The organism is Allobosea sp. P4_C6, from assembly GCF_056402015.1.
Genome location: NZ_JBFUIF010000012.1, coordinates 1 through 112,430 on the forward strand (window position 1 = coordinate 1; position 112,430 = coordinate 112,430).

General features: G+C 67.0%; 105 protein-coding genes and 1 pseudogene (1 of these 106 running past the window's edge). 39 read left to right on the plus strand and 67 right to left on the minus strand.

Annotated elements, in window-relative coordinates:
• Both AC1DVA_RS11025 and AC1DVA_RS11030 read right to left on the minus strand, forming a co-directional pair.
• Positions 1-204 (minus strand): annotated as a pseudogene (locus tag AC1DVA_RS11025) (IS481 family transposase); the annotation flags it as partial.
• 57 nt (positions 205-261) lie between these two features.
• Entirely contained in the window at positions 262-459 is a 198-nt protein-coding gene (locus AC1DVA_RS11030) for a hypothetical protein (protein WP_476805954.1), read from the minus strand.
• An 885-nt stretch (positions 460-1,344) separates the two neighbouring features.
• On the opposite strand from AC1DVA_RS11030, the gene AC1DVA_RS11035 reads away from it, so the two are divergent.
• Positions 1,345-4,314 (plus strand): autotransporter family protein, encoded by a 2,970-nt coding sequence (locus tag AC1DVA_RS11035; RefSeq protein ID WP_476805955.1) that lies wholly within the window; start codon positions 1,345-1,347, stop codon positions 4,312-4,314.
• 487 nt (positions 4,315-4,801) lie between these two features.
• Here the strand turns inward: AC1DVA_RS11035 and AC1DVA_RS11040 are convergent, their stop codons facing one another.
• The 3 genes from AC1DVA_RS11040 to AC1DVA_RS11050 are packed head-to-tail and all read right to left on the minus strand — an operon-like array spanning position 4,802 to position 7,988.
• On the minus strand, positions 4,802-5,806 hold the full coding sequence (locus AC1DVA_RS11040) for an Hsp33 family molecular chaperone (RefSeq protein ID WP_476805956.1): 1,005 nt from the start codon (positions 5,804-5,806) through the stop codon (positions 4,802-4,804).
• A complete protein-coding gene (gene argF, locus AC1DVA_RS11045) occupies positions 5,806-6,729 on the minus strand; it encodes an ornithine carbamoyltransferase (RefSeq protein ID WP_476805957.1) in 924 nt (307 codons plus the stop codon). The genes AC1DVA_RS11040 and argF overlap by 1 nt, the downstream gene beginning before the upstream one ends.
• Positions 6,730-6,767: 38 nt before the next feature.
• Positions 6,768-7,988, minus strand: coding sequence for an acetylornithine transaminase (locus AC1DVA_RS11050; RefSeq protein ID WP_476805958.1), 1,221 nt, complete (start codon positions 7,986-7,988; stop codon positions 6,768-6,770).
• Between the two features lie 542 nt (positions 7,989-8,530).
• Between AC1DVA_RS11050 and AC1DVA_RS11055 the strand changes: the two genes are divergently transcribed.
• Positions 8,531-9,070 carry a GcrA family cell cycle regulator gene (locus tag AC1DVA_RS11055; protein ID WP_476805959.1) on the plus strand — a complete coding sequence of 180 codons (540 nt, stop codon included), beginning with the start codon at positions 8,531-8,533 and terminating at the stop codon, positions 9,068-9,070.
• Between the two features lie 194 nt (positions 9,071-9,264).
• Here the strand turns inward: AC1DVA_RS11055 and AC1DVA_RS11060 are convergent, their stop codons facing one another.
• The 4 genes from AC1DVA_RS11060 to AC1DVA_RS11075 all read right to left on the minus strand — a co-directional run bounded on the left by AC1DVA_RS11060 (position 9,265) and on the right by AC1DVA_RS11075 (position 13,680).
• Positions 9,265-10,308 carry an amino acid ABC transporter permease gene (locus tag AC1DVA_RS11060; RefSeq protein ID WP_476805960.1) on the minus strand — a complete coding sequence of 348 codons (1,044 nt, stop codon included), beginning with the start codon at positions 10,306-10,308 and terminating at the stop codon, positions 9,265-9,267.
• Positions 10,305-11,468 carry an amino acid ABC transporter permease gene (locus AC1DVA_RS11065; RefSeq protein WP_476805961.1) on the minus strand — a complete coding sequence of 388 codons (1,164 nt, stop codon included), beginning with the start codon at positions 11,466-11,468 and terminating at the stop codon, positions 10,305-10,307. The genes AC1DVA_RS11060 and AC1DVA_RS11065 overlap by 4 nt, the downstream gene beginning before the upstream one ends.
• Before the next feature lie 176 nt (positions 11,469-11,644).
• A complete protein-coding gene (locus tag AC1DVA_RS11070) occupies positions 11,645-12,676 on the minus strand; it encodes an amino acid ABC transporter substrate-binding protein (RefSeq protein ID WP_476805962.1) in 1,032 nt (343 codons plus the stop codon).
• 128 nt (positions 12,677-12,804) lie between these two features.
• Positions 12,805-13,680: a LysR substrate-binding domain-containing protein gene (locus AC1DVA_RS11075; RefSeq protein ID WP_476805963.1), complete on the minus strand. Its 876-nt coding sequence runs from the start codon at positions 13,678-13,680 to the stop codon at positions 12,805-12,807.
• A gap of 96 nt (positions 13,681-13,776) precedes the next feature.
• Between AC1DVA_RS11075 and AC1DVA_RS11080 the strand changes: the two genes are divergently transcribed.
• Positions 13,777-15,000, plus strand: a complete 1,224-nt coding sequence (locus tag AC1DVA_RS11080) for an MFS transporter (protein WP_476805964.1) — start codon at positions 13,777-13,779, stop codon at positions 14,998-15,000.
• A 9-nt stretch (positions 15,001-15,009) separates the two neighbouring features.
• Here the strand turns inward: AC1DVA_RS11080 and AC1DVA_RS11085 are convergent, their stop codons facing one another.
• The 3 genes from AC1DVA_RS11085 to AC1DVA_RS11095 all read right to left on the minus strand — a co-directional run bounded on the left by AC1DVA_RS11085 (position 15,010) and on the right by AC1DVA_RS11095 (position 18,777).
• A complete protein-coding gene (locus AC1DVA_RS11085; protein WP_476805965.1) occupies positions 15,010-16,053 on the minus strand; it encodes a GMP reductase in 1,044 nt (347 codons plus the stop codon).
• 139 nt (positions 16,054-16,192) lie between these two features.
• A complete protein-coding gene (locus AC1DVA_RS11090; RefSeq protein WP_476805966.1) occupies positions 16,193-17,284 on the minus strand; it encodes a DMT family transporter in 1,092 nt (363 codons plus the stop codon).
• A 323-nt stretch (positions 17,285-17,607) separates the two neighbouring features.
• On the minus strand, positions 17,608-18,777 hold the full coding sequence (locus AC1DVA_RS11095) for a glycosyltransferase (RefSeq protein WP_476805967.1): 1,170 nt from the start codon (positions 18,775-18,777) through the stop codon (positions 17,608-17,610).
• Positions 18,778-18,934: 157 nt separating this feature from the next.
• Between AC1DVA_RS11095 and AC1DVA_RS11100 the strand changes: the two genes are divergently transcribed.
• Entirely contained in the window at positions 18,935-19,987 is a 1,053-nt protein-coding gene (locus AC1DVA_RS11100) for a glycosyltransferase family 2 protein (protein WP_476805968.1), read from the plus strand.
• A 30-nt stretch (positions 19,988-20,017) separates the two neighbouring features.
• Here AC1DVA_RS11100 and AC1DVA_RS11105 read toward each other — a convergent pair whose 3' ends face one another.
• Both AC1DVA_RS11105 and AC1DVA_RS11110 read right to left on the minus strand, forming a co-directional pair.
• Positions 20,018-22,411, minus strand: coding sequence for an exopolysaccharide transport family protein (locus AC1DVA_RS11105; protein WP_476805969.1), 2,394 nt, complete (start codon positions 22,409-22,411; stop codon positions 20,018-20,020).
• A gap of 24 nt (positions 22,412-22,435) precedes the next feature.
• A complete protein-coding gene (locus AC1DVA_RS11110; RefSeq protein ID WP_476805970.1) occupies positions 22,436-23,497 on the minus strand; it encodes an endo-1,4-beta-xylanase in 1,062 nt (353 codons plus the stop codon).
• Positions 23,498-23,644: 147 nt separating this feature from the next.
• Between AC1DVA_RS11110 and AC1DVA_RS11115 the strand changes: the two genes are divergently transcribed.
• Positions 23,645-24,886 carry a lipopolysaccharide biosynthesis protein gene (locus tag AC1DVA_RS11115; RefSeq protein ID WP_265050978.1) on the plus strand — a complete coding sequence of 414 codons (1,242 nt, stop codon included), beginning with the start codon at positions 23,645-23,647 and terminating at the stop codon, positions 24,884-24,886.
• Here AC1DVA_RS11115 and AC1DVA_RS11120 read toward each other — a convergent pair.
• Both AC1DVA_RS11120 and AC1DVA_RS11125 read right to left on the minus strand, forming a co-directional pair.
• Positions 24,878-25,780, minus strand: coding sequence for a DUF6492 family protein (locus tag AC1DVA_RS11120; protein WP_265050977.1), 903 nt, complete (start codon positions 25,778-25,780; stop codon positions 24,878-24,880). The two genes, AC1DVA_RS11115 and AC1DVA_RS11120, sit on opposite strands and share 9 nt — an antisense overlap.
• 10 nt (positions 25,781-25,790) lie before the next feature.
• Positions 25,791-26,639: a WecB/TagA/CpsF family glycosyltransferase gene (locus AC1DVA_RS11125; RefSeq protein ID WP_476805971.1), complete on the minus strand. Its 849-nt coding sequence runs from the start codon at positions 26,637-26,639 to the stop codon at positions 25,791-25,793.
• 379 nt (positions 26,640-27,018) lie between these two features.
• Between AC1DVA_RS11125 and AC1DVA_RS11130 the strand changes: the two genes are divergently transcribed.
• The 3 genes from AC1DVA_RS11130 (at position 27,019) to hemA (ending at position 30,415) form a co-directional block, all read left to right on the plus strand.
• Complete coding sequence (locus tag AC1DVA_RS11130) at positions 27,019-27,765, plus strand: SDR family NAD(P)-dependent oxidoreductase (RefSeq protein ID WP_476805972.1); 747 nt, start codon at positions 27,019-27,021, stop codon at positions 27,763-27,765.
• 106 nt (positions 27,766-27,871) lie between these two features.
• On the plus strand, positions 27,872-29,122 hold the full coding sequence (locus AC1DVA_RS11135) for an allantoate amidohydrolase (RefSeq protein ID WP_476805973.1): 1,251 nt from the start codon (positions 27,872-27,874) through the stop codon (positions 29,120-29,122).
• A gap of 81 nt (positions 29,123-29,203) precedes the next feature.
• Complete coding sequence (hemA, locus tag AC1DVA_RS11140) at positions 29,204-30,415, plus strand: 5-aminolevulinate synthase (protein WP_476805974.1); 1,212 nt, start codon at positions 29,204-29,206, stop codon at positions 30,413-30,415.
• 124 nt (positions 30,416-30,539) lie between these two features.
• Here the strand turns inward: hemA and truB are convergent, their stop codons facing one another.
• The 6 genes from truB to rimP all read right to left on the minus strand — a co-directional run bounded on the left by truB (position 30,540) and on the right by rimP (position 37,832).
• On the minus strand, positions 30,540-31,487 hold the full coding sequence (truB, locus tag AC1DVA_RS11145) for a tRNA pseudouridine(55) synthase TruB (protein WP_265054953.1): 948 nt from the start codon (positions 31,485-31,487) through the stop codon (positions 30,540-30,542).
• Positions 31,477-31,920 (minus strand): 30S ribosome-binding factor RbfA, encoded by a 444-nt coding sequence (rbfA, locus tag AC1DVA_RS11150; RefSeq protein ID WP_265050972.1) that lies wholly within the window; start codon positions 31,918-31,920, stop codon positions 31,477-31,479. Before rbfA ends, truB begins: the two co-directional genes overlap by 11 nt.
• Positions 31,921-32,021: 101 nt before the next feature.
• Positions 32,022-34,841, minus strand: coding sequence for a translation initiation factor IF-2 (gene infB / locus AC1DVA_RS11155; RefSeq protein WP_476805975.1), 2,820 nt, complete (start codon positions 34,839-34,841; stop codon positions 32,022-32,024).
• The gene (locus tag AC1DVA_RS11160) at positions 34,838-35,527 is read right to left on the minus strand and encodes an RNA-binding protein (RefSeq protein WP_476805976.1); all 690 of its coding nucleotides are present in this window, start codon (positions 35,525-35,527) and stop codon (positions 34,838-34,840) included. The genes infB and AC1DVA_RS11160 overlap by 4 nt, the downstream gene beginning before the upstream one ends.
• A 14-nt stretch (positions 35,528-35,541) precedes the next feature.
• Positions 35,542-37,134 (minus strand): transcription termination factor NusA, encoded by a 1,593-nt coding sequence (gene nusA / locus AC1DVA_RS11165; RefSeq protein ID WP_476805977.1) that lies wholly within the window; start codon positions 37,132-37,134, stop codon positions 35,542-35,544.
• 5 nt (positions 37,135-37,139) lie between these two features.
• Positions 37,140-37,832: a ribosome maturation factor RimP gene (gene rimP / locus AC1DVA_RS11170; RefSeq protein ID WP_476805978.1), complete on the minus strand. Its 693-nt coding sequence runs from the start codon at positions 37,830-37,832 to the stop codon at positions 37,140-37,142.
• 216 nt (positions 37,833-38,048) lie between these two features.
• Here rimP and AC1DVA_RS11175 point away from each other — a divergent pair, with 216 nt between their 5' ends.
• On the plus strand, positions 38,049-39,137 hold the full coding sequence (locus AC1DVA_RS11175) for a DUF2336 domain-containing protein (protein ID WP_476805979.1): 1,089 nt from the start codon (positions 38,049-38,051) through the stop codon (positions 39,135-39,137).
• Here AC1DVA_RS11175 and trmB read toward each other — a convergent pair.
• From trmB to hslV, 20 genes are all read right to left on the minus strand, one after another.
• Positions 39,112-39,807: a tRNA (guanine(46)-N(7))-methyltransferase TrmB gene (trmB, locus tag AC1DVA_RS11180; protein ID WP_476805980.1), complete on the minus strand. Its 696-nt coding sequence runs from the start codon at positions 39,805-39,807 to the stop codon at positions 39,112-39,114. The genes AC1DVA_RS11175 and trmB overlap by 26 nt on opposite strands.
• A 214-nt stretch (positions 39,808-40,021) precedes the next feature.
• Entirely contained in the window at positions 40,022-41,227 is a 1,206-nt protein-coding gene (metK, locus tag AC1DVA_RS11185) for a methionine adenosyltransferase (RefSeq protein ID WP_265050965.1), read from the minus strand.
• A gap of 155 nt (positions 41,228-41,382) precedes the next feature.
• Positions 41,383-41,793 (minus strand): helix-turn-helix domain-containing protein, encoded by a 411-nt coding sequence (locus AC1DVA_RS11190; RefSeq protein WP_265054952.1) that lies wholly within the window; start codon positions 41,791-41,793, stop codon positions 41,383-41,385.
• 5 nt (positions 41,794-41,798) lie between these two features.
• Complete coding sequence (gene lnt, locus AC1DVA_RS11195) at positions 41,799-43,517, minus strand: apolipoprotein N-acyltransferase (protein ID WP_476805981.1); 1,719 nt, start codon at positions 43,515-43,517, stop codon at positions 41,799-41,801.
• Entirely contained in the window at positions 43,517-44,506 is a 990-nt protein-coding gene (locus AC1DVA_RS11200) for a hemolysin family protein (protein ID WP_265050963.1), read from the minus strand. Before AC1DVA_RS11200 ends, lnt begins: the two co-directional genes overlap by 1 nt.
• The gene (gene ybeY / locus AC1DVA_RS11205; RefSeq protein WP_265050962.1) at positions 44,503-45,084 is read right to left on the minus strand and encodes an rRNA maturation RNase YbeY; all 582 of its coding nucleotides are present in this window, start codon (positions 45,082-45,084) and stop codon (positions 44,503-44,505) included. The genes AC1DVA_RS11200 and ybeY overlap by 4 nt, the downstream gene beginning before the upstream one ends.
• On the minus strand, positions 45,081-46,199 hold the full coding sequence (locus tag AC1DVA_RS11210; RefSeq protein WP_265054951.1) for a PhoH family protein: 1,119 nt from the start codon (positions 46,197-46,199) through the stop codon (positions 45,081-45,083). The genes ybeY and AC1DVA_RS11210 overlap by 4 nt, the downstream gene beginning before the upstream one ends.
• 195 nt (positions 46,200-46,394) lie before the next feature.
• Entirely contained in the window at positions 46,395-47,765 is a 1,371-nt protein-coding gene (miaB, locus tag AC1DVA_RS11215; protein ID WP_476805982.1) for a tRNA (N6-isopentenyl adenosine(37)-C2)-methylthiotransferase MiaB, read from the minus strand.
• Between the two features lie 104 nt (positions 47,766-47,869).
• On the minus strand, positions 47,870-48,670 hold the full coding sequence (locus AC1DVA_RS11220) for a lysophospholipid acyltransferase family protein (protein WP_265050960.1): 801 nt from the start codon (positions 48,668-48,670) through the stop codon (positions 47,870-47,872).
• Positions 48,671-48,752: 82 nt separating this feature from the next.
• Entirely contained in the window at positions 48,753-49,247 is a 495-nt protein-coding gene (locus AC1DVA_RS11225; RefSeq protein ID WP_265050959.1) for a GNAT family N-acetyltransferase, read from the minus strand.
• 53 nt (positions 49,248-49,300) lie between these two features.
• Positions 49,301-49,984 (minus strand): tRNA (adenosine(37)-N6)-threonylcarbamoyltransferase complex dimerization subunit type 1 TsaB, encoded by a 684-nt coding sequence (tsaB, locus tag AC1DVA_RS11230; protein WP_265050958.1) that lies wholly within the window; start codon positions 49,982-49,984, stop codon positions 49,301-49,303.
• 57 nt (positions 49,985-50,041) lie between these two features.
• The gene (locus tag AC1DVA_RS11235; protein ID WP_265050957.1) at positions 50,042-50,602 is read right to left on the minus strand and encodes a NifU family protein; all 561 of its coding nucleotides are present in this window, start codon (positions 50,600-50,602) and stop codon (positions 50,042-50,044) included.
• A gap of 109 nt (positions 50,603-50,711) precedes the next feature.
• A complete protein-coding gene (locus AC1DVA_RS11240) occupies positions 50,712-51,206 on the minus strand; it encodes a universal stress protein (RefSeq protein WP_265050956.1) in 495 nt (164 codons plus the stop codon).
• A gap of 86 nt (positions 51,207-51,292) precedes the next feature.
• The gene (gene trpS, locus AC1DVA_RS11245; protein WP_476805983.1) at positions 51,293-52,339 is read right to left on the minus strand and encodes a tryptophan--tRNA ligase; all 1,047 of its coding nucleotides are present in this window, start codon (positions 52,337-52,339) and stop codon (positions 51,293-51,295) included.
• A gap of 47 nt (positions 52,340-52,386) precedes the next feature.
• Positions 52,387-53,946: a murein biosynthesis integral membrane protein MurJ gene (gene murJ, locus AC1DVA_RS11250; RefSeq protein WP_265050954.1), complete on the minus strand. Its 1,560-nt coding sequence runs from the start codon at positions 53,944-53,946 to the stop codon at positions 52,387-52,389.
• A 15-nt stretch (positions 53,947-53,961) separates the two neighbouring features.
• Positions 53,962-54,276 carry a type II toxin-antitoxin system RelE/ParE family toxin gene (locus tag AC1DVA_RS11255; RefSeq protein ID WP_265050953.1) on the minus strand — a complete coding sequence of 105 codons (315 nt, stop codon included), beginning with the start codon at positions 54,274-54,276 and terminating at the stop codon, positions 53,962-53,964.
• The gene (locus tag AC1DVA_RS11260) at positions 54,273-54,533 is read right to left on the minus strand and encodes a ribbon-helix-helix domain-containing protein (RefSeq protein ID WP_265050952.1); all 261 of its coding nucleotides are present in this window, start codon (positions 54,531-54,533) and stop codon (positions 54,273-54,275) included. Before AC1DVA_RS11260 ends, AC1DVA_RS11255 begins: the two co-directional genes overlap by 4 nt.
• A 76-nt stretch (positions 54,534-54,609) precedes the next feature.
• On the minus strand, positions 54,610-55,920 hold the full coding sequence (gene hslU, locus AC1DVA_RS11265) for an ATP-dependent protease ATPase subunit HslU (RefSeq protein ID WP_265050951.1): 1,311 nt from the start codon (positions 55,918-55,920) through the stop codon (positions 54,610-54,612).
• Between the two features lie 31 nt (positions 55,921-55,951).
• Positions 55,952-57,013, minus strand: coding sequence for a hypothetical protein (locus AC1DVA_RS11270; protein WP_476805984.1), 1,062 nt, complete (start codon positions 57,011-57,013; stop codon positions 55,952-55,954).
• Positions 57,010-57,579 (minus strand): ATP-dependent protease subunit HslV, encoded by a 570-nt coding sequence (gene hslV, locus AC1DVA_RS11275; protein WP_320109520.1) that lies wholly within the window; start codon positions 57,577-57,579, stop codon positions 57,010-57,012. Before hslV ends, AC1DVA_RS11270 begins: the two co-directional genes overlap by 4 nt.
• A gap of 376 nt (positions 57,580-57,955) precedes the next feature.
• On the opposite strand from hslV, the gene AC1DVA_RS11280 reads away from it, so the two are divergent.
• Positions 57,956-60,109 (plus strand): methyl-accepting chemotaxis protein, encoded by a 2,154-nt coding sequence (locus tag AC1DVA_RS11280; protein WP_476805985.1) that lies wholly within the window; start codon positions 57,956-57,958, stop codon positions 60,107-60,109.
• A 235-nt stretch (positions 60,110-60,344) separates the two neighbouring features.
• Here the strand turns inward: AC1DVA_RS11280 and AC1DVA_RS11285 are convergent, their stop codons facing one another.
• Positions 60,345-61,973, minus strand: coding sequence for a long-chain-fatty-acid--CoA ligase (locus AC1DVA_RS11285; protein ID WP_476805986.1), 1,629 nt, complete (start codon positions 61,971-61,973; stop codon positions 60,345-60,347).
• Between the two features lie 134 nt (positions 61,974-62,107).
• On the opposite strand from AC1DVA_RS11285, the gene AC1DVA_RS11290 reads away from it, so the two are divergent.
• Both AC1DVA_RS11290 and AC1DVA_RS11295 read left to right on the plus strand, forming a co-directional pair.
• Positions 62,108-62,572 carry a MarR family winged helix-turn-helix transcriptional regulator gene (locus AC1DVA_RS11290; RefSeq protein ID WP_265054710.1) on the plus strand — a complete coding sequence of 155 codons (465 nt, stop codon included), beginning with the start codon at positions 62,108-62,110 and terminating at the stop codon, positions 62,570-62,572.
• Positions 62,562-64,049 (plus strand): amidase, encoded by a 1,488-nt coding sequence (locus AC1DVA_RS11295; protein WP_476805987.1) that lies wholly within the window; start codon positions 62,562-62,564, stop codon positions 64,047-64,049. Before AC1DVA_RS11290 ends, AC1DVA_RS11295 begins: the two co-directional genes overlap by 11 nt.
• On the opposite strand, the gene AC1DVA_RS11300 is transcribed toward AC1DVA_RS11295, so the two are convergent.
• Positions 64,033-64,554, minus strand: coding sequence for a YkgJ family cysteine cluster protein (locus AC1DVA_RS11300; RefSeq protein WP_476805988.1), 522 nt, complete (start codon positions 64,552-64,554; stop codon positions 64,033-64,035). The two genes, AC1DVA_RS11295 and AC1DVA_RS11300, sit on opposite strands and share 17 nt — an antisense overlap.
• 190 nt (positions 64,555-64,744) lie before the next feature.
• Here AC1DVA_RS11300 and AC1DVA_RS11305 point away from each other — a divergent pair, with 190 nt between their 5' ends.
• On the plus strand, positions 64,745-66,124 hold the full coding sequence (locus AC1DVA_RS11305) for an aspartate aminotransferase family protein (protein WP_265054713.1): 1,380 nt from the start codon (positions 64,745-64,747) through the stop codon (positions 66,122-66,124).
• Positions 66,125-66,226: 102 nt separating this feature from the next.
• Entirely contained in the window at positions 66,227-66,541 is a 315-nt protein-coding gene (locus AC1DVA_RS11310; RefSeq protein WP_476805989.1) for a hypothetical protein, read from the plus strand.
• 148 nt (positions 66,542-66,689) lie between these two features.
• Here the strand turns inward: AC1DVA_RS11310 and AC1DVA_RS11315 are convergent, their stop codons facing one another.
• Positions 66,690-67,286 carry a L,D-transpeptidase gene (locus AC1DVA_RS11315; RefSeq protein ID WP_265054715.1) on the minus strand — a complete coding sequence of 199 codons (597 nt, stop codon included), beginning with the start codon at positions 67,284-67,286 and terminating at the stop codon, positions 66,690-66,692.
• Between the two features lie 222 nt (positions 67,287-67,508).
• Here AC1DVA_RS11315 and AC1DVA_RS11320 point away from each other — a divergent pair, with 222 nt between their 5' ends.
• Positions 67,509-68,438, plus strand: coding sequence for a histone deacetylase family protein (locus AC1DVA_RS11320; protein WP_265054716.1), 930 nt, complete (start codon positions 67,509-67,511; stop codon positions 68,436-68,438).
• Between the two features lie 155 nt (positions 68,439-68,593).
• Here AC1DVA_RS11320 and ribB read toward each other — a convergent pair whose 3' ends face one another.
• The 4 genes from ribB to AC1DVA_RS11340 all read right to left on the minus strand — a co-directional run bounded on the left by ribB (position 68,594) and on the right by AC1DVA_RS11340 (position 76,110).
• Entirely contained in the window at positions 68,594-69,874 is a 1,281-nt protein-coding gene (ribB, locus tag AC1DVA_RS11325; RefSeq protein WP_476805990.1) for a 3,4-dihydroxy-2-butanone-4-phosphate synthase, read from the minus strand.
• Positions 69,875-70,060: 186 nt separating this feature from the next.
• Entirely contained in the window at positions 70,061-71,179 is a 1,119-nt protein-coding gene (gene aroC, locus AC1DVA_RS11330; RefSeq protein ID WP_265054718.1) for a chorismate synthase, read from the minus strand.
• A gap of 66 nt (positions 71,180-71,245) precedes the next feature.
• Entirely contained in the window at positions 71,246-75,268 is a 4,023-nt protein-coding gene (locus AC1DVA_RS11335) for a Pls/PosA family non-ribosomal peptide synthetase (RefSeq protein WP_476805991.1), read from the minus strand.
• 245 nt (positions 75,269-75,513) lie between these two features.
• A complete protein-coding gene (locus AC1DVA_RS11340; protein ID WP_265054720.1) occupies positions 75,514-76,110 on the minus strand; it encodes a histidine phosphatase family protein in 597 nt (198 codons plus the stop codon).
• A 140-nt stretch (positions 76,111-76,250) separates the two neighbouring features.
• Between AC1DVA_RS11340 and folP the strand changes: the two genes are divergently transcribed.
• Genes folP through folK form a run of 3 tightly spaced genes read left to right on the plus strand, consistent with a single transcriptional unit; the run spans position 76,251 to position 77,978 of the window.
• Complete coding sequence (gene folP / locus AC1DVA_RS11345) at positions 76,251-77,093, plus strand: dihydropteroate synthase (protein WP_265054721.1); 843 nt, start codon at positions 76,251-76,253, stop codon at positions 77,091-77,093.
• Complete coding sequence (gene folB / locus AC1DVA_RS11350; RefSeq protein ID WP_265054722.1) at positions 77,090-77,464, plus strand: dihydroneopterin aldolase; 375 nt, start codon at positions 77,090-77,092, stop codon at positions 77,462-77,464. The genes folP and folB overlap by 4 nt, the downstream gene beginning before the upstream one ends.
• Positions 77,454-77,978 carry a 2-amino-4-hydroxy-6-hydroxymethyldihydropteridine diphosphokinase gene (folK, locus tag AC1DVA_RS11355; protein ID WP_265054723.1) on the plus strand — a complete coding sequence of 175 codons (525 nt, stop codon included), beginning with the start codon at positions 77,454-77,456 and terminating at the stop codon, positions 77,976-77,978. Before folB ends, folK begins: the two co-directional genes overlap by 11 nt.
• Positions 77,979-77,996: 18 nt before the next feature.
• On the opposite strand, the gene AC1DVA_RS11360 is transcribed toward folK, so the two are convergent.
• From AC1DVA_RS11360 to AC1DVA_RS11380, 5 genes are all read right to left on the minus strand, one after another.
• Positions 77,997-78,317 carry a type II toxin-antitoxin system PemK/MazF family toxin gene (locus tag AC1DVA_RS11360; protein ID WP_265054724.1) on the minus strand — a complete coding sequence of 107 codons (321 nt, stop codon included), beginning with the start codon at positions 78,315-78,317 and terminating at the stop codon, positions 77,997-77,999.
• On the minus strand, positions 78,311-78,565 hold the full coding sequence (locus AC1DVA_RS11365) for an AbrB/MazE/SpoVT family DNA-binding domain-containing protein (protein WP_265054725.1): 255 nt from the start codon (positions 78,563-78,565) through the stop codon (positions 78,311-78,313). Before AC1DVA_RS11365 ends, AC1DVA_RS11360 begins: the two co-directional genes overlap by 7 nt.
• 74 nt (positions 78,566-78,639) lie before the next feature.
• The gene (gene fabI / locus AC1DVA_RS11370; protein WP_265054726.1) at positions 78,640-79,479 is read right to left on the minus strand and encodes an enoyl-ACP reductase FabI; all 840 of its coding nucleotides are present in this window, start codon (positions 79,477-79,479) and stop codon (positions 78,640-78,642) included.
• A gap of 159 nt (positions 79,480-79,638) precedes the next feature.
• Complete coding sequence (locus AC1DVA_RS11375) at positions 79,639-80,562, minus strand: DnaJ C-terminal domain-containing protein (RefSeq protein WP_265054727.1); 924 nt, start codon at positions 80,560-80,562, stop codon at positions 79,639-79,641.
• A gap of 154 nt (positions 80,563-80,716) precedes the next feature.
• Entirely contained in the window at positions 80,717-81,172 is a 456-nt protein-coding gene (locus AC1DVA_RS11380; protein WP_265054728.1) for an RT0821/Lpp0805 family surface protein, read from the minus strand.
• A gap of 125 nt (positions 81,173-81,297) precedes the next feature.
• Here AC1DVA_RS11380 and pdxH point away from each other — a divergent pair, with 125 nt between their 5' ends.
• The 5 genes from pdxH (at position 81,298) to AC1DVA_RS11405 (ending at position 84,093) form a co-directional block, all read left to right on the plus strand.
• Positions 81,298-81,912, plus strand: a complete 615-nt coding sequence (gene pdxH / locus AC1DVA_RS11385; RefSeq protein WP_265054729.1) for a pyridoxamine 5'-phosphate oxidase — start codon at positions 81,298-81,300, stop codon at positions 81,910-81,912.
• Positions 81,913-81,925: 13 nt separating this feature from the next.
• Complete coding sequence (locus tag AC1DVA_RS11390) at positions 81,926-82,702, plus strand: SDR family NAD(P)-dependent oxidoreductase (protein WP_442865015.1); 777 nt, start codon at positions 81,926-81,928, stop codon at positions 82,700-82,702.
• A gap of 16 nt (positions 82,703-82,718) precedes the next feature.
• Complete coding sequence (locus tag AC1DVA_RS11395; RefSeq protein WP_265054730.1) at positions 82,719-83,198, plus strand: NUDIX hydrolase; 480 nt, start codon at positions 82,719-82,721, stop codon at positions 83,196-83,198.
• Positions 83,195-83,641, plus strand: coding sequence for a TIGR02301 family protein (locus AC1DVA_RS11400; RefSeq protein WP_265054731.1), 447 nt, complete (start codon positions 83,195-83,197; stop codon positions 83,639-83,641). The genes AC1DVA_RS11395 and AC1DVA_RS11400 overlap by 4 nt, the downstream gene beginning before the upstream one ends.
• 182 nt (positions 83,642-83,823) lie before the next feature.
• Entirely contained in the window at positions 83,824-84,093 is a 270-nt protein-coding gene (locus tag AC1DVA_RS11405; protein ID WP_265054732.1) for a hypothetical protein, read from the plus strand.
• A gap of 200 nt (positions 84,094-84,293) precedes the next feature.
• Here AC1DVA_RS11405 and AC1DVA_RS11410 read toward each other — a convergent pair whose 3' ends face one another.
• The 6 genes from AC1DVA_RS11410 to AC1DVA_RS11435 all read right to left on the minus strand — a co-directional run bounded on the left by AC1DVA_RS11410 (position 84,294) and on the right by AC1DVA_RS11435 (position 90,302).
• Positions 84,294-85,565 (minus strand): RNA polymerase sigma factor, encoded by a 1,272-nt coding sequence (locus AC1DVA_RS11410; protein ID WP_265054733.1) that lies wholly within the window; start codon positions 85,563-85,565, stop codon positions 84,294-84,296.
• 56 nt (positions 85,566-85,621) lie between these two features.
• On the minus strand, positions 85,622-86,044 hold the full coding sequence (locus AC1DVA_RS11415; RefSeq protein ID WP_265054734.1) for a YciI family protein: 423 nt from the start codon (positions 86,042-86,044) through the stop codon (positions 85,622-85,624).
• Between the two features lie 84 nt (positions 86,045-86,128).
• Positions 86,129-86,551, minus strand: a complete 423-nt coding sequence (locus tag AC1DVA_RS11420) for a YciI family protein (RefSeq protein WP_265054735.1) — start codon at positions 86,549-86,551, stop codon at positions 86,129-86,131.
• Between the two features lie 128 nt (positions 86,552-86,679).
• The gene (locus AC1DVA_RS11425) at positions 86,680-87,342 is read right to left on the minus strand and encodes a dihydrofolate reductase family protein (RefSeq protein ID WP_476805992.1); all 663 of its coding nucleotides are present in this window, start codon (positions 87,340-87,342) and stop codon (positions 86,680-86,682) included.
• Between the two features lie 140 nt (positions 87,343-87,482).
• Positions 87,483-88,901, minus strand: a complete 1,419-nt coding sequence (locus tag AC1DVA_RS11430) for a pyridoxal phosphate-dependent decarboxylase family protein (protein ID WP_476805993.1) — start codon at positions 88,899-88,901, stop codon at positions 87,483-87,485.
• A 60-nt stretch (positions 88,902-88,961) separates the two neighbouring features.
• Positions 88,962-90,302 (minus strand): dihydroorotase, encoded by a 1,341-nt coding sequence (locus tag AC1DVA_RS11435; protein ID WP_265054738.1) that lies wholly within the window; start codon positions 90,300-90,302, stop codon positions 88,962-88,964.
• Positions 90,303-90,560: 258 nt separating this feature from the next.
• On the opposite strand from AC1DVA_RS11435, the gene ygfZ reads away from it, so the two are divergent.
• The 3 genes from ygfZ to AC1DVA_RS11450 all read left to right on the plus strand — a co-directional run bounded on the left by ygfZ (position 90,561) and on the right by AC1DVA_RS11450 (position 92,842).
• Positions 90,561-91,460, plus strand: coding sequence for a CAF17-like 4Fe-4S cluster assembly/insertion protein YgfZ (gene ygfZ, locus AC1DVA_RS11440; protein ID WP_476805994.1), 900 nt, complete (start codon positions 90,561-90,563; stop codon positions 91,458-91,460).
• Positions 91,457-92,098: a DNA-3-methyladenine glycosylase I gene (locus AC1DVA_RS11445; RefSeq protein WP_476805995.1), complete on the plus strand. Its 642-nt coding sequence runs from the start codon at positions 91,457-91,459 to the stop codon at positions 92,096-92,098. Before ygfZ ends, AC1DVA_RS11445 begins: the two co-directional genes overlap by 4 nt.
• Positions 92,099-92,215: 117 nt before the next feature.
• Positions 92,216-92,842 carry a YfbR-like 5'-deoxynucleotidase gene (locus tag AC1DVA_RS11450; protein ID WP_476805996.1) on the plus strand — a complete coding sequence of 209 codons (627 nt, stop codon included), beginning with the start codon at positions 92,216-92,218 and terminating at the stop codon, positions 92,840-92,842.
• Here AC1DVA_RS11450 and AC1DVA_RS11455 read toward each other — a convergent pair.
• Complete coding sequence (locus AC1DVA_RS11455) at positions 92,817-94,115, minus strand: VWA domain-containing protein (RefSeq protein ID WP_476805997.1); 1,299 nt, start codon at positions 94,113-94,115, stop codon at positions 92,817-92,819. The genes AC1DVA_RS11450 and AC1DVA_RS11455 overlap by 26 nt on opposite strands.
• Positions 94,116-94,417: 302 nt before the next feature.
• Here AC1DVA_RS11455 and aceB point away from each other — a divergent pair, with 302 nt between their 5' ends.
• Positions 94,418-96,025 (plus strand): malate synthase A, encoded by a 1,608-nt coding sequence (gene aceB, locus AC1DVA_RS11460; RefSeq protein WP_476805998.1) that lies wholly within the window; start codon positions 94,418-94,420, stop codon positions 96,023-96,025.
• 65 nt (positions 96,026-96,090) lie between these two features.
• Here aceB and AC1DVA_RS11465 read toward each other — a convergent pair whose 3' ends face one another.
• From AC1DVA_RS11465 to AC1DVA_RS11475, 3 genes are read right to left on the minus strand one after another with little or no spacing between them, the layout of a single operon-like run.
• Positions 96,091-96,252 (minus strand): hypothetical protein, encoded by a 162-nt coding sequence (locus AC1DVA_RS11465; protein WP_265054744.1) that lies wholly within the window; start codon positions 96,250-96,252, stop codon positions 96,091-96,093.
• A gap of 51 nt (positions 96,253-96,303) precedes the next feature.
• A complete protein-coding gene (locus tag AC1DVA_RS11470; protein ID WP_476805999.1) occupies positions 96,304-97,248 on the minus strand; it encodes a dihydrodipicolinate synthase family protein in 945 nt (314 codons plus the stop codon).
• Positions 97,249-97,256: 8 nt separating this feature from the next.
• Positions 97,257-97,466, minus strand: a complete 210-nt coding sequence (locus AC1DVA_RS11475; RefSeq protein WP_265054746.1) for a hypothetical protein — start codon at positions 97,464-97,466, stop codon at positions 97,257-97,259.
• 175 nt (positions 97,467-97,641) lie between these two features.
• Here AC1DVA_RS11475 and AC1DVA_RS11480 point away from each other — a divergent pair, with 175 nt between their 5' ends.
• The 9 genes from AC1DVA_RS11480 (at position 97,642) to AC1DVA_RS11520 (ending at position 105,020) form a co-directional block, all read left to right on the plus strand.
• Complete coding sequence (locus AC1DVA_RS11480) at positions 97,642-98,688, plus strand: DUF3616 domain-containing protein (protein WP_265054747.1); 1,047 nt, start codon at positions 97,642-97,644, stop codon at positions 98,686-98,688.
• A 5-nt stretch (positions 98,689-98,693) separates the two neighbouring features.
• A complete protein-coding gene (locus AC1DVA_RS11485) occupies positions 98,694-99,254 on the plus strand; it encodes an NUDIX hydrolase (protein WP_476806000.1) in 561 nt (186 codons plus the stop codon).
• Positions 99,255-99,412: 158 nt separating this feature from the next.
• A complete protein-coding gene (locus tag AC1DVA_RS11490) occupies positions 99,413-100,312 on the plus strand; it encodes a hypothetical protein (protein WP_265054749.1) in 900 nt (299 codons plus the stop codon).
• A gap of 142 nt (positions 100,313-100,454) precedes the next feature.
• Positions 100,455-100,736, plus strand: a complete 282-nt coding sequence (locus tag AC1DVA_RS11495) for a metal-sensing transcriptional repressor (RefSeq protein ID WP_265054750.1) — start codon at positions 100,455-100,457, stop codon at positions 100,734-100,736.
• Between the two features lie 25 nt (positions 100,737-100,761).
• Entirely contained in the window at positions 100,762-101,874 is a 1,113-nt protein-coding gene (locus AC1DVA_RS11500; protein ID WP_265054751.1) for an S-(hydroxymethyl)glutathione dehydrogenase/class III alcohol dehydrogenase, read from the plus strand.
• Between the two features lie 200 nt (positions 101,875-102,074).
• Positions 102,075-102,911: an S-formylglutathione hydrolase gene (fghA, locus tag AC1DVA_RS11505; RefSeq protein ID WP_265054752.1), complete on the plus strand. Its 837-nt coding sequence runs from the start codon at positions 102,075-102,077 to the stop codon at positions 102,909-102,911.
• An 83-nt stretch (positions 102,912-102,994) separates the two neighbouring features.
• Positions 102,995-103,405 carry a low affinity iron permease family protein gene (locus AC1DVA_RS11510; protein WP_476806001.1) on the plus strand — a complete coding sequence of 137 codons (411 nt, stop codon included), beginning with the start codon at positions 102,995-102,997 and terminating at the stop codon, positions 103,403-103,405.
• A 203-nt stretch (positions 103,406-103,608) separates the two neighbouring features.
• Positions 103,609-103,896 (plus strand): hypothetical protein, encoded by a 288-nt coding sequence (locus tag AC1DVA_RS11515; RefSeq protein WP_265054754.1) that lies wholly within the window; start codon positions 103,609-103,611, stop codon positions 103,894-103,896.
• Between the two features lie 275 nt (positions 103,897-104,171).
• Positions 104,172-105,020 (plus strand): outer membrane protein, encoded by an 849-nt coding sequence (locus AC1DVA_RS11520; RefSeq protein WP_265054755.1) that lies wholly within the window; start codon positions 104,172-104,174, stop codon positions 105,018-105,020.
• A 73-nt stretch (positions 105,021-105,093) separates the two neighbouring features.
• Here AC1DVA_RS11520 and gpmI read toward each other — a convergent pair whose 3' ends face one another.
• Positions 105,094-106,608, minus strand: coding sequence for a 2,3-bisphosphoglycerate-independent phosphoglycerate mutase (gene gpmI, locus AC1DVA_RS11525; RefSeq protein ID WP_265054756.1), 1,515 nt, complete (start codon positions 106,606-106,608; stop codon positions 105,094-105,096).
• Positions 106,609-106,724: 116 nt separating this feature from the next.
• Between gpmI and AC1DVA_RS11530 the strand changes: the two genes are divergently transcribed.
• A complete protein-coding gene (locus AC1DVA_RS11530) occupies positions 106,725-107,474 on the plus strand; it encodes a haloacid dehalogenase type II (protein WP_265054757.1) in 750 nt (249 codons plus the stop codon).
• Between the two features lie 19 nt (positions 107,475-107,493).
• Positions 107,494-108,180, plus strand: a complete 687-nt coding sequence (locus tag AC1DVA_RS11535) for a glutathione S-transferase family protein (protein WP_476806002.1) — start codon at positions 107,494-107,496, stop codon at positions 108,178-108,180.
• Positions 108,181-108,204: 24 nt separating this feature from the next.
• Here AC1DVA_RS11535 and AC1DVA_RS11540 read toward each other — a convergent pair whose 3' ends face one another.
• Positions 108,205-109,686 (minus strand): sensor histidine kinase, encoded by a 1,482-nt coding sequence (locus tag AC1DVA_RS11540; RefSeq protein WP_265054759.1) that lies wholly within the window; start codon positions 109,684-109,686, stop codon positions 108,205-108,207.
• A gap of 280 nt (positions 109,687-109,966) precedes the next feature.
• On the opposite strand from AC1DVA_RS11540, the gene AC1DVA_RS11545 reads away from it, so the two are divergent.
• A complete protein-coding gene (locus AC1DVA_RS11545) occupies positions 109,967-111,640 on the plus strand; it encodes a formate--tetrahydrofolate ligase (protein WP_476806003.1) in 1,674 nt (557 codons plus the stop codon).
• A gap of 131 nt (positions 111,641-111,771) precedes the next feature.
• Here AC1DVA_RS11545 and AC1DVA_RS11550 read toward each other — a convergent pair whose 3' ends face one another.
• Positions 111,772-112,430, minus strand: the 3' portion of a protein-coding gene (locus AC1DVA_RS11550; protein WP_265054761.1) for an L-idonate 5-dehydrogenase. It continues 379 nt past the right edge of the window; 659 of the gene's 1,038 nt are visible here — the last part of the coding sequence; its start codon lies beyond the right edge, outside the window — the gene reads right to left on this strand; it ends in the stop codon at positions 111,772-111,774.

Below are 112,430 nucleotides of genomic sequence, written 5' to 3' on the forward strand. Positions count from 1 at the left end.
CCGTCGAAGCCGGCTGCCCGTCGAAGCCGGCTGCTGCGGGCCCGTCGGCAGATCAGCCACCGAGGCCCGCTTCTTCCACTTCGCGACGGTCTTCTGGTTGATGCCGTAGCGCTTTGCCAGAGCCCTCAGGCTCGCTTGACTATGCTGTATCGCTCGACGGATCGCCTCCGTCGTTGTGGCGCTCCCGTGCAGAACCTGGCCCATAGTGCCTCCTTCCATCCGATGGAAAAGATCGCACCATCAAAACCTGGGATCAAACACCTAGTGCGCTTCATCATGCAGCACTGGCAGGACCGCCAACGCCAAATCGAGATCGAAGTTCTCTGGCCGGCATGTCTCCGAAAATCCCGCGACATTGACTGTGCCCGGCTTGCCTTCACGATCCACGACCAGAATGACCCGGCATGAACGGTGCTCGGCACCGGCGAGATCCTGCGTCAGGTCGCCCTGCTGCTCCACCGAGACCCCCCGCTGAACCTCGAATACCTGCGCGTATCTCGCCTGCTGTCACTCGGCCTCGTCATTGAACGCTGTCAATGTGTCGGTTGCCCGCCTCGCGCGGATGCCGGCGACGACGATGGAGACAAGTGCACTCCGCATTCGTTTGAAGACTTACTGCCGCGACATCTCAGAGCAGAAATCGTCGAAATGCTTTTCCTCCAGCAATAAGGTCACGCTATCAATTCACAGCGCGGCCGCGTCTTTCACGGGCAAGGTAAAAATTCGGAAACAGTACTGAGAACAATAAGACGACCCCGCCGAACGCGAAGCCGAAGGCGGTAATGAACATTAGACCGGGCTTCGGTTCTTCGGCCCCAGCAATGAATGCTATCAGGGCGCATCCCAACAAGACGGTACTTATCAAGAAGCACACCAGCCGCCGTGCCTTAGTCATGGGCTTCGGCGCGTCCGGGTCGTTGTAGATTATCGGCCCGTCCGGGGGGCGTTGTCGTTGATTATGAACTGGGGTTCGGGGACTTTCATAAACCGGGACCATGGGTGACCGGCGCTCGCGCGTCGATGCGAATGGCGGCCAATCCGTTGTCATTCCCAGCCAAGCTCCCCTTTAACAGCCCCTAGTGCTCCTTTCGTGGCAGCGCTAACGCAATCTTAACCATAATGGTCTGAAGAATTGATCGGTCAGGCTCAGCGAGGCGATGACCGATGCTAGGACGACTGGCGCAGTCACTATTGGGCACAACGGTGTGTGCGGCGGGAATGCTCGGAACGCCTGCCGGCGCCCAGACCACGTGCACCATCCCGCCAAACGCAAACGGCGGCGTTGTGCAGAACGGTCCGCCTCCCTGCGTGGTCGGTAACGTCACCGTCGGATACGGGACTGCCGTGACGGCTACGAATAGCGCAAATGTCACGGTCAACGGGGCCGTGACGGCCCATGGCTATGGTACGGGCGTCGATTCCAACAACAATTCACTGACCATCATCAACGGCACGGTTCGAACGACCAGCGTCGGCGCATTGGGCGGTCCGATCGTTGCGAGTGGGCTGGGGCTCAGCGCCAGCACCGGCGGACGCATCGTGGCGAACGGCATCACCCTGAGCAACGACGGCGGTGGCGGAGCCGTAGCGATGCGCGCGGACAATGGCACCATCATTGCCCGGGGCGTCACGATCGACTGGCCCAATGGTGGCGGCCAAAGCCTCGTTCAGGCTCTCAACGGTGGCCTCATCCAATTCACTCCTGGCTCATCGATCAACAATCCAAACGGGGGCATTCCCTCCGCGCTGCTGGCCGATAGGGTGGGAAGCCGCATTCTCGCTGATGGCCTGTTGGTTTCCATGGGCAACGCCGGCGGCATTATCGGAGCCAAGGCACAGAATGGCGGCAGCGTCAGCCTGACCGGGGGCAGTAGCGTCACCTTTTCGGGTGGCGGCGGAAGCAGGGGGCTGGTCGCGTCCGGCAGCGGCAGCACGATCAACGCTCAGAATCTCACAATCTCTGCCGCCAATGGTGGCGGCGACGACATCGGCGCCCGCGCCGAGGCCGGTGGTCAGGTGCATCTGGTCGACAGCGCGGTGAACGTCACGGGTGCAGGCGGCGGCGAGAAGGGCCTACAGGCGCTAGACGCCGGAAGCGCGATCACCACCCAGAACACAAACGTCAGCGTCAGCGGAAGCGCCGGCAACTCGGGTTTGAATGCCTTTGGTGGTGGCCGCATCGAAACGACGGACGGGGTGATTATTGTCATCAACGGAGCCGGTGGCCGGATCCAGAATGGCGGCAGCGTCACCATGACCGGCACCAATGTCACCGCCTCCGGCATTGGCGGGGTCGGCTTTACCTTCGACAGTGGCGGAACCAACCTGTTGCGCTACAGCAACGCCGCTATCCAGGCGAGCGACGCCTCGTTTTCGGTGCAGGCGGCGATTGCGGACATCGGGCTCGTCAACTCGATCGCGGTCACGAACAACAATACGTTGCTGGCGACAGGCGGGGGTGGCACCACCACCTTCGACGCGCAAGGGTCGACGTTACAAGGCGTCATCACGACACCCAGCGGCAACGCCAGTGCCGTCACGCTTCGTCAGGCCACCGTCTGGACGATGACGGGAAACTCCACGGCAACATCAGTTACCAACGATAACAGCCAAATTATTTACAGCCCCCCGACGGGAGACCTGTCGCAACTCGCAAGCTATAAGACGCTGACGGTCAGGGATTATGTCGGCAGAGCCGGCTCAATCGCGTTGAACACATTTCTCGGGACGGACGGTTCACCGTCGGATCGGCTTGCCATCCTCGGTGGGCAAGCCAGCGGGACATCCTCACTCCTGGTCTCGAATACGATTGGCGCCGGAGATCTGACCCTCGGCAACGGCATTCTCGTGGTCGACGCGCAGAACGGCGGCACCACCAGSTCGGGAGCCTTCTCCTTGGGCAGGCCGGTGGTTGCAGGTCCATATGAATACACGCTGTATCGTGGCAGCACGGACACCTCGGGCCCCCAGAACTGGTATCTGCGCAATACTTCCACTCCGGGCCCTATTCCACCGGAACCGGGCCCCATTCCGCCGGAACCGGGCCCCATTCCGCCGAACCCGACCCCCATTCCGCCGAACCCGACCCCCATTCCGCCGGAACCAACGCCCGTTCCACCTAACCCCACCCCCATTCCACCGGAACCGACGCCCGTTCCGCCCACGCCTACGCCAAACCCGCCAACTCCAACGCCGGGCCCTACGCCGACGCCGCCGGCGCCTGCTCCGATCCCCAACTACCGCCGGGAGGTCTCCCTCTACTCCGCTCTTCCGTCGATGGGGCTGATCTATGGACGCACGATCATCGACAGCCTGCATGAGCGGGTCGGTGAACAGGGTATGCTGGACGCGCCGCCCGTCACCGAGGAACGCACCATCTGGTGCAAGAACCCCGAGACGAACTTTCGCTGCACCACGACCCTGCGCCTGCCCGTCAGCGCGGCCGCAGCCGGCAGCTCCAACGCCGTCGGTTGGGCGCGGATCATCGGCACCCATGGTAACCAGAATGGCGCTCCGGGCGGAATTTTCGGCGGCGGCCCGAGCTTCGACTACGATATTTATGGCTTGCAGGCCGGCCTCGATCTCTATCGCGCCTACAATAGCGACGGCAGCCGCGATCACGCGGGCGTCTATGGCGCCATCGGCCGCATTCAGGGCGACGTTCGGCACTTTAACGGCATCAACGCCGGCACCAACACCATCGACGGCTATTCGATCGGCGCCTATTGGACGCATTTTGGCGCCTCTGGCTGGTATCTAGATGGTGTCGTCCAGGGCACATGGCTCGATGCGCAAGCCGACTCCAGGCGCCTGATCAAGCTCAACAGAGAAGGCTTCGGTTTCGCGGCCTCGCTGGAAGGCGGCTACCCGATCGCTCTTGGCAATGGCTGGATCATCGAGCCGCAAGCGCAGGTCATCTACCAGATACTGGTCAACGGCTCCGGCAATGACGGGGCGGCTCTGGTGCGCTTTTCGGAAGTCGAGTCACTGGCCGGACGGATCGGCGCTCGCCTCGCCAGAAGCTGGGCGCTCGAAGAGGGGACAACGACTTCCAAACCGCGCATGATGACCGCCTGGCTGAAGGCGAGCCTCTGGGACGAGTTCCTCGGCAGCCCCAAGACCTCGTTCTCCTCGGCGACCGGCTTTATCCCCTTCCGCTCGGATCTTGGCGGAGCCTGGGGCGAGATCAAGGCCGGGATCGATGCGCAGATCACGAGGAATACTGCGATCTACGCCTCCGCCGGTTACTCGATCGGCCTCGATGGACGCTCTCATGCCTATGATGGCCGCGTGGGCATCAAGTTTTCGTGGTAGCGGAGAGGCCGGCCGAGGGCTTGATGGCAGACGCCAAACCTACCCCGGAAGCTTGCCCCCCAACAAACCCGTCACGGATTTGGCGGAGCTGCCTGTTGTGGTTGCGATTACCGCGTGTTCACGCTGATCTTGAGGGAATACGCGGCAACGAGGTCATTGCGGGGGACAAAGCGGACTCGCCAAGCCCCGCGAATGTGGGACGGGTAAAGGGCGAGCTGGCGCGAATGAGAAGCTCAACCGAATGGCCTGATCGGCAACGCACGACGGTGACGTTATATAACTCCTCGTAGTCGTACCGGAGGCCACGCCTAACTCGTCGCATTTGCGCCAGCACAACAGGGCGCGGTAGACCTCGGCATCGGCACCAATTGTCATCTGAAACCGCTCAGGCAAAGCGATCTCCGATTCGAGCTGCAATCGAGCGCCACCTTCGCTGATCCCGAACCACGCAGGCAATGTCAGAGGGGTTCCCGCGGTCTCGGTGCGCCTATGACCCCGCCGCAAGCCCCTGCTCGACCTCGGCCGGGTCGAAGCTGTAGCGCCGGGAGCAGAACTCGCAGGTGACGCCGAGCTTGCCGTCATCGGCGATCATCGCCTGGCGATCGTCGGGCGAGAAGCCGCGCAGCATCGTCAGCACGCGCTCGCGCGAGCAGCGGCAGGCCTCATGGACAAGGACCGGCTCGAAGACGCGCGCCCCACGCTCGTGGAAGAGCCGGTAGAGCAGGCGCTCGCTTTCGAGCATCGGATCGAGCAGCTCGTGATCCTCGACCGTCTCGACCAGCGAGCGCGCCTCCATCCAGGCGTCGTCGCTGACGCCGTCCGGGTCGGCGTTGGCGAGAATCTCGTGGCCTTCCGGTGCGTCGCCCGGGTGGATGTCGGCCGCGCGCAGCCGCTCCGGCGAATGCGGCATGAACTGGACGAGGATGCCGCCGGCCCGCCATTGCGGGCGGCCACCGGTCGTGACCGTGCCGACGCCGAGCCGGATGCGGGTCGGGATCTGCTCGGACTGGCGGAAATACTGATGCGCGGCTTCTTCGAGGCTCTGGCGCTTGAGCGCGACGATGCCCTGGTAGCGGGTCGTGGCCGTCCCCTGGTCGACTGTCATCGCAAGATGTCCCTCGCCCAGCAACTCGCCGGTCGAGAGCTTGTCCAGGGCGATCGCCTCCGCGAGCTTGGCCTCGTCGATATGGGCCACGGCCCGGAAATTGTCGGGCGCGTTGAAGTCGACCACCATCATCGAGATGGCGCCATCGCTCTTGGTCTGGAGCTGGAAGCGGCCATCGAACTTCAGCGCCGTGCCGAGCAGCACGGTGAGCGCCGCAGCCTCGCCGAGCACGCGCGAGACGGGCGCGGGATAGCCGTGGCGATCGAGGATCGTATCGATTGAGGCGCCCAGCCGCACCACGCGGCCGCGCACGTCGAGATCGGGCACGGCGAAGGGAATGACCCGATCGTCGAGCCCGGCGGTGTCGCTCGCGTCGCCCACGGCCATCAGGCCGCCACCCCGCCGAAGCACCAGGCGAGGATGCCCTTCTGCGCGTGCAGCCGGTTCTCGGCCTCGTCGAAGACGGCCGATTGCGGGCCGTCCATGATCTGATCGGTGACCTCCTCGCCGCGCGAGGCCGGCAGGCAGTGCATGAAGATCGCGTCCTTTTCGGCGCGCTCCATCAATCTGTCGTCGACCTGGTAGGGCCGCAGCAGGTTGTGGCGGGTGCCTTCGTCGTCGTCCCCCATCGAAACCCAGCAATCGGTGATGACGCAATCGGCGCCTTCGACCGCTTCCTCGGGACGATGGGTCAGCGAGAGCTTGGCGCCCTGCTTCTTCGCCCAGGCGATCAGGGCTGGCGGCGGTGCCAGTTCCTCGGGCGTCGCGATCGACAATTCGAAGTCGAGCCGYCCTGCGGCATGGACCCAGGAGGTCAGGACGTTKTTGGTGTCGCCGGTCCAGGCGATGCGCTTGCCCGCGATCGCGCCCTTGCGCTCCTGGAAGGTCATGACATCGGCCATGACCTGGCAGGGGTGCTGGCGCTTGGTCAGGCCGTTGATCACCGGGACGGTGGCATATTTCGCCATCTCGACCAGCGAATCGTGGTCGAGGATGCGGATCATGATCGCGTCGACATAGCGCGACAGCACGCGCGCGGTATCGGCGATGGTCTCGCGCTCGCCGAGCTCGATCTCATGACCGGCGACCATCATCGGCGATCCCCCGAGCTCGCGGATGCCGACGTCGAAGGAGACGCGCGTACGCAGCGAGGGCTGCTCGAAGATCATCGCGATGACCTTGCCCTCGAGCAGGCGGTCGCCGACGGCGGCGGGGGTACGACGTCGCGCCTTCATCTCCTCGCCGGCGCGCAGGATGGCGCGCAGCTCGCTGCCGGAGAAATCGGAGAGGTCGAGGAAATGGCGCGTCACGGGCGCTTCCTTCGCTTCGCGGGATGGATCGGTTGAGTTTATTCGGCGGCCGGACGCTTCAGCGTCGCCTCGACGGCGCCGGCGGTCTTGTCGAGCCGCGACACGGCCTCGGCGACATCCGCCTCGGTGATGATCAGCGGCGGCAGCAGGCGCACGACATTATCGCCGGCACCGACCACCAGCAGCCCGTGGGCGCGGGCTTCGTTGACGAAATCGGTGTTGGGCGTGTGCAGCTTGAGGCCCAGCATCAGGCCCTCGCCGCGGATATCGGCGATGATGTCGGGATGCTTGTCCTTGAGCTCGGCGAGCGACTGCTTCAGCCGGAGCGCGATCTGGCCGACGCGCTCGATGAAGCCAGGCTCCAGCACCACGTCGAGCACGGCGTTGCCGACCGCCATGGCGAGCGGGTTGCCGCCGAAGGTGGTGCCGTGCGTGCCGAGCGTCATGCCCGACGCCGCTTCCTCGGTCGCCAGGCAGGCGCCCATCGGGAAGCCGCCGCCGATGCCCTTGGCGATCGACATGATGTCGGGCGTGACGCCGTACATCTCATGGGCGAAGAACTTGCCGGTGCGGCCGACGCCGGTCTGGATCTCGTCGAAGACCAGCATCAGGCCGTTCTCGTCGCAAAGCTCGCGCAGCAGCTTGAGGAAGCGCGGCGGCACGGAGCGCAGGCCGCCCTCGCCCTGGATCGGCTCGATCATCAGCGCGGCCGTCTCCGGCGTGATCGCCGCCCGCAGCGCCTTCTCGTCGTCGAAGGGCACCTGGTCGAAACCGTCGACCTTGGGGCCGAAGCCGTCAATGTATTTCTGCTGGCCGCCGGCGGCGATGGTCGCCAGCGTCCGGCCGTGGAAGGCGCCCTCGAAGGTGATGATGCGGTAGCGCTCGGGATTGCCCTTCGCCGCGTGGTATTTCCGCGCCATCTTGATGGCGCACTCGTTCGCTTCGGCCCCCGAATTGGTGAAGAAGACGCGCTCGGCGAAGGTCGCCTCGCAGAGCCTGCGGGCGAGGCGCTCGCCATCCGGCGCGCCGTAGAGATTCGAGGTGTGCCAGATCTTGCCGGCCTGCTCGGTCAGCGTCTTGACCAGATGCGGGTGCGCATGGCCGAGCGCATTGACGGCGATGCCGGCGCCGAAATCCAGATAGCGCGTGCCGTCGGCCGTGATCGCCCAGGGGCCTTCGCCACGCTCGAAGGCGACGGGGGCGCGGGCATAGGTCGGCACGAGTACGGACTGGCTGGCGGAAACAGGGGCGGGAGCCATGGAATGGATATCCTCACGAAGGGGGACGGGGTGAGAACGGATTGGCGCTGAACTGAAGAACGACGATCCGGGATGGACGCTGCAGGTTGCAGCCATGATGAGACCCGGTGACGACGTTATCGTCGCACCCAGCTCCTGCCTTCTCGTCGCGCCGTCATCCGCATCGTTCGGGGCCTTGATCCGCAAACATAAGCGCCGCCCGAGCGGGCGGCGTCACCTTGTGGATAAATATGCTTAAGGCGGCCGGAACTGTCAATTCAAAGCCGTGGCGACAGTGTTGCCAAAAGGATTCGCTTGACGGCCCAATCGCGAATCGCCTGGGGAAAAGCTGTTTTCGGATTCGCCGACTCTTGTTCGCGAGTCACCGCAGCTTGTATGGTCGTCCTCGTCAGATACGACATTTCGTGCGGCGTCCCCTGTACCGTCTGTAGCGGCAGCAACGGTTTTGTCTCAGCGACAAAGCCGCTGATCCCGGATTCCGTCATGAAGCGCCCTTAAAGGCGGGTTCCGCAAGGACCGGCCGGACAAGATAGGTGATGCGGATGAACGAAGCCGGAGCATGGACTGACGAGCGCGTCGAGCTGCTCAAGAAGCTCTGGAGCGACGGTCTGAGCGCGAGCCAGATCGCCGCCGAGCTGGGCAATGTGACGCGCAACGCGGTGATCGGAAAGGTTCACCGTCTCGGCCTTTCGGGCCGGGCCAAGAGCGCGGCCCAACCGGCCACGCCACGCAATGCCGCCCCCCGCAAGGCGCCGACGCGCTCGCCGAGCCACCCCATGGCGGGGCCGGCCACCGCGACGCGCGGCGCTCATGCGCTGGCGCCCGATTTCTCCCCGGAAGCCGAGACCGAAGCAGCCCCGGCTCCCTCGGAGGATGTGGTGACCCCGTTCTCGGAGCGCGTCACCATCATGGATCTGCGCGAGTATATGTGCCGCTGGCCGATGGGTGACCCGACGACGCCGGAGTTCCGCTTCTGCGGCGCGCGCTCGCAGACCGGCATGCCCTATTGCAGCCACCACTCGCGCATCGCCTACCAGCCCGCCGCCGACCGCCGGCGCGACCGGAGCAAAGTGCGCGCCTGAGGCGGGAGCCATCTCGAAAGAGAAAAAACCGGCCTTCGGGCCGGTTTTTTGTTGAGTCGTAGAGAGCGCGTCATGGGCGGGCTTGACCCGACCATCTCTGGCCGAAGGGGCCATCGGTGACCTCTCCTCACGAGATTCTCGGGTCTGCGCTTCGCCCCGCCCGGGAATGACGGCAAGGTTCCGCGACGCCGCCGTTACAACCTGCGCCTGTTCTCCAGAGACCGGCTCCAGCGCGAGAGCGCGAAGCAGATCAGCCAGTAGATCGAGCCCGAGAAGACATAGGCCTCCATGTTCATGCCGACCCAGTTGGGATCGGCGAGCGAGGCCTGGGCGATGCCGAGCAGGTCGAGGATCGAGACGACCAGCACCAGCGTCGTGTTCTTGATCAGGGCGATGAACTCGTTGGTCATCGCCGGCAGCGAGATGCGCAGCGCCTGCGGCAGGATGATCAGGCCGGTCGCCTTCCAGTAGTTCAGGCCGAGCGCCGTCGCCGCCTCGCGCTGGCCCTTGGGCAGCGCCTGCAGGCCGCCGCGCACGGCCTCCGCCATATAGGCGGCGATGACGAAGCCGAGCCCGATCACGGCGCGCGCCAGCCGGTCGATACCGATGCCGCCCGGCAGGATCAGTGGCAGCAGCAGCGAGGCGAGAAAGATCACCGCGATGATCGGCACGCCCCGCCAGAACTCGATGAAGACGATGCTGATCAGCCGGATGACGCGCAATTCCGACTGGCGGCCGAGCGCGAAGAGAATGCCGAGCGGGATCGCGATCAGGCTCGCATAGACCGAGATGAACAAGGTGAGCATCAGCCCGCCCCATTCGCGGGTCTCGATATAGCGCAGCCCGAACCCGCCCGAGAGCAGCCAGATGCCGAGCGGCGGCAGCAGCACGAGCATGATGATGCCGAGCTTCAGCTTGAGCCGCTGCGGGGCGAAGACGACCGAAGCGATGCCGATGAAGAAGGCGATGCCGGCGATATCGACCCGCCAGCGCTGGTCCGGGGGATAGAGCCCGTACATGAACTGGCCGAAGCGGGCGCGGATGAAGACCCAGCAGGCGCCGCCCGGCGCGCAGTCTGCCCGCGTCGTACCTGTCCAGGTCGCATCGATCACCGCCCAGCGGATCAGCGGCACCGCCAGCCAGGCGATGACGAAGGCCAGCACCACGCTGACGAAGCCGGTGAAGGGCGTGCCGAACAGACGCTCGCGCCAGAGGGAGAGGGACGAGACGCGGTTCATCGCGTCACCAGGGCGATACGGGCGTTGTACCAGTTCATGATCGCCGAAACGGCGAGGCCGATGACGAGATAGACGGCGAGCGTCATGGCGATGATCTCGATCGCCTGGCCGGTGTTGTTGAGGGCCGAGCCCATGAACAGGCTGACCACGTCGGGATAGGCGATGGCCGCGCCGAAGGACGAGTTCTTCAGCACGTTGAGATACTGGTTGGTCAGCGGCGGGATCATCACGCGCAACGCCTGGGGGATGGTGACGAGCCGCAGAATCTGGCCGGAGCGCAATCCGAGAGCCGATCCGGCCTCGGTCTGCCCATGCGAGACGGACTGGATTCCGCCGCGGACGATCTCGGCGATGAAGCCGGCCGTATAGGTGACGAGCGCCGCGAGCAGCGCGACGAATTCGGGGATGACGGCGAAGCCGCCGCGATAGTTGAAGCCGCGCAGCGCCGGGACGTCCCAGCGCGTCGCCAGAGTGGCCCAGACGATAGCCAGCAGCGGCACGGCGAGCAGCAGGGCGAGGCCGACCCGCAAAGTCGGCGCGTGCAGCCCGGTACGCTCCTGGCGCCGGCGCGCCCAGATCGCGAAGGCCGAGTAGGCGAGGACGCTGACGAGGATTACGAGGCCGGCGACGCGGAAATTCTCCAGCCCGTCCGGCAGCGGGATCGTCACGCCGCGATTGTTGAGGAAGGCGACGCCGAACAGGCTGATGCTTTGGCGCGGTGCCGGCAGGGCGGCGATGATGCCGAAATACCAGAACAGCACGAAGAACAGCAGCGGGATGTTGCGGACGAACTCGATATAGGCCCCGGCGATGGTCGACAGCAGCCAGTGCGCCGACAGCCGGGCGATGCCGACGACGAAGCCGAGCAGCGTCGCCAGCACGATCGCGATCACCGTCACCAGCATGGTGTTGGCGACGCCGACCCAGAACAGGCCGAGGATGTTGTCGGCCTGGGTGTAGCCGGTCAGGACGAAGGGCACCTCGATGCCCGAGGTGCGCCAGAGGAAGTCGAAGCCCGAGGCGATGCCGGCCTTGACCATGTTCTCCGAGGCGTTGCGCACGAAGAAGACGGTCATGCCGACGAGGAAGACGACGACCGCGATCTGGTAGATCCAGTCGCGGACGCGCTTGTCGTTGATGATGGACAGGGCTTTCGTCATGCGCCTTGCCTGTCGAGAGTATCACGAGCGCGCGGTCATCCCGGGCGCAGCGAAGCGGAGACCCGGGATCCATGCCGGAACGGTCAGGCATGGACCCCGGATCGGCGCCGCTAGAGCGGCTTGTCCGGGATGACGGTGCGCTTCATCCGGTGGAGGAGAGGCTCTTCAAGCCGCTCTCACTGGAAGGGCGGGGTGAAGAGCAGGCCGCCTTTGGTCCAGAGCTGGTTCTGGCCACGCTCGAGCTTCAGCTGCGAGCCCATGCCGACGGTGCGCTCGTAGCTCTCGCCGTAGTTCCCGACCTGCTTGATCGCGTTGTACATCCAGTCGTTCGACAGCCCCATCATGGCGCCGAAGCCGCCCTCGGCGCCGAGCAGACGGCGCACTTCAGTGTTCTTCGAGTTGGCCTTCATCTCATCGACGTTCTTGGAGGTGACGCCGAGCGCCTCGGCCGCGATCGTGCCGTTCAGCACCCAGCGGACGATGAGCTGCCAGCGCTCGTCGCCCCAGCGCGTCACGGGGCCCTGCGGATCGTTCGAGATCGGCTGAGTCAGGATGACGTGCTCGTCGGGATTCTTGAGCTTGGCGCGCTGGCCGGCAAGGGCGCCGACGCCGGCGGTATAGGCGTCGCAGCGGCCGGAATCATAGGCGGTGATGGCGTCGTCGTTCTTCTGGAAATTGGTGATGGTGACCTTGAGGTTGCGCTCGCGGAACCAGTCGGCGGCGTTCTTCTCCTCGGTCGAGCCGGCGGCGACGCAGACCGAGGCGCCGTCGAGGCCGGCGGCTTCCTTCACGCCCGTCGACTTGCGGACGACGAAGGTCTGGCCCTCGTAGAAGTTGATGCCCTGGAAGTTCAAGCCGAGCGTCGCATTGCGCGAGAAGGTGATGGTCGAGTTGCGCGAGAGCACGTCGACCTGGCCTGATTGCAGGATCGGCCAGCGCTGCTGCACGGAGGTCGGCGTGTACTTCACCTTGGTGGCATCGCCGAGGACGGCGGCGGCAAGCGCCTTGCAGTAATCGACGTCGAGGCCGCTCCATTCGCCCTTATCGTTGGCGAAGGAGAAGCCGGGCAGGCCGAGATGCACACCGCATTCGAGATTGCCGCGCGCCTTGACGGCATCCAGTGTCGGGCTCGGGGCGAGCTGCTGCGCCTGCGCGAACGAAACTCCGGCAGCGAGAACCGCCGCCACGCTCAAAATCCTGATCGTCATATCCGTCTCCCCGAAGCCATTGACGGCTTTCTATGCTGGAGACCGGACTATGCAACAGCCGCACCGAAAGCGATAGCACCCGGAGAACCCCCGATCCAGCGGGGTCGCGGCGCCCCTGCCGGACGCTGTCAGGAGCCTCGCGCCTCGGCGACGAGCCAGTCCCGGAAGCGCCGAACCGCCGGCTTCTGCAACGCCTCTGACGTGCCGACGGCGTAATAGGCGAGCTTCGTCGGCCACTGCACGGAAATGGCTTGGACCAACCGGCCATTGCGCAGGTCGTCATCGGCATAAACGTCCCGGACGAGCGCGATGCCCTGCCCGGCAGCAGCGGCCCTGACCAGCAAATGGTCGTCGGAGAAGGACGGCCCCTTCAACTCGCGCGGCGCCTCGACGCCCTGGGCCAGGAGCCAGAGCGGCCAGTCGGCGCGGTCGATGTCGTGCAATAGCGGGAAAGCCAGGCAATCCGCCGGCGAAACAATCGGAGGATGGGCATCCAGCAAGGCAGGGCTCGCCACCACGATCAGCTCCGGCGCCATCAGCCAGGTGGTTTCGAGCCCGGGATAGTCTCCGAGGCCATGGCGGATCGCGAGATCGATCGGCTCTCGCTTCAGATCCACGACGCGGTTGTCGGTCTCGAGCGCGATGTCGATCTCGGGATGGAGCCTTGAAAAGCCGGCGAGGCGCGGCACCAGCCAGTTTGCGGCGAAGGAGGCCATCGTCGTGATCGTGACACGGCGCGACGGCGAGGCCGACAGCTCCCGGCTGACCTCCTCGATTCGGCGGAACGGGCCGTCGAGCGTGTCCAGCAGCTTGCGGCCCGCGCTCGTCAGTTCGACGCCGGCCTGCGTCCGCGTGAACAGGCGACGCCCGGCGCCTTCCTCCAGCTCGCGGATGCGCTGGCTGATCGCGCCCGGCGTCAGCGCCATCTGCGCGGCCGCATCGCGCATCCGGCCAGAGCGGGCGACCGTGACGAAGGTCTGCAGCAGCGAGAGGCGGATGGTCATGACATTGTTTAGCACAGCTAAACACCGAAGGTGAAACCATCGTTTGCCGGCGGAGGTGCGTTGCGGAATGGCTAGCGGATCATCCGAGGACAGATCATGGCTCCCGCTCGCTCTCCTTCGCCCTTCCTCCGCTGGGTTCTCGTCGGCTTCGGCTTCCTGGCGCTCGCGATCTCGTTCTCGGCGCGGGCGACGCTCGGGCTGGTGATGCCGCTGCTGATGCAGGATTTCGGCTGGTCGCGCAGCTTCATCTCCGGCGCCGCTGCCGCGACCCTGCTGGTCATGGCGCTGACCGCCCCTTTTGCCGGGCATGCCGCCGACCGCTACGGCGTGCGCGCCACCCTCACCTTCGGCCTGCTGCTGGTCGGCATCGGCTGCCTCCTCGTCGCCTCGACCAATAGCCCGGTCGTCTTCCTGCTCGGCTTCAGCGGGATCGCGGCGATCGGCTTCGGCTTCGTCGCGACCCATGTCGTCTCGACGGCGGTCGCCCGGCTGTTCGACGCGCAGCGCGGGCTTGCCACGGGCATCGCGACATCGGGCGCGACCGGCGGGCAATTCCTGATCGTGCCGCTGGTCGCCGTGCTGCTGGCGACCTTCAGCTGGCGCTGGAGCTTCCTGGCCATCGGCATCGCCTGCCTGGCGCTGGCGCCGCTGCTGTGGAGGACCCTGTCGGCCAAGGACGCACCAGCCGCGCCGGCACGCCGCGCTGAGTCCCACACGCTATCGACCGATCTGCGCTTCGTGCTGCGCCAGCCGGCCTTCCACATCCTGTTCTGGAGCTTCCTGATCTGCGGCTACACCACGGCCGGCGTGATCGAGACCCATCTCATTCCCTATGCCGCCTATTGCGGCTTCGGCCCGGTCCCGAGCGCGGCGGCCTATGGCATCCTCTCGGCGGTCAACCTCGCCGGCATGGTCGGGGCTGGCTGGCTGACCGACCGGATGAACCGCGTCGCGCTGCTCGGCTCGATCTATGTCCTGCGCGCCCTCACCTTCCTCGTATTGATGCGCGTCGGTGCCGATTACGAGATGCTGGTGACCTTCGCCGTGCTGTTCGGCGCCGTCGACTACGCCACTATACCTGTCACCGCGAGCCTCGCCGCCAGCCATCTCGGGCTGCGCGTGATGGGGCTGACTATGGGCCTGATCTCGGCCGGCCATTCTGTCGGCGCCGCGGCCGGCGCCTTCATGGGCGGCTATCTCGTCGACATAAGCGCGCGCTACGACGCGGTCTGGCTCAGCGCCGTCGCCTTGTCGCTGGGCGCCGGCGCGATGGTGTTCCTGATGCGCGAGCAGCCGAAGGCCCAGCCCGTTCCGGCCTGAGCTGCAGGGTCAGTTGCCGAATACCGTGTTGAGCTGGCTGCCGACCATGATGAAGGTGGTGCGCTTGGGCACCTCCTTGAGGCTGACCGCGCCGATATAGGTCATCGCCGAGCGCACGCCGCCCATCAATTCCTGCATCGTGTCGCCGACGGGGCCGCGATAGGGCACCTCGACCGTCTTGCCCTCCGATGCCCGGTATTTGGCGACGCCGCCCGAATACTTCTTCATCGCCGTGTCGGAGGACATGCCGTAGAAGGTCATCGCGACCGGCACCTTCTCGCCGTCGTGCTCCTCGTAGCGGATCTCGCCCTCGCATTCGTCATGGCCGGCGAGCATGCCGCCCATCATCACGAAATCGGCGCCGCCGCCATAGGCCTTGGCAACATCGCCCGGCACGGTCAGGCCGCCATCGCCGCAGACGAGGCCTTTCAGCCCGTGGGCCGCATCGGCGCATTCGATGATGGCCGAGAGCTGGGGATAGCCGACGCCGGTCATCTTGCGGGTGGTGCAGACCGAACCCGGCCCGATGCCGACCTTGACGATATCAGCGCCGGCCAGCAGCAGCGCCTCGGTCATATCGCCGGTGACGACGTTGCCGGCCATGATCGCCGCATCAGGAAAGGCGGCGCGCGTCGCCTTCACGGTATCGACGAACTTCTCGGTATAGCCATTGGCGACATCGAGGCAGATCTTCCCGATCGGCGACTGGGCATGGACCGCCTTCAGCTTGTCGTGGTCGGCATCGGTGGTGCCGAGCGAATAGAAGGCGTTGGCCGATTCAGGCTCGCGGAAGAAGGCGATCAGCTCCTCGGCGCTGTAATGCTTGTGCAGGGCGACCATCGCGCCGTTCTTCAGAAGCGCGCGCGCCATCGCCATGGTGCCGACCACGTCCATATTGGCCGCGATCAGCGGGAAGCCTTTCCAGTCCTTGCCGGTATGCGGGAAGCGGAAGCTGCGCTCGACATCGACATGGGCGCGGCTGCCGAGCGTCGACCGCTTGGGGCGAATCAGGACGTCGCGAAAGTCGAGCTTCGGATCGTTCTCAATGCGCATGATCTGGCCTCTGGGTGCCGGTTCGGCCGGCTGGCTCGCCGAATGCCGCGATCAGGGTCGCGCGGCGCACGCGGGAGAGGCGTGCGCCGATTCATAGCGCCCCGCTCGCCGTCGGCGCAATCCCGCGTCGGGGTCCGGCTCAGGCCGAAGCCGGCGGAACGGCGGCGACCCGGGCATTCTTGCGAATGGTATAGAGCGTCGCCCCGATCACGATGGCGGCGCCGATCCAGGTGGTAATCGCCGGAATCTCCGCGAAGAAGACGAAGCCGGTGAAGCTCGCCAGCAGCAAGCGGCTGAAATCGAGCGGCGCCAGCGCCGCCGCCTCGCCGACCTGGTAGGCGCGGGTGATCAGCCACTGCCCGGCGGTGCCGAACAGGCTGAGGGTGATCAGCCAGAACCACTGGTTCGGCGTCGGCGGCTGCCACCAGAGCCAACCCGGCACGGCCAGCAGGGCGATCAGCACGATGCCCTGGTAGAGCAGGATCGTGTCGGTGCGCTCGCTCGAAGCGAGCTTGCGGACGCTGACGGTGATGCCCGCGCCGAAGATGGCGCCGGCGAGCGAGAGCAGCGCGTAGGTATCGAGCCCGTCGCTGCTCGGCCGCAGCATGATGAGCACGCCGATGAAGCCGATGATCGTCGCGGCCCAGCGGCGACCGTCGACCGCCTCCTTCAGCACGAGCACGGCGGCGATCGTGACGAACAGCACCTGGCTGAAGCCGATGGCGGTCGCCTGGGCGAGCGGTATCTTCACAACGGCAGTGAAGCCGCAGAGCATGGAGAGCAGCGTGATCACGCTGCGGAAGACCTGCAGGCCGAGCCGCTCGGTGTGCAGCGCCTGCCGCAGGCTGCCGGCCGCGAAGGCGAGCAGGATCGCCGTCATGATCACCTGCCGGATCAGCAGGATCTGCGCGAGCGGGACGGCCTGCCCGACATGCTTGATGCCGGCGACCATCACCGCATAGACCAGCAGGGCCGAGAGCATGAAGACGGAGCCGCGCAGGTTCGGGCTCGCGCCGCGCCACCAGTGCCGCAGCCGGCGCCGACGATGGGCGAGCCAGTTGGCTGCCCCCGGCTCCGGTCCATCAGGCACGTCCGAGAAAACGATCGGCGTGCGCGCTTCGATCTGGATATCGGGGCGGGATGGCGGTGGGGCCGCCGGCTCCTGCCAGGCGGGCGCGTCGTCTTCCGAACCTGATCGGCTTTGCCGACCGGTCTGCCGATCCTCGCTCATCGCCCCTCGACCCGGTCGGCATCGAAGGCCGGCCCCGCGTTTCGTCCCAAGTACCAAATCATTGATGAATCGTGGCATTCCGGCCAATGACAAAGTCACATGACCGGGTTGTGCCGATGGCGCGACGGAAGCCGAGACTGCATTGCCGGGAACCGCTCGAACGGGTTCTGGGAGGGCGCACGTCGCAGGATCACAAGGCCCGCGCTGCGGGCACTGCGCCGAGCCGTTTTCCACTCGCGGGTTGGTTGTTCGTGCGACCGGCCGAAATGAGCCTGATCCGCGGCCGCCGACGTGAAAGGTCTACCCCGTCGGACTAGGGCCGCTCAGCCTGTCGCAGCGGCGAGGCCGCGCGCCAACCCTTGCGACAGGGCGCTGCGTTGGCCAGCAAGGAAATCCGCACCATCGATACGCTGCCGATCGCCGACATGGATGATGGCAAGGCGCGCCGCCAGAGCCGCGGCAAAATCCTGCGGGGTGTCGGCCAGCGTGAAATTCGCCGGCAGGTCGGAGAGGCCGCGGCAGGAGAGCGAGGTCGCCACCGCCGGCAGGCCGAGCTGCATGGTCTCGACCGTCTTGAGCTGGACGCCCGTGCCCGCCCGGCTCGCCAGAGCGACGATCCGGCAGGAGCGCAGGAAGGCGGCGGCGCTCGGCACGCGCCCGACGAGCGTGACATTGAGCGGCGTGCGTAGCTCCGGCGGTACGCGCCCGGCGACGGCAATGCGCAGCCCCTCCGGCAGCAGCGGGCAGACCTCGCGCAGGAGCCAGTCGAGGCCGACCCTGTTGGGTTCCCAGGTCCAGGTTCCGATCAGGCCGATGTCGAAAGCCGGCGGTTCATCGAGCGGAGCGGCCGAGGCTTCGACAGATTCTGCGCCGAGCAGCGGCAAGGCGCTCGATTTATCCTGATATTCCGGCCCGAGCGCTTCTCGATCCTCTTCCGCCAAGGTCCAGATGAAGCGCGCCTGACGCCAGAGCCTGCGCTCGATCGCTTCGAGCAGTCTCGCCTCGCGTGCAAAGAGCCAGCGCATCATCGGGCTGCGCGCCGTTTCGGCATTCTGGCGGGCCGAGACGTACTCGATGTTGTGCTCGACCACGATGCAGGGGGCGAGTTGCAGCAACTCGGGAAAGGCGCCGGGCAGCAGCACCGAATTCAGGATGATGGCGTCGAAAGCGCCTTGGGCCCGCACTGTCTCGACAAGGCTCCCGGCGCCCGCCAGCCGGAGCTTGGCGCAGGCGACGGGCAGGCCGGAACGAAGCGCCGACACCAGCCAATGCAGCTTAGTCCAGGGCGAGACAGCGGCATTCTCGATGTCGACCTGCGCGACGACGACCGCCCTCTCCGGATCGGCGGGCTTCTCTCCCGGCCGCAGGAAGCCGATCGCCGTCACGTCGTGGCCGGCCTCGCGCAACGCCGAGAGGATCGCGGCATTGGCGATCTCGAAGCCGGTGTCCGGCCGCGCGACGGGAATGAGGGAGGTGAGGAATGCCAGGCGCAAGGAAAGACTCGTCTGTCGATGGCCTTCAGTCTTCTCATTGCCTTTGCGGGTCAAGCGTCGTCGCCGGCTATGCTCAACGCCGGCTACCCGGATCTGCCGTTCTTTCCGCAGCCGGACATACCGAACCTTAAGCCGCGACAGCTTAAAGCTGACAGCCATGACGACAGCCGACGACAGGGGCGCAATGGCGGAAAAGGCTTCGCGAACGGATCGCGGGCCGCGTTTCGACACGCCTGAAAGCTTCGCGGTGATCGCGCAATCACCGCCGGAGGCGCTTGCGGGCGTCGAAAGCGTCGTCTGCGTGCCGACCTTCAAACGCCCCGACCTGCTGGAGGCGACCCTGCGCTCGCTGGCCGGCCAGCAGGGCGGGCACGACTTCGCAATTATCGTCGTCGAGAACGAAGGCCTCGAACGGGCCGGCGCCGCGCGGGCGGCCGCGCTGCATGCGGCCGGACTGTTCAAGGGCCTGGTGATCGTCGAGCCGCGGCAGGGCAACTGCAAGGCCTATAACGCCGCCTGGCGCTGCGCGTTGACGCGCTTTCCGGCTCTTAAGCAGGTCCTCGGCATCGACGACGACGAGGAGGCCGAGCCCGGCTGGCTCGATGCCTTCCTCAGGGCTGCCGCCACCGCCCCTGCCGCGCTGTTCGGCGGTTCGGTCACGCCCGTCTTCGCCGATGCGTCGCGTAGCTGGCTCTCGGCCCATCCCGTCTTTCGCTCGCATTACAGCGTCTCTGGCCCGGTGCCGATGCTCTATTCCAGCGCCAACTATCTGATCCGGCGCGAGGTGCTCGAGCGGCTCGGCTTCCCCATCCTCGACGAGAGCTTCGATTTCACCGGCGGGGGCGATACGGATTTTTTCACGCGGGCCAAGGCCGCCGGCTTCCGCTTCTGGTGGGTGCAAGAGGCGGCGCAGCGCGAGACGATGCCGGCCCGGCGCAGCGAGTTCGGCTGGGTCGCGGCGCGCGGCCTGCGCAATGGCGCGATCTCCGCCGCGATCGAGCGACGGCAGCATCCCGGCCTTCACGGCCGGTTGCGGGTGCTGGCGAAGTCTCTGGCACTCCTCGGCGCGTCGGTGCCGCGCGGAATCGCCCTCGCCATTCAGACCCGCTCCGGCCTCATCGGCCTTTATCACGCACAGGTCGCGCTCGGCCGGCTGATGTCGGAATTCGGCGTCGCAAACGAGCAGTATCGCAAGCCCGAGAAAAACTGACGCGGGCTCTCCGCGCCACATGCGCGGCGTTCAAACGCCGTTGAGCACGATGCCGCGCAGCTTGCCGGCCTGTGCGCCGAATTCCTTGCGCCACTCCTCGATCTGGGCCGGGACCGGCTTGCTCCCGCGGACGACCAGCACGATGTCGTCCGCCGCCTCGGCAAAGCGCCGGCTGAGATCATCCGAACCCAGGCTGCCGCCATCCACAATGATCGGCCCGAAGCGGCGGGCCGTGCCGAACAACTCGCTCTGGATCGCGCCGGAGAGTGACGAGGGCAGTCCGCCCGCACGAGGCAGGAAGGCCAGGCCCGTGCCCTCGTCCTTCAGAATCGCCCGCGTCAGCGCAAGCCTGCCGCCGAGCACATCGCCGAGGCCGGCCGGGGCATCGGCCGCGAAGACACGGGTCAAGCCCAACGTGCCGTCTCCGGCATCCACGAGCAGCGCCGGCAGGCCGGATTGAGCGGCATCGAGCGCCAGGTTGAGGGCCAGCGTGGTTGTGCCCGCCTGCAGCTGCAGGCCGAGGACGAGAATGCGCCGCTCCCGGCCCTGTCCCGCCCGTGCCAGTTCGGCCCGGATCGCGGCGACCGCCTTGGCGAAGCCGGCCTGCGGCTTGTCGATGACATCGACGAGATGGGCCTGCGACTGAAAGACCGAGCGCAGCTCGACAGGGTCGCGGCGCCAGCGGCGGTGACGAACCGGCGGAATCGAGCCGAGCATCGGTGTTGGTGCTGCCGCCGAGGGAGCCTCGACGCTGGCGGCCGCCGGGCCGCCCTGGATTGCCAGGAGCCGGCGCAGACCTGCCCTGCTCAATGCTTCCGCTTTGGGAGAGGTTGCCGGCTGCGGGTCCGGTGACGCCGTCGCAGCGCGAGGCGGTGGCGGCGCAGGAGCAGGCGCTGCTTCCGGCTGCTCCTCGGGTGCGGCCGACACAACAGGACGAGGCACACGCCGCCAGAACGGCTTGCGCGGCGGGCGCTCGCTCTCCGGCGTCGGCCTGGGTACGGCGAAAAGCGCCAGGCCGAGCGCCAGAACGGCTCCGGCGCCGCCACCGCCGATCAGGCCGATCAGGGCGAGCGTCCGGCGGCTGATTCCGCTCTTCTCCAGCGGCGGCATCGCCGGGCTGATGACGCGGGCATTGGTGGTGTCGATGCCGCCCAGCTCGCCCGTTTCGCGGGCACGCCGCAGGAAGGCGTCGTAGATCGCGCGCGAGGACTCGACCTCGCGATCGAGCTCGCGCAGCTGCACCGAAGCGCGACCGGCTGCGTATTGGCCGGTCGTGAGCTGGTCGACACGGCGGGCGAACTGGCGCTCGGCTTCGGCGGCACGGTCATACTCCGCCTTGGCGGCTCGGGCGATACGCGTGAGCTCGTCGGCGATCTGGCGACGAGCGTCCCGGACCTGCGACTGGGCGGCAACCAATGCCGGGTGGCGCGCACCCAGCGAAGCGAGAAGATCGGCTTCCCGCGCCAGCGCAGCTCCGAGCTGGGCACGCAGGGCGGTCATGGTGTTGGAGGCGACGGCCTCGGGAAAAGCGCCGGCCTCGACACTGGATGCGCGCGTCGCGGCGATCTGGTCGTATTTGGCCTTCGCTTCCGTCGTCCGCGTCCGGGCCGCGACGAGCTGGGCCGCGTTGAGCGAAAGCTGCTCCTCGCTCAGCGAGCGGCCATTGAGGCCGACGATATTGTTGGCCTCCTTGTATTTCTCGGCCTTCTCCTCGGCAATGCGCAGCCGGTTGCGCAGCTCCTCCAGCCGGCCCGTCAGCGACGCGGTCGCGCGCTGCGCCGCTTCGGAGCGGACGGCCGCCTGATCTTCGAGATAGGCTTCGGCGAGCGCATTGGCGATCTTCGCGGCTTTGTCGGGATCACTCGCAGTGACGGCGATATCGATGACAAAGGTGCGTTCGCCGCGCCGGACGGTGACGTTCCGGTCGAGCGACGCGAGCGCATAAAGCACCGCGTTCGGCGAGGGAGCGGTATCACTGCCGCCCAGCAGACGGGAGAGGAAGCCGCGCGAGGCGCCACCGAAATCGGGATCCCTGTCGAGGCCGAGCCGCTCGACGACGCGCGACTTGATGCTGTCCGAGGCGATCACCCGCGCCTGGCTTTCGAGATAGCCGGTGATGGAGGTCGGATCGCTGCCGACCGAACTGGGCGAGACGTCGTTCTGCAGCACGCGCAGGTCGCGCGGATCGATGAAGAGCTGCGCCGTCGAGACGTATTTCGGCGTCATCAGCAGGCCGGCGACCACCGCAAGGCCGAGGCCGAGGAGGGCCATCAGCAGGATCAGCCCGCGCCGGGTCCATAGCGTCGCCGCGATCCAGGCGGGATCGGCCAGTTTCGCGAACTGCGCAGAGACGGGCGCAGACGGCCGCTCCGGGCGATCCGGTGCCTCCTGTCCTCTGTTTGCGGCGGGCTCGGTGGTGAACATGGCGCTACGCTTCACTGTCCCTCATCAGGCCGTCCCGCGCCGATAGCCTTCGAGCACCGCCAGCATCGGCTTTGGCCGATAGTCGGCATCGAGCGGCAAGGGCCGGGCGCGGGCACTGTCCTTGCGCGGGAAGGTCTCGTGAACCCAGGAATAGCGATCGGTCAGTCCCCAGGTGACGATCGCCTTCGGCCGCTTCGCCGAACAGACGGCAGCGAGGAAGGTCGAGACCAGCGCCGCCGCCGTCTTGTCGCGCTGGCCGGGGTCGGGCGGCAGCTTCCAGTCGATCACGTCGAGCTCGGTGATCTCGACATCGAGACCGAGCGCGTCGAGATCACGCATGAAGCGCTGCAGCCCGTCCACGTCGATGCCCTTTTCGGCATAAAGATGCGCCTGCATGCCGATGCCGTGCACCGGAATGCCCTTGTCCTTCAGGCGCCGGCAGATATCGAGCGCGACCTTGCGGCGGGCGGCTGCGCCCGGCACCGGCTCTTCGAAATGGAAATCATTGAGGACGAGGCGCGCCTTCGGGTCGGTCCGGGCCGCCGTGCGGAAGGCGATGTCGACATGCTCCGGGCCAAGCAGGCGCTGCCAGATCGTGTCGCGATAGGGTTCGCCGGGCTGCGGATCGTATTTGATGACCTCGTTGACCACGTCCCAGGTCGCGATGCGGCCCTTGTAGCGGTCGACGACGATCTCGATGTGGTTGACGAGCTCGCGCTCGGCCTCGGCCCGCGTCGTCATCTGCTTGGCCCAGGGCGGCAGGGCCTCTCCCCATAGCAGCGTATGGCCGCGCAGCGATTTCCGATTGGCTTCGGCGAAGGCAACGAGCTCGTCGGCACCTGAGAAGTCGAAGCGCGGCTGATCATGGCGCAGCGCCTCCCACTTCAGGTCGTTCATCGGCACGATCACGTCGCAATAGCGCGTCAGCGCCTCGCGATAGCGCGGGTCCTTGCGAAACGTATCGATCTCGGCGGCCGAGCCGAGCGGGATCGGCTGTGGTGCAGCCGTTGCCGAGCCGGAGCCGGCCGCGGCGCCGGCGGCGACCAAAGCAGCCGCTCCCTGCAGCGCCATGCGCCGCGTTGGCATCGCTCCAGTCCGGACCACTTCGGTTTCCTGCATGAAAAAGGAACGCCTTCGTTTCGTTTAGGGTCGCGCAACGCCTCTCAGCTAAGACGGAACCGCTATGCCGCCATAAGAGGGCACGCGCCGGGCCAGCCGCCGCGAGAACGGACCATGCTGCCAGATCGTGCCACCATTTCCGCCTACCTCACCATCCTGAGCGGCTCCGCCGGCCGGCTCACCATCTCCCTTGTCTACTTCCTCATCGTTGCGAATACGTTGACCCTCGGCGAATTCGGATTGTTCGCTGCGGCGTCCTCGACGGGGCTGATCCTGTCGCGCCTGCTCGCCTTCGGATTCATCTCGCCGCTCTATCGCGTCGCGACGGTGAAGCCGCGCCTGCTCGGGGCCTATCTGGCGGGCTTCAGCGCGCTCAGTCTGCTGTCGCTGCCGCTGATCGCCGCCGTCGCCGCCATCGTCTATGCGCTGTTGTTCGCGGACCGGCTCGCCATCCTACCATTCGCGGTCATCATCGTCGCGGAAGTGCTGGGCTGGCGGCCCGTCGAGGTCGTCGCCATCGTAAACAACGGCCTGCGCCGCTTCCGGCAAGCGGCGCTCCTCGTCATCATCGGCTCGGGGCTGCGCACGATCGCGGCGCTGCTCTTCATGACCTTCGGCCATGCCAGCCTCGAAAGCTGGGTCCTCGCCTATGGCGCCGCGACGATGGCGAGCGCCCTGATCGCGCTGACCGCCTTCCTGCCGGCGTCGCGCTGGCGCCTGGTGCGCAGCCTCTATCCGCGCCGCATGGCCGATGCAGTCTACGCGGGTGCGGCCGACATCGTCTTCTACATCCAGGCCGAGCTCGACAAGCTGCTGGTGCTCGGCCTCGCCGGCGAGCGCACGGCCGGGCTCTACGCCATCGCGCTCCGGGTCATCGACCTGACGGCGATGCCGGTGCGCAGCTTCACCCAGATGCTGGTGCAGAAGATCATGACGGATCGCGGGCTCGGCGGCCTCAGGCGGCTCGCCGGCTTCGAGATCGGCATCGCGCTGATCTCGATCGCCGGCTTCATGGCGGTCATCGTCGCGCTCAAGCCTTTCCCGGGGCTGCTCGGCCGCAATGTCTCCGAAGCCGCATATCTGTTCGCGCCGATGCTGCTCGTCCCGGCCTTCCGCAATCTCGTCGAGTATCATGCCGAGCTGCTCTATGCGCGGGAGCGGACCGGCTCGCGCATCGCGCTTTTGTGCCTGTTGACCGCGCTGAAGGCCGCGCTGATCTCGGCCGTGATGTCGCGCTTTGCCGAAGGCGAGGCCTGGGCCGGCTGGATGAACCTCGTCTTCGGGCTGGTCTATCTCGTCTCGGCCGGCTTCACCTACGGGCTGCTCGCGCGGGCCGGGCGGCCTGCCTCACGCTGAGGCCTGCCGCTCGAACAGCGCGCGGATCCGGTCGAGCGGCTGGCCGATGAAGGACTGTATGCCGATGGCGACCTGCCAGGGTTCGAGCACCTCCTCGAAGGAACCGAGCCGATCGAAGCCTTCCATATCCTCGTTCAACCAGTAGCCCTTGCAGAGCTCGCGGGCATCCGGCCAGTGCCCGGCCGCTTCCAGCCCGAGCACGCGTTCGAGGTAGTAGCCGTAGATCAGGTACTCGGAGAACTGGCGGTCACGCGCGATGGCGCTGACCCAGTCGCGGCCGCTCTCGCGCTCGATCCTGGCCAGCAGCGACAATACATGCTCGCGGCGCCAGCTCACGAGATTGTTGATGTAGTCGGGTCCCGGATAGCTGGGCCGGCCGAGACCGAGCAGAGCTGCGGCGTTCTCGCACCATGGCCGATGGGGCGCCATGTCGGCGGTGATGGCGTCCGGCTTGCGGTAGAGGCGGATGGCCCCGTCTCTCAGGAGGCTCTCGAGCTTGAAGGGTCTGACGAAGAGCATGTCCGAATCGGCGAAGAGGACGACGTCCTCGCTGCTGGCCTTGGCGACAGCAAACTTGCGCAATTGCTGCGTATGCCAGCCGCGCAGCGGCGGCAGGCCGCGAGCCGCGGCGCCCAGCCCTGTCCAGATCCGCCGCTTGCCGAAGCTCAGCGGATCCGGGATCGATTTCAGCCAGTGCGGCAGCAATTGGGATTCGGGCAGGATACGCCGGCGCGGCCCTTCGAGATCGCGAAAAAGCGGGACGTCACGATCTTCCACCAGCAGGTAATGGACGGCCTGGCCGGTGACGAAACGATCGATGCTGGCGCAGAGCAGCCGGCAGCGATCGAGATCGCCCCGATAGCTCGGCGTCGCCAAGGCGAATGTAGTGGTCACTCCGGCGAACTCACCCGCTGCGCCTGCCGCCGGTCGCATATTGCCACAGCATGCGCGTCAGGAAAGCCGGATTGCCCAGCACATAGCGCCGCCAGAGCCGGCGCGGCTCGAGCCAGAGGCGATAGGCCCATTCGAGGCGCGCCTTGCGCGCCAGATCGGGCGCTCGCGGCACCTCGCCGGCGAAAAAGTCGAACAGCGCGCCGACGCCCGCCGCTGCAGCGCAATGCTGCGGTCCGAGCCTATCGGCGATGAAGCGCTCCTGCAGGGGATTGCCCATGGCGACGAGCAGCATGTCGGGCCGCTCGGCCTTCAGCCTGTCGAGAAGCTGCTTTTCCTCGGCCGGCGCGTAGAAGCCGTGCGACAGGGCGCTGAAGCGATGGTTCGGATAGCGTTGCGAGAGCTGCGCGACGGCCCGGTTTGCGACACCGGGCTTGCCCCCAAACAGCGCGATCCGCATCGGGCGCTGCTGTCCGGCAAAGAAGGCCGGGAGGAAATCGGTGCCGTTGAGATTGGCCGGGAAAGGCTCCCCGTAAAGCATCCAGCTGCCGATATCGACGCCGATGCCGTCCGCCATCACGAGAAAGGTCGAGAGGCTGCGCTGCAGGGCGACGTCATTCGCGGCGACGTTGACCAGATTGGCGTTGCAGAAGGCGAGCTTGACGTGGCCCCCCGTGGCGATTGCGTCGGCAAGCTCGGCGATCGCTGCTTCGCGATCCATCACGGCGATGCCAACGCCACCGATATCGCGCTTGGCGTAGCCAGAGCGTTTGCGGTCGGCGGCTTCCCTGGCGATCGTGATGGAGACGGTTGCGGGCACGAAGCTGTCGATCCCCTGGCACTTGTTGGCGCTTGATGACATCAATGTAATGGCCGTTCCAAGGCACGGGTCAAGGCAAAGTCTGGCGAAAGGTGAACGGCACCTTCCCCAAATCCGCGGGTTCGCGTTAACGGCAAAACTCTTGCAGAAACAATGCGTTGTTCCGAAGCGGCACGAATTGCCCCTCGGTCTTCAGCCATGCCGGCTTCCCGCCCCTCAGGCCGTTCCACCGCGGGACGCGATGCCATCGACCGTCCCGAACCGGGACGGATTCGAAGTGGCCTTCGGCACCGATTTTCTGCCGTCGTCCTTAACGCCGCGCATGGCTGGTCTGCACAAATGTCCGAAACGAACGCGCCCTCTGGCCGGTACCGATTGGCGCGGCTAGGCTGGTCCGAACGACATAGGGAGGCTGAGGGGCATGAACCAAATCGATTTAAAGAACCGCGTCGCCATCGTGACAGGCGGGGCGCAAGGGATCGGCCGGGCCGTTGCCGAGCGTTTCGCCGCAAGCGGCGCGACCGTCGCGATCTGGGACCTGGACGGAACGCTGGCCGAGAAGGCCGCCGCGGAGATCGGGCATGGTGCGATGGGCCTTGCGGTCGACGTCACCGACGCCGACGCCGTCCAGAAGGCAAGCGATGCGCTGGAAGCCAGGCATGGCAGCGTCGACATCCTCGTCACCAGCGCCGGCATCGCCGGACCCAACCACAAGACCTGGGATTATCCGCTCGAAGACTGGGCGCGCGTGATGCGGCTCAATCTCGACGGCACGCTGCATTGCTGCCGGGCGGTCATTCCCGGCATGCTCAAGCGCAATTACGGCCGCATCGTCCTGGTCGCCTCGATCGCCGGCAAGGAGGGCAATCCCAACGCCTCGGCCTATTCGGCTTCGAAGGCCGCGGTGATCGCGCTGACCAAGTCGCTCGGCAAGGAGCTGGCTGACAAGGACATCGCCGTCAACTGCATCACGCCGGCCGCGGCCCGCACCCGCATCTTCGACCAGATGAGCGAGGAGCATATCGGCTACATGCTGGCGAAGATCCCGCGCGGGCGCTTCCTGCTGCCGGACGAGGTCGCCTCGATGGTCGCCTTCCTGGCCTCGGCCGAGAACAGCTTCACCACGGCGGGCGTGTTCGACCTGTCGGGCGGGCGCGCGACCTACTGAAACCGGCGGGAAGCACCGCCACCAATGCCGCCTGAGACAAGCAGCTTGGCGAAAATGCCGGTCGCAGTTTCGCCAGCCCTGCTCTAACCTTTCGCTGATGACGCAGATGCTTCCCTCCGCCGCCGTCCTCGGCGCCCGCGCCTTTGCCGCGCTCGCCGGCCTCAACCGCTTCAGCGACGAGCCGGGCAAGCTGACGAGGCTGTACCTCTCGCCGGCGCACCGGCAGGCGGCGGAATGGGTCAAGGGCGCGATGGAAGTGGCGGGGCTGAGCGCCTTCATCGACGCCGCCGGCTCGGTGCAGGGGCGGCGCGAAGGCACGGTGCCGGGAGCTCCGATCGTGCTGATCGGCTCGCATATCGACACGGTGAAGGACGGCGGGCGCTTCGACGGCAATCTCGGCGTCGTCGCCGGCATCCTCGCGGTCCAAGCCCTGCGCGATGCTGGGATCAGCCTGCCCTTCGCGATCGAGGTCGTGGCCTTCGGCGACGAGGAGAACGTGCGCTTCCCGACGCATCTGTCGACCTCCGAGGCGCTGGCGGGCGCCTATGATCCGGCCTGGCTCGACGCACGCGACAGCGAGGGCGTGAAGCTCGGCGATGCGCTGCTCGCCTTCGGCGGCGATCCCGGCGGCATCGCGGCTCTCGCCCGCAAGCCCGGCTCGATCCAGGCCTATCTCGAAGTCCATATCGAGCAGGGGCCCGTGCTGGAGGCGGAAAACGAGCCGGTCGGCATCGTCACCGCCATCAACGCCCAGAGCCGGGCGCGGGTGCGCGTCACCGGCGAAGCCGGCCATGCCGGCACCGTGCCGATGGCGCTGCGCAAGGATGCCCTCACCGCCGCCGCCGAGATGGCATTGGCGCTGGAGCAGATCGCGGCTGGGCACGAGCTGGCGGTCGGCACGGTCGGTGTGCTCAGGCCTGAGCCCGGCGCGACCAATGTCGTGCCCGGCGCCGCCGAATTCACCATCGACTACCGTGCGCCGAAGAACGAGACGCTGGCCGCGATGGAGACCGAAATCCGCAGCCGCTTCGCCGAGATCGCTGCGCGCCGCGGCGTCGGGCTCGAGATCGCGCCCTATGCCAAGGCCTCTGCCGTACCGATGGATCCGCGCCTGCAGGACGCCTTCACAGCCGGCATCGCCCGCAGCGGCAGCAACATCGCCGGCCGCCGTCTGCCCTCCGGCGCCGGGCATGACGCCATGACCATGGCGGCGATCGCGCCAGCCGCGATGCTCTTCGTGCGCAACGAGAAGGGCATCAGCCATTCGCCATTGGAGAACATGAGCGAGGCCGATGCCGGCATCGCGATCAAGGTCCTGCTCGAAACGATTCTGGAACTTGCCGGACGGTCGAAGTAGAAGAATTCCAGCCGCGACACCGCGCACCATTCCGCGACGCGTCCGAAAGCCTTAGGAGAGGCGCGCCGCAGGAGGCTGGCAATGGATTTCGAGAATTTCTTCCGCCGCGAACTGGACGGGCTGCGCCGCGAGGGCCGCTATCGCGTCTTCGCCGATCTGGAGCGTCAGGCCGGCCGCTTCCCCATCGCGACCTATCATGGCGAGGGCGGCCCGCGCGACGTCACCGTCTGGTGCTCGAACGATTATCTCGGCATGGGTCAGCACCCGAAAGTACTCGCGGCAATGCATGAGGCGCTCGACGGCAGCGGCGCGGGCGCCGGTGGCACCCGCAACATCGGCGGCACCAATCACTACCACGTCCTGCTGGAGCGCGAGCTCGCCGACCTGCACGGCAAGGAAGCGGCGCTGCTATTCAACTCCGGCTACATGTCGAACTGGGCGTCGCTGTCGACGCTCGCCGCGCGCATCCCCGGCTGCATCATCCTGACCGACGCGCTCAATCACGCCTCGATGATCGAAGGCATCCGCCATTCGCGTGTCGAGAAGCTGATCTTCGCCCATAACGACCCCGCAGACCTGCGCCGCAAGCTGGCTGCGCTCGATCCGAACAGGCCGAAGCTGATTGCGTTCGAGTCGGTCTATTCGATGGATGGCGACATCGCGCCGATCCGGGAGTTCTGCGATATCGCCGACGAGTTCGGCGCGATGACCTATATCGACGAAGTCCATGCCGTCGGGCTCTACGGCCCGCGCGGCGGCGGTATCTCCGAGCGCGAAGGCCTGACCGACCGGCTGACGCTGATTCAGGGCACGCTGGCGAAGTCCTTCGGCGTGATCGGCGGCTATGTCACCGGCTCGGCCGCGCTCTGCGATTTCATCCGCAGCTTCGCCTCCGGCTTCATCTTCTCGAGCTCCTTGCCGCCGTCCGTGGCGGCGGGCGCGATCGCGGCGATCCGGCATCTCAAGGAAAGTGCGGTGGAGCGCGAACGCCAGCAGGACCGCGTCGTGGCGCTACGCCGAAAGCTGGACGCCGCCGGTATCCCGCATCTCGGCAATCCCAGCCATATCGTGCCGGTGATGGTCGGCGAGGCGAAGGCCTGTAAGGCGATCAGCGACGAGTTGCTGGCGCGCTTCGACATCTATGTCCAGCCGATCAACTACCCGACCGTGCCGCGCGGCACCGAGCGCCTGCGGATCACGCCCTCGCCCTTCCACTCCGACGCCGATATCGACCGGCTCGTGGCGGCGCTGGGCGCGATCTGGCTGCGGGATGGGTTGAAGCGGGCGGCGTGACGCGCTGCGCCGTCATTCTCGGGCGCAGCGAAGCGCAGACCCGAGAATCTCAGGACAAGAACGCGCCGGGAGCCTTCTCCGGCATGAGATGCTCGGGCCGAGCCCGAGCGTGCCGCGTTCGCCTTCAGAGATTGAAGACGCGGTGGGGGACGAATTCGCCGTTCTCGACCGAGCCGGTCGCGACCAGCGTTCCGCCGCAGGTGGCGTAGGCTGCCTGCGCCTCCACCGGCGCTCCGGCGCCCCGCAGCAAGGCGCTCTGGCCGCGCTTGATACGGGCAGCCGCGTCGCGATGCATCACGATTTCCGGGATCAGCGTCAGGGCGGCCTTGACCGGCAGCAGCGCCTCGAGCGCACGCTCCGGGCTTTCGCGCAGGGTTTCCACCCCGGCCGCATCCTCGATCGCGAAGGGGCCGACGCGGGTGCGGCGCAGATGCGCGACATGGCCGAGACAGCCAAGCGCGAGGCCGAGATCGCGGGCTATGGCGCGGACATAGGTGCCCTTGCCGCATTCGGCCTCGAAGGTGGTGGTGGCACCGTCATGGCTGACGATGGAGAGTGCATCGATCTCGACCGGACGGGCTTCGAGCTGGACCTCCTCGCCGTCGCGGGCGAGGTCGTAGGCGCGCTCGCCTGCGATCTTGATCGCGGAGAACTTCGGCGGCGTCTGCAGGATCGTGCCGGTGAAGCGCGGCAGCAGGGCCGCGATGGCGGCTTCGTCAGGACGCAGCTCCGAGGTCGCGATGACCTTGCCCTCGGTGTCGTCGGTGTCGGTCTGCGTGCCCCAGGCGACGGTAAACTGATAGGCCTTGCGCCCGTCCATGACGAAGGGAACGGTCTTGGTCGCCTCGCCGAGCGCGATCGGCAGCAGGCCGGACGCCAGCGGATCGAGCGTGCCGGCATGGCCGGCCTTCTTGGCGGAAAAGGCGCGCTTGACCACCGCGACCGCATGGGTCGAGGTCATGCCGACCGGCTTGTCGAGCACCACCCAGCCATGGATGTCGCGCTTCTTGGGACGCGGGGCCGGGCTGCCCTCCCGGCTCTCGGTGGCTTCGGGGGTGCTCTCAGTTGTCATGGTCACGGTCGTCGTCTTCTTGGTCCTGGTCGATCTTCAGGCGCTGGCGCAGCGTGTCGCGGCGGACCTCCTCGGTGTCGAGCAGCGCATCGATGCGCTCGGCTTCCGCGAAGCTCTCATCGGCGCGGAAGCGGACATCCGGCGCATATTTCAGGTTCACGCGATGGGCGATCTCGCCGCGGATATAGCGCTTGTGGCCTTCGAGCGCCTTGAGCACCGGCTTAACATCCTGCCCGCCGAGCGGCATGATATAGGCCGTGGCGAGCTTGAGATCGGGCGAGAGGCGCACCTCCGGCACGGTGACGACGTATTTCGCCAGCACATCATCGTGGATGTCGCCGCGCGAGAGCATGTCTGCCAGCGCGTGCCGGATCAGTTCGCCGACGCGCAGCTGCCGCTGGGACGGACCGGATGTCTTGATGGGTTTTGCCATGGTTCTCGTTCTCCGGGATCGGACCGGACGGACGGTTGAACGTCATGGCCGGGCCTCGGGCCCGGCCATCGTTGTCCTGGTCGGAACGATCGCGCGGCAGCTCAGAGGCTGCGCTTGATCTCTTCGACGCGGTAGCACTCGATCACGTCGCCAGGGCGCATGTCCTGGTAGTTCTCGAAGGACATGCCGCATTCCTGGCCGGCGACGACTTCCTTTGCATCGTCCTTGAAGCGCTTGAGTTGCCCCAGCTTGCCCTCGTGGACGACGACGTTGTCGCGGATCAGGCGGACATTGGCGCCGCGCTCGATCGTACCGTCGGTGACGCGGCAACCGGCGATCTTGCCGACCTTCGAGACGTTGAAGATCTCGAGGATCGACGCGTTGCCGAGCATGGTCTCGCGCAGCGTCGGCGCCAGCAGGCCCGACATCGCGTCCTTCACGTCATCCATCAGGTTGTAGATGATGTTGTAGTAGCGAATCTCGACGCCGGCCCGGTCGGCCGCCTCGCGCGCTTCCTTGTGGGCGCGCACGTTGAAGCCGACCACGACAGCGCCCGACGCCTGGGCGAGCGTGACGTCCGACTCGGTGATGGCGCCGACGCCCGAGGACAGGACGCGAGCCCGCACCTCCTCGTTGCCGACCTTCTCGAGCGCTCCCACGATGGCCTCGACAGAGCCCTGCACGTCGCCCTTGACGACGAGCGGGAACTCCTTGCGGCCCGCTCCTTCCTTGAGCTCGCGCATCATCTCGGCCAGCGAACGGCCGGCACCGGAGGCGGCACCGCGCGCGGCGAGGCGATCGCGACGCTGACGCTCGCGATAATCGGTGATCTCGCGGGCACGCGCTTCCGACTCGACCACCGCGACGCGGTCGCCGGCCTCGGGCGTGCCGTTGAAGCCGAGAACCTCGACCGGCATGGAGGGCGGAGCCTCTTTCACCTGCGCACCGGTATCGGCGATCAAGGCGCGGACGCGGCCCCATTCGGCGCCGGCAACGACGATGTCGCCGGTGCGCAGCGTGCCGCGCTGGACGAGCACGGTCGCGACCGGACCACGACCACGGTCAAGCTTGGCCTCGATGACCGTGCCTTCGGCGGGGCGCTCGGGATTGGCCTTGAGATCGAGCAGCTCGGCCTGAAGCGCGATCGCCTCGAGCAGCTTGTCGAGATTCTGCCCGGTCTTGGCGGACACCGAGACCTCGAGGGTCTCACCGCCGAGCGACTCGACCTGGATCTCGTACTGCAAGAGCTCGGCACGCACCCGGTCGGGGTTGGCGTCGGGCTTGTCGACCTTGTTGATCGCCACGATCAGCGGCACGCCGGCGGCCTTGGCGTGATGGATCGCCTCGGCGGTCTGCGGCATGACGCCGTCATCGGCCGCCACGACGAGCACGACCACGTCCGTCACCTTGGCGCCGCGGGCACGCATCGCCGTGAAGGCGGCGTGGCCGGGTGTGTCGATGAAGGTCACCTGGCTGCCCAGCGGGGTCGTCACCTGATAGGCGCCGATATGCTGGGTGATGCCGCCGGCCTCGCCGGTGACGACCTTGGTCTTGCGGATCGCATCGAGCAGCGAAGTCTTGCCGTGGTCGACATGGCCCATGATGGTCACGACCGCCGGGCGGGACGCCAGGGTCTCGTCGATATCAGGCGTATCGAACAGGCCTTCCTCGACGTCGGATTCGGCAACGCGCTTGACGGTGTGGCCCATCTCCTCGGCGATGAGCTGAGCGGTATCGGCGTCGATCACATCGGTGATCTTGTGCATCGCGCCCTGCTTCATCAGCAGGCGGATGACGTCGACAGCCCGCTCCGTCATGCGGTTGGCCAGTTCCTGGATGGTGATCGTCTCGGGGATGATCACCTCGCGCATCACGCGTTCCTTCTGCGCGTCGGAGGCCCGGTGCCCGGTCATCCGCTGCACGCGGCGGCGGAAGGAGGCGACCGAACGCGTCCGCTCGTCGTCGCCGCCCGTGGCGGTGGCGAGCGTCAGACGGCCGCGCGGCTTGTCGTTGGTGGTCTTCGGCGTCTTGGGCGCCGCCGGAGCGGGACCACGGCCAGCGCCGGCGCCCACGCCGGGACGGCGGAACGCGGCCTTGACGTCGACGTCATCCGAGCGATTGCGCGGGGCGCCGCTGGACGGCACCTGACGGGCCGGACGCGCGATGGCGGGCTCGGCGGGGGCCGAGGCATCCACCCGGGGCGGCCTGGGCGCATCCGAGCGCGGCGGGCGGCTATCGAGGCGCGGCGGACGCGCACCGGTGTCGCGCATCGGCTGCCGCGGCGCGAACTCGCGCGGGCCGGCCGGGGCCGAACGGCCAAAATACTGGGTCGGCTGCGGCGCGGGGGCCGCGGCCTGGGGAGCGGCATCGCGCGGCGCGGCGGGCGGAGCGGCCGGGCGGGGCGCGTGATCCTCGCGCTGGCGCACGACGCTCTCGGCGCGACGCTTCTGCTCGTCTTCGTGGCGACGGCGTTCCTCTTCCTGGCGCTGGCGCGCCTGGGCGGCCTCGCGCTCCTGGCGTTCGCGGTCGGCGGCGGCCGCACGCTGGCGTGCATCCTCCTCGGCGGCGCGGCGCGCCTCGGCCTCGGTGCTGCGCGCTTCGGCGAGGGCGCGCTGACGCGCATCCTTCTCCTCGTCGGACAAGGTCCGCAGCAGCATGCTGCCGGCCGGACGCTGCGGAGCGGGCGCGGGGCGGGGCTGCGGAGCGGCCTGCTGCGCCGGAGCCTGCGGAGGACGCGGCGCGACGGGTTCCTTCACCTCCGGCCCGCCGGCGCGGCGCTTGACCTCGACGACGACCTGCTTGGAGCGCCCATGCGAGAAGCTCTGGCGAACAGTGCTCTGCTCGACAGGCCGCTTCAGCGACAGGGTCTTGGGCGGGTTGACGGAAAGAGTCTTGTCGCCCGGGTTTTTGGTATCGGTCATTCCGCGTTCGGTCCTGCCGGTTCGGTCGTGTCTTCAGTGTCGTTCTGGTCGGGTGCGGCGGTATCGTCCGTCCGGTAACGGACGAGCCGACGCCAGCGCGAGAGCACGCCCTCGGCCGCTGGTCCCGAAGCAAGCGCGGCATGTATCACATGTGCCCGCCCCAACGCCAATTCCAAATCCGCCGCCGTGAAAATCGCGACGACGGGCAATTCCCGGGCCTTGAGCCCTTCGGCCGCGCGGGCCGCCGCCAACCTGCGGACCGACTGGCCGATCTTGCGCTTGCCGTCCTCGGCCCCGTCGCTCGCCGCGACGACTGCGAGGCAGCGGCCGGATTCAACGAGCGCCTCGACCTTGGCAAAGCCGGCGATGACGAGGCCGGCCTTGTTGGCCATCGACAGCGCCTGCAGCGCGTCCCGATGCATCAACCGGTCGATCATATCCGGCAAATCAGCCGGAACCGCGACCTTCGCCTTGAGCGAGCGCTCGAAGGCTTTTCGCTTGATCGCCTCGGCCACGGTCTTGCGGCTCAAACTGGCCCAGACACCGCGGCCGGGCAGCTTACGCCGCAGATCCGGCACGAGCACGCCATCCGGCCCGGCGACGAAGCGGATCAGATCGTCAGGCGCCTTCACGGTGCGCGTGACGACGCAGCTCCGCTCCGGACCATCCTTCTGTGCCGCCTTCACCGCGACAGCTCCGCTCAGGCCTCGGCCGCCTCGTCGGCTTCGGTCTCGGGCTCCTCGGTCGGCGCCTCGATCCAGCCGGCGTGGACACGCGCAGCCATGATGATGGCCTCGGCATCCTGGCGGGAGAGATCGAAGCCGTCGAGATAGCCGGCGTGACGGGTCGACTCGCCATCCTTGCGCTCGGTCCAGCCGATCAGGTCGTCCGTGGCGCAGCCCGCGAGATCCTCGACGCTCTTCACGTCGTTCTCGCCGAAAGCGACCATCATGGAAGTGGTGACGCCATCGACCTCGCGCAAGGCGTCCTCGACGCCGAGAGCGCGGCGCTTCTCGTCGAGCTCGGCCTCGATGGTGGCCAGATGCTCGAGCGCACGGCTCTGGATCTCGCCGGCGGTATCCTCGTCGAAGCCCTCGATCGAGGCGAGCTCGGCGAGGTCGACATAGGCGAGCTCCTCGACATTGCGGAAGCCTTCCGAAGCCAGCAGCTGGCCGACCGTCTCGTCGACGTTCAGCGCGTTCATGAAGATCTCGGTGCGTTGCAGGAATTCCTTCTGGCGGCGCTCCGACTCCTCGGCTTCCGTCAGGATGTCGATGTCCCAGCCGGTGAGCTGCGAGGCGAGGCGCACGTTCTGGCCACGGCGGCCGATGGCGAGCGAGAGCTGCTCGTCGGGCACCACGACCTCGATCTTGTCGGCTTCCTCGTCGAGCACGACTTTCGCGACTTCGGCCGGCTGCAGCGCGTTGACGACGAAGGTCGCGACATCAGGCGACCACGGGATGATGTCGATCTTCTCGCCCTGCAGCTCACCGACGACGGCCTGCACGCGCGAACCACGCATACCGACGCAGGCGCCGACCGGATCGATCGAGGAATCGCGGGAGATCACGGCGATCTTGGCGCGCGAACCCGGATCGCGGGCCACGGCCTTCACCTCGACGATCCCGTCATAGATCTCAGGCACTTCCTGGCCGAAGAGCTTGGCCATGAACTGCGGATGGGTGCGCGACAGAAAGATCTGGGGCCCACGCGGCTCGCGGCGCACGTCGTAGACATAGGCGCGGGCGCGGTCACCGACCTTGAAGGTCTCGCGCGGGATCATCTCGTCGCGGCGGATGATGGCTTCGCCACGGCCGAGATCGACGAAGACATTGCCGTATTCGACGCGCTTGACCGCACCGTTGACGATCTCGCCGATGCGATCCTTGTACTCGTCGTACTGACGGTCGCGCTCGGCCTCGCGCACCTTCTGGACGATGACTTGCTTGGCCGACTGGGCGGCGATGCGGCCGAAATCGAAGGGCGGCAGCGGATCGGCGATGACGTCGCCTACCTGGGCGGCCGGGTTGTGGCGCTTGGCCTCGTCGACCGTGATCTCGATCGCCGGGTTCTCGACGGTCTCGACGACCTGGAGATGGCGGGCGAGGCGCAGCTCGCCGGTCTTGGTGCTGATCTCGGCATGGACGTCGGTCTCGGCGCCGTAGCGCGAGCGGGCGGCCTTGGCGATGGCGTCCTGCATGGCATCGACGACGATCTGGCGATCGATCGACTTCTCGCGCGCCACCGCGTCGGCGATCTGCAGCAGTTCGAGCCTGTTGGCGCTGACGACCATGACGCTCACTCCTCTTCGGTATCGTTGCTTTGCGGAACCGCATTGCCGGTCTTGCCCGGTCGCGGTCCCAGCGATTTCCCTCGGCCCTTCTTCGGGCCGGCGATCTCTTCGGCCGCCGGCATCTCCGGCGGCAGGCCGGACTTGCCGCGGCGCAGCGATTCCGTGACGAGCGCATCGGTCAGGACCAGCCGCGCCTCGGCGATCAAGCGCATCGGAATCGCGACGTCGCGCTCTTCCTCGCTCTTGGCGTCGTCCCGCGTCAGCAGCGCATCCTTCCCGGCCACGCCACGCAGGATGCCGCGGAAGCGCTTGCGGCCGGAAACCGGCTCGCTCGTGTCGATCTTAGCGAGATGGCCGGCCCAGCGCTCGAAGTCGCTCGCACGTACCAGCGGCCGGTCGATGCCCGGCGACGACACCTCGAGATAATAGGCCGCCTGAATGGGATCGTCGACGTCGAGCACCGGCGAAACCGCCTGGCTGATCTCCTCGCAACCCTCGACCGTCATCGAGCCATCGGGCCGCTCGGCCATGATCTGCACGGTGCAGCCGTTCTGCGCGGTCACGCGCACACGCACCAGCCGGTAGCCGAGATCGACGATCGCCGGCTCGATGATCGTGGCGACACGCGCCGCCACGCCGCCTTCGACAACAAGTCGGGCTTCATGAGCGGATGATGCTGTCGGTTCGCTTGTCGTCATGCCCCGGGCCGTCCCGTCTGCCTCCGGCGGGTTGCGGCCAATAAAAAAGAGCGGGCCGGCCGGCCCGCTCTTGATCACCGGCGTTAACCGATACCAGAGCTGTTGGGCGCTATTTAGTCCGCATCGCCCCGATATGCAAGCTCCGCGCATCGGCGATAACCCGATGGTCATCCTTCCCGGCCAATGTGGGAAACGTGATAGGGTTGAGGACAGAGTATGAGTGCGGTCGCAACGCTGCTGCGAGACCTCGAAACGACGATGGCGCGCGGCTCCAGCGACGAGCGCGCCGTCGTTCTCTCGCGCCTGACGGATCTCTTCCTCGCGACCGCGATCGACATGGACGAGGAGCAGGTCGGCGTCTTCGACGCGGTCATCGGGCGGCTGTCGCGGGCGATCGAGTTGCGCGCCCGCGTCGAACTGTCGGAACGCATTGCGCCCATGCCCAATGCGCCGAGCGGCGTGGTGCGCCAGCTTGCGCTCGACGAGATCGCCGTGGCGCGCGCGGTGCTGGTGCAATCGCCACGCCTGACCGATCAGGACCTCGTCGCGGTCTCCGCAGCCAAGGGCCGCGACCACATGCTCGCCATCACCGAGCGGCCGGACCTCGGCGAGCCGGTCACCGACTTCCTCATCCTGCGTGGCGGGCGCGTCGTCACCCATGCCGTCGCGGCCAACCAGACCGCGCGCTTTTCGCGCCACGGCATGGGCGTGCTCGTGATGCGGGCGGCACAGGACGACGCGCTCCAGGCCACGCTCGGCCTGCGACGCGATATTCCGGCCGAACTGGTCGGCCAGCTCATGGCCGCCGCCAAGAGCTCCGCCCGCCGTCGTCTGAGCGAAAGCCTGGAACCGACGCTGGCCGGGGATGTCGACGGCGCGGTCGAGCGCGGCGCCGATGCCATCGCGGCCGGCGGCCAGATGCCCGGCGAGCTCGGCGCCATCAGCGCGGCGCTCGTGGAGATCCGGGAACTGAACGAAGCCGGCCTGCTCGACGAGGAGAAGGTTCGCAGCTTCGCGCAACAGGCCGCGACCGAGCACGCCACCTGCGCCGTCGCCGTGTTGGCGCAGCTCAGCCTGCCGGCGAGCGAACAGGTCATTCTCGGCACCGATCGCGAGGCGATCCTGATCGTCGCGCGCGGCCTCGGCTGGTCGTGGGAGACGACGGCGGCGCTGATCTCGCTGCGCAAGGATTTCGGAAAATCGCAGGCCGCCGTCGATCGCGCCCGCGACAGCTTCCGCAATCTCGCACAGAGCACGGCCCAGCGCGTGCTCGGCTTCCTCAGAATGCGCGACGCCAAGCCGTGAGGTAGCTGGAGATACGGCCTTCGCGCACCGCCTTCGCCTCGTAGCGAGTCCGGATCCAGCCGGGATAGGGGGTGCGCCAGTCGCCCGGCCGCTCGTCGGCCCAGTCGAAATCGGGCGAGGCGAGCAGCCGCGACAGCGTCCAGCCGACATAATCGTCGATATCGCTGGCGAAGCGGAAGCGCCCGCCAGCCTTCAGAGCCCGGGCGAACAGGGCCAGAGTCCGTTCGGAGACAAAGCGGCGCTTGCGCTGGCGGCGCTTCGGCCATGGATCGGGATAAAGCAGATCGATGGCATCGAGACCGCCCGCCGGAAGCCGCGGCAGCAACAGGGCCGCATCGCCGTCCCAGACCCGGATATTAGTCAGCCCCTCGCGCTCGGCGACGGCGAGAAACTTGGCCATGCCGTTGATGAACGGCTCGACGCCGATGAAGCCGATCTGCGGGCTCTCGCGCATGCGCATCAGCAGATGCTCGCCGCCGCCGAACCCGATCTCCAGGCGCACGGCCTCCACCGGCTCGGGAAACAGCGCGTTAAGATCGGCGATGTCGCCTTCCGGCAAACGCAGGCGCGGCAGGGTATGTTCGATCAGGTGGCTCTGGCCGTCGCGCAGCGCCTTGCCCTTGCGGCGGCCGTAGAAGGCCCTTTCGTCGTGGTCGGGGTCGTGGGTCATGATCCGTGTTCGTACCGCATTGTCCGATCAAGCGCCGTCATTCCGGACGCAGCGAAGCGGAGATCCGGAATCCATCATAGAGCTCCAGAGCCCTCCGATGAATTCCGGGTCAAGCCCCGGATCACCGCGGTGTTTCAACGGCCTTATCCAGCAAGTCAAAAGAAAAAGGCCGGGTGGACCCCGGCCTTCTTGTTCATGACCCGACGAGGTCGTTTCAGGCGACAGCCTTCTTGAGCGCGTCGACGAGGTCGGTCTTCTCCCAGGAGAAGCTGCCGTCGCGGCCGGCCTTGCGGCCGAAATGGCCGTAGGCCGAGGTCTTCGCATAGATCGGCTTGTTGAGGCCGAGATGGTTGCGAATGCCGTTCGGCGAGAGGTCGACGAGCTTGCCCAGCACGTCCTCAAGCTTCGATTCCTCGACCTTGCCGGTGCCGTGCAGATCGACATAGATCGACAGGGGCTTGGCGACGCCGATGGCGTAGGAGAGCTGGATCGTGGCGCGGTCGGCGAGCTTGGCCGCAACGATGTTCTTGGCGAGGTAGCGGGCCGCATAGGCGGCCGAGCGGTCGACCTTGGTCGGGTCCTTGCCGGAGAAGGCGCCGCCGCCATGCGGAGCCGCTCCGCCATAGGTGTCGACGATGATCTTGCGGCCGGTGAGGCCGGCGTCGCCGTCGGGACCACCGATCACGAACTTGCCGGTCGGATTGATGTGCCAGACAGTGTCCTTGGAGATCCAGCCTTCCGGCAGGGCCTGGCGGATATAGGGCTCGACGATCTTGCGGACATCGGCCGAGCTCAGGGACTCGTCGAGATGCTGGGTCGAGAGCACGATCTGCGTGACGCCGACCGGCTTGCCGTTCTCGTACTTGACCGTGACCTGGCTCTTGGCGTCGGGGCCGAGCTTGGCGGCATCGCCTTCGCCCTTCTTGCGGGCGAGCGTCAGCGTCTCGAGGATCTTGTGGGCGTAGTAGATCGGAGCGGGCAGCAGCTCGGGCGTCTCGCGGCTGGCATAGCCGAACATGATGCCCTGGTCGCCGGCGCCGACATCCTTGTTGCCGGTCTCGTCGACGCCCTGGGCGATATCGGCCGACTGCGGATGCAGCAGCACGTCGATCTTGCACTTCTTCCAGTGGAAGCCGTCCTGCTCATAGCCGATGTTGCGGATCGCCTTGCGGGCGGCAGACTTCACCTTGGACTTGATCTGCTTCTCGTCGAGATGGGTGCGGACCTCGCCGGCGATGACGACGCGGTTGGTCGTCGCCAGCGTTTCGGCCGCGACGCGGACCTTGGACGGCTCGTAGCCGGCCTTGACCGCCTCCTTGAAGAACAGATCGACGATCTCGTCCGAGATGCGGTCGCAGACCTTGTCGGGATGTCCCTCGGAGACGGACTCGCTGGTGAAAAGATAATTCTGGCGTGACACGGTCGCAGGCCCCCTTGAAGCGGCACATCGAAAGGCCGGCGCTTCGCACCAGCTTGAAGAACACGCCGTCATCGCAGCGGACGCGTTCGCCGTCAAGCTAACAAATCCGTTAATCGAAAGGATTGTTCGTCAAGACGAACAAAATCGAGGTGGAATCAGGCTTTTTCGCCGTCTTCCTCCGCCAGCGCCTCGACGAGATCGATAATCCGGCGCCGGACGCGGCCGCTTTTGATGCGGGTGAAGGCCTTGGTGAGCTGCACGCCTTCACTGGTCGTCAGGAAGTCTGAAATATAGGCCGTGGCGGCGGAATCGGCGAAACCGCCGGACGGCGCATCGCCCGAAGGAGCTCCGTCGAAGAAGAAGGCAACGGGTACGTCGAGCTCTTTGGCGATCTGCTGCAGGCGGCTCGCGCTGATGCGGTTGGAGCCCTTTTCGTATTTCTGAACCTGCTGGAACGTCAGGCCCAGCGCATCGCCGAGCTTTTCCTGGCTGATGCCGGCGAGCATTCGGCGCATACGGACGCGGCTGCCGACATGCCTGTCGATCGGGTTGGGGACTTTCTTGATCATGATTAGCCTGCTCTTGCGTCAGTTGTCATGACCAGGAGCCGCCATCCTGGTCGGCATGGAACTCGTGGTGTATTATAGGCTCCGCGGACGGTCCACTGTTTCTCGCAAAATTTGTTCCAAATGGGATGATCAGGCGTTTTTGAAGCGGAAAACGCTATAAAAATAAGCAACATGCCCGCGAAAATCGCATCCCCGGCCCGCGCATAGGGCGTGATCGGCCCGCTACGTGGAAGCTGGGAATCCAACACGCCCTCCATGCCCAGAGGCAGGCTCGCGATGACGCGGCCATAGGCGTCGACGACGCCGGAGATGCCGGTATTCGCGACCCGGACAAGCGGCAACCCCTCCTCGATGCTGCGCATCCGTGCCTGAGCGAAATGCTGGTAGGGGCCGCTGGTCTGGCCGAACCAGCCATCATTGGTGAGGTTCAGGAAGAAGCCGGCGCGGGGACCGCGCGAGGCGACTTCGCCCGGAAAGACCGCCTCGTAGCAGATCAGCGGCGCTGCCATGGGCAATCCCTTGACCGCGAGAGACGCTCGGCTCGCACCCGCCGCGAACCCACCGGGAACGGAGACGAATTCGGAAAGGCCGACGCGGCGGATCAGCGTATCCAGGAAGGGCGGCAGATATTCGCCGAACGGCACGAGATGGACCTTGTCGTAGCTCGCGACGATGACGCCCTCGTCATTGACGACCTGGATCGCGTTGTAGATCGGTGGGCTGCTTTCTCCCGGCAGCATCTCGCCCGCCCTCGCCGCGCCGGTGATCAGGGTCACGTCGGGTGGGAGCACGGCGGCGATCCGCGAGAGCGCTCCCGGCGAGCGGCCGAGCAGGAAGGGAAAGGCGGATTCCGGCCAGATCAGATGCGTGACGGATTGCAGGCCCGGCGTCGTCGGGCTGGTCGCGCGATCGCTCAGGGCCAGGTACTGGTTGAGGATGGCCTCGCCGTTGTGGCCGTTGAATTTGGCATCCTGCGGCAGGTTCGGCTGCATCAGCCTGAGCTTCACACCGGCGACGACCGGCGAGGGGCTGGACGGGACGCGCCACAGACCGAAGGCGAACAAGCCACCGAGGGCTGCCAGCGCCACGAGTGGAGCCGTCCAGCGACCGGCCGGCGTCCCGGCCGTGCCGATCACTGCCGGCGCGGCGCCGATCGCCACGGCAAGCAGGGTGAGACCGTAGAGCCCCGTCAGCGACGCGAACTGGGCGAGATGAATCTCCCCCGCCAACATCATGCCGTAGAGGTTCCAGGGGAAGCCGGTGAGCACATGCCCGCGGGACCACTCGGTCAGCGCCAGCGCGGCGGCGAGCACGAGGATACGCCGGGCTCCTTCCGGCCAGAACAGACGGGCGAGGCCGAAGCCCAGTGCCGGAAAGATCGCCAGGAAGGCGGGGAGCGCGACAACGCCGAGCGGCATCGCCCAGGCGAACTTGTCGGCCTCGACGAGGAAGGCGGCGCCGAGCCACCACAGCCCGGCGAGGAAGAAGCCGAAGCCCCACCACCAGCCCGCGGCGAAGGCGGCCCGGAAACGCCGCCATGCGCTGGTGCCGACCGCACCGTCGACGAGCCAGACCGCGACCGTCATCGGGACGATGATCAGGGGCCAGAGATCGAGCGGCGGCAAGGCCAGCGCCCCGCTTGCGCCTGCCAGAAGCGCGACGAGGCGCTTGCGCCATCCCCAAGCGAGAATGACGGCCTCCGCAAGCCGCGCCACATGCATCAGCCTGGCTCCATCGCCGTTTCTTCAGGAGCCGTCTGGTTGCGCCGATGGATCGTCAGGCGCTTCACCCGGCGCTGGTCGGAATCGAGGATCTCGAAGGTCAGCCCCTCCGGCCCCTCGACGATCTCGCCCTGTGCCGGCACGCGGCCTGCCAAGGTCACGATCAGCCCGCCAAGCGTATCGATGTCATCAGCGACCTCGTTCTGCGAGAGATCGACCCCGGTCGCCCGCTTGAGCTCGTCGAGCGTCGCGCGGGCATCGGCGGTGAAGCTGCCCTCGCCGGCCGGCGCGATCGGCGTTTCCTCGAGATCATGCTCGTCCTCGATATTGCCGACGACGATTTCGATCAGGTCCTCGATGGAGACGAGGCCATCGGTGCCGCCATATTCGTCGATGACCAGCGCGATATGGGTGCGCGTCGCCTGCATCCGGACGAGCAGATCGATCGCCGGCATCGAGGGCGGCACATAGAGCACCGGCCGCAGCAGCTCGGTCGCCGAGAGAGGCGTCGCGAGATTCACCACCGCGAGATCATGCGGCACGGCGAGCTTGCCGGTTTCTTCCTGCGGCCCGTTCTCGCCGGGGCGGGCCTTCTCGGCGATGTATTCGAGGAAATCGCGGATGTGGACCATGCCGCGAGGGTCGTCGAGCGTATCGTCGAAGACCGGCAGGCGCGAATGGCCGGCCGTCCGGAAATGCGCGAGCAGCTCGTCGAGCGTCGCATCCGCCGGCACGGCGACGATATCGGCGCGCGGGATCATGACGTCGCTGACGCGGCGCTCGCGCAGGCTCAGCACATTGCTGAGCATCGCGCGCTCCTGGGCGGAAATATCGGCGAGCTCGCCGTTCTCCTCGGCCAGGGCCTCGACGATCTCCTCGCGGGCGGTGCCGCCGGCGCGCAGGCCGAGGCGTTCCAGGAACTGGCCGAGCCAATGGCCGAAGCCACGGCCATTGGTGTCGGACTGCAATTGTCGACTATCGTCGCTCATGGCTGCGGGGACTGTGCGGAAGAAGGGGCCGGCGCGGCGAGAAGCTCGCCGTCGGCATAGGGGTCGGCGATACCGAGGCTGGCGAGCGCCTCGACCTCGAGCGCTTCCATGCGAAGCGCCTCGGCCTCGGTTTCATGGTCCTCGCCGAGCAGATGCAGCAGGCCATGGATGACGAGATGGCGCAGATGGTCGGCAATGTCCTTGCCCTCGGCCTGCGCCTCATGCGCCACCGTCTCGTAGGCGATGACGATGTCGCCGAGCAGGGGGCTCGCGGCGATCCGCTCCGGCGGGGCGGCGGGGAAGGAGAGCACGTTCGTCGCCTTGTCGAAGCCGCGCCAGTCGCGGTTGACGATCCGGATGCGCCGGTCGTCGGTGAGCAGGAGGCTGAGTTCCGCACCGGCCAGCGGCTTGCGCGGCGCCACGGCGAGGCCCGCCGCGAGCGCTTCGGTGACCATCGCGCGCAGGCTCGCAAGGTTGCCCAGCGATTGCCAGCGGCGCGACTGGGCTCTCAGATCGAGATCGAGAGATATCTTCGCGGGTCGCGGCGCCGAGCGCCGCCCGCGAGGTCGATCGTTCATCGCGGCCGCTCCCGCGCCAACATCCGCTTCAACCCTTCAGTCTCGCCTTCGCGGTGGAGATCCGCGGGCGCATCGGGATTGCGCAAGCGCTCTTCCCGCTCCGCGCGCTCATGGCGCGACGCGGTCTCATAAGCCATCACGATGCGTCGCACCAGCTCATGTCTGACGACATCGCCCTCCTCGAAACGGGCATAGCCGACGCCGTCGACATCCTTGAGCAGCTTCACCGCCTCGACGAGGCCGGAGCGCTGGCCCGGCGGCAGGTCGATCTGCGAGGGATCGCCGGTGATGATCATGCGCGAACCCTCGCCCAGGCGGGTGAGGAACATCTTCATCTGCATCGAGGTGGCGTTCTGGGCCTCGTCGAGCAGCACGACGGCGTTGCTCAACGTGCGGCCGCGCATGAAGGCGAGCGGCGCGATCTCGATCATGCCGGTCTGCAGGCCGCGCTCGACATGGCGCGCCTCCATGAAGTCGTTGAGCGCGTCGTAGATCGGCCGCAGATACGGATCGACCTTCTCGCGCATGTCGCCGGGCAGGAAGCCGAGCCGCTCGCCCGCCTCCACCGCCGGGCGCGACAGGACCATGCGCTCGACCACGCCCTGCTCGATCAGCGAGACCGCGTGCCCCACGGCAAGCCAGGTCTTGCCGGTGCCCGCCGGCCCTTCGGCGAGGACGAGCTCATGGCGCTTGAGCTGGCGCAGATAGGCGTCCTGCGCCGCGTTGCGCGCCCTGACCGGCCCGCGCTTGCGGGTGATCACGGCATCGAAGGAGGCCTTGCCGACATCGGCCGCCGGGAAGAGCGAGCGCTGGGTGTTGCTCTCCTCGATCGCGCCGTCGACCTCTCCCAACGTCACGGACGCGCCTGCCTTTGCGCGGGCATAGAGCGTCTTCAGGACGCGCCCGGCCTGCTCGGCCGTCTCGCGCGGACCCTTCACGGTGACATGGTTGCCGTTGGGATTGACCACGACGCCGAGCCGCCGCTCGAGATGAGCGAGGTTCTGATCGTATTGGCCGAAGACGAGGCTGGCGAGGCGGTTGTCGTCGAAGGACAGCACCACCTCGGTCGCCGGCAGCCCGTCCCTGCCCGCGCCCTCGGGGCGAGCTGGCGGCACGTCGCGCCGTGGGGTCCTGTCCGGTCTTTGCGTCGTCGAATCAGCCTGTGCCAAATGCGTCGCCTCCCTGGCGCCGGTTCCAGCCGGGCAGGAGCGCCCGACCGGGTCGTCTCGCAGCATAACCGAACGCAACGATCTCAGCCTGATGACAGGCCGTCTCCAATCCAGAGCAGATGGGCATGGACCTTGGCTGGCTCAAGCGGCCATGTCCTTTCCGCCTGCAACTTCCGCCTCCGCCAGACGGCCGAACAGCGAATTGGAACCCGCCCGCTCGATCGTCACCCGCACGATGTCGCCGATCTGATTCGCATCGCTCTCGATCTGCACAGCCTGCAGATAGGGCGACTTTCCGGCAAGCTGTCCGGGGTGGCGGCCGACACGCTCAAGCAGGACATCCACAGTCCGTCCGACCATCGCGGCGTTGAAGGCCTGGCGATGGTGCTCGATGCGCTCCTGCAGCCGATAGAGGCGCTCGTCCATCACGGCGCGCGGGATCTGGTGCTCCAGATCGGCCGCCGGCGTGCCCGGGCGCGAGGAATATTTGAAGGAATAGCTCGAGGCGAAGCCGATCTCATCGACGAGACGGATCGTGTCCTCGAAATCGGCATCGGTTTCGCCGGGAAACCCGACGATGAAATCGGAGGAGAGGGCGATGTCCGGCCGGGCCTGACGGATACGCTCGATCAGGCGGCGATAATCGTCGCCGGTATGCTTGCGGTTCATCGCCGCCAGGATGCGATCCGAACCTGCCTGCACCGGCAGATGCAGGAAGGGCATCGCCTGCGGCAGATCGCGATGGGCGGCGATGAGGTCGTCGTCCATGTCACGCGGATGGCTGGTGGCGTAGCGGATGCGGGCGATGCCCGGCACCTCGGCAACACGCCGCATCAGCCGGGCGAGGCCCCAGACCGCTCCGTCCGGCCCCTCGCCATGAAAGGCGTTGACGTTCTGGCCGATCAGGGTGACGTCGCGCACACCTGCCTGCGCCAGACGCTCGACCTCGGCCAGGATCTGCCCGACCGGGCGCGAGAACTCGGCGCCGCGCGTATAGGGCACGACACAGAAGGCGCAGAACTTGTCGCAGCCTTCCTGGACCGTGACGAAGGCGGAGACGCCGCGCGAGCGGATGGCCTGCGGCTTGGGAGCCGGCAGGAAACCGAACTTGTCCTCGATCGGCAGCTCGGTATCGACGACCCGCTTCCTGCCGGCCTCGGCCAGCAGCTCCGGCAGGCGGTGATAGGCCTGCGGCCCGACCACGAGATCGACGGCGGGCTGGCGCCGCTGGATCTCGCCGCCCTCGGCCTGGGCGACGCAGCCGGCGACCACGATCCTGGTCTCCTGGCCGTCCGCCTGCTGCGCCTTCTTGATGTCGCGCAGCTTTCCGAGCTCGGTGTAGACCTTCTGCACGGCGCGGTCGCGGATATGGCAGGTGTTGAGCAGGATCAGGTCCGCGCCTTCCGGCGTCGCCGTTTCCTCATAGCCCTGATGGCTCAGGATGTCGGCCATGCGCTGCCCGTCATAGACGTTCATCTGGCAGCCGAAGGACTTGATGTGGACTTTCTTCATCGTCGCGAGTCAGGACTCCAAAGCATTTTCTTACTGCGGATCGGAGGCGTTGGGAACGGCCTCGCCCCATGGCGGCATGACAGGCAAGCCCCGCGCCAGCAGGTTCAGGCAGCGGGCCGTCCCGTCACCGCCGCGCGCCGCGCCGCGCGCACCGCTTCTTGCGCCAAGCGCGTCGCCTGCTTGCGGGATGTGGCGTGGCCCATCACGATGGGCTGGCCCCAGACCAGCTCGACATCGACGGCCCCGCATTCCAGAATCAGCTTCAGATGCGGCCAGAGCTCGGTATCGCCATACCAGGCGAGCGCGGCACGCTCGATCCGCCCGCCCGGCAGGCCCTGCCAGCCGGTATAGGTGATGGCCAGCGGATAGACCGTGACATCCTCAGCGGCATCGCCCATCGCCTGATGCGCGGCGCCAAGCAGCGAGGAGCGGAAAGGCAGGACGCGCGTGCCATCGCCCGTCGTGCCCTCGGCGAACAGCACGACCTCCTCGCCTGCCGCGATACGCGCGCCCATGGTGGCGGCGACGCCGGCCGTGGCGCCGCGACGCTGCCGGTCGATATAGAGGGTGCGCTGGAGGTCGGCGAGGAAACCGACCACCGGCCAGCCGGCGACCTCGCTCTTGGCGACGAAGGCGAGCTGCCGCTCGGCCCCGATGACGCCGATATCGAGCCAGGAGACGTGATTGGCGACGATGAGCGCGCCGGTCCCGGCCGGAGGCGGCGTGCCCCTGACATGGCGGCGAACTCCGAGACACCAGCAGACCAAGCGGTGAAAGCGCAGCGGCAGGACGCCGCGCCTGCTCGGCAGGACACGCATGACCACGAGCTGGAGCAAAACGAGCCCCATCGTGGCACTCACCAGCAGGGCTAGGCGAGCGAGCGCGCCGACGCGTAGTCCCTTCATGCGCAGGCGGGTCCGGTCATCGGCAAGGCTGGCGTCTCAAGCGGGCTCGGAACGCGGTCAATGCCGCGATTGCGCGGCGATGTCACGCGAGATCGAGCCGCATCGCGATCGCCGTCGCGCGGCTGCCATCGGCCTTGGGATAGTAGCCCTTGCGGCGGCCGACTTCGCGGAAACCGAAATGCCGGTAGAGCCGCTCGGCAGGCAGGTTGCCTTCCTCGACCTCGAGAAAGACATGCGCGACGCCGTCCTCCGCCAGCCTGGCGAGATGCGCCGAGAGCAGGGCGCGGCCGAGACCATCACCGCGCCGTGCCGATGCGACCACGATGCTCAGGATCTCCGCCTCGTCGGCCGCCTTGCGGGACATAACGAAGCCGGTGGGCTCGGCCCCCTTGCCGAAGACGCCGTCGGTGGCGACGCCGGCATCCGCGATCAGCGCGGCGCATTCGGCCGGCTCCCAGCCGCGGGCGAAACCGCCCTGATGATGCAGGATCGCGACCTGCCGTGCGTGACCGGCGTCGAGCCGCATCGTGCGCGCAGGCGCCGAATCAGGGTGCAGGAGTTTGCGCAGCCAATCCATGCCGCTTGTTCGCATGGGCTGACGCAGGGTCAACCACCATTTGGAGGATGAGCTCACCGGCGCGGCAGGCGGGCTTTGTCCTGCGGCGTCGTCTCCGGCGCCTTCAGGTAAAGCGGGCGCGGCGGCGCGCTCTCCGGGTCGGCGATCAGGCCGAGCCGCGCCACCCAGGCGATATCGGGCGCCTTCGCATCGTCGATGACGACCGCATCGAGGCCGATCGCCCAGGCCTCGTTGGCGACGGCGAGCGCCGAAGAACCGACGAGGCTGACCGGGCCGGCGCCGATGGCGCGCGCCGCGTCGCGGTAGCTGACCTGCCGGAGCGAGACGAGCGGCTTGCCTTCGGAGGTCAGCGCCTGGAACCAGACCTGCCCATGCCTGGCATCGAGGGCGGCCGCGATGACGCGGCCGGATTCGCGCCCGATCAGCGGCGCCGCGCAGGCGGCGACTGTCGTGACGCCGACGGCCGGTATGCCGGCGGCGAAGGCGATCGCCCGCGCCGCACTGACGCCGACCCGCAGGCCGGTATAGCTGCCGGGCCCGACGGTGACGGCGACGCGCCCGAGCGAGGAAAAGCCGCCCTCGACCGCCTTCATCACCCGCTCGACCAGCGGCATCAGCGCCTCGGCATGGCCGCGGTCCATGAGAAGCTGTTCCTGCGCCAGCGGCTCGGCAACACCAGCTTCGAGCACGCAGGCGGAGCAGGCCCCGAGCGCCGTGTCGATCGCGAGAATGCGCATCAGATCTTCATTCCGCGAAAGCCCGGCTTGTCGTCACTTGATAGAGGTCACGCCCGCTCAAACGGCCTCGACCTCGCGCACATCCGGCAGGAAGTGGCGCAGCAAGTTCTGGATGCCGTGCTTCAGCGTCGCCGTCGAGGACGGGCAACCCGAGCAGGAGCCCTTCATGGCCAGATAGACCGTGCCGTCGCGATAGCCCCGGAAGGTGATGTCGCCGCCATCTCCGGCCACGGCCGGGCGGATGCGGGTCTCGAGCAGGTCCTTGATGGTCTCGACAGTCTGGGCATCCTCGGGGGCGAAGAACTCGCCCTCCTCGATGATGTCGGCGGCCGAGCCGTCGGCCAGCACCGGCGCGCCGGACATGAAGTGTTCCATGATCGCGCCGAGAATGGCCGGCTTCAGATGCGGCCATTCGCCATCCGACTTCGTCACGGTGATGAAATCGGAGCCGAGGAAGACGCCGGAAACGCCGGAAACGCCGAACAGGCGCTGGGCCAGCGGGGAGCGCTCGGCATCGGCGGAATCGCGCAGATCGAGCGTGCCGTCAGGCATGACGGCACGTCCTGGAAGAAATTTGAGGGTCGCCGGGTTCGGCGTGGCTTCGGTCTGGATGAACATGGCTCAATCTCCGGTCCCGGCGATTCAAGGTCGCCGTTCCTGGCTCCGATATAGGCCGAGGGCTGGAATCATTCCAGCGACAAGCGCGTGAAGCGTCGTCGCGCCCCGCTCAGGCGAGCGCGTCGATCTCCTCATCCTCCAGATGACCGGGCACGATGGCCACCGGAATCGGGAAGCTCGCCGAGGATTTTCCGGCAAGAGCGCTGACCAGCGGCCCCGGACCGTCGCGCCCGGTGCCAGCAGCCAGCACCAGAAGCGAGATGTCCTCGTCCTCCTCGATCAGCTTGACCAGTTCGCCGGCCTTGTCGCCGGTGCGCACAATCCGCTCCGGTTCCAGGCCGGCGAGCGTCCGCACCGCGGCCGCGGCCGTGTCGAGCCGCTTTTCGGCCTCGGCCTCGGCTTCCGCCCGCATCACGTCTCCGACACCGAGCCAGGTCTCGTGCTCGGGCGGCGGGGCGACGGCAAGCAGAACGATCGCAGCGCCGACGCGGGCGCAGCGACGCGCGGCGAAGCGAATCGCCTTGGCGCATTCCTCGCTGTCGTCGACCACCGCGAGGAATTTGGGGCGATGGCCCGTCTCGTAGGACCGCCGTCTCTTGACCATGAAACTATCCCCTGCCGCCGCCTGAGGGAGCGCCATGGTGGCCCGCGCCGGCCCCCCGGCGCAAGCCCGCCCCTAAAGCCCTGCCTTCAGCCGCGCACGAAGCCGACGATGTCCTTGACCTCGCGCATGATCGGCGCGGCGATGACGTCGGCGCGGGCCGCGCCCTCGCCGAGGATGGCGTCGATATGCTTGGGCTCGGCCAGAAGGCGGCGCATCTCGCCGGCGATCGGCGCGAGCTTCTCGACCGCGAGATCGACCAGCGCCGCCTTGAAGCCCGAGAACTGGCCGCCGCCGAACTGCTGGAGCACCGCGCTTTTCGTCGCACCCGAGAGCCCGGCATAGATGCCGACGAGATTCTCCGCTTCGGGACGCCCCTCCAGCCCCTTCTCCTCGGAAGGCAGCGCGTCGGGATCGGTCTTCGCCTTGCGGATCTTCTGGGCGATGGTCTCGGCATCATCCGTCAGATTGATGCGCGAATAGTCCGAGGCATCGGATTTCGACATCTTCTTGGTGCCGTCGCGCAGGCTCATCACGCGCGGCGCCGGCCCCTGGATCATCGGCTCGGGCAGCGGGAAGAAACCGAGCTCCCCGGTGCCAAGGCCGAGCTCGGCAATCTGCGGGCCGAAATCGTTGTTGAACTTCTGGGCGATGTCGCGGGTCAGCTCGAGATGCTGCTTCTGGTCCTCGCCCACCGGCACATGCGTCGCCTTGTAGAGCAGGATGTCGGCCGCCATCAGGTTCGGATAGGCATACAGGCCCACCGAGGCGTTCTCGCGGTCCTTGCCGGCCTTCTCCTTGAACTGGGTCATGCGGTTCAGCCAGCCGAGGCGCGCGACGCAGTTGAACACCCAGGCAAGCTCGGCGTGGCCCGGCACCTGGCTCTGGTTGAAGATGATGCTCGACTTGGGATCGACACCGGCCGCGATATAGGCGGCCGTGACCTCGCGGATCGCGCGCTTCAGATCGGCCGGATCCTGCCACATCGTGATCGCGTGCATGTCGACGACGCAATAGATGCACTCATGCGTCTTCTGCATCGCCACCCAGTTGGTCAGCGCGCCCAAATAATTGCCGAGATGCAGCGTTGAGGTCGGCTGCATGCCTGAAAAAACGCGCTGATGAAAACCCGACATGGGGGCACTCCGTCGTCACGATGGAGGAAGGAAGCGGCGCTTCTGGCTCAAGCCCGCCGCTTGCGCAAGGGGAGAGCGCCGAAGGCGCCGAGCACCCAGCCGGTGCCGCCATAGACGAAGAGTCCCCCAAGACAGAGCAGCGCGAGCGCGCCGACACGCTGCAGGATCGGCTGATCGAGGGCGAGCGACGGCGCCAGCGCCCTCAACAGCAGCGGCAGCGTGCCCAGCATGATCGTGCTCGCGATGAGGCTGGCGACGATGGGCCGCAGATTGCCGGGGCTGGGCCGCCAGATACCGTCCCGGATCAGCATGACGCCGAGCATCGTGGCCTGCACGGCGAAAGCCAGCGTCGCGGCGAAAGCCGCCATCTGCGCGGCATTGCTGCCATCGGCCAGGCCGAAACCGGCCAGCGCCGCCACCAGCACCGCGAGGCAGCCCGAAAGCAGCGGCAAGCGCGGCAGGTGCCGGGCGAAATAGACCTGGCCGAAGACCTTGGCAGCAATGGCGAAGGGCAGACCATAGCCGAAGGCAGCGAGCGCCGCAGCCGTCCGCGCGCGATCGGCGGCCCCGAAGCGGCCATGCTCGAACAGCACGGAGACGATCGGATCGGCCAGTGCGACGAGAGCGGTACCGGCCGGCAGCGCGAGCGCCAGGCCCAGCGCCAGCGAGTGCCCCAGCATTACGTCCGGCCCGTCCCGCCCGGCCGCGCTCGCCATGTCCGACAGCACGACCGTTCCCATCGCCACGCCGACGAAGCCGAGCGGGAGCTGGAAGACGCGATCGGCATAGTAGAGCGCGGCGACGGCGCCGGGCTCGGTCGAGGCGACCTGCGTCGCGACCAGCAGCACGAGCTGCGCGGCGGAGGCCGCGAGCAAAGTCGCGCCGCCCGTGCGCAGGAGGCGCGTCATGTCAGGCGACCAGCGCAGCACGGGGCGCGGCAGACCGAGGCCGCGCAGCGCCAGCAGGATCATGCCGAGATGGGCGACGCCGGTCAGGCTGACGCAGATGGCGAGCCATCGCGCCGCGCTCTCCGGCGGCGTGCCGTTGAGATGCAGCCCGAGCAGCAGGGCCAGCAGGATCGCATTCATCAGAGCCGGCGCCAGCGCCACCACGGCGAAGCGCTTCTCGGCATTGAGCAGCGCAGCCAGCAGCGACGCCAAGGTGGTCAGCAGCAGGAAAGGCAGCATCAGCCGGGTGTAATACGCGGCGAAGGCCAGCGTCGCCGGCTCCTCGGCAAAGCCGCCGGCGAGGCCGAGCACCAGCCAGGGCGCGAAGAGTTCTCCCACCGCGACCAGCAGCAGAAGCAGGAAGGCGAGGTTACCGGTCGCCTCGGCGGCGAAGCGGCGCGCCTCCTCCGGGCCCCGCTCGCGCGCAATGCCGAGATAGAGCGGCACGAAGGGTGCGTTGAGCCCGCCCTCGCCCAGCACGCGGCGGACGAGATTGGGCAGGCGCAGCGCGGCCAGATAGGCGTCCGCCACAGGACCGCCACCGAGCAGGCGGGCGATCAGCACATCGCGGGCGAAACCGAGCAGGCGCGAGGCAACCGTGGCGGCACCGACGACGGCCGAATCGCGGGCAAGACGGGAGGGCTCAGCGTCGGAGGTCAAAGCCACATTCCCCGGTCACAGCCCGAAATCCTCAAGGAAGCGACTGATTTGGTGCATCCGCGCATGCAGAATGGTCACGATGCCGATATCGCCGTTCGCCAGCCTGCGCCAGTAAACGACATGGCGCTCGTAACGAAAGAAGAAGCCATCGACGCCGAATTCCGCCGGAATGGGCCGCGACAGAACGGCATGAGATTCGATCCTCCCGAAAGCTTCGAACAGGCCTTCGATGTAGCCTTCGGCCTGCGCGGCCCCGAAGGCATCCCGCGTATAGAGATAGATCTCGTCCAGTCGCCGCGATGCCGCTTCCTGGACGCGGATGGCCGTCACGCGGAGGCCTTGTTGCGCGCGATCACCTCGGCCGCTGTCAGCGGACGATAGGATTCATCGGGAGCGGAGAAGGCATGAGTCAACTCGGCCTTGAGCCGCTCGAACGCCTCCTGCTCGACACGCTCCTTGTCACGCCGAATCAGATCCCGGACATATTCACTGACATTCTCATAAACGCCGTCCTCGCCGACATTGCGGGCCACGAAATCGCCAAGCGCGCTGCCGATTCGGACCGTCATTGTCGTCGTGCGGGCCATGGCTTCCTCCTTCTGTCTTCAAGATACACAATCCTGAAGACAGAAGCTATGACAGCCGGAGACGGCTTCCGCTGCTTCAGAGGATGAACCGGCTCAGATCGGCGTTCTTCGCGAGATCGCCGATGCGCATCTCGACATAGGCCGCATCGATGACGACGGTCTCGCCCGAGCGGTCCGGCGCGGTGAAGGAGACGTCGTCGAGAATGCGCTCGATCACGGTCTGGAGACGCCGCGCGCCGATGTTCTCGACCGTGGAGTTCACCTCCACCGCGATGCGGGCGATGGCGTCGATGGCGTCGGGCTTGAACTCGACCGTCACCTCCTCGGTCGCCATCAGCGCGACCGACTGCTTGATCAGGCTCGCCTCGGTCTCGGTCAGGATGCGCTTGAAATCCTCGATGTCGAGCGGGTTGAGCTCGACGCGGATCGGCAGGCGGCCCTGCAATTCCGGCAGCAGGTCGGAGGGACGCGAGACGTGGAAGGCGCCCGAGGCGATGAAGAGGATGTGGTCGCTCTTCACCGCGCCATGCTTGGTCGCGACGGTGGTGCCCTCGATCAGCGGCAGCAGGTCGCGCTGCACGCCTTCGCGGGAGACATCGGCGCCGCCCTTGCCCTCGCGGGCGCAGATCTTGTCGATCTCGTCGAGGAAGACGATGCCGTTGTTCTCAACCTCGCGGATCGCCGCCTGGATGATCGCCTCCTGGTCGATCAGCTTGTCGCTCTCCTCGGCCAGCAGCGGCTGGTAGGCGTCCTTGACCTGCATGCGCTTCGGCTTGCCCTTCTGGCCAAAGGCCTTGCCGAACATGTCGCCGAGATTGATCGCGCCGATCGAGGCGCCCGGCATCCCCGGCAATTCGAACATCGGCGTGGCAGAGCCACTGCCTGCCGCCACCTCGACCTCGATCTCCTTTTCGTCGAGTTCGTTGGCGCGCAGCTTGCGGCGGAAGGAATCGCGCGTCGCCTGGCTGGAATTGGCCCCCACCAGCGCATCGAGCACGCGTTCCTCGGCCGCGACATGGGCTTTTGCCTGCACGTCCTTGCGCCGGCTCTCTCGCACCAGCGCGATCGCGATCTCGACGAGGTCGCGCACGATCGATTCGACGTCGCGGCCGACATAGCCGACCTCGGTGAACTTGGTGGCCTCGACCTTGAGGAAGGGCGCGTTGGCGAGCTTGGCGAGGCGGCGGGCGATCTCGGTCTTGCCGCAGCCGGTCGGCCCGATCATCAGGATGTTCTTCGGCGAAACCTCCTCACGCAGCGGCCCTTCGAGCTGCTGGCGGCGCCAGCGATTGCGCAGCGCGATGGCGACGGCGCGCTTGGCATCCCTCTGGCCGACGATGAAGCGATCGAGCTCGGAGACGATCTCGCGGGGAGAAAAGCTGGTCATTGGGCTGGACTATCCGGGTGAAACTGCATGATCATTGCGGTAGCGCGACCGGCGGCAACCTCTCGCGCAGGCTGCCGAGCGGTAGGTGGGGCAAAATCGTGCCGCGCAGGCGCCGCCAACCCGCAGATAGCGCGAGCACGAGGACCGCAAGTCCAAGCAAGGCGAGCGGCAGGCCCAGACTGTCAGAGACATTGCGCGTGATCAGATAACCGAGCGCGATGCCGGCATAGCTCAGCCCCGAGACCAGCAGTGCACGCCGGTCGATTACCAGCGCAACGATGCCGAGAATGACGAACAGGCAAAGGATCAGGGCCGCTTCGGCAGAACCTAACCGCCCCGTGAAGGCGATGGCCCGGAAAATCGGATGGACGATCAGGCCGGCCGCCAACAAATGAAGCCAGAGGGCGGCGTCCGAATGCCGCGTGCGCCGGTTGGGATCGGCCATGTCAAGCTTCAGCGCAACCGCGAAGATCGTCAGCCCCCCCGCAACAAAAATAGCATTGGCAAAGCTGTGCATGAAGTCTGGCGCGAGTATGAACAGGGCGGCGACTATGGCTCCAAGCGCGCCGATGGCAGCCAGGGCGGGATCGATCGAGACCCGGAAGCGCCAGTAATGCAGAGCGGCCGCCAGACCGAAGCCTGCGAAGGCAAAAGTCGAGTAGCTGCTCTCGGCGCGAAAGGACCCCGAACTGAAGCTTTGCGGTCCTCCGAGGATACTGGCGAATACTCCCGCAGAGCCGGCGAACATCACCGCAAGCAGGATCGATGGAAGCGCAAGCCTCATCCGCCGTGCAAAAATCTCGCTCAGCCCCCAGGCTGCGAGCGCCGCTGTCAACGCGAAAGCATTGCCGAAGCCGAGCACACGCGAAAGACCGATCAACGCGCCGGCCAGCAGCGCTACGCCGATGCCGACGAAGACGTCGTTGAAGCCGCCGATCAGCCGGAAATGCTCGTCATCAGGATCGACGCTCTCCGCCTCGACGGCAGGTTGCGCAACCTGCCGCAACCGCGCCAAATGCACGATCCGCACAGCCTGGGCCTGGTCGATGATCCCTTGGGTAACAGCCTCCTGGATATCCTCCTGAGCGATCATGCGGACTCCAACGTCTCTATGACGAGGCTGTGGTTGGTGTAGACGCAGATGTCGCCCGCGATCTTCATCGCCTTGCGGACGATCGCCTCCGCATCAGGCTCGATATCGATCAAGGCGCGCGCCGCGGAGAGTGCGTAGTTACCACCGGAGCCGATCGCCATCACCGCGCCGTGCTCGCTCGCCTCCGGCTCCAGCACGTCGCCCGTGCCGGAGATCAGCAGCGAGACCTCCTTGTCGGCGACGAGCAGCATCGCCTCCAGCCGGCGCAGATAGCGATCGGTCCGCCAATCCTTGGCGAGCTCGACGCAGGCCCGCAGCAATTGCGTCGGGTATTGCTCGAGCTTGCTTTCCAGACGCTCGAACAGGGTGAAGGCATCGGCAGTCGCGCCGGCAAAGCCCGCGATCACGGCGCCCTTGGCGAGGCGGCGGACCTTCCTGGCATTGCCCTTCATGATCGTCTGGCCGAGCGAGACCTGTCCGTCGCCGCCGATGACGACACGCCCGCCCTTGCGCACCATCAGGATGGTGGTGGCGTGCATCACGGGGGTATTGCTGTGTTCGGACATGAGGATCAGGAACCGGAAAGCTGGACTGCGGAAGACGCCAACATGTTCAGGCGAGGCCGCTCTATCAAGAGGGAAGCCGCGCGACATCGCCCTCGATCACGATCGAGCGACCGATGGCTATGCGGACATGGCCTCGATCGTCAGGCTTATGCTGTGCTCTTCAAGACGAACAGAATACTTCCATGGAAGCTGCACCGGCGACTGCGTTATTCAATGTTTAGCTGTGAACGATTCTCTTGGCTGTTGCCGAAGGGTCGTCCCAGAATTCTACGTCACCCGGCGCAAAAATTTTTAAGCAGTTTTTTAGCCTTAATGACGAATGGTCGGTTTGTTGAAACGGCTTCCCCGGTCAGGAGGCTGTCCTGGGACCGTTATCATGAAATCCATTCGCCTGAAGATTCTCGCCATGCTCGCCATCGTCGCCGGCGGGGCCATTCTGTCTGCGATCATCAGTCTCTACGGCCTGCACAGGGCCGATGATCTGAACACGCGCTCCGAGATCCAGGCCAATGTCGCGCTCCTGACGCAGCGGATCAACGGCGTGGTCACGGCCGTGGTCATGGATGCGCGCGGAATCTACATGTCGAAGACCCCCCAGGAGGCCGAGCCTTTCGCCAAGGGCGTCGAGGATCGCTTCCCGACACTGCGCAAGCTCGTCGCCGATCTCCAGAAGATCGCGCCGGCCGAGCAGCGCGAAACCGTCGGGCAGATCGGCAAGGCGGTCGAGGACTTCATCACCTTCCGCAGCGAAACCGTTCGCCTCGCACGCGCCGTCTCGCCCGAGGCCGCCAACGCCCAGGGCAACAACGATCAGAACCGCGCCAATCGCAAGGCGCTGAACGACGTGCTCATCACCTTCAGCCAGGCCACCGAGAAAGCCGGCATCCTCGTCGGCGACGAGGCGACCGCCTTTACCCGCCAGGTGCAGTGGGTCCTGCCCATCGTCCTGCTGGCGACCCTGCTGGTCTCCGTCGGCGTCGCCCTCATCTTCGCCCAGCGCTCGATCACGCGCCCGATCCTCGACCTCAGCAAGGTCATGGAGAAGCTGACCGCCGGCGATACCCGCGTCGACGTCCCTCATGCCGACCGTCCGGACGAAATCGGTGCGATGGCGCGCGCCGTCTCGGTGCTGCGCCAGAGCACCGAGCAGGTCGCCTTGCTGCAGGAACAGGAGCGCGCCGCAGCCGCGGCCAGTCTGGCGCGTGCCCAGTCGATGGAGGCCGTGGTGTCGGATGTCGGCGAGGTCGTGGCCGCCGCAGCGGCCGGCGACTTCTCGGCCCGGCTGCAGATCGAGGATGCAGACGAGCAGATGAAGCGGCTGGTGGCCGGCATCAACGAGATCAACATAGTTGTTGATTCTGCGACGACGGAGTTTGCGCAGGCTTTGTCGGCGATTGCGGGCGGGGATCTGACCAACCGGGTCGAGACCGCCTATCGCGGCCGCTTCGCCGATCTCAAGGGCGCGATCAACGAGACGGTGGACCGGCTCTCGGCCACGGTCGCGACGATCCAGGCCACCTCGGCCGATGTCGGGCTCGCGGCGCGCGAGATCAACATGGGCGCCGACGACCTCTCCAAGCGCACCGAGGAGCAGGCGAGCTCGCTCGAGCAGACCGCCGCCACCACCGAGGAGCTCGCAGCCTCGGTCAAGGCYTCGGCCCAGGCCTCGAAGGATGCCGCCCGCATCGCCGACGAGGCCATGCAGGCCGCCCAGTCCGGCGGCGCCATCGCCGGCCAGGCGGTCGATGCCATGGCCCGCATCGAGAGCGCCTCGCAGAAGATCTCCGACATCATCCGGGTGATCGACGACATCGCCTTCCAGACCAATCTGCTGGCGCTGAACGCCGCGGTCGAGGCGGCCCGCGCCGGCGAGGCCGGCAAGGGCTTCGCCGTCGTCGCYTCCGAGGTGCGCACYCTGGCGCAGCGCTCGGGCGAGGCGGCCAAGGACATCTCCGGGCTGATCTCCTCCTCGAACACCGAGGTCGGCGAGGGCGTGAAGCTGGTGCGCCAGGCCGGCGACCAGCTCGCGCGCATCCTCGCCGCCTCGCAGAAGGTGGCGGCCACCATCGCCGACATCTCGGCCGCTTCGGGCGAGCAGGCCAACGGCATCGACGAGATGAGCCAGGCCGTCGCCCATCTCGACGAGATGACCCAGCAGAACGCGGCGCTGGCCGAGCAGAGCGCGGCCTCCGCCAATGCGCTGACCGGCCGGATCGGCCAGCTCAACGAGCTGGTCGCGGCCTTCCGCACCGGCCGCGAGGCGGTCGGCCAGAGCGGCTATCCCCAGCCGGTCATGGCCGCCTCCTCCGCGGCGCGCACCCTGAAAACCGTGGCGCCGGCGCGCGCCCCGGCCCGGCCGGTCGCGGTTGCGGCAGCGTCCGCGGCGGCATCCGCCCGGGCTCCGGCCGGCGCCGAGCCCGAGCGCCTGCGCCAGCTCGCCGAAGCCGCCTTCGCCCAGTCCAAGGCCACCCCCGCCCCGCGCAAGGTCGCCAATGGACGCGCCCAGGATGCCGGATGGGAAGAGTTCTGAGACGGACAGCCTCCGCACTCGCGCTCGACCAAGACACACGAACGGCGCCCCGAAAGGGCGCCGTTTGCGTTTTGGCGCCAGCTGGCAACGTCGAATCCCTTTGCCGTCATCCCGGGCTTGCCCCGGGATCCATCGAGAAGCACCGCGCTCTGCGATGGATCCCGGATCTCCGCTTCGCTGCGTCCGGGATGACGTGGCTCTTCTGGAGACTTTGAGAACGGCCCCTGCCCGGATGTCACCCCGGCAGCCGATAATCCTTGAACATCTCGCGCAGCGCCGTCTTCTGGATCTTGCCGGTCGCCGTGTGCGGGATGGCCTCGACCAGCACGACATCATCAGGCAGCCACCATTTCGCGATCTTGCCGGCCATGAAGGCGAGCATCTCGTCCTTGCCGGGCGTGCGGCCGGGTTTCGGCACGATGACGAGCAATGGCCGCTCGTCCCATTTCGGATGGGCAACGCCGATCACTGCCGCTTCCGCCACGTCGGGATGGCCGACCGCGAGATTTTCCAGATCGATCGAGGAGATCCACTCCCCGCCGGACTTGATCACGTCCTTCGAACGATCGGTGACCTGCATGTAGCCGGCGGGGTCGATGGTGGCGACGTCGCCGGTATCGAAGAAGCCGTGTTCGTCGAGGATGTCCTCGTCCGCGCGCCGGTAATAGGCACCGGCCACCGCCGGCCCGCGCACCTTGAGGCGGCCGAAGGTCCGTCCATCCCAGGGCAGGTCCCGGCCCTCGTCATCCGTGAGCCGGAATTCCACCGTGAAGGGCGGGTGGCCCTGTTTGACCTTGAGGTCGTAGAGCGCCTCGCCTTCGAGGCCACCATAGACCGGCTTCATCGAGCAGAAGGAACCGAGCGGGCTCATCTCGGTCATGCCCCAGGCATGCGCGACGGTGACGCCGTATTTGCGCTCGAAGGCTTCGGTCATCGCGCGCGGGCAGGCCGAGCCGCCGATCACGACGCGTTGCAGCGTCGAGAGCCTGCCGCCGGTCGCCTCCAGTTGCTGCAGCAGGCCGAGCCAGACCGTCGGCACCGCCGCCGTCATGGTGACGCCCTCGCCTTCGAGCAATTCGTGCAGCGACGCGCCATCGAGCTTCGCGCCGGGCATCACCAGCTTGGCGCCCGTCATCGGCGCCGAATAGGCGAGCGACCAGCTATTGGCGTGGAACAGCGGCACGACCGGCATCACCGTGTCGCGCGAGGACAGCCCCATATAGTCCGGCGCAGCGCAGGCCAGCGCATGCAGCACGTTCGAGCGATGCGAGTAGAGCACGCCCTTCGGCCCTCCGGTCGTGCCGGAGGTGTAGCAAAGCCCCGCCGCCGTATTCTCGTCGAGACGGGCCCAGGCGAAATCGTCGTCGGCCTCGGCCAGCCAGTCCTCATAGGCGACGGCACCCTTGAGGCTCGTCTGCGGCATATGCGCGGCATCGGTCAGCACGACATAGCGCTCGATGCTCGGGAGCTTCTCCTGCAGCTGCTCGATCAGCGGCACGAAGGTCAGGTCGAGGAACATCAGCCTGTCCTCGGCATGATCGACGATCCAGGCGATCTGCTCCGGGAACAGCCGCGGATTGACCGTGTGCGTGATCGCGCCGATGCCGCTGATGCCATACCAGAGCTCGAGATGGCGGTCCGTGTTCCAGGCCAGCGTCGCCACCCGGTCGCCGAGCGCGACACCCTCTCGCTTCAGTCGCTTGGCGACCTTGAGCGCCCGGCTCCTGATCTCGGCATAGCTGCGACGGCGCAGGCTGCTATCCTCGACGGCCCGGCTGACGACCTCGCGCGTGCCGTGCTGGATGGCGGCATGATCGATGATCCGATGGAGCAGAAGGGGCCAGTCCTGCATCAGGCCGAGCATGCGCGTTTCTCCCGGAGTCTTGTCTTTCCCGGAGGATAGCGACGAGCTTCCGCGAAAGGAAAGCTGCACCATCGAAGGCTCGCCTGTGCGCGCGAGATGGTTTAGGTCTGATCGTTCAAGAGGGGGAACGCGCGATGACCGCACCGAAGACCGTGCCACACGCGGCGACGGAGCCTGATCGCGTCTGGTTCCGCTTCATGCGATTGCACCAGCGCATGCTCATTCAGATGACGGCGCGCATCCGCACGCTCGGCCTCTCGGTCCCGCAATTCGACCTGCTTTCGACGCTGACCGAGCAGGAAGGCATCAGTCAGAGCGAGCTGGCCGAGCGGCTCTATGTCACCAAGGGCAACGTCTCCGGGCTGGTCGACCGCCTCGTGCAGGCCGGGCTCGTCGAGCGCCGCGCCATTGCGGGCGACCGGCGCTCCTACGCCATGCACCTGACGCCGGAAGGCCGCCGGCTGGCCGAGGCCGGCATCGCCGCCCAGCGCGATTTCGTCGCCAGCACGCTAGGCAAGCTCGGATCGGACGATCTCGCCGAGCTCGATCGCCTCGTGCTGCTCTGGCGCGATCTTGCCCGCGCCGTCGATGCCGAGTGACGGCACGATGGCTGCCGGCATCGATCTCACCGCCTCCGCCACGGTCTTGCGCGCGGCGCTGCTCGCCCGCCGCTTCAGCGCCACCGAGCTTCTGGAAGCGACCTTCGCCCGCATCGACTCGCTGAACCCGCGCCTCAACGCCATCGTCGCGCAGGATCGCGACGCCGCCCGCGCCATTGCCCTCGCCAGCGATGCGCGGATCGCCGCGGGCACGGCCCGCCCGCTCGAGGGCCTGCCGATCACGATCAAGGATGCCTTCGACGTCGCCGGCCTGCCCTCCTCCGGCGGCCTGCCGGCCTATCGCGAGCGCGTGCCGGCCGAGGATGCCGCAGCCGTGGCGCGGCTGCGTGCGGCAGGCGCGGTCATCATCGGCAAGACCAACGTCCCCGTGTTCTCGGGCGACTTCCAGAGCTACAACCCGGCCCATGGCGTGACCAACAATCCCTGGGACGAGGCGCGCTCGCCGGGCGGCTCATCGGGCGGAGCGGCCGTGGCCGTCGCGACCGGCATGAGCGCCTTCGAGCTCGGCTCCGATCTCGGTAGCTCGATCCGTTGGCCGGCCCATGCCTGCGGCGTCTTCGGCCTCAAGACGAGCTGGGGGCTGGTCTCGACCTGGGGGGCGATCCCGCCGCCGCCGGAACGGCGCACACCGCGCAATGCCGACCTGATGGTCGCCGGTCCGATCACCCGCGCCGCCGAGGATCTCGACCTGATCCTGCCGGTCATCGCCGGTCCGCGCGATGTAGCGCACGCCTCTGCGCCTTTGCCGGAGCCGCGCTTCATCGACGCGAAGGGCCTGCGCGTCGCGCTCTGGGCCGACGATCCCTTCGCCCCCGTCGACAGCCAGGTGTCGGCCGTCGTGCGCGAGGCTGCGCGTCGTCTCGCCGAGGCCGGCGCCATCGTCGACGAGACCGCCCGCCCTTCCGTCAGCTTCGCCGATGCCTTCGAGGTCTATGCTCTGCTGAACCATGCCGTCGTCGCCTATGGCCTGCCGCCCAAGGTGCGCGCCCGCATCCAGGCGCAGGCCTCGCGCTTCAGCCCGAACGACCTGTCGCACCAGGCGTTGCAGGCGCGCGGCGCGCGGATGACGCCCGGCCTCTATCAGCAGATCGCGCATCGCCGCTTGGCCCAGAAGCGGCAATGGGCACGTTTCTTCGGGCGCTACGACGTCGTGCTCTGCCCGCCGGCGCCGGTCGCGGCGATCCCGCACGACCACACGCCCGATATCCACGCCCGCCGGCTCCTCGTGAACGGCGAGCCGCGCCCCTATCTCGATTTCCTGCACTGGGCCGCGCTCGCGACCGGCTCGGACCTGCCGGCCCTGTCGGCGCCGGTCATGCTGTCGCGCGAGGGCTTGCCGCTCGGCGTGCAGATCATCGCGCCTTTCGGGGAAGACCGGACGGCCATCGCGGTCGGCGCCATGCTGGAACGCGCCGGGAGCGGTTTCGCCGTGCCGCCGCTCAGTTCGTCGCCCTGACCTTCTCGACGGTCTGGCGTCCGCCCGGCAGATCGCGCAGGACGATGCGCTCATCCGCCGCGAGCTGCCCGAGAACAGTCTCGCCGCTCGCCGTCACCGCGGTCGCGGTCTTGCCGACGAAGACGATCACCGGCCGGCTGCCGGCGGCCGCCCAGCGTCTGAACTGCGAGAGATAGGGCTCCTTGCGCCAGGCCTGTGCCGCGCCGGGGTCGACCTGCGCATAGAGCAGCCGGCTCGCGCCATCCATGGTCAGGACGAAGCGGCTGCGCTCCGGCTTCCACTCCGGGCCGAGGAAATCCTGGCTGATCCAGAGGCAATGGAAGTCGCGGCACTGCTGCGGGCGGGTGTCGTAGATGCGGCAGCCGCGCCCGGGCTGGCAATTCCGGCACCAGGTGCCGGCCGTCATCGGCACGGCCGGGCCATCGTAGACCTTGCAGCACAGCGCGCAGCTGCCGCAGCTGCGGCCGGGCGCCGGCCGGTTTGTCGAAAATGACGGGTCGAGCATCAGCCTTGGCCAGTCCGGAACGATTCCAGATTGGAAGATTGCCCACCTGTGCCAAGCCTGACAAGTGCGCGGCTTTGCGCCATCGGCCGCCTTGCAGCAGAGTATGGCGTCCCCTGCGCCAAAATCGCTCAACATTTGCGGTCAGTTCGGCTTATGGTGGCAAGAATTTTTAACAGGCCGGGAGCCCATCATGCTGTCGAATGTCGCCGTCAGGGATATCGAGACGCTCGTCCATCCCTATACGAACCTTGCCGCCCACCGGCAGAACGGGCCGCTGGTGCTGGAAAGCGGCAAGGGCATCTTCGTCTACGATTCAGCCGGCAAGGAATATATCGAGGGCATGGCGGGGCTCTGGTGCACCGCGCTCGGCTACTCCAACCAAGAGCTGATCGAGACCGCCTACGAGCAGATGAAGAAGCTGCCCTTCACCCACATCTTCGGCGGGCGCAGCCATGACCCGGCGATCGAGCTCGCCGAGAAGCTGAAGGAGATCGCGCCGGTTCCGATTTCGAAGGTGTTCTACGGCGCCTCCGGCTCGGACGCCAACGACACCCAGGTCAAGATCGTCTGGTACATGAACAATGCGCTCGGCCGGCCGCAGAAGAAGAAGATCATCTCCCGGCTGAAAGGCTATCACGGCGTCACCGTCGCCTCGGCGTCGCTGACCGGCCTGCCCAACAACCATATCGACTTCGACCTGCCGCTGCCCGGCATCCTCCACACCTCCTGTCCGCACCATTACCGCTTCGCCGAGCCCGGCGAGAGCGAGCAGGACTATTCGACGCGCCTTGCAGCCGAACTCGAGGAAATGATCCTGCACGAGGGGCCGGACACGGTCGCCGCCTTCATCGCCGAGCCAGTGATGGGCGCCGGTGGCGCGATCACCCCGCCGGCCGGTTATTTCGAGAAGGTCAACGCCGTCCTCGCCAAGTACGACATCCTCTTCATCTCGGACGAGGTCATCACCGGCTTCGGCCGCACCGGCAAGATGTTCGGCACCGAGACCTACGGCATGAACGCCGACACGATCTCGCTCGCCAAGCAGATCACCTCCGCCTATTTCCCGCTCAGCGCCGTCATGATGAACGAGAAGGTCTATGAGGTCCTGGTCGACCAGAGCCGCAAGATCGGCACCTTCGGCCATGGCAACACCTATGCCGGCCACCCCGTCGGCTGCGCCATCGCGGTGAAGACGCTGGAGATCTATCAGCGCGAGAAGATCGTCGATCACGTCAACAAGGTTTCGCCGGCCTTCATCCGGCGCCTCGACAAGCTCGCCGAGCATCCGCTCGTCGGCGAAGCCCGCGGTGTCGGCCTGATCGGCGGCGCCGAGCTGGTCAAGGACAAGCAGACCAAGGCCTCCTTCGAGACCAAGAAGGGCGTCGGCGCCAAGGCCGTGACCTACGCGCTGGAAGAGGGCCTCATCACCCGCGCCATGGGTGACCGTCTCGCCTTCTGCCCGCCGCTGGTCATCAGCGAGGCCGAGATCAACGAGATGTTCGACCGCTGCGAGCGCGCGCTCGACAAGACGCTGAACTGGGCCAAGGCGGAAGGCCTGTTCGCCGCCTGAGGGCCGGACGCACGAGGGATACGAAGGGCCGGGCGGCGATCGCCCGGCCCTTTTTCTTTTGTTCATCAATGTGGCCGAAGCTGCCGCGGGCCACAGATCGCCATGAACAAATCACAGACGCGCCCCGGCCCCGACCTGATCGGCGGTCAGGTTGCAGGGGTCGGGAGCGAGAGCTCCCGGCACGAGGTCATCAGAAAGTCAGGAGCCATGCTTCAACACGACGCCCGTCCCAAGATGCAGGATCGCAGGGGTTTTCACGATGCCAAGGCACGCGAGACCTACGCTTCCCAATTCCGCCCGATCGCGATTCAGGCGGTCGCTGCGGGAACCAGACAGATGTCGGGCGCGTTGAGGAAGCACGGCGAGACACGCAAGGCCGATTTGCCCGGTGTGCTTCGCCACGGTTTCGCCGACTGAAACCTCCCCTTCGAGACCCAAACGACTGGCCGGTGCGGAGTTTGCTCCCACCGGCCTTTTTTTGTCCGTCGTCCGAACGAGCGGTACTCGCAAACGAAAACGGGCGGCCCGAGGCCGCCCGCTGAAACACTAAAACCGGCCTGAAACGTCAGACGACGACGACCTTCGCGCCCGCCGGCACGCGGTTGAAGAGATCGATCACGTCGATGTTGCGCATCCGGATGCAGCCGGACGAAGCCGAGCGGCCGATCGTCTCCGGCTCGTTGGTGCCGTGAATGCGATAGAGCGTGTCCTGTCCGTTCTGGTAGAGATAGAGCGCCCGTGCGCCGAGCGGGTTGTCGGGGCCGCCAGCCAGGCCGCCAGCGACCGGCTTCAGATGCGGCCAGCGCTTGATCATCTCGGCCGGGGGCGTCCAGCGCGGCCATTCGGCCTTGCGCTGCACCACGGCCTCGCCGGTCCAGCCATAGGCCTCTTCGCCGGTCGCGACGCCGTAGCGGATCGCCTTCTTGTTCGGCAGCACGAGGTAGAGGAACTTCTCCTTCGTATCGACATAGATCGTGCCGGGCGGCTGACCGGTGGGATCGGCGATCTCATACGGGAGATAGGGAAGGTAGGTGTCGAATTTGGGGACGAGCGCGATATATTCCGCGTCCCGGGCTGACAGCTCAGGCGCAGCTACGCTCTTGTACTGGCAGGCGCCAAGGAGGGCCGACAGCGCCAAGGCAACGAAAACGGTTTTCTTCATAGCTTCCACCAGAGCGACCCGCAGGCAGCCTTTATGATGAATCGAACGTTAACGCTTCGTATCGCCCGAGACTTGCCCGAAGGGCGTTGGTCTGGCGAAGCACTAGGCCCCAAACCGGCAAGGTGCAATCTAGTTCCCTTTGTGACTCCCGGATGGCGCCTCGGCGTGGCAAAGCAGCCACGCTTCCCGCTGCTCAAGCCCTGTTCTCTCGGATAATCGCGCTTGACCACGCTTCTTATCACGCACCCGGCGGGCCTCGACCACGTCATGCCGCCCGGCCACCCCGAAAGCGCCGAGCGCCTGAAAGCCGTCGACCAGGCGCTGGAGGCGGAACGCTTCGCCTCGCTGATTCGGATCGAGGCGCCGCTGGGCACGCTCGATCAGGTGGCGCTCTGCCACCCCGCCGACCACGCGCAGGCGCTGATCGATTCGAGCCCGGCCTCAGGCTTCGTCCAGGTCGATGGCGACACCTTCATGTCGCCCGGCACGATCGAGGCTGCGCTGCGCGCCGTCGGCGGCGCGGTGCTGGCCGTGGACGAGGTCATGGCCGGCAAGGCGCGCAATGCCTTCGTCGCGATGCGCCCGCCCGGCCACCATGCCGAGCGCGACCGCGCCATGGGCTTCTGCTTCTTCAACCACGCCGCCGTCGCTGCCCGCCACGCGCAGAAGGCGCACGGCGCCGAGCGTGTCGCCATCGTCGACTGGGACGTGCATCACGGCAACGGCACGCAGGACATCTTCTGGGACGATGCCAGCGTGCTCTACGCATCGTCGCACGAGATGCCGCTCTACCCCGGCACCGGCGCCGCCTCGGAGCGCGGCACACATGGCACGATCGTCAATGTGCCCCTGCGTCCCGGCGAAGGCTCCGACGAGTTCCGCGAGGCTTTCGAGGTCGCGATCCTGCCGCGCCTCGATGCCTTCCGCCCCGATCTCGTCGTGATCTCCGCCGGTTTCGATGCGCATTGGCGCGATCCGCTCGCCAGCCTCAACCTGCGCGAGGCCGACTTCGCCTGGGCGACGCAGAAGCTGATGGAGCTGGCCGACAGGCACGCTGGCGGCCGCATCGTCTCGGTGCTGGAAGGCGGCTACGATCTCGATGCGCTGGCAACCTCCACCGCCGCCCATGTCGCGGCGCTGATGGGCAGCTGACGGCGTGCCCCCAAGGGATCAGACCCAGCCGTCATTCTCGGGCCGCGCAGCGGACCCGAGAATCTCTCGCCGCAAGCTGCGCCGGTACAGGAGCCTTCTCGTCACGAGATGCTCGGGTCAGGCCCGAGCATGACGGCCTGTTGGCTGCGCGCCGCCTACTCCAGCGGCGAAGTCCCGGCGATCTCGATGCCGAAGCCGCTCAGGCCCACGAAGGAGCGCGGCGAGGATGCGAGGTTCACGATCGAGCTGACGCCGAGATCGCGCAGGATCTGCGCGCCGAGCCCGACCTCGCGCCATTGCTGGCTGCGCAGGGCGTCGGCGCCTTCATCCTCGACGCTCTTGATCGGCACGCCGGCGCTGCCGTCGCGCAGATAGACGAGGACGCCCTTGCCCTCCTGCTGGAAGCGCTTGAGCACGCACTGGATCGAGCTGGCTCCGCCGAGCACGTCGGCGACGACATCGGCCCGGTGCAGGCGCGCCGGCACCTTCTCGCCATCCCCGAGCTTGCCCATGACGAAGGCGAAGTGCTGCGTATCGTCGAAGGGCGTGATGTAGACATGGCCGGTCATCTCGCCGAACGCGGTCTTGACCGGGAAGGAATGCACCCGCTCGACCAGCTTCTCGCGCAACTGGCGATAGGCGATGAGATCCGCGACGGTGATCTGCTTGAGCCCGTGCTTCTCGGCGAAGGCGGCTATCTGCGCGCCCTTCATCACGGTGCCGTCGTCATTGGCGAGTTCGCAGATCACGCCGACCGGCGGCAGGTCGGCGAGCTTGCACAGGTCGACGGCGGCCTCCGTATGGCCGGAGCGCATCAGCACGCCGCCATCCTTGGCGATCAGCGGGAAGACATGGCCGGGCCGGACGAAATCCGCCGCGCCCATATTGCCGTTGGCGAGCGCGCGGACCGTGTTGTTGCGCTGCTCGGCCGAGATGCCGGTGGTCAAGCCGTGCTTGACGTCGACCGTGATGGTAAAGGCGGTGCCGAGCGGGGCATCGTTCGACGACACCATCGGGTCGAGCCGCAAACGGCGCGCCTCGGCCGAGGTCAGCGGCGCGCAGACGATGCCGCAGGTGTTGCGGATGATGAAGGCCATCTTCTCCGGCGTGCAGAGCGAGGCGGCGACGATGAGATCGCCCTCGTTCTCGCGGTCGTCGTCATCGGTGACGATGACGATCTCGCCGCGGGCGAAGGCTTCGATGGTCTCTGCGACATTGTTGGACATGGCAGCCTCGCGCGGCCCGGACAGGCCGAGGAAATCATTGGGGGTGACGGAGCCGCTCGTGGCGGCGGCGATGCGCTCGGCGCTTTCGCGGGAGATCCAGGCGGTCTGGTCGTTGCACAGCGCCGTCACGCTGGCCGGCGACAAGCCGACCTGCTTGGCAAAGGCGCTGCGCGCGATCTTATGCTGTCGGAGCCAGGCGTCGAGCTTCATGCGACCAAGCTAATACGGCAGCGTTTCATCCGCAATGAAGAGACGATGCATTTTCAGTATTGCTGAAATGCAAGGTGCCCCGAGCCGTCATGCTCGGGCTTGCCCCCATGACGAGAAGGCTCCTTACCAGAGCCTCTTCCGGCCGGAGATTCTCGGATCCGCTTCGCGGCCCGAGAATGACGCGGCCTACTCCTGAAACGGCCAGCGCGTCTCCACCACGCCCACCTGCCCGCGATGGCGCAGATACTGGTCCGCCAGCACGCAGGCGACCATCGCCTCGCCAACCGGCACCGCGCGGATGCCGACGCAGGGGTCGTGCCGCCCCTTGGTGAACATCTCGGCCTCGCCGCCCGTGCGGGTCACGGTGGCGCGCGTCGCCAGAATAGAGGAGGTCGGCTTCACCGCGAAGCGCGCCACGATCGGCTGCCCCGTCGAGATGCCGCCGAGGATGCCGCCGGCATGGTTGGAGAGGAAGAGCGGGCGCCCGTCATTGCCGGCGCGCATCTCGTCGGCATTCTCCTCGCCGGAGAGTTCCGCCGCACCGAAGCCCTCGCCGATCTCGACGCCCTTCACCGCATTGATGCTCATCAGCGCCGCCGCGATCTCGGCATCGAGCTTGCCGTAGATCGGGGCGCCAAGCCCGGCCGGCACGCCCTCGGCGACGATCTCCAGCACCGCGCCGATCGACGAGCCCGACTTCCTGATACCGTCGAGATAGCCCTCGAAGAAGGCGGCAGCCTTGGCATCCGGGCAGAAGAAGGGATTGCGGCCGACCTCGTCCCAATCCCAGTTGCCGCGATCGATCCTGTGCGGCCCCATCTGGACCAGCGCGCCGCGCACGACCATGCCGGGCACGACCTTGCGGGCGATGGCGCCCGCCGCGACCCGCATCGCCGTCTCGCGCGCTGAGGAGCGCCCGCCGCCGCGATAGTCGCGGATGCCGTATTTCACATCATAGGTGAAATCGGCATGGCCCGGCCGGTATTTGTCCTTGATCTCGGAATAGTCCTTCGAGCGCTGGTCGACATTGTCGATCAGGAGCCCGATCGAGGTGCCCGTCGTCACCTGAACGCCGTCGCTCTCGCGGGCGAAGACGCCGGAGACGATGCGAACCTGGTCCGGCTCCTGGCGCTGCGTGGTGAAGCGCGACTGGCCCGGCCGGCGCCGGTCGAGATCGCCCTGGATGTCGGGCTCGGTCAGCGGGATCAGCGGCGGGCAGCCATCGACCACGCAGCCGATGGCCGGGCCATGGCTCTCGCCGAAGGTGGTGACGCGGAAGAGGTGGCCGAAGCTGTTATGCGACATGGGTGCCTGCGCGAAATCCTGCGCAGGCTCTTAGTCCCCATGGTGACCGGTGGTCAAACCGCGTGCTCAATGCCCGGCCGGCGCCTTCGCCGGCACCGCGGGCGCCCCCTCCCAGCGCGTATGCGCCGGCAGGTTCTCGCCCTTCATGATGACCGTGAGCAAGCCGATCTGGGCGTAGTCGCCGACATGGGTGTCGTAGAGCACGGTCGCGCCTGCGCCGACGCAGACGCCCTTGCCCAGCTTCACCCTGCCGACCTTCATCACCCGGTCCTCGTAGAGATGCGTCTGCAGCGCCGAATGGGCGTTCACCGTGCAGAAATCGCCGACCCTGATGCAGTCGAATTCGGTGATATCCGTCGAGTCGAGCCAGACGCCCTTGCCGTATTTCGCGCCGAACAGCGTCAGGAACCAGGGCAGGAACGGCGTGCCGCGCAGATAATCGAACAGCACCTTGCCGCCGAGGCCCCAGTACATGACGGCGACGGCCTCGGTGCGCATCGCCCACCACGACCACATCGGCTTCATCACCGGCTTGTAGGCGCCCATCATCAGCCATTTCACGGCCGCGCAGATCAGCGCCTGCACCACGGCGATCGCGACCGCGACCCCCATGAAGGACAGCACGAGGCCGAGCCAGTCGCCCTCGTTGATTTTCTGCTGCAGCACCATGTCGACGGCGATGGTGCCGAAGGTGATGAACAGCATCGACGGGAAGGAGGTGTGCAGCGCCTCGAAGACGCCGCGCCCGAACTGCTTGCCGAAGGAGGGCTTGTAGGTCCAGTCCGCGCCGAGATCGACCTTCTGCCGCGTCGGCAGCTTGATCGGCGGCGAGCCGAACCAGGTGTCGCCGGGCTGCATGCGGTCATTGGCGGGGGGTTTCGACTTGATGCCGATCAGCACGCGGTCGGGAATGACGGCGCCCGGCGGCACCACCGCATCGTTGCCGATGAAGACCTGCTCGCCGGTGCGCGTCGAATCGAGGCGCATATAGCCGCGGCGCATATCTTCGTCGCCGAAGACCACCTCGTCGGCGATGAAGTTGCCGGCGCCGATGCCGGTGAGGTCGTAGCGGCCGGAGAGATTGGTCGAGATCTCCGCCCCCTTGCCGATGCTGGCGCCCATCAGCCGGTACCAGGCCCGCATGTAGATGGTCGCGAAGAGCGAGGAGAGCGTCTCCAGCGTTACTTCCGTCGCCAGCGCTACCGTCCATTTGCGCGCGTAGAAGCCGGAATGGATCGAATAGGAGCCGGAGGTGACGCGCGGCAGGATCGCCCAGCGCAGCCCGGCCATCAGCAGCACGGTGAAGGCGATGAGCCCGATCGCCGTCGGCCAGGTCAGGATCGGCAGGAACCAGAGATAGCTGATCTCGGTCCAGCCGGCGATCCAGTAGTCGATCTTGTCGAACAGCCAGAAGGCCGGGAAGATCGGCAGCAGGCTGACCGGCGGCAGCACGATCAGCATCAGGATGTGGAAGGCCGTCATCAGCGTGCGCCGTGCGGGCGAAGCTTCCGCCTGCGGCGGCAGGGCGGCGAGATCGACCGTGCCGATCTTGCGCGCCGGCGTGCCGTCCCAGATCTCGCCTACCCCGACCCGGGCGCCGGGCGGGATCGCGGTCAGGTCGCCGATCTCGGCATGGTCGCCGATCGCCGAGCCGTGGCCGAGCACCACGGACGCGCCGGCCGAGACGTCCTTACCGATCTTGATGCGGCCGATGACGAGCTTGTCGCCGATCGCCTCGCCATTGGCGAAGGTGGTCTTGGAGCCGAAGCTCGTGCCTTCGCCGATCTCGATCAGGTCGATCGCGCCGGCCTCGTAGTCGGAGATGATGACGTCGCGCCCGACCTTGGCGCCGAGCAGCCGCCAATAGAAGCGCATAACCGGCGTGCCCTGCAGCCATTTGATGTGGACGAGCCCGGCGACGCGCGCCGCGAACCACCAGCGGAAGTAGTAGACGCCCCAGAGCGGATAGATTCCGGGCTTGGTCCGGCCGAGCACGACCCATTTCAGCGCGATGGCGATGAGGCCGGTGACCAGGATGATCGCGATGTAGACGCCGAGCAGCGCGCCGATCTGGCCGAGCAGCGGCAGATCCTCGCCGGAGAGGATCATGTAGGTGACGAAGACGCCGAGCCATTGCGCCGTCGCGAGACCGATGACGACCGGCAGCACCACAGCCTGGGCCAGCCCGCAGAAGAAGCGGCGCAGGAATGGCGGCGGCGTGAAGGACAGGTCCTCGGTCGCGGCGATACCGCGCTCGTCGAGCAGTTCGGCCATCGCGCGCAACGTGCGTGCGCCGTAGACGTCCTGCAGCGTGATGCCGGCATAGGCCGGCGTTTCCCGCACGATCGAGATGAAGCGCGCCGCCAGCAGCGAATGGCCGCCGAGATCGACGAAGAAGTCCGCCTCCAGCGGCAGGCAGGCAGCGCCGAGCACGCGCCGGGCGGCGTCGAGCAGTGCGGCTTCGGTGGCGTTGCGCGGCGGCTCCTGCTCGCCAGCGGCGCTGGGCGCCGTCAGCGGCGCCGCCTTGAGCATCTTGCGGTCGACCTTGCCGGAGACCATGCGCGGCAGCGATCCGACCGCCTCGAAATGTGCCGGCACCATATAGGGCGGCAGCTTTTCGCGCAGTGCCGCGCGGAGCGCGCCCCCGTCGACGGCTACGCCCGGCTCGGCCACGACAAAGGCGACGAGCCGCTCGATGCCATCGTCGGTGCGCAGCACGACGGCGGCCTGCGCCACGCCGGGCTCGTCGGCGAGCTTGGATTCGATCTCGCCGAGTTCGACACGGAAGCCGCGGATCTTGATCTGGTCGTCGATGCGGCCGTGGAAGACGATGTTGCCGTTGTCATCGAGGCTGACCGCATCGCCGGAGCGGTAGAGCACCGGGTCGCCCTCTCCCGCCAGGCCGGCGAAGGGGTTGGCGATGAACTTTTCGGCCGTCAGCTCCGGCCGGCCGTGATAGCCCTTGGCGACGCCCGGCCCGCCGATCAGCAACTCGCCCTGCTCGCCCGGGTGGACGAGGCGCAGCTCCTCGCTGACGACATAGGCGGTGTAGTTCGGGATCGGCTTGCCGATGGTGACGGTCTCGCCGGGCACGACCTCCGCGGCGGTCGCAACGACGGTCGCCTCGGTGGGCCCGTAGGTGTTGAGGATGCGCCGGCCCGGCTTCGACCATTTCTGCACGATCGCCGGCGGCAGCGCCTCGCCGCCGAGCAGGATCAGCTTCAGCGAGGGCACGTCGGCAGGCAGGATGCCGAGCAGCGTCGGCACGGTGTCGATCACGGTGACGCCGGCCTCCTCGAGGATGGCGGGCAGCTTCTCCGCATCGCCCATCATCTCCGGCGAGGCGACGAACAGCGTCGCGCCGACGAGATAGGGCGTCCAGATCTCCTCCATCGAAAGGTCGAAGGCGACCGATGCGCCCTGGAAGACGACGTCGTCCGGCCCGATGCCGTAGAGCGCGTTACCTGAGCGCAGGAAATGGCAGATGTTGCGATGGCTGATGACGATCGCCTTCGGCGTGCCTGTCGAGCCGGAGGTGTAGATCAGATAGGCCGGATGGTCCTTGGTCAGCCCGGCGGGCCGTGCCGCAGGCTCAATCCCGTCGGAATGTGCGGCCAGCCCCTCGGGCGACCAGACGGTCAGCTCGATCGCCTCCGCCCGACCGGCCCAGCCGGCGCAGGTGACGATGCCCTTGGCCGCCGCATCGTTCAGGCATGTCGCGATGCGCTCGACAGGCGCTTCCGCATCGAAGGGCACCCAGGCCGCGCCTGCGCGCGTGATCGCGATCTGCGCGACGAGCAGGTCGATGCCGCGCGGCATCCACAGCCCGACCATGTCGCCGGGCCCGACGCCAGCAAGTTGCAGCCCGCGCGCCTGCCGCCCGGCTTCCGCCCAGACTTCGGCATAGCCCAGGCGCCGCTCGCGATCGACGAGGACGGGATGATCAGGGCGAACGGCGACGGTCGCCGCGAAGATTTCGGCCAGCACCTCGTCACGGATCAGGTCAGGGCGCTTCTCGCCCGCCATCATGGCAAGGGGATTAGCGCCGGTCGCGTCCGACGCCGCCGACAGCTTCGTCATATCGTTCATCGCGCCCCGTTGCGCTGAAAGGCCCGTCGCTGTCGCCGCGGCAAACCAAGCCTGCGGCAGCACGGTGCCCTACCACGCACCCTATGAAGAAAACCGGAATCGTCGCAACGCGCCGCGACATCCGCGTGAGCCCCCCGGCCGGGCGGGCCGCCGCTTCACGACGTTTTGCTAGCACATTACTCCTGCGGAATCACGCGTGAACCGGTGATGAATGCCATGCGGTTGCGGAGGCCGATCAGGGCGGATCAGAGCCAATCGGCCTTGTTACCGGTCACGACGAGCAGCTTGCCCTGCCAGATCTCGACCATGGACGCCTCCCGCGGCGCCACCGCGCCGACCAGCGCCAGGACAGCGCGCGCCACCCCGCCATGGCTGACGATCACCGTCTCGCGCTGCAAGCCTTCGAGCACCGGCCGCACCCGCTCGGCCAGCATGCGGTAGCTTTCGCCGCCGGGCGGCACGAAGCCCCATTTGTCGCGCTCGCGCAGATGCGCCTGCTCGCGCTCGGCCTTGCGGATGTCGCGCCAGGTGAAGCCTTCCCACTCGCCGAAGGTCAGTTCCCGCAGCCGGTCGTCGATCGTGTAGGCGCCTGCCGGCAGCGCGAGCTCGTGCCGCAGGATGTCCATCGTCTCCCGCGCCCGCAGCATGGGCGAGCCGATATAGTCGAGCCCGGCATAGGCCGGCTCCAGCGCCTTGAGGCGCCCGGCTGCCTCGGCAGCCTGTCTGCGACCGAGTTCGTTGAGCGGGATGTCCTGTCCGCCCTGCAGCCGGCCCTCCCGATTCCAGTCGGTCTCGCCATGGCGGACGAGGATGAGCCGGTGCGGAAGCGATAGCGGGACCATGTGGCGCTTCTGCACGCTGGCACCCGCACCGTCAAAGCCCGGAGCGATGCTTCCTGCCCATGGCGACAATTGGCCGCTTTCTGTGGCCCAATCCACACGGCGTGTGTATAGCGCCCTTGCCCTGTCACTGGCGGACCCGCATGCCCCTCGCCCTCACCTTGCCCGATGGCCGCAGCCTGGCGCTCGATGCGCTGCCGCTCGTCATGGGCATCGTCAACGTCACGCCCGATTCCTTCTCGGATGGCGGCCTGCTCGCGAGCACCGAGGCTGCCGTGGCCCATGGCGAGCGCCTGGCCGCCGAGGGCGCCGCGATCGTCGATGTCGGCGGCGAGTCGACCCGCCCCGGCCATGCCACCGTCGATGCCGCGACGGAACTGGCCCGCGTGCTGCCGGTGATCGCCGGGCTGAAGGCACGGACCGACACGCCGATCTCGATCGACAGCTACAAGGCCGAGGTGGCCGAGGCCGCGCTCGCCGCCGGCGCCGCGATCGTCAACGATGTCTGGGGCGCCCAGCGCGATCCGCGCATCGCCGAGGTCGCCGCCCGCGCCGGCGCGCCGATCATCCTGATGCACAACCGGGAGACGATCGACGCCTCGCTCGACATCTTCGACGACGTCAGGCGCTTCCTCGATCGCTCGATCGCCATCGCGACGCAGGCCGGCGTGCCCCGCGGCCAGATCGTCGTCGACCCCGGCATCGGCTTCGGCAAGACCATCAGCCAGAACCTCGACCTGATCCGCCATCTCGACCGGCTGAACGAACTCGGCTGCCCGATCCTGCTAGGCGCCTCGCGCAAATCGACGCTCGGCCGCATCACGGGCCGGGAGATTCCGGCCGAACGGCTCGCCGCCAGCATCGCCGCCCATCTCTATGGCGTGAGCCGCGGCGCCGCCATCATCCGCGCCCATGACGTCGCGCCCCATATCGATGCGCTCAAGACCTGGGCCGCGATCGAGGACAGCATGAAGGTAGTCCCGTGAGCGAAACCGGCTCCATCCTGATCGAAAAGCTCGATATCTACGCCTATCACGGCTTCTTCTCGGAGGAGGAGCGCCTGGGCCAGCGCTTCGTGCTCGACATCCTGCTGGCCGTCGACATCCGCGCCTCCGCGATCAGCGACAAGCTCGCCGACACCGTCGACTACGGCAACGTCGTCGCCGTCGCGATCGAGGCGTTCACGGCGCGCCGCTACAATCTGCTCGAGGCGGCGGCGCGCGCCGTGGCCTTCGCCATCCTCGAGCGCTTCCCGCCGGTCGGCCGGGTCGAGGTCACGCTGCGCAAGCCCGGCCCGCCGATCCCGGCGACGCTCGGCTCGGTCGGAATCAAGCTGGATTTCCGGCGTGAGGACTGAGGCCGCCCTCGCCTTCGGCGGCAATCTCGGAGATCCCGTCGCAGCCTTCGCCTCCGCCCTGCGGAGCCTGCGCGGCCATTCCGCCGTCACGCTCGGGCGGCTCTCATCCGTGTACCGCACGGCGCCCTGGGGCAAGACGGACCAGCCCGAATTCCTCAACATGGCAGCGCTCGTCGAAACCTCGCTCGCGCCCGCTGAGCTGCTCGCACTCTGCCTGGAGCTGGAGCGGGCCGGCGGACGCGAACGCCGCGAGCGCTGGGGGCCGCGCACCCTCGACATCGACATCCTGACTTATGGCGACGAACTCATCGACCAGCCCGGCCTGCAGATCCCCCATCCGCGCATCGCCGAGCGCGCCTTCGTGCTGGCGCCGCTGGCGGAGGTTCTGCCGCGACGAGTGATCGGAAGCGAGACGGTCGCCGGCCTGCTTGGGGCTCTCGCCGACGAAACGATCCGCCGCGACGATGCCGCGACGGACCGGTTGAGAGCGCTGCTTGCAACACCCCTGCCCTGACTCGCCCAGCGACCTCGGCTACTCTTCGTAGAGTTCGCGCAGAACAGCCAAGGCCCGGCTGAGAGTGGATGGTGGAGCCGCGCCCAGGCGTCGGATCAGTCTTTTCTTGTCGAGCGCCCTGCTCTGTTCGAGCAGGACTAGCCCGTCGATGCCCTGGAACGAGATCGGTACGCGAAAGCCCGCCGCCCGGCTTTTCGAGGTCATCGGCGCAACGATGACCGTACGAAGATGGTCATGAATCTCGGCAGGCGAGATGATGAGGCACGGTCGCGTCTTCTGGATCTCGCTGCCGATCGTCGGGTCCAGCGCCGCGAGCCAGATCTCGCCGCGCTTCACCATGCCAACTCGGTATCGTCCGCATTGCCGAATTCGGGCCAGGCCAACGCGTCGTCGCCCACCGCCGCGAGGCTTTGGGCATCTTGCGCCCAACCTGCACGGGCCTGCTCCTGCACGCGCTGGATGACGATGCGGCCCTGCTCCACCGTGAGCTCGACACCATCGCCTGCCTTCGCCCCGATTTCAGCCAGAAGGGGTTTTGGGATGACGACGCCGGCGGAATTTCCGAACTTCTTGACGGCGCTGCGCATGGCCTCCTCCAACGAGGAAAACAACATACGCACAACCGAACGCCGTTACAACAATGTTATAACAAAAACTGGCGTCACTCGCCCTTTTCGAGGCTGATGTCCGGCGCGGTCGGCACCTTCATGCCGACGACATGGTAGCCGGCGTCGACATGCAGGATTTCGCCGGTGATGCCGCGCGACATGTCGGAAACGAGGAAGACCGCGGTCTCCCCGACCTCCTCGATCGTGACCGTGCGGCGCAGCGGCGAGTTGTACTCGTTCCAGCGCAGGATATAGCGGAAATCGCCGATGCCGGAGGCGGCGAGCGTCTTGATCGGCCCGGCCGAGATGGCGTTGACGCGGATCTTCGAGGGGCCGAGATCGGCTGCAAGGTACTGCACGCTCGATTCGAGCGCGGCCTTGGCGATGCCCATGACGTTGTAGTGCGGCATCCACTTCTCGGCGCCATAATAGGTCAGCGTCAGCAGCGAGCCGCCATCGGTCATCAGCTTCTCGGCGCGCTGGGTGATGGCTGTGAAGGAATAGCAGGAGATCAACAGGGACTTGGAGAAGTTCGCCTCGCTGGTGTCCACATAGCGGCCGGTCAGCTCGTCCTTGTCGGAAAAGGCGATGCAATGAACGACGAAATCGAGCTTGCCCCAGAGCTTCTCGACCTCGGCGAAGACCGCATCGATCGTCGCTCCGTCGGTGACGTCGCAATGGCCGACGACATGGCCGCCGAGCTGCGTCGCCAGCGGCTCGACCCGCTTCTTCAGCGCATCGCCCTGATAGGTGAAGGCGAGTTCCGCGCCGGCATCGGCAGCCGCCTTGGCGATGCCCCAGGCGATGGAGCGATTGTTCGCGACGCCCATCACGAGCCCGCGCTTGCCCTTGAGGAGATTGGCGGTCGGCGAAACGGCGTTGGAATCAGGCATGGGAAACCCGCGAACTGAACGATGAAGGACGGTCTCTTAGAACAGTCGCGGGGAAGTGGGAACCGCTTTTGATGCCGGCCTCCACGGATGATTCGCGCATCCGGGCCCGATTGGCGGCACTTGTCCGCCGTTTCGCGCCAAAACCCAAAACGCGCCGGCTTAGTCGCCGCGCGCCTTCATCAGGGCCGTCAGCTCCGCATCTTCGGCCGGCATCTCGATGTCGATCGCGACGAACAGATCGCCGACCGCGCCCTTCTCGCCCTTGAGCCCCTTGCCGCGCAGGCGGAACTGCTTGGCGCTGCCCGTCATCGGCGGGATGGTCATCTCCACCGCCCCCGTCAGCGTCGGCACATGCAGCGGCCCGCCGAGAACCGCCTTGGCGAGCGGCACCGCGACGCGAGTGCGCAGGTCCTTGCCGTCGATCGTGAAGCGCGGGTCCGGCTTGACCTTGATCGTCATCATCACGTCGCCGGCCTCGCCGGAGAACGGGTCGGTCTGGCCGAGCCCACGCAGGCGCATCACCTTGCCGTCGCTGACGCCTTCGGGAATCGTGATCTCGACCTCGCGCCCGCCGGGCAGCTTGACTCGGCGCGTCCCGCCAGTCGCGGCCTGGACCAGCGTGACCTCGAGCGTGAAGCTCTGCTCCGGTGGCTTCTGCGGCTCGGGCTTGCCGCGGGCGCGCCGGCTCGCCTCGCCAAACAGCGAGGAGAAGATGTCAGACGCGTCGAAGCCGGCATCGCCGCCGCTGCCGCCGGCACTGCCCCGGCCGAAGGGCGCGCCGCCCTGGCCGAAATTGAACTCGAAGCCGCCGCTGCGCCCGCCCCTGCCGGCGCCCATGCCCTCGAAACCCTGGAATTTCGGCTTGCCCTCGGCGTCGATCTCGCCGCGGTCGAACTGCTTGCGCTTAGTCTCGTCGCCGACGATCTCATAGGCGGTGTTGAGCTCGGAGAAGCGGTCCTGCGCCTTCGGATCCTCCCGATTGCGGTCCGGGTGCAGCTCCTTGGCGCGGCGGCGGAAGGCTTTCTTGATTTCCGCATCGCTCGCGCCGCGGGCGACGCCCAGAACCTGATAGGGATCGCGCATCCAAAACCTCGTTTCCACGCAAAGTCGGACAGCCGGCGCCAACCGCGCCAGCTACCCGCTTCGCTCTATCTGGGTATGGTGTGGCGCGAGCGCAACACCCTTCAAGCGCCCTTCTGCACCCGCCGTCAAGGCGAGGCAAGCGATAGCTGGGCGGTCAGCCCAGGTCCTTCCAGGGGCCGACATCCTTCACCGCCCATTCGCCGCCGGAGGGGCGGCAGGCCGTTCCCTGCAGCTTGACCGGCCGGGTCTGCGTCTGGACGCTGGCGATGAAGGCGCGGCAGATCTCATCCGAGCGCAGGAACGGCCCGCCGACCGGCACGAAGGAGCCCTTGATGCCGTTCTGGGGATTGTCCCAGGAGACGGCGGCGCCATTGCCCTGCGGATCGAGCGCAACGCCCATCGCGCCATCGGCGCGGCGCATGTCTTCCGGCCCGAGCTCTGACGAAAGGCTGGCCAATGCGGCAGGCCTGTTGCCGCCTCGCGCGGGCAGGATGGCGGACGTCGTCGCCACCTCGTCCTCGCTCTTGCTCGACAGGCCGAGGATCGGGAACGACACCGAGCAGCCGGCAGAGAGCAGCGCCAGCGCCATGGCGGCAACCAGCGGGCGCATGGGGGCTGCGCAATCAGGAAGGCTTTGGAACGCCTCGGCCCCTGCCCTATATAAACCAGCCGTCCGAAACCGGATCACTTCGCGCTCGCCCAAACGCCCACACTCCACTGACCGAGGATTAGAACGTGCAACCGTTAACGAGCGGTGACTTCACCGAGGAAAACGAGCCTTTCGCGTTGTTCCAGAAGTGGTTGGACGAGGCGGCGAAATCCGAGCCGAACGACCCGACCGGCATGGCGCTCTCCACCGTCGATGCCGAAGGCCTGCCCAACAGCCGCATGGTTCTGCTGAAGGGCCATGGACCCGACGGATTCGTCTTCTACACCAACACCGAGAGCCAGAAGGGCCAGGAACTGCTCGGCCAGCCCAAGGCCGCCGCGCTGTTCCACTGGAAGAGCCTGCGCCGGCAGGTGCGCATCCGTGGCACGGTCGCCCTCGTCACCGACGCCGAATCCGACGCCTATTTCCAGTCGCGCCCGCGCGACAGCCGCATCGGCGCCTGGGCTTCGCAGCAATCGCGCCCGCTGGAGAGCCGTTTCGCGCTGGAGAAGGCGGTGGCGAGCTACACGGTGAAGTTCGGCCTCGGCGAGATTCCGCGCCCGCCCTATTGGCGTGGCTTTCGCATCACCCCGGTCTATATCGAGTTCTGGCGTGACGGCGCCTTCCGCTTGCACGATCGCGTCGTCTTCCGCCGCGGCACGGCCGGCGAGCCGTGGACCAAGACGCGCTTCTACCCTTAAGGACTCCAGTTCTATGGCGATGCCGACGTTCGATTTTCCGAAGACCGAGGCTGGCAAACGCCCGGTCATGCTGCTGACCGGGGCGAGCCGCGGCATCGGCCATGCCACGGTGATGCAGTTCGCCATGGCGGGCTGGCGCATCCTGTCCTGCTCGCGTCAGGCCTTTTCCGAGAAATGCCCCTGGCCCTCCGGCGCCGACGACCACATCCAGATCGATCTCGGCGACCCCGAGGACACGATGCGCGGCATCGCCGAGATCAAGAAGCGCTTGGCCGCCGAGGGCGGCAAGCTCAACGCGCTCGTCAACAATGCCGGCATCTCGCCGAAGGGGCCGAAAGGCGAGCGCCTGGGCGCCGCAACGACCTCCTTCAACGACTGGCACAAGGTCTTCCAGGTCAATTTCTTCGCGCCGATCATGCTCGCCCGCGGCCTGCTCGACGAGCTGACCACGGCGAAGGGCGCCATCGTCAACGTCACCTCGATCGCCGGCTCGCGCGTCCACCCCTTCGCCGGCGCGGCCTACGCTACCTCCAAGGCCGCTCTCGCCAGCCTGACCCGCGAGATGGCCGCCGATTTCGGACCCCTCGGCATCCGCGTGAACTCGATCTCGCCGGGCGAGATCGACACCGCCATCCTCTCGCCGGGCACCGAGAAGATCGTCGCGACCCTGCCGATGAAGCGGCTCGGCAAGACCGACGAGGTCGCCAAGGCGATCTATTTCCTCTGCACGGACTCTTCGAGCTACGTCACCGGCTCGGAACTGCACATCAACGGCGGGCAGCACGTTTGACGCAGGGCGCAGCAGCATGACCGCCGAAGGCGGGCAGGTCATCCGCTTCCCGGCCGCCGGCCGCGCGGCGGCAAGACCGGTTCTGGCAGCCTCTGTCGCGGTCTTCCGCGACGGCAAGGTGCTGCTGGCGACCCGCACCAAACCGCCAGCCGACCAGCTCTGGTCCCTGCCCGGCGGCAAGGTCGAGGCCGGCGAGACGCTCGAGGAGGCCGCGCTGCGCGAGCTGGAGGAGGAGGTTGGCGTCACCGCCCGCATCCTCGGCTTCAACCGCCATGTCGAGATCTTCGGCCGCGATGCGAAGGGCGAGGTGACGCATCATTTCGTGGTCGCCTCCTTCGTCGGCGCATGGCTCTCCGGCGAGCCGCGGCCGGGACCCGAAGCCGGCGCCGTGATGTGGGCCGATCCGCTCAAGCTCGGCGGCCTCGCCACGACCCGCGAGCTCGGCGATGTGCTGCGCCGCGCGCACGACATCTTTGCGGCCAGTGGTTTGGCATGAGGCGCGCGGCGCCCGCCCTCGCCGTTCTGGCCGCCCTGCTGATGCTGGCGCCCGTGGCCACGGATGCCCAGCAACGCACGCAACCGGCGGCCAAGCCCCCGGCTTCCAAGCCCGCCGAGCAGCCCGCCCCCGAACCGACCGGCCCGCCCTACGAGCCGCAGCTGCTTCAGCTGGCCGAGATCATGGGGTCGCTCGCCTATCTGCGCACGCTCTGCGGCGGCAAGGAGGCGCAGGACTGGCGCGCCCGGATGACCGCGCTCGTCGAAGCCGAAGGCCGGACGCCGCAGCGGCGCGAGCGCCTGACCACCGCCTTCAACCGTGGCTTCCGGGCCTATTCGCTGACACATCGTTCCTGTACCGAGGCGAGCCAGGAAGCCTCCGCGCGCCTGGCGAGCGAAGGCGAGGCGCTGTCGCGTGCGCTCGCCGGCCGCTATGGCGGATAGGCAACAGCTGTGGCCCGAATGCGATCTTCGGTGGAATTCTCCCGGTCGCATTAACCTTTCTTAAACGCCGCGGTAGCGTGCCGCTCTGGCACGGCCTATGACTTGAGCATCGCCCAACCGTCGCGATCCGGGGCACAACCGGCGCGTTTCGCATCAGATAAAGGCTGAAGAGTCCAATTTCGATGCCAATCCAGCCCGAAGACACGATGCTCGACCCGAATCTCGCCGACGATCACGGCGATGCCCGCCGCGTCGCCTATGGCTATGTCGAGGACGCCTTCGCCGAAGGGCAGCAGGACGGGCTCGATTCGGACGCCATGGCCCACGCCGCGCTTTTCGCCGCGCTGCGCACGCTGGTCGAGACCTATGGCGAGGAGGCGACCGCCGTCTTCACCGAGGCCCTGCCGGAAAAGGTGCGCTGCGGCGCCTTCACCAGCGGCACGCGCCACTAGAACTTGCCGGGTTTTGACGGAACCACGCCGTCATTCCGGGGCTTCGCGTCAGCGAAGAGCCCGGAACCCATGAACACGGAGTTAGACGAGAACACCCGTCGGATCGGCCCATTTTTGGGCCGTGGTGTTCATGGGTTCCGGGCTCGGGCCTGCGGCCCGCCCCGGAATGACGGCGTGGTTCCGTGTAAAATCAACGCACTCTAATCGGCGGCACTCCGCGCCGTCGCGGCGCGCTCTTCCAGCAGCACCCGCTCCTTGACGTTGCCGGTCAGTGCGACGGCCTGATCGAACGCCTCGGCCGCTTCCCGATGTCGTCCGAGCTTTGACAACAGGTCGCCGCGCACACTCGGCAGGAGATGGTAGAGCTTCAGCGCCGGCTCGGCGTCCAGCGTCTCGACAATCTCCAGCCCCGCAGCCGGCCCCTCCGCCATGCTGACCGCCACCGCCCGGTTCAATTCGACGATCGGTGACGGCGCGACGCGCCCGAGCACCCCGTAGAGGGCCGCGATCCGGCTCCAGTCGGTCTCCTCGGGCGTGCGAGCACGGGCATGGCAGGCAGCCAGTGCTGCCTGCAGCAGGTAGGGCCCCGGTACATTTCCGGCGAGCCGCTGCGCCCGTTCCAGCGCAGCGAGTCCGCGACCGATCAGGAGCCGGTCCCAGCGCGCGCGGTTCTGGTCGAGCAGCAGGATCGGCTCGCCGGCCGGGCCGACGCGCGCACGCAATCGCGACGCCTGCAGTTCCATCAGCGCGACCAGGCCATGCACCTCCGGCTCCTGGGGTGCGCGCGCCGCCAGGATGCGCCCGAGCCGGAGCGCCTCCTCGCACAGCGCTGGCCGGACCCAGTCCTGACCGGCGGTCGCGGCATAGCCCTCGTTGAAGATCAGGTAGACCACCTCCAGCACCGAGGCGAGCCGCTCTCCGAGTTCGGCTCCGCCCGGCACTTCATAGGGAATCTTGGCATCGCTCAGTGTCTTCTTGGCGCGCACGATGCGCTGCGCCATCGTCGGCTCCGGGACCAGGAAGGCCCGCGCGATCTCCTCGGTCGTCAGCCCGCCGATAAGCCTCAGCGTCAGCGCCAGCCGCGCCTCCTTCGAGAGCACCGGATGGCAGGCGGTGAAGATCAGCCGGAGCAGATCGTCGCCGACCTCGTCGTCAAGAGCCGCATCGAGATCGGGCATCGCCGCGCCGTCGCTTTCGATGTCGTGGCCCAGCTCCTCCTGCTTGCGGCGGGCCATCATCTCGTGGCGGGCGGCGTCGAGCGCACGGTGCTTGGCGACCTGCATCAGCCAGGCCGCCGGATTGCGCGGCACGCCTTCTTCGGGCCACTGCTTCAGCGCGGCGACCAGCGCGTCCTGCGCCAATTCCTCGGCGCGGCCGACATCGCGGGTCAGCCGCGCGAGCCCCGCGATCAGCTTCGGCGCCTCCATGCGCCAGACCGTCTCGACGGTTCGGTGTGCATCGCTTGCCGACATGGGGAGCGATACACACCATCAGCACCTCGGCTGGCAAGCGGCTCGGGCCCGATCGTTCAGGCCTGACCGACCTCGGCTTTGAGGCGATCCCAGGCCGCCGCGGCTTCAGGCGTGACCACCTCGCCGAAATCCGCCAGTTCGAAGAGCGGCCGGATCTCGATCTCGGACGGGCCAGGCATCGGATTGGGGCAGCGCTTGACCCAGGCGATCGCCTCGTCGAGCGAAGCGCATTCCCAGAGCCAGTAGCCCGCCACCAGCTCCTTGGTCTCGGTGAACGGCCCGTCGACGACGGAGCGCTTGCTGCCGTCGAACTGCACGCGCGCGCCCTTGGAACTCGGCTGCAGGCCGTCGCCGCCCTTCATGATGCCGGCTTTCACCAGCTCCTCGTTATAGGCCATCATCGCCTCGAGCAGCTCCCGCGTCGGCGGGGCACCGGCTTCGCTGTCCTTGGTCGCCTTGACCATCACCATGAAACGCATCGGTCTTCTCCGTTTGYAACGAAGGCGGTGGAGACGTTCCCCCGCGCCTTCCGAAATCGAATGGGTTGGTTTCCAGGCTTCCGATCAGCCGGCGCGCTTCGCCGCCTCGGCGCGGAGGCGATCTTCCTGCTCGCGCAGCTCCGGCGTCAGCGCCTCGCCGAAATCCTCCATCTCGAAGACGGGGCGCAGCTCGATCTCGGTGCCGCCGTCGAAGGGCGCGCGCTTCAGCCACTCCACCGCCTCGGCGAAGGATTTGACCTGCCAGAGCCAGAAACCGCAGAGCAGTTCCTTGGTCTCTGCAAAAGGCCCGTCCGTGATCGTCCGCTCCGAACCGGAAAAGCGCATCCGCAACCCCTTCGAGGTCGGGTGCAGCCCCTCGCCCGCCAGCATGACGCCCGCCTTCACCAGTTCCTCGTTATACGCCCCCATCTTGGTGAGGATGTCCTCGCTCGGCATGATGCCGGCTTCGCTGTCCTTGTCGGCCTTGACCAGAACCATCACGCGCATCGGTGTCTCCTTGGTTTTCAGCTTCGGGAGGCAGGCCGGCAACGTTCACCGCCACCGTCGAAACCCGCTCTCTGACATCACGTCGAACGGGGCGCGCCCGGATCGACAGACCTGAGGAAATATTTTCGCTAGGCTTTGCTCGCCATGCGCTCGCGGCGCGCAAGCTCTGCCCGGCTCGGCTCCGCCTGCGCGAAGGAACCCGTCCTGATCGCGCCGGCGCGCCGGTAGCTCGCGATCACCACGCCTGTCGATGAGACCTTGCTGTCGACCAGCTCGAACGCCGCAGGCAGGGCCCCCTCGTCGAACATCCGCTTGCCCCGGCCGAGTACGATCGGGAAGATCAGCAGGGTGATCTCATCGATCAGGTCATGCTTGAGCAGCGAATGGATGAGCACGCTGCTGCCCTGGATCAACAGCATCGGCCCGTCCTGCTGCTTCAGCCGGGCTAGATCGGCGGGCATGTCGTGCAGGGCCACCGAATTCTGCCAGCTGAGCGGCTCCCTCGACGAGGTCACGACATATTTGGTGGTGCTGTTGAAAGCCTTGGCGATGGGATGGTCCTCCCCCGCATAAGGCCAGTAGGCGGCGAAAATGTCGTAGGTCGTGCGGCCGAGCAGGAGGTCGAAGGGCTGATCGAAGAGCTTGCCGATATGCTGACCCGTGACGTCGTCCGAATAAGGAAAGACCCAACCGCCGAACTCGAAACCGCCGGTCGGGTCCTCCTCGGGCCCACCCGGCGCCTGCATCACGCCGTCGAGCGACAGGAAGGTCGATGCAACGATCTTTCTCATCTCGGTTCTCCTATCCGGGGAGATCGGCAATCGCGGACCGCTCCGCACTCACTGCCGCTTCCCTGCCGACGCGTCGAACGGGCATCGACCAGATCGACAGATGCGCGACGATTTCCATCATCCTGCGCCGCGCTTTCGCCTCATGGGTTCGAGCATGCGCGCCAGGCCGCCCGGATCGCAGCGACGGAGGCGCCGATGTCCTGCGCCGTGGTCGCCCAGCCGATGATCGAGATGCGCATGACCCACTGACCGCGCCAGCGCGCTCCCCCGGCAAAGCAGGTCCCATCGGCCTGCATGCGCGGAATCACCGCCCGGGTCAGCGCATCGGCCTCCTCGACAGGCCTGTCGGCGCCGAACCGGACTAGGACCTGATTCAGGAAGACCTCGTTCAGGATCGCGATGCCGGCCTCGTTCCGCAGGCCGTCCGCCATCTGGCGCGCCAGCCGGCAATGCCGCTCGACCATCTCCACGATGCCCTCGCGGCCGAGATGGCGGATCATCGCCCAGGTCGCGAAGCCGCGCGCGCGTCGCGACAGCTCCGGCACGAAATGACTCGGGTCGCGCTCGCCCTCTGCGGTCTCCGGCAGGTAGCTCGCGCTCGCCGTCATCGCCTTGCGATGGGCGCGGGCATCGCGAACGATCGCGTAGCCGCTGTCATACGGCGTCTGCAGCCATTTATGCCCATCGGTCGCCCAGGAATCGGCCTGCTCTGCGCCCTCTGCCAAGCCGGCCAGCGACGGGCAGGCGCGCGCCCACAATCCGAAGGCGCCATCGACATGCACCCAGGCCCCGCGCGCATGCGCAAGCGCGATCAGCTCCGCGAAAGGGTCGAAGGCGCCGGTGTTGAGCTGCCCGGCCTGTAGCACCGCGATGGTCGGCCCGTCGCAACCGGAGATGGCAGCAGTGAAGCCCTCGACCGTGACGCGCCCCATTTCGTCGGTCGGCACGCGGATGACGCGATCATGGCCGAGCCCCAGCACCTGCAGCGCGGCGAACACCGTCGTATGGGCATCGTCGCCAATCACGACATGGATCGGCGGAGCGCCGAAAAGGCCGTCGGTCTCGACGTCCCAGCCGGCGCGCTGCAGCACCGCACTTCGCGCCGCGGCCAGGCAGACGAGATTGGCGACCGTCGCGCCAGTGACGAAACCGACCGAACAATCTGCGGGAAGCCCCAAGAGATCGAGCAGCCATGATGCAGCAACGCTTTCGGCCGCTGCAGCTGCCGGCGCCGCCTGGTGGTTGCCGGCATTCTGGCCCCAGGCGCTGGTCAGCCAGTCGGCGGCGACGCCGACGGGATGCGATGCGCCGATGACCCAGCCGAAGAAGCGCGGCCCGGTCGTCGCGTGCAATCCGGCCGCGGCCTTGTCCATGAGATCGGCGATCACCGCCTCGGCGGCAAGCCCGGTCTCGGGCGTCTTCTCCGCGAAGACCTCGACCATCTCGCGATAATCGCGCAGGGGCCGTTGCGGGCCATCGCCGATCGCGCCACGGAAAGCCGCCGCGCGCCCGGCGACTTCGTGGAACAGAGCCGCGAGATCCAGATCCCGTTCTGCCATGGTCGCCCCCTGAAAGAGGAGGGCCGACCTTAGGATATCAAGCTGGCGGTTGCGAGCCGCTCAGGCGCCGCGCGGCAGCGCCTCCAGGAAGCGCGCCGGCTCGCCCTGCGACGGGTTCGTCAGCTCGCCCTCCCACATCACCTTGAGGCCGCGCACGAAGGTGCCGACCGGCCAGCCGGTGACGGTGACGCCGTCATAGGGCGTCCAGCCGCATTTCGAGGCGCTCCAGTCGTTGGTGATCGTCTGCCTGCGCTTGAGATCGACGATGGTGAAGTCGGCATCGTAGCCGACCGCGATGCGCCCCTTGCCCTCCAGCCCGAAGATGCGCTGCGGCCCGGCGCTGCTGAGGTCGACGAAGCGCTCCAGCGAGAGGCGCCCGGCATTCACATGGTCGAGCATGATCGGCACCAGCGTCTGCACGCCCGGCATGCCGGAATGGCTCGCCGGATAGGGATGGTGCTTCTCCTCATGCGTATGCGGCGCGTGATCGGAACCGAGCACGTCGACGATGCCCTGCTCCACGCCCCACCAGATGCGCTGTCGATGGCTGTCGTCGCGGATCGGCGGGTTCATCTGGGCGTAGGTGCCGAGCCGCTCGTAGCAATCCGGCGCGACCAGCGTCAGATGGTTCGGCAGCACCTCGACGGTCGCGACATCCTTGTGGTCCTTGAGGAAGACCATCTCGTCCCCGGTCGAGATGTGCAGGATATGCACGCGCGCCCCGGTCTCGCGCGCGATCCGCACCAGCCGCTTCGTGCAGGTCAGCGCCACCTCGGGCGAGCGCCAGACCGGATGGCTCGACGGGTCGCCCTCGACGCGCAAGCCCATGCGCTCGCGCAGCATCGTCTCGTCCTCGGAGTGGAAGGCCGCGCGCCGGCGCGTCCGCTTCAGGATCTCGGCGACGCCCTTGTCGTCCTCCACCAGCAGGTCGCCGGTGGACGAGCCCATGAACACCTTGATGCCGGCCGCGCCCGGCAAACGCTCCAGCTCCGGCACGTCGGCAGCATTCTCATGCGTGCCGCCGACCCAGAACGCGAAATCGCAATGCATGCGATGGCGCCCGCGCCTGATCTTGTCTGCCAGAGCCTCCGGCGTCGTCGTCTGCGGGATCGTGTTCGGCATCTCGAAGACGCAGGTCACGCCACCGAGCGCCGCGGCGCGCGAACCGGTCTCGAGATCCTCCTTGTGGTCGAGCCCTGGCTCGCGGAAATGCACCTGGCTGTCGATCACGCCGGGCAGGATGTGGAGGCCCGTGCAATCGACCGCCTCGCCGGCCGAAGCCCGCGAGAGATCGCCGAGCGCCACGATCTTGCCGCCGGTGATGCCGATGTCGCGGCTGGTGCGGCCATCCTGGTTCACCACGGTGCCGCCCTTGAGGATGACGTCGTAGGTCTGCGGCATGGCTTGTCTCCGGGTGCAAGTTTCGTGGTGAGAACCTCCGCCGTCATCCCGGACAAGCCGCGAAGCGGCGCCGATCCGGGATCCATCGAAGGGCCGCTCGCTCTACGATGGATCCCGGATCTCCGCTTCGCTGCGTCCGGGATGACGGCGGAGGTTGGAAGGCGGATAGAGGGAGTTAGCTTAAACTTCCTGGATAGGCGAGTTGAGAACGTGGGCGAAGCCGCCTACCTATCGGCTCGGTCCGCAGGAGCAGCAGCCATGTCCGCAACCCGATTGATCGACCGTGGCGTCATCCGCGTCAGCGGCGAGGATGCCCGCGATTTCCTGCAGAACCTCGTGACCAACGATCTCGATCCGGTCACGCCGGGCCGGGCCGGCTATGGCGCGCTGCTGACACCGCAGGGCAAGATCATCTGCGATTTCTTCATCCTCGCGTTGTCGCCGGAAGACGGCGGCGGCTTCCTGCTCGACACCCCGCTGCTCCAGACCGCAGACCTGATGAAACGCCTGAAGCTCTATAAGCTGCGCGCCAAGGTTGTGCTGGAAGACCTGACCGAGAAGAGCGCGATCCTCGTCTCGGCTGACGGCGCCCCGCTGCCTGTGGAGGCCGGCTTCGTCTATGACGACCCGCGCCTGCCCGCCCTCGGCCAGCGTGCCATCGCCGATGCCGAAGGGATCGAGGCGCTCGTGATGGCCGAGCCGGATGCCTATCACGCCCGCCGCATCACGCTCGGAATCCCCGCCGGCGGCCGTGATTTCCCCTATGGCGACACCTTCCCGCACGAGGCGCTGCTCGACCAGCTCGGCGGCGTCTCCTTCAAGAAGGGCTGCTATATCGGCCAGGAAGTGGTCTCCCGCATGCAGCATCGCGGCACCGCCCGCACCCGCGTCGTGCCCGTCGTCTTCGACGAAGGCATCGCCACCGAGACCGGAGCCGAGGCGACTGTCGGCGGCAAGCCGCTCGGCACCATCGGCTCGGGCACCGATGGCCGGGCGCTCGCCATGCTCCGCCTCGACAGGCTGGCCGACGCGCTCGCCGCCGGCACGGCACCGCTCGGCGGCGGCCTCGCCTTCCATCTCGCGGAAAAGCCTGCCTTCATCCGCTTCCCCTTCCCCGGCGAGCCCGGCTTCGGAGCCGCCGCAGGGGTCGCCCTATGAGCCAGGCCAATGCCTTGAGCGAGGAGCGCATCGCGATCGAGGGAGCGGACGGCAAGTTCCGCTGCCGCTGGCCGGGCACCGACCCGCTCTATCTCGCCTATCACGACACCGAATGGGGCGTGCCGGAATACGATTCCCGCGCACTCTGGGAGAAGCTGATCCTCGACGGCTTCCAGGCCGGCCTGTCCTGGATCACCATCCTGCGCAAGCGCGATGCCTTCCGCGCCGGCTTCGCCGGTTTCGAGCCCGAGACCGTCGCCCGCTTCACCGAGGTCGATGTGCAGCGCCTGCTCGCCGACCCCGGCATCATCCGCCACCGCGGCAAGATCGAAGGCACGATCAAGAGCGCCCAGGCCTATCTGAAGGTCAGCGAACACGAGCCCTTCGCCGATTTCCTCTGGAAGCATCTCGACGGGCGCGTGCTGCAGAACAGCTTCCGCGCCCAAGGAGAAGTCCCGACCCAGACCAAGCTGTCGGAGACGATCTCGAAGGAGCTCAAGAAGGCCGGCTTCACCTTCTGCGGCCCGACCATCATCTACGCCTTCATGGAGGCGTGCGGGCTGGTCAACGACCACCTGACCGGCTGCTTCCGCTATACCGAATGCGCCGCGCTCGCCCGCGAAAGCCGTGCGGCATGATGATGGTGGACGGCTCCCTTCCAGCCCTCATCCTGAGGAGCCGCGAAGCGGCGTCTCATGGAGCGCTCGCCAGGATGAGGGCTCGTGAAGCGGGCTCTGCGGTGGCAGGTTTCTGACATGGCCCGCAAGCCCGAACCGCCGCGCGCCTGGCAGCGCATGCTCTCGGGCCGCCGGCTCGACCTGCTCGATCCCTCGCCGCTCGACATCGAGATCGAGGACATCGCCCATGGCCTTGCCCGCGTTGCGCGCTGGAACGGCCAGACGCATGGAGCGCATTCCTTTTCGGTCGCGCAGCATTGCCTCCTGGTCGAGGCGATCGCCGGCCACCTCAACCCGGATTGGAGCAATGCCTGGCGCCTGATGGCGCTGCTGCACGATGCGCCGGAATATGTGATCGGCGACATGATCTCACCGTTCAAGGTGGTGATGGGCGATGCCTACAAGAGCGTCGAGCTGCGCCTGCTCGCGGCCATCCATCTGCGCTTCGGCCTGCCCGTGACGACGCCAGCGGTCCAGAAGCGCAAGACGAAGGAGGCCGACACGATCGCCGCCTTCTTCGAAGCCACGCGGCTCGCAGGCTTCGCCCGCGAGGAGGCGCTGAAATTCTTCGGCCGGCCGCAGGCGCTGCCTGCCGAAATCCTTGCTTGGCTCGATCCGCTCGACACCGAGACGGCGCAGGCGCGCTTCCTGGCGCGCTTCGCCGAACTCGGCAGCGGGCTCAATGCGTCAGACGCACCGCGCTGATCTCATTGGCGATCGTCCTGAAGACGGGATCGAGCTGCGAGGCGCTCGTCACCTCGTAGTACATCTCCGGCTTGCTGGCGCATTCCTTCAGTAGCGCGGCATCGCCGTCGATCACGCGGATCGTGTAGAGATTGATGCCCGCGGACTTGGCATTCGCGCAGGCCAACCTGGTGCGATCATCGATAGCGTTGCCGGACTTCGTGAAGCGGTTTTCCGTATTGTCGCCATCGGTCAGCAGGATCATGTACTTCTTGAGCCGCGGCTCGGTCGTGGGCTTCGCTTCGGTAAAGGGCGCGCTCTGCGACAAGGTCGCCCAACCCCATACAGCACCGATCGTGACGTTCGTGTTGCCGACGGGGGTCATGGTGTCGATGCGCGCTTCCAGAGCCGTCCAGTCGGAAGACAGGGGCATGATCTCGGCCAGCGAAGACTGGCTGCACCAATAGGCCGGGTACTGCTGGGCGATCGCCGAATACGACCCGCCATCGGTCGTGTCATAGTTCTGGTCGCGATCGGTAATGCAACCCTGGCTTGACTGCGACCAAGTCGATTTCGTCATCGTCTCGGTGTCACAAACCTGAACCCACTTGTTGTTCTTCCACTCATCGCGGCAATTGACCTGCCGCGTCAGGCCATAGCGCATCCACTGCTCGTCCTTGAAGGACCGCGCGATACGAACCTGTGTGTTGAACGGGACAATCGAGACACGAATCTGATCCGTCTCGATCGCGGCGTCCTTCATGATCTTGAGGAGACTCTTCGCGGCCRTCTTCAGGTTGGTCATCTTGCTCGAGTTGGACATGGAGCCGGTATTGTCCAGCGCCAGCGCGAGCTCGATCTTGTTGGTTCCCCAGGTCGACTGGCTGTCGCTGGCGACCGCGATGTATTGAGGGCCGAGCACACGGCCGATCGTCGTCGGCACATTGGAGTTCGCCGAGATCTTGATCGTCCGCGCGGTGCGGTCGATCACCACCGTCGCGCCGGCGAACTCGCTCTTCGCGCTTGCCGGGAGATTGTCGCGGATCCAGAGATCGACGCGCTCCTTGAGTTGCCCGTCGGTCAGCTTCTGGGCATCGCGCGCCGCCATCAGCGAAGCGGAATCGATTGCCGAACTGAGGGCCTGGCGGGCGTTGCTGGCGCGCGAATAGTCGACGGTGATGCCGAGGATACCGACCAGCGGGAGCGTCAGGAATCCGGCCATGACCAGCACGTTGCCACGCTGGTCGCGGCGGAACCGCCGCATCATCTCGGAAAGGAAAGCGACCTTGAACATATCATCTCATCCTGGGCCGGATTGCCGCATTCAGCCGGATAAGCGTTGAGGCTCGGAACTTACGAATTGCTAAAACCGATTCATGGAACTCGGTCCTATCTGCACATTTTGAGAGGAAACAATGTGCCGTTGCGTCATCTGCCGATCTGAGTGAACCGCTCGGCAACCACTGGTTGCATTTATCGGTTTCTTTCACGCGACGATCATTTATTCCTGCATGGAACAAGTCATCGTCATTTTTTCTGCATTTCGAAAAGAAACGTTTCGCGAAACAATGCCCTGACGTGATCGGAGGAGCAGCCATGTCGGACACCCCCACCCTCTCCCTGCCGCAAGGTGTCGTCATCAAGGGCGCCGTGCGGACGCGCTTCGACGAGATTCTCACGCCCGAGGCGCTGGCCTTCGTCGCGGACCTGCATCGCCGTTTCAACGAAACGCGCAAACGCCTGCTCAGCCTGCGGGCCGAACGGCAGAAGCGCTTCGATGCCGGCGAGACGCCGGACTTCCTGGCTGAAACAAAGCATATCCGCGAGGGCGACTGGACCGTCGCGCCGATCCCGGCAGACCTGCTCGACCGCCGCGTCGAGATCACCGGCCCGGTCGATCGCAAGATGATCGTCAACGCGCTGAATTCCGGCGCCAAGGTTTTCATGGCCGATTTCGAGGATGCCTCCTCGCCGGTCTGGGCCAACATGGTCGAAGGCCAGCTCAACCTTCGGGATCGCTGGGCGGGCAAGATCGACTTCACCGATCCCACGAACGGCAAGGACTACAAGCTCGGCGCCAAGCCCGCCGTCCTCATCATCCGCCCGCGCGGCTGGCATCTGCCGGAGCGCCATATCGAGATCGACGGCGAGGRGGCTTCCGGTTCCCTGGTCGATTTCGGGCTCTATGTCTTCCACAACGCCAAGGCCGCGCTTGCGGCCGGCTCCGGCCCGTATTTCTACCTGCCGAAGCTGGAAAGCCATCTCGAGGCCCGGCTCTGGAACGACGTCTTCGTTGCCGCGCAATCGGCGCTCGAACTGAAGATCGGCACGATCAAGGCGACCGTCCTGATCGAGACGCTGCCGGCCGCCTTCGAGATGGACGAGATCCTCTACGAACTGCGCGAGCACATGGCCGGGCTGAACTGCGGCCGCTGGGACTACATCTTCTCCTTCATCAAGAAGCTCGCCCGCAACAAGGCCTATGTCCTGCCCGACCGTTCCCAGGTCGTGATGTCCCAGGCCTTCCTGCGCGCCTATTCGCTGCTGCTGATCAAGACCTGCCACAGGCGCGGCGCCTTCGCGATGGGCGGCATGGCGGCGCAGATCCCGGTCAAGAACAACCCCGAGGCCAATGCCGCCGCCTTCGCCAAGGTCAAGGCCGACAAGGAGCGCGAAGCTGGCAACGGCCATGACGGCACCTGGGTCGCCCATCCCGACCTTGTTCCGGTCGCGATGGAGGTGTTCGACCGGCTGATGCCGCAGGCCAACCAGCTCGGCAACAAGCGCGACGACGTCGATATCGGCACGGAGGACCTGCTGGAGGTCCATCAGGGCACCCGGACCGAGGAAGGCTTCCGCGAGAACATCCGCGTCGGCGTGCAGTATATCGAGGCTTGGCTGCGCGGCCGCGGCGCCGTGCCGATCTACAACATGATGGAGGACGCCGCGACCGCCGAGATCAGCCGCGCCCAGATCTGGCAGTTCGTCCAGTACGGGGTCGCGCTCGAAGGCGGTGTGACGGCCGACGCCGCCCTGTTCAAGCGCTGCCTGTCCGAGGAGATGGAGCGGGTGAAGGGCGAGCTCGGTGCCGAGAACTACGCCAAGGGCCGCTTCCCGGAGGCGATCGCGCTGTTCGAGACGCTGTCGCTCGCACCGAACTTCGAGGACTTCCTCACCGTCCCGGCCTACGCCAAGCTGGGCTGAAGCCGGGTCCGGTCAGTCGATCGAGGGCGCCGCTGCCAAGCGGCGCCCTTTTTCTTTCGCACTGGTCAGCGCAGATGCCACCAGACCCGGCCGCCAATGATCACAGCGAGCAGGACGACCGACCCGAAGAGATGCAACAGATCGGTTTTCCACCCGCCGGCAGAAGAATGCCGGACACTGTTGTAGATCGCCTCGCGACGGCGGCGATAGGTTCCGATCATCACCATTGAAGCCTCCATCTGATCGCTTCGGCGCTTCGGCGCCTCGTCTTTGGTGGTTCAGGCCCGGCGGGGCCTTGCCGGCGCGCCGGCCTGCACGGCCGCCATCGCGGTGCCGGCGAGCGGACGCGGCAGGTCCTCGATCGCCTCTCGAACGAGGGCCGCGAGTTCCGGGCGCGCGGGAGCGAGCGGAGCGCGGCAAGCCGCGCCCACCTCGGGATGCAGCATCGACAAGGCGAGCTTGACGAGGACCGGATCGGGCTCCCGGGCGAGCAGATCGAGCAGCGGGACCAGGCGTCGCTGCAGGATCTGCGCCTGCCCGTAGAACTCGGAGCGCGCGGCGCTCTCCAGCCGCGCCAGCCAGTGCGGTGCGAGATTGCCGACGCTGGTGATGGCCCCGCACCCTCCCGCGAGCAGATAGGACGGGATGGTTTCGGCCGCGCCGGTCAGCCGCATGAAGCGGCGGTCGCGGAGGCGGGCGATCCGGTCGCAGCGGACGAGATCCCCACGTCGCTCGAGGATGCCGACGATGTTCGCGGCACCTTCCAGTGCCTCCAGCGTCTCCGGCGCGATCTCGACGCCGCAGCGATCCGGGTCGTTGTCGAGGATGATTTCGAGCCCGGTCGCCTGCGCGGCCGCCAGAGCGTGGGCGGCGAGGCCTGCCTGCGTCGGCCGGTTGTAGTAGGGCATGCGCAGCAGCAGGGCCGAAGCGCCCGCCCGCTCGGCAGCAGCGATCTCGGCGACCGTCTCGGCCGTGGCATAGCTCCCGACGGCGGCGATCACCGGGAAATGCTTGCCGGCGATGTGGCGGGCGGCGGCGCAGAGCTCAAGGCGCTCGGTCGCGCTCAGCGTCGGGCTCTCGCCCGTCGCGGTTCCGATCACGACGCCATCGGCGCCCTGCGCGATCTGCCAGTGAATGAGGCGTTCCAGCGCGCCATGGTCGATCGCGTCCTCGTCGAACGGCGTGACCAGCGCGGTGAACATGCCATGAAGCCAGTGGTTCATGACGCGGCTCAGAGCAGCCGCAGCGTCTTTGCCGTCATGCGGACGGCGCGCGGCCTGTGGCCGGTCTCGAACGCCGCATAGCGCAGCGCTGCACTGCGATCCGCGAAGATGCCGCCGCCTCGACCATGGGTCTCGACGGCAAGCCAATGACCTTCGACATCGCGCCCGATCAGAAATGCGAGCGGATGACGGAAGGATTTGGAGGGGATACTGAGCATTGTCCTGTTTCCCGAACGGTCTCCTAGACCGCACGGACAAGGTATTTTCGCCGCCATAGCCATTCGAGAAGGGGCGAGGGGCGACAACATCAAGGATGCATAAAGGTCGCGGCCTGGCTTTTGACTTCCGCGGACCACTCGCGCTCAATCCGCCCTTCTCTCCTGGATTCGCCGCATGCGCTCACGTTTTCTTCCCGCCTTTGCCGTTGCGCTGCTCGGCATCTCCCTTGCCCAGGCGGCGACACTCGTTCCCGAACAGCGCTTCAAGGCCTTGGCCGATTTCTCCGCCCGCAAGCCAGGCAAGCCGGCGCGGGATGTCAGCGGCCTCGCCTGCATGCCCGTCGCCAACGGTGCCCAGCGCTGTCTGCTGATCAATGACGAGGGCGCCTTCGCCCAGTTCGCCGGGATCGCCGAGAATCGCATCACGCCCGGCGCCACCCTGCCGATCATCGGCACGGAAGCCTCGCCCGATACGCTCGGACAGCCACCGCAAGGCATCTGCCGGACGGCCGGCCGCTTTGCGGAACTCGATGGCGAGGCCGTCGCCTATGCAGACCATGCATTCTATGTGGCGGGCTCGCATGGCTGCTCGCGCACCAAGGGCGAGTTCCGCCTCTCTGCTTTCCACCTGGCGCGGATCAAGGTCGATGCCGAAGGCGCACCCACCGGCCGGGTCGAATTGACCTATCGCCTTAGCGACATGCTGCGCCGCGCCGGCGAGGCCGGCGCCTTCTTCGGCAAGAGCCTGATGGACGCCAACGGCCTCAACGTCGAAGGCATCGCGGTGGCCGGCGATACGCTCTGGGCAGGCCTGCGTGCGCCCTCTCTCGGCAATCGCAGCTTTCTCGTCGGCGCCTCGCTCGAAGCCCTGTTCGCGCCGGGTCGCGCCCCCGCGACCGAAGCCCCGAAGGTCGTCGCCTTGCCCGCCGGGCCTGACCGCGGCATTCGCGATCTCGCGCTGCTGCCCGACGGCCGGCTGCTCGTGCTGCTCGGCCCCGCGCAGGAGCAGTCGCTTCCCTATTCCTTGATGCTGGTCGATATCATCAGGCTCGAGAATACCCGGCTGCTTGGCGATCTACCTGCCCGCAGCGGCGGCAAGGCCGAATCGCTGACGCTGCTGGCGCAGGACCGCACCTCGCTCACGGTTCTGATCGGCTATGACGGCCCCAAGAACGGTCATTTCGAATCCTATCGCCTGCCACTGCCGGCCGGGACGCGCTGAACGCGATGGACTTCAACGCCCGCCTTGCCCATGCCGTCGAACGTTACCGTGCTGACATCGCCGGCCCTCGCGAACATCTCTCCCTGTTGCGCTGGCAGATGGCGCAGAGTCACGCCCTGGACAGGCGCGACACCTTTCCCGGCCACCTCACTACCAGCGCCTTCGTGCTATCCCCGGACCATGCACAGGTCCTGCTGATCGACCATGGCGTGATCGGCCGCTGGCTCCAGCCCGGCGGCCATTGGGAGGAGGCCGAGCACTTCCATCTTTCCGCGGCGCGCGAAGCCGAGGAGGAAACCGGCGTCCACGGCCTGACGCTCCACCCCTGGCACGGCGGCGGAGACTTGCCCTTCACGATCGACAGCCACGATGTGCCCGGCAAGCCCTCTCGCGGCGAGCCCGATCATGTCCATCACGATCTGCAGTATCTTTTCCTCGCCGACCCCGCCCGGCCGCTCGTCGCACAGATCGAGGAGGTCCATGCCGCCGCCTGGAAGCCGATCGAGGCGCTGGCCGGCATCGCGCCGCGGGCACTGGAACGGCTTTCAACCGTTCCGAAACGCTGACTGTTGCAGCGCAACAACATCTGGCGGGATTGCGAAAACGCCTATGGCTCTTTTATCGCGCCGATCTCGGGCTCGCGACATGGTTCATTCGAGGATGAATTAGATAATGCAACTGATTTGCAATAGCGTATTGATCCGTGACTTCTGCGGAGTTTCCCATGTCTTCGAAAACCCTAGCTTTCGCCCTGATTGCCGCCGCAACCGCGGCTCCCGCCTTCGCCGCCGACCTGACTTACCGCAAGGCCACCCTTGCGCCGGCACCGGTGGTCTCCGCCTGCGTGGATGAGGAAGGCATCCCGACCGATGCCTTCGGCTTCACCACCGGCTCCGATGTCGCCAGCGTCGGCTCCTTCGGCCCGAGTCTCACCTATAACGGCGCCTTCGGCACGCGGACCGGCAGCTCGAACGGACATGGGCTCACCCTGCAGGGCTCCTACGGCCTCTTCCCCTGCTTCGAGGTCGGCCCCTATGTGCTGGGTTCCTTCAGCAACGCCTCGGCCGGCGGCATCAGCGCCGACGAGCGCGCATTCGGCGCTGGTGTCGAGATGAAGTACCGCCTCCTCGGGCGCGACATGCACGGGCTCGGCCTCACCCTTGTCCTGGATCCGAGCTTCAACCGTGCGGATCCCGACGGCGCCGGCCGCTTCACCACCTACAACACCGGCCTGCGCATCTTCGCTGACAAGGCGCTGATCCCGGGCAAGCTCTACGCCGCGCTCAACCTCTCGCAGGATCTGACCTGGACCGGCCCCTCGCCCTACCAGCGCTCCTCGACCTTCACGGTCGGCGGCTCGCTCGCCTGGCAGGTCCTGGACGGGCTCTATCTGAGCGGCGAAGTCCGCCACATGCGCGCCCATAACGATCTCGGCTTCGGCAACGAGTCGGGCTATGCCACTTTCGCCGGTCCCGGCGTGTTCTGGCAGGCGACCAAGCAGCTCGCCCTCTCCGCCGCCTACAACATCCAGGTCGCGGGCAAGGCCAAGGACCAGCCGGGCGATCTCGACCTGACCAATTTCAGCCAGCATCTCGTCAAGGTGAAGCTCGGATACAGCTTCTGACCCCGGTCGGAATTAAACGCCTGCGCAGGGGCGGCATCGGCAACGCTGCCGCCCTTTTCCGTTGCCGTCGTGCTGTCTGCGTTGACATACTCCCCCTGAGTACCTAGCGTCGCGTCCGGATCGAACCCCTTGGCGCCCTCGCATGCCTCATACGCCTGAAGAGAAGAAGCGCGCCGTCACGCGGCTGCGCCGGATCAGGGGGCAGACCGACGCCCTGATCGCGGCCGTGGAGCGCGGCGAGGAATGCGGCGCCCTGCTGCAGCAGCTCGCGGCGCTGCGCGGTGCCGCGACGGGGCTGATGGCCGAGGTCCTCGAAAGCCATCTGCGCGAGACCATGGCCCGCCCGGCCGAGGCCGCGAAGGCGGAAGCCGGAGACGACGAGATCGCCGCGATCATGCGGGTCATCCGCCCCTATCTGAAATGAACGCTCGAAAAGAAGGAACCGCCCGATGAAGACCCGTGCAGCCGTTGCCTGGGAAGCCGGCAAGCCGCTCACCATCGAAACCATCGAGATCGGCGGGCCCAAGGCCGGCGAGGTCCTCGTCGAGGTGATGGCCACCGGCATCTGCCACACCGACGCCTACACGCTGTCGGGCCTCGATTCGGAGGGCAAATTCCCGGCGATCCTCGGCCATGAGGGCGCCGGCATCGTGCGCGAGGTCGGCGCCGGCGTCACCACGCTGAAACCCGGCGATCACGTCATCCCGCTCTACACGCCGGAATGCCGCAACTGTAAGTCCTGCCTGTCGCGCCGGACCAACCTCTGCACCTCGATCCGCGCCACCCAGGGCCAGGGCGTCATGCCGGACGGCACCTCGCGCTTCTCCTGCGACGGCGGCGAAGTGTTCCACTACATGGGTTGCTCGACCTTCGCGAACTTCACCGTGCTGCCCGAGATCGCGCTCGCCAAGGTCCGTGAGGACGCGCCCTTCGACAAGATCTGCTACATCGGCTGCGGCGTCACCACCGGCATCGGTGCCGTCATCTACACGGCCAAGGTCTGGCCGGGCGCCAATGTCGTGGTCTTCGGCCTCGGCGGCATCGGCCTCAATGTGATCCAGGGCGCCCGCATGGTCGGCGCCGACAAGATCATCGGCGTCGACATCAACCCGGCCAAGCAGGAGATGGCGCGCAAGTTCGGCATGACCGACTTCATCAACCCCAAGGAGATCGGCAACGACAAGGTCGTGCAGGCGATCGTCGACCTCACCGGCGGCGGTGCCGACTTCTCCTTCGACGCCACCGGCAATATCAATGTGATGCGCCAGGCGCTGGAGTGCTGCCATCGCGGCTGGGGTGAATCGATCGTCATCGGGGTCGCCGAGGCCGGCAAGGAGATCGCCACCCGGCCGTTCCAGCTCGTCACCGGCCGCGTCTGGAAGGGCACGGCTTTCGGCGGCGCGCGCGGGCGCACCGACGTGCCGAAGATCGTCGACTGGTACATGGAGGGGAAGATCAACATCGACGACCTGATCACGCACAAGCTGAGCCTGGACGAGATCAACCACGGCTTCGACCTCATGCATGAGGGCAAGTCGATCCGGAGCGTGGTGGTCTACTGAGGCGCCGCTTTCTGGCCTTATCCATAGGGCACGGAAACACGGCGTCATCCCGGACAAGCGGCACAGCCGCGCCGATCCGGGATCCATCATAGGGCTCGACCGCACTCTACGATGGATTCCGGATCTCCGCTTCGCTGCGTCCGGAATGACGGCGCGGGTGTAATTGCCCTGCCGCGGAAGCTCGATCGAAAGGACACCGCATGGAACTCCTCTCCTCCTCGAAGGCCTTCGGCGGCTCACAGCGCGTCTACCGTCACGAAAGCACGGCCTGCGCCTGCCCGATGAACTTCGCGATCTACCTGCCGCACCAGATCGAGGACGGGCCGGTGCCCGTGCTCTGGTATCTGTCGGGGTTGACCTGCACGCATCAGAACGTCGTGGACAAGGGCGAGTACCGCGCCGCCGCCGCCGCCAACGGCATCGCGATCATCTGCCCGGACACCAGCCCGCGCGGCGAGAACATTCCCGATGAGCCGGACAACTGGCAGTTCGGTTCCGGCGCCGGCTTCTATCTCGACGCCACGCAGGAGCCCTATGCCCGCAACTACCGGATGGAGAGCTATATCCGCGACGAGCTCCCGGCCCTCGTCGCCAAGAACTTTCCTCTCGACATGAGCCGGCAGGGCATCTTCGGCCATTCCATGGGTGGGCATGGCGCGATCACGCTGGCGCTGAAGAATCCGGATCGCTACCGCTCGGTCTCCGCTTTCGCCCCTATCGCCCAGCCTTCGACCGCCGGCTGGTCGCGCCCAGCCTTCCAGAAATATCTCGGCCCGGACGAAACGACCTGGCGCGCCTACGACTCGACCTTGCTGATCGCGGACGGACATCGCATCCCCGATCTCCTGGTCGATCAGGGCACAGCCGACGGCTTCCTCGAAGAGGGCCTGCGCCCGCAGCTGCTCGAGATAGCCTGCGCCACGGCCGGCATCCCGCTGCAGCTGACGATGCGGGACGGCTACGATCATTCCTACAGCTTCATCTCGACCTTCATGGCGCAGCATGTCGCCTGGCACGCCGAGCGTCTGGTCGCCTAGTCGGTTCGCATAGCGGGAACGGTCGCTTCTCGGCTGCGTTGGGGCTGTCAGGACAGCCTTGATCGGCACGGGGGAATTTCACCATGGCCAAGCGCCGTCTGCCGCAAAGCGACCGCTCGCTCTTCACCCGCCTTTCGCAATGGGTCGCTCATTGGGCCGGCAAGCCGCAGACCTTCTTCGGCGCCGGCGCCCTCATCTTGGTGTGGGCACTTTCCGGGCCGATCTTCAGCTTCAACGACACCTGGCAGCTCGTCATCAACACCTCGACCACCATCGTCACTTTCCTGATGGTCTTCATCATCCAGAACAGCCAGAACCGCGACACGGCGGCGATGCAGATCAAGCTCGATGAGCTGATCTGGAAGCTGGAGGGCGCGCGCGAAGAGCTGCTCGATCTCGAAGAGCTGGATGAAGAGAAGATCGAAAAGATCCGCCAGGAATTCGAGGACATGGCGGCCAAGGCCCGCAAGGCGGCCGGTAAGCCCGCGAGCTAAGCACCCGCGCGAACAGCCGGCTCTCGCCTGCGTAGCGACGGGGCCCGTGGCCAGCATCGCTACCGGCGAGGGAAGAACATGCCAGGGTGGAATTTCTCTTCCCCTTTGCCCCCCTGCGAAATAGTTCATCCAAATGAAGGATGTGACTTAAGGTAATTTAGGGCCACATCTCGCCGGGGGGCCAAATGGGGCGTGGCCTATCGATGGCGGATTTGCAGATCGCTCACGTCAATGAGTGCGGAAACTATTTCGTGATCGTTCCGGTCGAGAGTTCTTTCGGGACGCAGACGCGCGTCGCCCAGGAAGCGGCTATCGACAGAATGCGGCTTGCCGCGATGTCCGCGCGCCTTAGCGGCACCGTCGTTCCGGTCTGGGAGGACGGCGACAGGCTGGTTTTCCGCGCGCCGCAACGCTTTCACAGCTTCTTCAGGAGCATGTCGCTGTCGCTCATCCGCAGCAAGCTGAACGCGACCTTGACCTGTCAGGGGTAGGAGCGCCTGTTCCGCGCCACCGCATCGCCCTGACAGACCGGCAGTCACCGCCGGAGCCTGGCGCAAATTCGGCCGCCAGCGTTCGCACCTTCGCTTCTACCCCGCCAGCAGACTGGAAATAGTGAAGTTCCGTTAACATTCGCGGCTATCTTCAGGCAAAAGTAAGGTTAGCCGTTAGGGTTAATGGTCATTTAAGAAATCTCTGCCAAGGTCCTTCCTGTTGGTAACTCGCGCGGGCTGCGTTTTTGCGCCGCGCAAACGCGAAGGACACTGCCATGGGCAGCCTGAAAACTCTCGCGCTGGCGGGCGGCTTGGCCCTCGGCGCATCCGCCGCGGCCCATGCTGCCGATCTTGCCTATGCCCCGCCGCCCCCGCCGGAGCCGCTTGGCCTCAAGGGCACCATCTCCAGCGGCTTCTATCTGCGCGGCGATATCGGCGTCGGCGTCCAGACCATCGGCAGGTACCACCAGGACGACGTCGTCCAGTTCGGCGGCAGCTTCTTCGGCCAGACCGATAATTCGGCCTTCTTCGCCGGCCTCGGCGTCGGCTATCGCTTCAACAACTGGCTGCGCTTCGACATCACCGGCGAATATCGCGGCTCGTCGTCGATCGGGGTGAACGACATCGTTTTCAACCCCTTCATCAACGACAACCAGACCAACACCTACAAAGGCAACCTGTCTTCGCTGGTCACCCTGTTCAACGGCTATTTCGACCTCGGCACCTGGAACTGCCTGACGCCCTATATCGGCGCCGGCATCGGCTTCTCCCAGAACCGCATCAGCGGTCTGACCGATCAGGGCTCCGTCGCCGGCTTCCCGACGCTTGGCTATGCCAGCAACGGCACCAAGACCGATCTCGCCTGGGCACTCATGGCCGGCCTCGGATACGAGGTGAACAAGAACCTCACGCTCGAGTTGGGCTACCGCTATCTCAACCTCGGCGACGCCCAGTCAGGCCGGATCGTCAACGCCTTCAACGGCGATATCTACGCCCCGCTCAAGTCCAGGAACATCGACAGCCACGATTTCCGCATCGGCATGCGCTGGAACTTCGGCGATCCGAACTGCTGCGGCACGCCGGAGCCGGTCGCCTACGCGCCGCCGGTCGTGCGCAAGTACTGACACGGCCTCCACAAGCTGCAACCGAACGGCGCGGATCACTTCCGCGCCGTTTTGCGTTGACGGTCCGCTCGCTTCAGCGCAGCAGCGACCGCCCTGTCATCTCGGCCGGCTGCTCCAGGCCCATCAGTGCCAGCAGCGTCGGCGAGATGTCGGCGAGGCGCCCGTCCGCCAGGGCTCCGGCCTGCCCGCCGATCAGCATCAGCGGCACCGGGTTGGTGGTGTGCGCCGTATGCGGCTTGCCGGTCAGCGGATCGACCATCAGCTCGGCATTGCCATGGTCGGCGGTGACGAGCAGCGCGCCGCCCGCCCGCTGCACGGCATCCGCGATGGCGCCCAGCCCGGCATCGACCGTCTCGACCGCCTTGATCGCGGCGGCCAGCACGCCGGTATGACCGACCATGTCGGCATTGGCGAAATTCAGCACGACGAGGTCGTAGCGCCCGGAATCGATCGCCTCGACCGCCTTGGCGGTCAGCTCCGGCGCCGACATCTCCGGCTGCAAATCGTAGGTCGCGACCTTCGGCGAAGGCGCCATCACCCGGTCCTCGCCGGGATAGGGCGTCTCCTCGCCGCCGTTGAAGAAATAGGTGACGTGCGGATATTTCTCGGTTTCCGCCATGCGGACCTGCTTGAGGCCCGCCTTGGCCACCGTCTCGCCCAGCCCCTCGGCGAGCGTCTGGGCTGCGAACAGCATCGGCATGACCTTGTCGAGCTCGGCGCTGTAGGAGGTCATGCTGACGGCCTTGACCAGCTGCGGCCGGCGCGGGCGCATGAACCCGGCGAAGTCTGGCTCCAGCACCGCGCCGAGGATCTCGCGGATGCGGTCGGAGCGGAAATTGAAGCTGAGCAGGCCATCGCCATCCCGCATGCCGGCATAGCCGCCGACCGCGGCCGGGACGATGAACTCGTCGGTGACATCCTGCGCATAGGCGGCCGCGATCGCCGCGTCGGCCGTGGCGAATGCAGCGCCCTCCCCCAGCACCATGGCGCGCCAGGCCTTCTCGACGCGCTCCCAGCGGTTGTCGCGGTCCATGGCGTAATAGCGGCCGGAGACGCTGGCGATCACCGCTTCCGGCGGCAACGCCGCCGCGAAGGCCCTGACGTAATCCGCTGCCGATTGCGGCGGCGTATCGCGCCCGTCCGTGAAGACGTGGACACGGACCCGAATGCCCTGGCTGACCAGGATCCGGGCAAGCGCCACCGCATGGTCCTGATGGGCATGGACGCCGCCCGGCGACACCAGGCCGAGCAGATGGCAGGTTCCGCCGCTCGCCTTCAGCTCGTCGACGAGGCCGGTCGCCGCAAGCGCCGCCGCGATCGAACCGTCGGTGATCGCCTGGTTGATCCGCGGCAGGTCCTGCATCACCACGCGGCCGGCGCCGAGATTGAGATGGCCGACCTCGGAATTGCCCATCTGGCCCTCCGGAAGCCCGACATCGAGCCCGGAGGTCCGCAGGAAGGCATGCGGACAGCTCGCCCAGAAGCGGTCGAAGTTCGGGGTCGCAGCCAGCCGGACCGCGTTGTCCTCGCTCTCCTCGCGCCAGCCCCAGCCATCGAGGATCATCAGCATCACGGGGCGAGGCGGCATCGGCTGAACCTGTCGGCGTCTGTGAAGGATGGTTGTGCGGATATCACGCACCGCGCCGTCAATGCGAGTGCTAAGAAAGCGGCAGGACCGCGGCGAAGCCCCGACGGAGGACAGCGATGGCGATCAAGGCGCTGGTTTTCGATGCCTACGGCACGCTCTTCGACGTGCAATCCGTGGCTGGCATCACCGACGCGGCCTTTCCCGGACATGGCGCGACGATCACCCAGATCTGGCGGCTGAAACAGCTCGAATACACCTGGCTGCGCGCCCTGATGGGCCGCTATGAGGATTTCTGGACGGTCACGCGCGACTCGCTCGATTTCAGCCTGAGGACGCTCGGCCTCTCCGCACCGCCGGACCTCGTCACCCGGATCGCCGAAGCCTATGACGCGCTCGCGCTTTACCCGGAGGCGCGCACGGCGCTGGAGGGGCTCGCCTCCCACCGCCTCGCCATCTTCTCGAACGGCAGCCCAGCCATGCTGAAGCGGCTCGTCGCGCATGCCGGTATCGGCGAACTGCTGGAAACCGTGATCAGCGTCGACGAGATCGGCGTCTACAAGCCCGATCCGCGCGGCTACGCTCATGTCGAGAAGCGGCTCGGCCTGGCCCGCGAGGAGATCCTCTTCGTCTCATCCAACGGCTTCGACATCGCCGGCGCCAAGGCGCACGGCTTCCATGTCGCCCGCATAGAGCGTGTGTCGGCAGGCAGGCTGCGCAGCGAGCTCGAAGCCGCCGCCACGATCGACCCCGCGCTGATGTTCAAGGCGCTCAGGATGCAGCCGGAGCAGCTCGGCTTCCAGGCCGATGCGACCATTGCCGCGCTGACCGATCTCGTCTCCTATGTCGCCGGATTGAGACAGGCCTGAGCGCCGCCGAGGAGCCACCATGATCAAGCTCTACTACCACCCCTCGCCCAACCCCGCGAAGGTGGCGCTGTTTCTGGAGGAGGCCGGCCTGCCCTACGAGATGGTGCCGGTCGACACCCGCAAGGGCGAGCAGTTCAAGCCGGAATTCCTCGCGATCAACCCCAACGCCAAGACGCCGGCCCTGACCGACGGCGACGTCACCGTCTTCGACTCGAACGCTATCCTGCTCTACCTCGCCGAGAAGACCGGGCAGTTCCTGCCCGAGGATACGCCGAGGGCGCGCGGCGATATGCTGTCCTGGCTGATGTTCGTCGCCACAGGCATCGGTCCCTATTGCGGCCAGGCGGTGCATTTCAGCCGCTTCGCGCCGGAGAAGATTCCCTACGCCATCAACCGCTACGCCCGCGAGGCCGAGCGCCACTGGGGCATCATCGACGATTTGCTCGGCAGGCGCCGCTATATGCTCGGGGACCGCTACACGCTCGTCGACATGTCCGTCTGGGGCTGGGCGACGCGGCTGTCCTTCGCGATCGGCGACGCATGGCCCGAGATGTTCCCGCATGTGAAGCGCCATCTCGACGAGATCTCGGCCCGGCCCGCGGCCCAGCGCGCCGTGGCACTGAAGGATCAGTTCGCTTTCAAGACGGAGTTCGACGACGAGGCGCGGAAGTTCCTGTTCCCGCAGAATGCCCGCATCGCCGGCTGATCGGACTTTGCCGGCGCCTGCACCTCAGGCGCCGGCCTCGTTCTCGCCGCCGCTGAAGGCCTCGAAGGGCGCGTCGAGCGTGAAGACCAGCCCTTCCCGGAGATAGGCGGTGGTGGTGCCGGCGCGTACGGCCGGGAAGGAGCGCTCGATCAGGCGAGTGCCGAAGCCCTTGCGGGAGGGCGGTGACACAGGCGGTCCGCCACTCTCCTGCCAGCGCAGGCGGAACTGCTTGACGCCCTCGATCTCGTCGACGCCCCAGCTCAGCGTCACGATGCCGGCCTCGTTGGAGAGAGCGCCGTATTTGACGGCATTGGTCGTCAGTTCGTGGAGGATGAGGGTGAGCGCGAGCGCCGGCTTCGGGCCCAGCACCACCGTGGTGCCGTGGATGCGGAAGCGCTGCGCATCGCCCTGGAGGGCGATAATGCTCTGAGCGATGTCGGCCACGCTCGCATCCGCACGCCGGCCGCCGACCAGCAGATCATGCGCCCGCGAAAGCGCCGCCAGGCGCGCGCCGAAGGTTTCGCGCGCCCCCTCGAGCGTGCTCGCACTGCGCAGGGTCTGCGAGGCCAGCGCCTGGATCATCGCCATGGTGTTCTTCACACGGTGCGCCAGCTCCTGCATCAGCAGCCGCTGCTCGGCCTCGGCCTCCTTGCGCTCGGTCACATCCAGATGCGCCCCGACGAGACGCACCGCCTGCCCGTTCTCGTCCCGCTCGATCTGCGCGATCGCCGAGATCCAGCGCAGCTGTCCGTCCGAAGGCCTGACGATACGATATTCCGCCTGATACTCGGTCGCCGTTCCCTGCACCGCTTCGCGAAAATGGGCCTCGACCGCCAGGCGCTCGTCGGGGTGGATGCGCCGGACCCAGTCCTCATGCGTTTCCTCGGCCGCTTCCGGCGGCAGCCCGTGGATCAGCAGGTATTCCGGCGATCGGCGATTATGGAAGCCGGAGCGCAGATTGACTTCGAGCCCGCCGACGCGGCCGATTTTCTGGACCCGGGCCAATTCCTGCTCGCGTCGCCGCAGTGTCTGCTCGGCACGCACGCGCTCCGTCGTCTCGGTGACGATCGCCAGCACGCCGTCGACAGCGCCGGCCTCGCCGAGGATCGGGCTGTAGTCGACGTTCAGCCAGACCTCCTCCGCCACGCCGGTGCGGTAGAAGACGAAAGGCACGTCTCGGTACGATGGCGACTCTCCGGCGAAGACGCTCGCCATCACCTCGCGATTGAACGCTTCGACCTCGGGCCACGCCTCGAAGACGCCGACACCGAGAATGGCCGGATGCCGCGCGCCGGCAATGACCGCATAGGCATCGTTGTAGAACATCAGGCCCTGCTCGCCCCAGAGCAGAGTCATGGCCGATGGCGAAAGCAGGATGAGCTGCAAAGCGTTGCGCAGGTGCGGCGGCCAGTCGGCGGGCGCGCCGAGCGTGGTTTCGTTGCCGGTCCAGCCGCGCAGCAATGCTGCGATCTCGCCCTTCCCAGCAGGCCAGGCTGGCTGCTTCATGGTCGTATCCCCCAGCCGACCAGAATGCGAAGTCGCAAACCATCTGCGCCAGCATTGGTAACTGCCTGTTCCGGGCCTCCGCAAGCGGCCATATGCGCTGCCGATGCCGACTCGAAGCCAGTAGCAGTCGCGGCCGGCACCTCTTGTGTCAAAAGACATTCCGGCCTGTGCATCATGGCCGCCATCGCGGCGAAAGCGCTGGCGGCGCCGGGCGTTTCGCGCCAGTGTCGCCGCCGCCGCGCCGGGAGGCGCGGAGCCAGCACAATCTCCGAGAGGACGGATGTCGACCGATATCGAGATCGCGCGCGCCGCGACGCTTCAGCCCATCGCCGCCATCGCCGGAAAGGCGGGCATTCCGTCCGAAGCGCTCAATCCCTACGGCAAGCATATCGCCAAGATCGACACCCACGCCATTCCGGGCTTTCAGGCGCGGCCGGACGGCAAGCTCATCCTGGTCACGGCGATCAGCCCGACGCCGGCCGGAGAGGGCAAGACCACGACGACCGTCGGCCTCGGCGACGGCCTCTCGCGCATCGGCAAGCGCACCCTGATCGCCCTGCGCGAACCCTCGCTCGGCCCCTGCTTCGGGGTCAAGGGCGGCGCCGCCGGCGGCGGCTACGCCCAGGTCGTGCCGATGGAGCAGATCAACCTGCACTTCACCGGCGATTTCCACGCCATCACCAGCGCTCACAACCTGCTCGCCGCCATGGTCGACAACCATGTCTATTGGGGCAATGGCCTCGGGCTCGACACGCGCTATATCGCCTGGCGCCGCGTGCTCGACATGAACGACCGGGCGCTGCGCGCGACCGTGTCCTCGCTCGGCGGGCCCGGCAACGGCTTCCCGCGCGAGGACGGCTTCGACATCACCGTCGCCTCTGAGGTGATGGCGATCTTCTGCCTGGCACAGGATTCCGCCGATCTCGAAGCGCGGCTCGGCCGCATCGTCGTCGGCCGCACCCGCGACAAGCGCCTGGTCACCGCCGCCGACATCAAGGCGACCGGCGCGATGAGCGTTCTGCTCAAGGACGCGTTGATGCCGAACCTCGTGCAGACGCTGGAAGGCACGCCCGCCTTCGTCCATGGCGGCCCCTTCGCCAACATCGCCCATGGCTGCAACTCGGTGATCGCCACCCGCGCGGCGCTGAAGCTCGCCGATTACGTCGTCACCGAGGCCGGCTTCGGCGCCGATCTCGGCGCCGAGAAGTTCTTCGACATCAAATGCCGCAAGGCCGGGCTGAAGCCCGCCGCCGCCGTCGTCGTCGCAACGGTCCGCGCTCTCAAGATGCATGGCGGCGTTGCCAAGGACGCTCTCGGGCAGGAAAATCTCAAGGCACTGGAAGCGGGTCTCTCAAACCTCACCCGCCATGTCGGCAACGTCCGCAAGTTCGGCGTGCCGCCGATCGTCGCGATCAACCACTTCACCACCGACACCGCTGCCGAACATGAGCTGATCCGCAACYACTGCCGCAACCATCTCGGCGTCGAGGCGGTGATCTGCCGGCACTGGGCCGAGGGTGGGGCCGGCGCCGAGGAACTCGCGCGCAAGGTCGCCGCGCTCGCCGATGAGGGCGAGGCCGATTTCGCGCCGCTCTACCCCGACGCCATGCCTCTCCGGCAGAAGCTGGAGACGGTCGCGCGCGAGATTTACGGCGCCGAAAGCGTCAGCGTCGATGCGAAGCTGCAGGCGCGCTTCGCGGAACTTGAGGCGGCCGGCTTCGGCGACCTGCCGATCTGCGTCGCCAAGACCCAGTATTCCTTCTCGGCCGACCCGACGCTGCGGGGCGCGCCCTCCGGCCATATCGTGCCGTTGCGCGAACTCAGGCTCTCGGCCGGCGCCGGCTTCGTCGTCGCGATCTGCGGGGACATCATGACGATGCCCGGCCTGCCCCGCGAGCCGGCGGCCGAGCGCATCCATATCGACGCTCAGGGACGGATCGAAGGACTGTTCTAGGTCGTCGCTATGCCGCCGTCATGCTCGGGCTTGACCCGAGCATCTCTTCCAGAACGAGGCTCCGGTACCTCATTCTGCGTGAGAGTCTCGGGCCTCGCTGCGCTTCGCCCGCGAATGACCCTCGGCGTCCCTCAGGCGAAGTCGAGCTGCACCTTGATCGCCTTCGACTTGTCGGCGGCAAGGTCGAAGGCCTCGACCGCGCGGTCGACGGGAATCGTCGCGGTCAGCAGCGGCGAGAGGTCGATATTGCCCGAGCCGATCATCGCCACCGCCCAGTCGAATTCCTCGTGGAAGCGGAAGGAGCCGCGCAGGTCGAACTCCTTGGCGACGACGACATTCATCGGCAGGGTGAACTGGCCGCCGACGCCGATCTGGACGATGACGCCGCCCGGCCTGATCACGTCGAAGGCGCCGCTCAGCGCATGCTGATTGCCGGATGCCTCGAACATGACGTCGAAGGCACCCTTCTCCGCTCCATACTCCGCTTTCAGCCGTTCAGGTTCGGCCGCGACATTGATCGTCGCGGTCGCGCCCATCTTGCGCGCGATCGGCAGGGGACCGTCGACCACGTCCGTCGCCACGATCTCGGCGGCGCCCGCCGCCTTCGCCGCGACGATGGTGAGCGCCCCGATCGGCCCGGAGCCCGTTACCAGCACGCGCTTGCCGAGCAGCGGGCCGGCGCGCTTGGCGGCATGCAGGCAGACCGAAAGCGGCTCGGCGAAGGCCGCCTCGGCTGCCGTGACATGCGGCGCCACCTTCACAGCCTGCCGCTCCTCGACGACCAGCACAT

What these genes read in the sequence shown, in the direction of transcription:
- AC1DVA_RS11040 (WP_476805956.1), bottom strand. Translation starts at nt 5,806, where the DNA reads ATGGCCGTGGGCGACGCGAGCGACACCGCCGGGCTCGACGATCGGGTC.
- AC1DVA_RS11050 (WP_476805958.1), bottom strand. Translation starts at nt 7,988, where the DNA reads ATGGCTCCCGCCCCTGTTTCCGCCAGCCAGTCCGTACTCGTGCCGACC.
- AC1DVA_RS11055 (WP_476805959.1), top strand. Translation starts at nt 8,531, where the DNA reads ATGAACGAAGCCGGAGCATGGACTGACGAGCGCGTCGAGCTGCTCAAG.
- AC1DVA_RS11060 (WP_476805960.1), bottom strand. Translation starts at nt 10,308, where the DNA reads ATGAACCGCGTCTCGTCCCTCTCCCTCTGGCGCGAGCGTCTGTTCGGC.
- AC1DVA_RS11065 (WP_476805961.1), bottom strand. Translation starts at nt 11,468, where the DNA reads ATGACGAAAGCCCTGTCCATCATCAACGACAAGCGCGTCCGCGACTGG.
- AC1DVA_RS11070 (WP_476805962.1), bottom strand. Translation starts at nt 12,676, where the DNA reads ATGACGATCAGGATTTTGAGCGTGGCGGCGGTTCTCGCTGCCGGAGTT.
- AC1DVA_RS11075 (WP_476805963.1), bottom strand. Translation starts at nt 13,680, where the DNA reads ATGACCATCCGCCTCTCGCTGCTGCAGACCTTCGTCACGGTCGCCCGC.
- AC1DVA_RS11080 (WP_476805964.1), top strand. Translation starts at nt 13,777, where the DNA reads ATGGCTCCCGCTCGCTCTCCTTCGCCCTTCCTCCGCTGGGTTCTCGTC.
- AC1DVA_RS11085 (WP_476805965.1), bottom strand. Translation starts at nt 16,053, where the DNA reads ATGCGCATTGAGAACGATCCGAAGCTCGACTTTCGCGACGTCCTGATT.
- AC1DVA_RS11090 (WP_476805966.1), bottom strand. Translation starts at nt 17,284, where the DNA reads ATGAGCGAGGATCGGCAGACCGGTCGGCAAAGCCGATCAGGTTCGGAA.
- AC1DVA_RS11100 (WP_476805968.1), top strand. Translation starts at nt 18,935, where the DNA reads ATGACGACAGCCGACGACAGGGGCGCAATGGCGGAAAAGGCTTCGCGA.
- AC1DVA_RS11105 (WP_476805969.1), bottom strand. Translation starts at nt 22,411, where the DNA reads ATGTTCACCACCGAGCCCGCCGCAAACAGAGGACAGGAGGCACCGGAT.
- AC1DVA_RS11110 (WP_476805970.1), bottom strand. Translation starts at nt 23,497, where the DNA reads ATGCCAACGCGGCGCATGGCGCTGCAGGGAGCGGCTGCTTTGGTCGCC.
- AC1DVA_RS11115 (WP_265050978.1), top strand. Translation starts at nt 23,645, where the DNA reads ATGCTGCCAGATCGTGCCACCATTTCCGCCTACCTCACCATCCTGAGC.
- AC1DVA_RS11125 (WP_476805971.1), bottom strand. Translation starts at nt 26,639, where the DNA reads ATGTCATCAAGCGCCAACAAGTGCCAGGGGATCGACAGCTTCGTGCCC.
- AC1DVA_RS11130 (WP_476805972.1), top strand. Translation starts at nt 27,019, where the DNA reads ATGAACCAAATCGATTTAAAGAACCGCGTCGCCATCGTGACAGGCGGG.
- AC1DVA_RS11135 (WP_476805973.1), top strand. Translation starts at nt 27,872, where the DNA reads ATGCTTCCCTCCGCCGCCGTCCTCGGCGCCCGCGCCTTTGCCGCGCTC.
- hemA (WP_476805974.1), top strand. Translation starts at nt 29,204, where the DNA reads ATGGATTTCGAGAATTTCTTCCGCCGCGAACTGGACGGGCTGCGCCGC.
- truB (WP_265054953.1), bottom strand. Translation starts at nt 31,487, where the DNA reads ATGACAACTGAGAGCACCCCCGAAGCCACCGAGAGCCGGGAGGGCAGC.
- rbfA (WP_265050972.1), bottom strand. Translation starts at nt 31,920, where the DNA reads ATGGCAAAACCCATCAAGACATCCGGTCCGTCCCAGCGGCAGCTGCGC.
- infB (WP_476805975.1), bottom strand. Translation starts at nt 34,841, where the DNA reads ATGACCGATACCAAAAACCCGGGCGACAAGACTCTTTCCGTCAACCCG.
- nusA (WP_476805977.1), bottom strand. Translation starts at nt 37,134, where the DNA reads ATGGTCGTCAGCGCCAACAGGCTCGAACTGCTGCAGATCGCCGACGCG.
- rimP (WP_476805978.1), bottom strand. Translation starts at nt 37,832, where the DNA reads ATGACGACAAGCGAACCGACAGCATCATCCGCTCATGAAGCCCGACTT.
- AC1DVA_RS11175 (WP_476805979.1), top strand. Translation starts at nt 38,049, where the DNA reads ATGAGTGCGGTCGCAACGCTGCTGCGAGACCTCGAAACGACGATGGCG.
- trmB (WP_476805980.1), bottom strand. Translation starts at nt 39,807, where the DNA reads ATGACCCACGACCCCGACCACGACGAAAGGGCCTTCTACGGCCGCCGC.
- lnt (WP_476805981.1), bottom strand. Translation starts at nt 43,517, where the DNA reads ATGCATGTGGCGCGGCTTGCGGAGGCCGTCATTCTCGCTTGGGGATGG.
- AC1DVA_RS11200 (WP_265050963.1), bottom strand. Translation starts at nt 44,506, where the DNA reads ATGAGCGACGATAGTCGACAATTGCAGTCCGACACCAATGGCCGTGGC.
- ybeY (WP_265050962.1), bottom strand. Translation starts at nt 45,084, where the DNA reads ATGAACGATCGACCTCGCGGGCGGCGCTCGGCGCCGCGACCCGCGAAG.
- miaB (WP_476805982.1), bottom strand. Translation starts at nt 47,765, where the DNA reads ATGAAGAAAGTCCACATCAAGTCCTTCGGCTGCCAGATGAACGTCTAT.
- AC1DVA_RS11220 (WP_265050960.1), bottom strand. Translation starts at nt 48,670, where the DNA reads ATGAAGGGACTACGCGTCGGCGCGCTCGCTCGCCTAGCCCTGCTGGTG.
- AC1DVA_RS11225 (WP_265050959.1), bottom strand. Translation starts at nt 49,247, where the DNA reads ATGGATTGGCTGCGCAAACTCCTGCACCCTGATTCGGCGCCTGCGCGC.
- tsaB (WP_265050958.1), bottom strand. Translation starts at nt 49,984, where the DNA reads ATGCGCATTCTCGCGATCGACACGGCGCTCGGGGCCTGCTCCGCCTGC.
- AC1DVA_RS11235 (WP_265050957.1), bottom strand. Translation starts at nt 50,602, where the DNA reads ATGTTCATCCAGACCGAAGCCACGCCGAACCCGGCGACCCTCAAATTT.
- AC1DVA_RS11240 (WP_265050956.1), bottom strand. Translation starts at nt 51,206, where the DNA reads ATGGTCAAGAGACGGCGGTCCTACGAGACGGGCCATCGCCCCAAATTC.
- trpS (WP_476805983.1), bottom strand. Translation starts at nt 52,339, where the DNA reads ATGTCGGGTTTTCATCAGCGCGTTTTTTCAGGCATGCAGCCGACCTCA.
- AC1DVA_RS11260 (WP_265050952.1), bottom strand. Translation starts at nt 54,533, where the DNA reads ATGGCCCGCACGACGACAATGACGGTCCGAATCGGCAGCGCGCTTGGC.
- hslU (WP_265050951.1), bottom strand. Translation starts at nt 55,920, where the DNA reads ATGACCAGCTTTTCTCCCCGCGAGATCGTCTCCGAGCTCGATCGCTTC.
- AC1DVA_RS11270 (WP_476805984.1), bottom strand. Translation starts at nt 57,013, where the DNA reads ATGATCGCTCAGGAGGATATCCAGGAGGCTGTTACCCAAGGGATCATC.
- hslV (WP_320109520.1), bottom strand. Translation starts at nt 57,579, where the DNA reads ATGTCCGAACACAGCAATACCCCCGTGATGCACGCCACCACCATCCTG.
- AC1DVA_RS11285 (WP_476805986.1), bottom strand. Translation starts at nt 61,973, where the DNA reads ATGCTCGGCCTGATGCAGGACTGGCCCCTTCTGCTCCATCGGATCATC.
- AC1DVA_RS11290 (WP_265054710.1), top strand. Translation starts at nt 62,108, where the DNA reads ATGACCGCACCGAAGACCGTGCCACACGCGGCGACGGAGCCTGATCGC.
- AC1DVA_RS11295 (WP_476805987.1), top strand. Translation starts at nt 62,562, where the DNA reads ATGCCGAGTGACGGCACGATGGCTGCCGGCATCGATCTCACCGCCTCC.
- AC1DVA_RS11300 (WP_476805988.1), bottom strand. Translation starts at nt 64,554, where the DNA reads ATGCTCGACCCGTCATTTTCGACAAACCGGCCGGCGCCCGGCCGCAGC.
- AC1DVA_RS11305 (WP_265054713.1), top strand. Translation starts at nt 64,745, where the DNA reads ATGCTGTCGAATGTCGCCGTCAGGGATATCGAGACGCTCGTCCATCCC.
- AC1DVA_RS11310 (WP_476805989.1), top strand. Translation starts at nt 66,227, where the DNA reads ATGAACAAATCACAGACGCGCCCCGGCCCCGACCTGATCGGCGGTCAG.
- AC1DVA_RS11315 (WP_265054715.1), bottom strand. Translation starts at nt 67,286, where the DNA reads ATGAAGAAAACCGTTTTCGTTGCCTTGGCGCTGTCGGCCCTCCTTGGC.
- ribB (WP_476805990.1), bottom strand. Translation starts at nt 69,874, where the DNA reads ATGAAGCTCGACGCCTGGCTCCGACAGCATAAGATCGCGCGCAGCGCC.
- aroC (WP_265054718.1), bottom strand. Translation starts at nt 71,179, where the DNA reads ATGTCGCATAACAGCTTCGGCCACCTCTTCCGCGTCACCACCTTCGGC.
- AC1DVA_RS11335 (WP_476805991.1), bottom strand. Translation starts at nt 75,268, where the DNA reads ATGAACGATATGACGAAGCTGTCGGCGGCGTCGGACGCGACCGGCGCT.
- AC1DVA_RS11340 (WP_265054720.1), bottom strand. Translation starts at nt 76,110, where the DNA reads ATGGTCCCGCTATCGCTTCCGCACCGGCTCATCCTCGTCCGCCATGGC.
- folP (WP_265054721.1), top strand. Translation starts at nt 76,251, where the DNA reads ATGCCCCTCGCCCTCACCTTGCCCGATGGCCGCAGCCTGGCGCTCGAT.
- AC1DVA_RS11360 (WP_265054724.1), bottom strand. Translation starts at nt 78,317, where the DNA reads ATGGTGAAGCGCGGCGAGATCTGGCTCGCGGCGCTGGACCCGACGATC.
- AC1DVA_RS11365 (WP_265054725.1), bottom strand. Translation starts at nt 78,565, where the DNA reads ATGCGCAGCGCCGTCAAGAAGTTCGGAAATTCCGCCGGCGTCGTCATC.
- fabI (WP_265054726.1), bottom strand. Translation starts at nt 79,479, where the DNA reads ATGCCTGATTCCAACGCCGTTTCGCCGACCGCCAATCTCCTCAAGGGC.
- AC1DVA_RS11375 (WP_265054727.1), bottom strand. Translation starts at nt 80,562, where the DNA reads ATGCGCGATCCCTATCAGGTTCTGGGCGTCGCCCGCGGCGCGAGCGAT.
- AC1DVA_RS11380 (WP_265054728.1), bottom strand. Translation starts at nt 81,172, where the DNA reads ATGCGCCCGCTGGTTGCCGCCATGGCGCTGGCGCTGCTCTCTGCCGGC.
- AC1DVA_RS11390 (WP_442865015.1), top strand. Translation starts at nt 81,926, where the DNA reads ATGGCGATGCCGACGTTCGATTTTCCGAAGACCGAGGCTGGCAAACGC.
- AC1DVA_RS11395 (WP_265054730.1), top strand. Translation starts at nt 82,719, where the DNA reads ATGACCGCCGAAGGCGGGCAGGTCATCCGCTTCCCGGCCGCCGGCCGC.
- AC1DVA_RS11400 (WP_265054731.1), top strand. Translation starts at nt 83,195, where the DNA reads ATGAGGCGCGCGGCGCCCGCCCTCGCCGTTCTGGCCGCCCTGCTGATG.
- AC1DVA_RS11405 (WP_265054732.1), top strand. Translation starts at nt 83,824, where the DNA reads ATGCCAATCCAGCCCGAAGACACGATGCTCGACCCGAATCTCGCCGAC.
- AC1DVA_RS11410 (WP_265054733.1), bottom strand. Translation starts at nt 85,565, where the DNA reads ATGTCGGCAAGCGATGCACACCGAACCGTCGAGACGGTCTGGCGCATG.
- AC1DVA_RS11415 (WP_265054734.1), bottom strand. Translation starts at nt 86,044, where the DNA reads ATGCGTTTCATGGTGATGGTCAAGGCGACCAAGGACAGCGAAGCCGGT.
- AC1DVA_RS11420 (WP_265054735.1), bottom strand. Translation starts at nt 86,551, where the DNA reads ATGCGCGTGATGGTTCTGGTCAAGGCCGACAAGGACAGCGAAGCCGGC.
- AC1DVA_RS11425 (WP_476805992.1), bottom strand. Translation starts at nt 87,342, where the DNA reads ATGAGAAAGATCGTTGCATCGACCTTCCTGTCGCTCGACGGCGTGATG.
- AC1DVA_RS11430 (WP_476805993.1), bottom strand. Translation starts at nt 88,901, where the DNA reads ATGGCAGAACGGGATCTGGATCTCGCGGCTCTGTTCCACGAAGTCGCC.
- AC1DVA_RS11435 (WP_265054738.1), bottom strand. Translation starts at nt 90,302, where the DNA reads ATGCCGCAGACCTACGACGTCATCCTCAAGGGCGGCACCGTGGTGAAC.
- ygfZ (WP_476805994.1), top strand. Translation starts at nt 90,561, where the DNA reads ATGTCCGCAACCCGATTGATCGACCGTGGCGTCATCCGCGTCAGCGGC.
- AC1DVA_RS11445 (WP_476805995.1), top strand. Translation starts at nt 91,457, where the DNA reads ATGAGCCAGGCCAATGCCTTGAGCGAGGAGCGCATCGCGATCGAGGGA.
- AC1DVA_RS11450 (WP_476805996.1), top strand. Translation starts at nt 92,216, where the DNA reads ATGGCCCGCAAGCCCGAACCGCCGCGCGCCTGGCAGCGCATGCTCTCG.
- AC1DVA_RS11465 (WP_265054744.1), bottom strand. Translation starts at nt 96,252, where the DNA reads ATGGTGATGATCGGAACCTATCGCCGCCGTCGCGAGGCGATCTACAAC.
- AC1DVA_RS11470 (WP_476805999.1), bottom strand. Translation starts at nt 97,248, where the DNA reads ATGAACCACTGGCTTCATGGCATGTTCACCGCGCTGGTCACGCCGTTC.
- AC1DVA_RS11475 (WP_265054746.1), bottom strand. Translation starts at nt 97,466, where the DNA reads ATGCTCAGTATCCCCTCCAAATCCTTCCGTCATCCGCTCGCATTTCTG.
- AC1DVA_RS11480 (WP_265054747.1), top strand. Translation starts at nt 97,642, where the DNA reads ATGCGCTCACGTTTTCTTCCCGCCTTTGCCGTTGCGCTGCTCGGCATC.
- AC1DVA_RS11485 (WP_476806000.1), top strand. Translation starts at nt 98,694, where the DNA reads ATGGACTTCAACGCCCGCCTTGCCCATGCCGTCGAACGTTACCGTGCT.
- AC1DVA_RS11490 (WP_265054749.1), top strand. Translation starts at nt 99,413, where the DNA reads ATGTCTTCGAAAACCCTAGCTTTCGCCCTGATTGCCGCCGCAACCGCG.
- AC1DVA_RS11495 (WP_265054750.1), top strand. Translation starts at nt 100,455, where the DNA reads ATGCCTCATACGCCTGAAGAGAAGAAGCGCGCCGTCACGCGGCTGCGC.
- AC1DVA_RS11500 (WP_265054751.1), top strand. Translation starts at nt 100,762, where the DNA reads ATGAAGACCCGTGCAGCCGTTGCCTGGGAAGCCGGCAAGCCGCTCACC.
- fghA (WP_265054752.1), top strand. Translation starts at nt 102,075, where the DNA reads ATGGAACTCCTCTCCTCCTCGAAGGCCTTCGGCGGCTCACAGCGCGTC.
- AC1DVA_RS11510 (WP_476806001.1), top strand. Translation starts at nt 102,995, where the DNA reads ATGGCCAAGCGCCGTCTGCCGCAAAGCGACCGCTCGCTCTTCACCCGC.
- AC1DVA_RS11515 (WP_265054754.1), top strand. Translation starts at nt 103,609, where the DNA reads ATGGCGGATTTGCAGATCGCTCACGTCAATGAGTGCGGAAACTATTTC.
- AC1DVA_RS11520 (WP_265054755.1), top strand. Translation starts at nt 104,172, where the DNA reads ATGGGCAGCCTGAAAACTCTCGCGCTGGCGGGCGGCTTGGCCCTCGGC.
- gpmI (WP_265054756.1), bottom strand. Translation starts at nt 106,608, where the DNA reads ATGCCGCCTCGCCCCGTGATGCTGATGATCCTCGATGGCTGGGGCTGG.
- AC1DVA_RS11530 (WP_265054757.1), top strand. Translation starts at nt 106,725, where the DNA reads ATGGCGATCAAGGCGCTGGTTTTCGATGCCTACGGCACGCTCTTCGAC.
- AC1DVA_RS11535 (WP_476806002.1), top strand. Translation starts at nt 107,494, where the DNA reads ATGATCAAGCTCTACTACCACCCCTCGCCCAACCCCGCGAAGGTGGCG.
- AC1DVA_RS11540 (WP_265054759.1), bottom strand. Translation starts at nt 109,686, where the DNA reads ATGAAGCAGCCAGCCTGGCCTGCTGGGAAGGGCGAGATCGCAGCATTG.